Origin of the sequence: Streptomyces varsoviensis, from assembly GCF_000718635.1 — a bacterium.
Classification (GTDB): domain Bacteria; phylum Actinomycetota; class Actinomycetes; order Streptomycetales; family Streptomycetaceae; genus Streptomyces; species Streptomyces varsoviensis.
Genome location: NZ_JOBF01000007.1, coordinates 57,078 through 172,420, shown reverse-complemented (window position 1 = coordinate 172,420; position 115,343 = coordinate 57,078). Strand labels below are relative to the sequence as shown.

Sequence of the window (115,343 nt, the reverse complement as noted above, 5' to 3'; positions counted from 1 at the left end):
TTGGTAGGTCATCTGGCGGATCGCGGTCACGTGTCCAGTTTCCACCATCGGCCGACCGGTCCGGCCGATGCCCCGAGGGGGCCGCCGAGATTCACTGGAGGAGCGGAAAGACCGCAGCACGACCCTGATCGGGGAACTCATGACGTACACGACGCGGCAGCCCCTCCTGCCCACTTACGACCATCGGCCGGGTAGCGGGCCGACCCTGGTGTTTCTGCACTACTGGGGCGGTTCCGCCCGCACCTGGGACCCCGTCGTCGACCGCCTCCCGGGCCGCGGCGTACTCACCCTCGACTTCCGCGGCTGGGGCCGCTCGCGCGACCTGCCCGGCCCGTACACGCTGCGCCGTCTCGCGGACGACACGCTCGCCGTGCTCGCCGCCGCGGGCGTCACCGACCACGTGCTCGTCGGGCACTCCATGGGCGGCAAGGTCGCGCAACTCGTCGCGGGGGCCCGGCCCGACGGCCTCCGCGGCATCGTCCTCGTCGGCCCCGGCCCGGCGAAGCCCGCCGCGCACATCACCCCCGAGTACCGGGCCGGGCTCTCCCACGCCTACGACTCCGACGAGTCCGTCGCCGGCGCGCGGGACGCCGTCCTCACCGCGAGCGAACTGTCCGACGCGGCGAAGTCGCGGGTCGCGACCGATTCGCGGGCCGCCGCCGAGGCCGCCCGCACGGAGTGGCCGCTGCGCGGCATCGCGGAGGACATCACCGAACACACCCGCCTGATCGGCGTCCCGGCCCTCGTCGTCGCCGGGGAGCGGGACCGCGTCGAGCCCGTCGACGTGCTCCGCGACAACCTGCTGCCCTACCTGCCCGGGGCCGGCCTCACCGTGATCCCGCGCACGGGCCACCTGATCCCCCTGGAAGCCCCGGCGGACCTCGCCGACGCGATCACCGCCTTTGTGCGGGCGATTTCCGACCGGGCGAGGCCCGGCCTGCCGGCGTCGCGCGCCACCGGCTCGTAACCCTTCGGGGGCCACCGGCTCGTAACCCTTCGGGGGAGGGAACAGCGGGCGCGGGCCCCGGTGCCGGGTGCGCGCTGGGGTGCGCCGTCCGCGCCGGGGTTCGCTTCCCGCGCGCCGGACAATCGACTTTCGCGCCCCGCTCGGCCGGCGTCACCGGCCGGGCACTTGGGCACTGTCGGCAATGGATCAACGACAACGAGTCACCGGCAGCAGGTCGCCGACTCGATTCATCGCCCGAAAGGTCTGCCCCTCATGCGTTTCACCCCGCGTCTCGTCGCCGCTGTCAGCGGTCTCGCCCTCGCTCTCGGCGGCGCCGTCGCCGTCGCGCCGACCGCCCAGGCGGCGACGCCGCAGAACTGCTTCTACTACGTCCTGGAGAAGCACCCCAGCGCCAAGCCGGAGGTGGTCCAGCGGGCCTGTATCACCGGCGCCAAGGGCACCCAGGAAGCCCACCGGGCCTGCTACCGCGACCTGCGACGCGACTACGTCCCCGCGCAGGTGGCCTACGAGGGGTGCCGTCGCGCCGCTCAGGAGTAGCGAAGGGGCGGCCCGCGCGGGCGGTCATGGACGCGGCCAGATCGCCGGTCCCGGCCGCCTCGCGTCGCCGCCCCGAGAAGGAGAGCGAGGCCCGCACCGACTGTCCGGTGCGGGCCTCGCCCATGTCGCCGCGCTGCTATTACGGCCGTGGCGGCCCGTCCATCGGCCGAGCCCCGCCCGTACGGTGCGAGGGGGCCGCGGTGTCCGGTGCTCCGCCGTCCGCCGACGCCGCCGCGTGGCACGCGCCGCGCCCCTCGGCGCGGGCGATGACGCGGCCCGCCGCGACGCGGACGGCGGACTCGGTGCCGTCGCCCGCGGCGGGCACACCGGCCGCCGCGGCGACGGTGCCGCGCTCGTCGTGGACGAGCCGCAGGCGCGGCCACGCCGACTCCGGGAAGGCCTGGCGCAGTCGGCGGGAGAGTTCGGTGACGGTGAGCCGGGCGAGCGGGCCCAGTTCGTCGGGGTCGCCCGTGACGAGGACGGCGGTCACCTGGTCCGCCGGGCGGGCGGCCCGTACGGCCTCCTCGACGGCTTCGAGGCGGTGCAGGCCCAGCACAGCCACCACGCCGTCGCCGGCGAGGTCGACGGGCTCGCCACGCAGGGCGTCCACCGCGGGCGGCGGGGACCAGGGGGCGTCGTCGGGCCGGGCCCGCGGGGCGTACGGGAGGTGGGGCGGCGGCCAGGCGTCGGCGAGGTCGAGGCCGGCCGCGTGCTCGCAGGCGCTGACGACGTTGAAGGGGTCGACGAAGCCGGGCGCGGCGGCGGCCAGCCGGCTCGCGCCGTGCAGCGTCGTGAGCACGCTCTCCGCCAGCCGCACCTGCCGCCCCGCGGCCGGGCGCAGCCGCTCCAGGGCCAGCCCGAGCAGGATCGCCTCGACCTTCATGAGCTGCGCGAACGGCGGCTGAACGCGGTCGTCGGCGACGATCGTCGGGATCAGGTCCAGGCCGAGCCGGGCCGGCCCGTGCCGCTCCTCGGCCGCGAGGGGGAGCGGGGCCAGCCACGCGCGGGCGAACGCGCCGAGGGCCGCGCGGGCGGTGCGGCCGGGCTCCGCGCGGGGCGGGGCGGGCGCGCGGTCGGCGAGGGCGGCGAGCACGGAGAAGTACAGGGCCCGTTTGCCGGGGAAGTTGGAGTAGACCGCGCCCCGTGTGAGCCCGGCCCGCTCGGCGATCGAGTCGATCTTGGCGTCGCGGAAACCGCGCTCGGCGAACTCCTCCTCGGCGGCGGCCAGCACCTTGGCCCGGTTCTGCTCCTGGAGCCGCGCCCTGCTCAGCCGGGCCATCGTGCGTCCGTCCTCCTCGTCCGGCGTCCACCGTGCGCCGTTCGCCGTTGCCTCATGTCCTCGGGCAAGATACCGTCACCATTCAGATGACGAGAACATGTGATCTGAACATCTGAAACCGGGCCGCAGGTGAAGCAGCAGTTCAAGCCGAATCCGGCCCCCTTACGCCAGGGAGACGAGACCCCATGACGGTCACCGACCAGCTCGCCGACGGCACTGACGGCACCGACGGCACCGACGGCACCGACGGTGCTGACGGAATCCCCGAGATCGACCTCACCCACCCCGACGTGCTGCGCGACCCGTTCACCGGCTACGGGCGGGTCCGCGAACGCTCCCCGCTGGCGCGGCTGCGCGCCCCCGGCGTCGGCCCGATGTGGGCCGTCACGCGGTACGAGGCCGCGAAAGCGCTGCTCGCCGACGCGCGCTTCGAGATCAACGCCGGCAGTTTCCTCCGGCCCGACGTGCCGGAACACTGCCTCGCCTACATGCGCACGATGTCCGAGCAGGACGGCCCGGAACACTCCCGGCAGCGCCGGCTGGTCGCGCCCGCGTTCACCGTGCGCCGCGCCGCCGCGTTCCGGCCCCGGATCGAACCGCTCGTGGAACGCCTCCTCGACGGCCTGCCCGAGCACGCAGAGGACGGCTCCGTGGATCTGCTGCGGCACTTCACCCGGCCGCTCCCGATCGATGTCATCTGCGCGCTGGTCGGCATCCCCGACGCCGACCGGCCCCGCTGGCGGGGCTACGGCGCCACCATCGCCGCGGGCGCGGGCCAGGGCTTCGCCGAGGCCGTACCCGGCATCATGGAAGGCGCCAAGGCGGCGATAGCCCGCCGCCGCGCCGACCCCGCCGACGACCTGCTCTCGGACCTCATCCGCGCCCAGGCCGAGGACGGCGACCGGCTCGGCGAGACCGAACTCGTCACCATGGTCTGGCACTTGGTCCTCGCCGGACAGACGCCCGCCAACCTCATCGCCAACGCCGTGGCGGTCCTCCTCGACCACCCCGAACAGCTCGCCGCCCTACGCGCCGACCCCGCGCTCATGCCGCGCGCCGTCGAGGAGCTGACCCGCTGGTGCGGTCCGACGCTGCTGTCGATCCCGCGCTACCCGCGCGAGGACGTCGAGCTGTACGGCACGCCCGTACGGAAAGGCGAGCCGGTCACCGCGATCATCGCGGCCGCCAACCGCGACCCGCGCGCCTTCGCCGACCCCGACCGGCTCGACCTCACCCGCCCCGCCGGGCCCGCCGGACACCTCGGCTTCTCCCACGGCCCGCACTTCTGCCTCGGCGCGTCACTGGCGCGCGTACAGACCGAAGCGGCCCTGACCGCCCTGCTGCGCCGCTTCCCCGAGCTGGCCCTGGCCGGGCCGACGGGCGCCCAGCGCGCCATGGACCCCGGCACGTGGCGGCTGGCCGAACTGCGCGTGACGCTCTGACCGGCCTGCGCCCTCGCCGACGACCGGGCGCGTGATGCTCTGACCAGCCGCGGCCCGCGCCCTCACCCCCTGGCGCCGCCGCCCCCCTCCACCAGCGGCGTCAGGCCGTCGAGCATCGACGTGAGGCCCAGCTCGAACAGCTTGTTCAGGTGCAGGTCGTAGCCGTCCGCGCCGAACCCCTCGGCGACCTTGGTGAACGTCGGGTAGTCGCCGGAGGCGAGCAGCGCGGCGAACGCCGACTCCTGGGTGTCCAGCCACTCCTGGCCCGTCAGCCCCGTCGAACTCGCCGCCTGGGCCTCGCGCTCCAAGTGGACGGCCACGCCCTGCACATGCGTGTAGAGCAGGATGTTGAGATCCTGCATGGCGGTCGGCGGCAGGCCGTGGCCGTCCAGCGCGCTCAGCATCCAGTCCGCGTAGGCGAGCAGATTGGGCAGCAGCAGCGGACGCGTGAGCGGGCCGATCTGGGCGAGCCAGGGGTGCGCGCGGTGCAGCGCCCACAGCGCCCGCGCCCCCGCCTCCAGCCGTGCCCGCCAGTGGGCGGGGGCCTCGGCGGGATAGACCAGCTCGCCGTGGGCGACGTCGGCCATCAGCAGGACGAGGTCGTCGCGGCCGTTCACGTAGCGGTACGGCGACATGGCGGCCGTACCGAGGCGCGCGGCGACGCCCCGCATGGTCAGGGCGGCCAGCCCCTCCGCGTCGGCGATCTCCATGGCGGCGCGCACGATGCGCTCACGGGTCAGCTCCTGCCCGGACCCGGCCGCCGCGCGGGGGCGGTGATCCGGCTCCGCGCGGCGGCCCGCCGGGGCGGCGACCACGGTGCCGACCCGCGCCCGCGGCTCCACCAGCCCCTCCTGGCGCAGCACCGTCAGCGCCTTCGTGGCGGTGGCCAGCGCGACATTCCACTCCTGGGCGATCCGCCGCGTCGACGGCACCCGTTCGCCGGGGGCCAGCTCGCCCTCGGCGATGCGCCGCCGGAGCTCAGCGACGATGCGCAGATACGGCGGGGCGTCTTTCCGGGCGACGGCCATGGCGTGATCCCTCTCTCCCTGTCCTAGTACAGACGCTAGCAGGCCGTGGAGAGATCACGGAGCTGATGACTCCATTTCCTCGGGTCCTTTCGCGCTTGCTGAAGCTGCGCGTACGCCGTACATTCAGACGCGTACACTGTACGAACATGAAGGGGTTCAGATGAAGACCGTGCTGATCTCCGGCGCCAGCGTCGCCGGACTCACCCTCGCCCACTGGCTGCGCCGCCACGGCTACGCGCCCACCGTCGTCGAACGCGCCCCCGCCCTGCGCCCAGGAGGGCAGGCGCTCGACGTGCGCGGCGTCGCCCTCGGCGTCCTCGACCGGATGGGCGTCCTGCCCGAGGCGCGGGCCCTGCGCACCCGGATGCGCGGCATGACGATGCTCGACGGCGAGGGAAACGAACAGTGGAGCTCCACGGAGATGGCGCTCAGCAGCGGGCGGCTGGACAGCGACGACATCGAACTGCTCCGCGACGATCTCACCCAACTCCTGTACGAGCACGCGCGGGACGGTGTCGAGTACGTCTTCGGCGACCGCCTCACCGCCCTCGACGAGGACGCGGACGGCGTCCACGCCGCCTTCGAGCACGGCCCGCGCCGCACGTTCGACCTCGTCGTGGGGGCCGACGGCCTGCACTCCGCCGTGCGCCGCCTGGCCTTCGGCCCGGAGCCGGAGTTCGTCCACCCCCTCGGCCCCTACGTCGCCGTCTTCGCCACCGAGAACTTCCTGGAACTCGACAACTGGCAGACCTGGCTCACCGACGGCACCGCCACCTACTGCGTCTACCCCGCGCGCGACAACACCGAGTTGAGGGTCACGCTCGGCTTCGTCGCGCCGGAGCCCGTCGAGTGCGACTACCGCGACACACCGGCGCAGAAGGCGATACTCGCCGAGCGGATGTCACACCTGGGCGGCGACACCCCGAGGCTGCTCAAGGCCATGTGGGACGCCCCGAACCTCTACTTCGACGTGATGGCCCAGATCCGCATGGACCACTGGACGAAGGGCCGCATAGCGCTGGTCGGCGACGCCGCGTACTGTCCGTCGCCCCTCTCCGGGCAGGGCACCAGCCTGGCCGTCGTGGGCGCCTACGCGCTCGCCGACGAACTCGGCCGGGCGGCCGGCGACCACGCCGCCGCGTTCGCCCGCTACGAGGAGCGGCTGCGCCCGTACGTCGAACTCAACCAGGCGCTCGCGACCGAGAACCCCAACGGTCCGGCCTCCGAGGAGTCGGCGGAACGCGCCAAGAACGCGTTCGCGCTGGACGCCTGACGCGCCGTCACTGCCTGTACGTCGCCCAGGCGTTGAGCCAGCCCGTCACCAGCATCGCGCTGCCTAGGTATTGGATCCGCTGTCACCGGCCTTGCGTTGCCAAGGTGTTGGCTCCGCCGTCACCAGCCTTGCGCTGACGCTGTGTTGGGCGGACCGTCACCAGCATCGCGCCGCCCAGGCGTTCGGCCCGCCGTCACCTCTCGCGCGGTCCCCGCGCCTCGGCCCGTCCCACGACCGTGCCCGCGCGGTCGATGCAGATCACATCGACCGCCACCGGCGCGCCGCGCAGCACGCCGAGCGCCTCGTCGCGGGCGGCCCGCGCGACGAGGTCGCCCAGCGGCACGCCGCGGGCCGCGCACCGCTGCAACGCCTCCAGGCCGGTGTTGGCCGAAGCCACCGCCGCGGCCAGTTCCTCGTCCGCGCCGCCCTCGCGCGCGAGCCCCGCCAGGAAGGACTTGTCCACCTGGGAGCGGGACGAATGCAGGTCCAGGTGGCCCGCGGCGAGCTTCGACAGCTTGGCGAAACCGCCCGCCACCGTCAGCCGGTCCACCGGGTGGCGCCGCAGATACTTCAGCACCGCGCCCGCGAAGTCGCCCATGTCCAGCAGCGCGTCCTCGGGCAGCCCGTGCACGGCCACCGCGACCTTCTCGGACGTCGAGCCCGTACAGCCCGCCACGTGCGTACGGCCCGCGGCGCGCGCCACGTCCACGCCGCGCCGGATGGAGTCGATCCACGCCGAGCACGAGTACGGCACCACGATGCCCGTCGTCCCCAGGATGGACAGGCCGCCGAGGATGCCCAGCCGCCCGTTCCACGTGGAACGGGCGATCTCCTCGCCGTGGTCCACGGACAGCTCGATCTCCACGTCGCCGCTGCCGCCGTACCGGGCCGCGACCGCCGCCACGTGCTCCCGCATCAACTGCCGGGGCACCGGGTTGACGGCCGGTTCGCCGACCGCCAGCGGCAGCCCCGGCCGGGTGACCGTGCCCACGCCCGGACCCGCCCGGAAGACCACCCCCGAGCCGGGCGGCAGGGTCCGCACCGTCGCGCGGACCAGTGCGCCGTGCGTGACGTCCGGATCGTCCCCCGCGTCCTTGACGATCCCCGCCATCGCCCGGCCGCCGCCCAGCTCCTCGGCGGCCAGCGCGAAGGCCGGAGTCTCCCCCTTGGGCAGCGTGATCGTCACCGGGTCCGGGAACTCGCCGGTCAGCAGCGCCGTGTACGCGGCCGTGGCCCCGGCCGTCGCACACGCACCCGTCGTCCAGCCGGGCCGCAACCCGGTGCGCTGCAACTGCGCGCCGCGCCCGCCGGTAACGTTCGACTTCGCCTCAGCCACGGTGCGCTCCGGCCCCACCATCCGCGCGGCTCGGACGCCGCCGGGCGCGGCAGGCACCACCAGAAGGGGTTTCCATGACCACCCAGCCCACGTCACCCACGCCGCTCACGTCGCCCGCGCCTCGCCATGTGCTGATCCTCGGCGGGACCGCCGAGGGCCGAAGGCTCGCCGCCGAACTCGACGGCGACCCCGCGCTGCGCGTCACCAGCTCCCTCGCGGGCCGCGTCGCCCAGCCGCGACTGCCGGCGGGGCGGGTGCGGATCGGGGGGTTCGGGGGGCCGGACGGGCTGGCCCGGTGGCTGCGCGAGCAGCAGGTGGACGCGGTCATCGACGCCACCCATCCTTTCGCCGGCACGATCAGTTTCCACGCGGCACAAGCGGCCGCCGAGGTCCATGTTCCCCTGCTCGCCCTCCGCCGGCCCGGCTGGGTCGCTGGTCAGGGCGATGACTGGCGCTCCGCCGGGTCCCTGGAGGAGGCCGCGGAGCTGCTGCCCGCGCTCGGCGAGCGGATCTTTCTCACCACGGGCCGGATGGGGCTCGCCGCCTTCGCCCACCTCACCCGCCTCTGGTTCCTCGTACGCTCCGTCGAAGCCCCCGAGCCCCCGATGCCGCCGCGCATGGAGGTGCTGCTCGACCGCGGCCCGTTCACCGTCGAGGGCGAGACCGAACTGCTGCGCCGCCACCGCGTCGACGCCCTCGTCACCAAGGACAGCGGCGCCTCCGCCACCGCCGCGAAGCTCGTCGCCGCGCGCGACGTGCGGGTGCCGGTGGTCGTGGTGCGCAGGCCGCCCGTACCGGCCGGCCTCCCGGCCGTGGGGACGGTGGAGGAGGCGGTGGAGTGGGTGCGCGGGGCGCTCGGGTGACGTTGGGGCGTAGCCCCGGCCCGGCCGGGTGCGCGCCCTGGCGAGCCGGGGCTCCGCGGCCCCGGGCTCGCCGGCCCGCAGCCCCGGGCCGTTCACGGCCCGGGGCTGGCCACCCTCGACGTCGGCCGGTGTCGCAGGCGCCCGGGCCGGGCCCGTACGAGCCGGCGTACCGGCAGGCCCGCGCGGCGTCCGAACCGGGCACGAAGCCCGAGGCCGTGCCCGGACGCCCGGAGGCGACGGCCGGAACCGCCGCCCGCGGCGCCCGGCCTCACCCCTCCGGGTACCGCCTCGGTGTCCAAGCGATCTGCCGGCCGTCGCCGCGCCGGGCCACCCGCGTCTGGGACGAGCCGATCAGCAGGATGGTGCGCATGTCGACCTCGGCCGGGTCGAGGTCGGCGAGGCGCACGATGCGTACGCTCTCCTCCGGGCCGCCCACGTCGCGGCCGAGCACCACCGGGGTCTCGGGGGAGCGGTGTTCCAGCAGCAGGTCGCGGGCCTTGCCGACCTGCCAGACACGGCTGCGGGAGCCGGGGTTGTAGAGGGCGAGGACCAGATCGGCGGCGGCCGCCGCGCGCAGCCGCTCCGCGATGACCTCCCACGGCTTGAGCCGGTCGGAGAGCGACACCACCGCGTAGTCGTGGCCCAGCGGCGCGCCCGCGCGGGAGGCCGCCGCGTGCGCCGCCGTCATCCCCGGCAGCACCCGCACCGGCACGTCCTGGTACGGGCCCTCGGAGGCGACCTCCAGGACCGCCGTCGCCATCGCGAAGACGCCCGGGTCGCCGGAGGAGACGACGGCGACCCGCCGCCCCTGCCGGGCGAGGTCGAGGGCGAACTCGGCGCGCTCCGACTCCACCTTGTTGTCGGAGGGGTGCCGCCGCTGACCCGGCCGTACGGGCACCCGGTCCAGGTACGTGGTGTAGCCGACCAGATCGTCGGCGGCGGCCAGCTCGCCGCGGGCCTCCGGCGTCAGCCACAGCGGCCCGGCCGGGCCGAGGCCCACGACCACGACCTCCCCGGCCCGCGCGACGGGTTCCGCGTCGATCCTGCTGGGCAGCACGGCCACCGCGAAGTACGGCACCGACGCCGGGTCCACGTCGGCCAGCCGGCCCGTACGCTCCCCGCTCATCGTCGCCCGCTCCACGTACCGCGCCTCCGCGAGCCGCCCCGAACGCTCCAGCGCGCCCCGCACCGCGGGGAACGTCCGCCCGAGCTTCATCACCACCGCGGAGTCCGTCGAGGCCAGGCGCGCCGCCAGCTCCTCCTCGGGCAGCGTGCCGGGCAGGATGGTCAGCACCTCCTCGCCCTCCACCAGCGGCTCGCCGAGCCGCGCCGCCGCCGCGCTGACCGAGGTGACGCCGGGCACGACCTCGGTCGGGTAGCGGTCGGCGAGCCGCTTGTGCATGTGCATGTACGAGCCGTAGAAGAGCGGGTCGCCCTCCGCGAGCACGGCGACGGTGCGCCCCGCGTCCAGGTGCGCGGCCAGCCGGGCCGCCGCCTCCTCGTAGAACTCCTCCATCGCGCCCCGGTAGCCGCCCGGGTGGTCGGTCCGCTCCGTGGTGACCGGGTAGACCAGAGGCTCCTCGATGTGGTCGGCGCGCAGATGGCGCTCGGCGATCGAGCGCGCGATGGAGCGGCCGTGCCGGGCGCTGTGGTACGCGACGACGTCGGCCGCGCCGATGACCTCGACGGCCCGCACGGTCATCAGCGACGGGTCGCCGGGGCCGAGCCCGACCCCGTAGAGCCGGCCGGTGGTCTGCTGCTCGCTCACTCTTCCTCGCTCGCTATCGCGTTGATGGCCGCCGCCGCCATGGCGCTGCCGCCGCGCCGCCCGCGCACCACCAGGTACTCCAGGCCCGAGCGGTGGGCGGCCAGCGCGTCCTTGGACTCGGCGGCGCCGATGAAGCCGACCGGTATGCCGATGACGGCCGCCGGACGCGGCGCGCCCTCTTCCACCATTTCCAACAGCCGGAACAGCGCCGTCGGCGCGTTCCCGACGGCCACCACCGCCCCCTCGAGCCGCTCGCGCCACAGCTCCAGGGCGGCGGCGCTGCGCGTGGTGCCCAGCTTCTTCGCCAGGTCCGGCACGGACGGGTCGGCGAGGGTGCAGATCACGTCGTTGCCGGCGGGCAGCCGCTTGCGGGTGACGCCGCTGGCGACCATGTTGGCGTCGCACAGGATGGGCGCCCCGGCGCGCAGCGCCTCGCGGGCGCGGGCGACGACACCGGGGGAGTAGGCCAGGTCCCGGACGAGGTCGGTCATCCCGCAGGCGTGGATCATCCGCACCGCGACCTGGGCGACGTCGGGCGGCAGCCCGCCGAGGTCCGCTTCCGCGCGGATGGTGGCAAAGGACTGGCGGTAGATGGCCGCGCCGTCCTTCTCGTAGTCGAACACAGTTCCTCGCATGCTGGGATCCTGGGGGGATCGCTTACTGGGTTTGCTGGGTCTGGATGTGTGGCGGCCTTCGGCCGGGCACGCACGCTACGCGGTGCGTGCCGCCGCCACCGCCTCGGCCAGCCGCCGCCCTGCCGCGACGGGCTCGGCCGGCCCGCCGGAGCCGTCGGATGGGCCATGAGGTACGGGCCGCACGGCGACCCGGTAGCCCTCGCGCGTCGCCAGGACGTCGACCCACGCGCCGCCGGGGTGACCGCAGCGCCGCTCGCAGCCGGACCAGTACACCGGGAGCCCGCCGCCGCGCCGCCCGGCGAGGGCCGCCGCCGCGTCCGTACGCACGTCCGCGAGGGACTTCGCACAGCCGGGCCGGCCCGCGCAGACGCCCGCGCCGTGCCAGGCGGAGTCCTCGTCGGTGACGAAACCCGCCTCCGCCAGGGCCGCCAGCCGCGCCGGGGCGGCAGCGGCCCGCAGGCCGGGCAGGACGATGCCGCGCCAGGGTGTCACCCGCAGTTCGCCGTCCCCGTCGTGGGCCGCCGTCTCGGCGAGCAGCTCCCACTGGGCGACGGTCGTACGGCCGAGGGGCGCCGCCACCGAGAGGGCGTGTGCGCCGTGCGGGCCCGGGACGAGGCCGGGGGCGGGCGGGGCGCCGAGTGGCGGCGTGGCCCGGGGGAGTGGAGTGCCGGAGATGCCGGCGGCGGCGAGGCGCGCGGCCAAGGCGTCGGCGCGCGGCCGGTGTTCCGGGGACAGGTCGGCGACGCGCCAGGCGCCGCCGCCGTCGGCGTCCCGCGCGCTCAGGAACGCGTGCGCGGCCAGCACGGCGGCGCGGGGGGCGTCCTCGGCGGCGAGCTGGAGGGCCGGTCCGCCCACGCCGTACCCGAGGGCCGCCCTACCGTCCTGACCTGCGATCAATGTCACATCGGGGGCGAGCGCCGCCACGTCGCCGCGGCCGTCGTCCAGGCCGAAGAGGAAACGGCCCGAGAGGCGGGCCGCGTCCGGGTCCGCGCACAGCAGCGCGTCCAGCTCCCGGGCCCATGCCTGTACGTCCGCGTGCCCGGCGCCGTCCAGGCCGGCGAGCGGCGACGCCGCGATGTTGCGTACGCGCTCGTGCCGGTCGGAGGGGAGCAGTCCGGCCGAGCGCAGCCGGTCCGCCAGGGCGCCCCCGTGGTCGGGGGCGAGTCCGCGGAGCTGGATGTTGCCGCGCGAGGTGAGGTCGAGGCCGCCGTCGCCCAGCTCCGCCGCCGCGCGGGCCAGCACCCGGGCCTGACGCGCCGTCAGCAGTCCGGCGGGGACGCGGATACGGGCCAGGGCGCCGTCCGCCGCGGCGTGCAGGCGCAGCGCGCCGGGGCACGCGTCGCCGCCCTGCCGGGCGGCGGGCCGGGCCCCTGACGGGGTGGGTGCGGGGGCGAAGGGCATGGCCGCGAGCATACCGAGACGTTCCACTGGGGTTCGGTGGCGGTGTGGGTGGGCTCCGCCCCGGGCTCTGTCCTCAGGTGCCGGACGGGCTGGGCGGGCTGGATCGGGGCGCTGTGTGTCCTCAGGTGTCACGCCGGATGGGGCCGGGGGCCTTTGTCCTCAATCTCCCCCAGCTACCGCTGGGAGGTGCCCCCTACGGGCTGAATGGGGCTGCGGTGCGTTCTTGAGCGCGGGACGGGCTGGATGGGCCGGGCCGACGTGGGTGGTCTGCGTCTTGTGGCTTGGGGTGCCGATCAGGCGCTGGGCCGTTTGGAACGGATAGCGCTTACTATGCTCACCGGCGGATCGGTTTCGGTCCGCCGGACGCCAGCGACGGCGCCAGGGGAGGAAGCCGGTGAGACTCCGGCACGGTCCCGCCACTGTGAGCCAGGCAGCGATGCCGGGTGAGTCAGGAACTCCCGCCGTCCTCCCACCGCCCGGGGCGCGGACCCCGAGGAAGGCCTGCCGACGCATGCGCATGTTCCGGCTCCGCGCGCCCCGGACGTACCCGCTGTCCGCCCGCCGCCCTGCCGCGGGCTCCCGTACCCCCAGCCGCCGGGCCCCCTCGGCCACCCGGCCCGGAACGACTACGCGAGGCGAGTTCCAGTGATCCTGCTGCTGTCGACGTCCGACACCGATCTGCTCAGCGCGCGCGCCGCCGACGGGCCCGTGCCCTACCGGCTCGCCAACCCGGCCCGCCTCGACCTGAGCGAGCTGCCTGGCCTCCTCGACGGCGTCCAGCTCGTCGTCGTACGGCTCCTCGGCGGCGTACGCGCCTGGCAGGAGGGGCTCGACACCCTGCTCGCCGGGGAGCGGCCCGTGGTGGTCCTCACCGGCGAACAGGCCCCCGACGCCCAGTTGATGGAGGCGTCCACCGTCCCCGTCGGCATCGCCGCCGAGGCGCACGCCTACCTCGCCCACGGCGGTCCCGCCAACCTCGAACAGCTCGCGCGCTTCCTCTCCGACACCGTGCTGCTCACCGGCCACGGCTTCGAGGCGCCCGCGCCCGCCCCGACGTGGGGGCCGCTGGAGCGCACGCCGCGCGCCGACGCCGGCGGGCCGCGGATCGCCGTGCTCTACTACCGCGCCCACCACATGTCCGGGAACACCGCCTTCGTCGAGGCGCTGTGCCAGGCCGTCGAGGACGCGGGCGGCGTGCCCATGCCGCTCTTCGTCGCCTCCCTGCGCGCGCCCGAGGCCGAGCTGGTGGCGGCGCTGGGCGCGGCCGACGCCGTCGTCACCACCGTCCTCGCGGCGGGCGGCACCAAGCCCGCCGAGGCGTCGGCCGGGGGCGACGACGAGTCCTGGGACGCGGGGGCGCTGGCCGCCCTCGACGTGCCGGTGCTCCAGGCGCTGTGCCTGACCGGGCCGCGTACCGCCTGGGAGGAGAACGACGAGGGCCTGTCCCCGCTGGACGCCGCGACCCAGGTCGCCGTCCCCGAGTTCGACGGCCGCCTGATCACCGTCCCGTTCTCCTTCAAGGAGGTCGACGAGGACGGCCTGCCGGCCTATGTCGCCGACCCCGAGCGCGCCGCCCGCGTCGCCGGCATCGCCGTGCGCCACGCCCGGCTGCGCCACATCCCGGCGGCCGAGAAGCGGCTCGCGCTCGTCCTCTCCGCCTACCCCACCAAGCACTCCCGCATCGGCAACGCCGTCGGCCTCGACACCCCCGCCAGCGCCGTCGCCCTGCTGCGCCGCCTGAAGGCCGACGGCTACGACTTCGGCGCCGAGCCCGTACCCGGCCTCGAATCCGGCGTCGGCGACGAGCTGATCTACGCGCTCATCGAGGCCGGCGGCCACGACCAGGAGTGGCTGACCGAGGAGCAGTTGGCGCGCAACCCGGTCCGCATCCCCGCCGCCGACTACCGGCGCTGGTACGAGCGGCTGCCCGCCGAACTGCGGGAGGCCGTCGAGGGCCAGTGGGGGCCGCCGCCCGGCGAGATGTTCGTCGACCGGAGTCAGAATCCGGACGGCGACATCGTGCTCGCCGCCCTGCGCCGCGGGAACCTCCTCATCCTCATCCAGCCGCCGCGCGGCTTCGGCGAGAACCCCATCGCCATCTACCACGACCCCGACCTGCCGCCCTCGCACCACTACTTGGCCGCCTACCGGTGGATCGCCGCCGACCGGGCCGACGGCGGCTTCGGCGCCGACGCCATGGTGCACCTCGGCAAGCACGGCAACCTGGAGTGGCTGCCCGGCAAGAACGCCGGCCTGTCCGCCGCCTGCGGCCCCGACGCGGCCCTCGGCGACCTGCCGCTCATCTACCCCTTCCTCGTCAACGACCCCGGCGAGGGCACCCAGGCCAAGCGCCGCGCCCACGCCACCCTCGTCGACCACCTCGTGCCGCCGATGGCCCGCGCCGAGTCGTACGGCGACATCGCGCGCCTGGAGCAGCTCCTCGACGAGTACGCCTCCATCGCCGCCATGGACCCGGCCAAGCTGCCTGCCATCCGCGCCCAGATCTGGACGCTGATCCAGGCCGCCAAGCTCGACCACGACCTCGGGCTCCAGGCCCGCCCGGACGACGACGGGTTCGACGACTTCCTGCTGCACGTCGACGGCTGGCTGTGCGAGGTCAAGGACGCCCAGATCCGCGACGGCCTGCATGTCCTCGGCACCGCGCCCACCGGGCCCGAGCGCGTCAACCTCGTCCTCGCGATCCTGCGCGCCCGGCAGATCTGGGGCGGCACCGCCGCCCTGCCCGGCCTGCGCGAGGCCCTCGGCCTCGACGAGTCCGCCGCCACCCGCACCGGAGCCGACGAGGCCGAGGACCGCGCCCGGACGCTCGTACAGGCCATGGAGGACGCCGGCTGGGACCCGGCCGCCGCCGAGAAGGCGTGCCTGGAACTGCCCGAGGAGCGGCGCGGGGACGTCCGCGCCATCCTGGAGTTCGCCGCCCGCGAGGTCGTGCCGCGGCTCGCCGCCACCGCCGACGAGCTCGACCACGCCGTGCACGGCCTCAACGGCGGCTTCGTGCCCGCCGGGCCCTCCGGCTCCCCGCTGCGGGGCCTGGTCAACGTTCTGCCGACGGGCCGCAACTTCTACTCCGTCGACCCCAAGGCCGTGCCCAGCCGCCTCGCCTGGGAGACCGGCCAGGCGCTCGCCGACTCGCTGCTGGAGCGCTACCGCACCGACAACGGCGAGTGGCCCAAGTCGGTGGGCCTCTCCCTGTGGGGCACCAGCGCGATGCGCACCTCCGGCGACGACATCGCCGAGGCGCTGGCCCTGATGGGCATCCGGCCGGTCTGGGACGACGCCTCGCGCCGCGTGAACGGCCTGGAGCCCATCCCCGTGGAGGAGCTGGGCCGCCCGCGCATCGATGTCACCCTGCGCATCAGCGGTTTCTTCCGCGACGCCTTCCCGCACGTCATCGGCCTCCTCGACGACGCCGTACGGCTCGCCGCCGGGCTGGAGGAGAGCGACGAGCAGAACTACGTACGGGCGCACGCCCAGGCCGACCTCGCCGAGCACGGCGACGAACGCCGGGCCACCACCCGCATCTTCGGGTCCCGGCCCGGCACGTACGGCGCGGGGCTGCTCCAGCTCATCGACAGCCGCGACTGGCGCACCGACGCCGACCTCGCCGAGGTCTACACCGTGTGGGGCGGCTACGCGTACGGCCGCGAGCTGGAGGGCCGTCCGGCGCGCGAGGAGATGGAGAGCGCGTACAGGCGCATCGCGGTCGCCGCGAAGAACACCGACACCCGCGAACACGACATCGCCGACTCGGACGACTACTTCCAGTACCACGGCGGGATGGTCGCGACCGTACGGGCGCTCAAGGGCACCGCCCCGGCCGCGTACATCGGCGACTCCACGCGGCCGGAGACGGTCCGCACCCGCACCCTGGTCGAGGAGACCTCGCGCGTCTTCCGGGCCCGCGTCGTCAACCCCCGCTGGATCGAGGCGATGCGCCGCCACGGCTACAAGGGCGCCTTCGAACTCGCCGCCACCGTCGACTACCTCTTCGGCTACGACGCCACCACCGGCGTCGTCCCCGACTGGATGTACGACAAGCTCGCCCAGACCTACGTCCTCGACCCCGAGAACCGCGCGTTCCTCCAGGAGGCCAACCCCTGGGCCCTGCACGGCATCGCGGAGCGGCTGCTGGAGGCCGAGAGCCGCGGCATGTGGGCCGAGCCGGACGCGGAGACCCTCGACGCCCTGCGCCAGGCGTTCCTGGAGACCGAGGGCGACCTGGAAGGCGACGGCTGACCCCTCGTCGCGAGGGTGGCGGGCCGTCACATAGCAAATTGGGCCCATGGGCTGGTGATCACTAAGATCCGCTGAATGATCATCACAAGACGGCTGGTGGCGGGCGCCTTCGCGGCGCTCGCCACGCTGGCCGCCGGCGCTCCCCCGGCCCTCGCCGCGGACGAAGCGGCGGAGAAGGCCCCCAAGGTAGAACTCGTCCTCGACGTCAGCGGCTCGATGAACGCGCGCGACATCGACGGGCAGTCGCGCATGGACGCGGCCAAGCAGGCGTTCGGGGAGGTGATCGACGCGACGCCGGAGGTGGTCCAGCTCGGCATCCGGACCCTCGGCTCCGAATACCCCGGCGAGGACAAGGTGATCGGCTGCCGGGACAGCAAGCAGCTCTACCCCGTCGGCCAGGTGGACCGCGTCACGGCCAAGGCGTCCGTCGCCCACCTGAAGCCGACCGGCTGGACGCCCATCGGCTACGCCCTGCGCGCCGCCGACAAGGACCTCGGCAACGACGGCGGCACCCGGCGCATCGTCCTCATCACCGACGGCGAGGACTCCTGCGGCAAGCCCGACCCCTGCGACGTGGCCCGCGAACTCGCCGCCGAGGGCACGCACTTGACGGTCGACACGCTCGGCCTCGCGCACGACGACAAGACCCGCAGGCAGCTCAGCTGCATCGCGGAGGCCACCGGCGGCACCTACACCTCGGTGCAACACACCGACCAGCTCTCCGGCCGCATCAAGCAGCTCGTCAAGCGCGCCGCCGACCCGGTCGAGGCGCCGCCGAGGGCCGTACAGGGCGCCACCGGCCAGTGCACCAACGCGCCGGTGCTCGGCGCCGGGATCTTCACCGACCGCGAGAAGTTCGCCGAACACCGCTGGTACCGCGTGAAGGTGAACCCCGGCCAGGAGCTGCGCGCCGCGGTGAGCGTCAGCGCGGACCGCGCCGTCAACCCCGACTACGGGGTGCGGCTGCGCGCCGTCAGCGAGAAGGGCCAGGAGCTCGTACGCGGCAGCGACGCGGGCAGCGGACGCACCGACGTCCTCTCCACCGGCCTGCGCTACCCGGTGGCGAAGCAGGACAAGAAGTCCGACGGCAGCCGGCCCGACCCCGAGACCGTCTGCCTTGAGGTCGCCAACTCCTTCTCCGCGCCCGACTCCGTCAAGCGCGAGCCGGGGCTCCCCGTCGAGCTGGCCGTCGACCTCGTCAAGGCCCCCGACAACGCCTCCGACGTGGCCGCCTTCGGCCTCGGCCGGGGCTGGGTGCTGCTCGGCGTCCTCGGCGGCGTCGGCCTCCTCGCGGGGCTGATCTGGGGCTGGCTGGCCCGCTGGCGCGTCGCGGTCTGGAGGGCGAACTGATGCGTACGACACGTGTGCTGGGCGCGGCGCTGCTCGCCGCCTCGGCCCTGCTGCTGACCCCGGCCGCCGCGTCGGCCGACGACGCGACGCCCACCCCGAGCGCGAGCGCGAGCGGCGGCGGCTCCTCGGAGTCCGCCGCCCCGACGGAGGCCGGCACCGGGTTCCGTACCGCCACGGCCATCCAGCAGGGCCAGAAGGCCAGTGCCACCGCCTCCACCGGCGACTACCTCTACTGGCAGTTCCCGGCCGGCGCCGGCCAGCGGGCCACCGCCAAGGCGACCGTGACGCTCCCGGAGGCCAAGCTCCGGCACGGCGCGGCCACCTGGCAGCTCGACGTCTTCGACGGGCTGCGCCGCCGCCAGGCGTGCGCCTCCGGCGAGTCGACGAAACGGGCGTCCGAGACGGCCACCACCGTCACCCTGACGTGCACCCTGCGGCCCGTACGGCAGTGGGCCGAGCGCTGGTCGAACGATCCGCTGCCCGGCGCGTACTACCTGCGGCTGACCGTCGCGGACGTACCCGACCAGGACCTCGGACTCGCGGCCCGCGCCGAGGTCGAGGCGACGGCGGAGAGCGCCGGCGGCGCCCACGACGGCGGCGGCGAGCTGGGCGCGCCGCTGCACGCCCAGTCGGTCACCGAGCCGGAGGACGGCTGGACCGGCGGCTGGTTCTCGGACCGCTGGGCGTGGACCCTGGGCGGCGGCGCCCTGGCGGCGCTCCTCGGCGTCGGCGGATACACCCTGACCAGGCACCCCCGCCGCCGCTGGGGCGCCCGCCCGCCGGCCGCCGCACAGCCGCCGGGGCAGGGGTACCCGGACCAGCGGTACTAGACAGCATGGCCCGCGGCGCGGGCGACGGGCCCTCGGGCCGCCGTCCGCGCCGCTCCCGGGCCGGGGCGCTATGATTGCCGTATGCATTTTTCTCCGTGTCAGACCTGGTGGCCGTCCTAACGGGACGGCTTCCGATCAGACACGACCACGGGCCGTCCGCAAGGGCGGCCCGCGCGCGTTCTCCACGCTCCCGGCGGCCGCCCCCCCAGGCGGCCACCCACCCAGCGAGGAGAAACCCCGATGTCCACCGCAGCCCTCGACGCCGACGTGTGCCGTGCCCCCGGCGACTACCGCGTACTGACCGGCGACCGGCCCACCGGCCCGCTCCACCTCGGCCACTACTTCGGCACCCTGCACAACCGCGTACGGCTCCAGAACCTCGGCGTCGAGATGTTCGTCCTGGTCGCCGACTACCAGGTGCTCACCGACCGTGACGTCGCCGACCGGCTCGGCGACCACGTCGAGGGCCTGGTCCTCGACTATCTCGCCGCCGGCATCGACCCCGAGCACGCCACCGTCTTCACGCACAGCGCGGTCCCCGCCCTCAACCAACTGCTGCTGCCCTTCCTCAGCCTCGTCACCGTCGCCGAACTCGGCCGCAACCCCACCGTCAAGGACGAGATCGCGCACTCCCGGCAGTCCGCCGTGAGCGGCCTCATGTTCACCTACCCCGTCCACCAGGCCGCCGACATCCTCTTCTGCAAGGCCAACCTCGTCCCCGTCGGCAAGGACCAGCTCCCGCACCTCGAAGTCACCCGCACCGTCGCCCGCCGCTTCAACGACCGCTACGCCCACGGCGGCCCGGAGATCTTCCCGCAGCCCCAGGCCCTGCTCTCCGCCGCGCCGCAACTGCTCGGCACCGACGGCGGCAAGATGAGCAAGAGCCGCGGCAACTCCATCGCCCTCGGCGCCACCGAGGACGAGACCGCCCAGCTCATCAAGCGCGCGAAGACCGACGCCGAACGCCACATCGGCTACGACCCCGAGAACCGCCCCGAGGTCTCCGGCCTCGTCCTGCTCGCCGCGCTCTGCCAGGACCGCGACCCGCGCCTGGTCGCCGAGGACATCGGCGCTGGTGGTGCCGCCGCCCTGAAGAAGGTGGTCACCGAGTCCGTGAACGAGTACCTGCGCCCGATGCGGGCCCGCCGCGCCGCGTACGCGAAGGACCGGGCGTACGTCCGCGAGGTGCTGCGCGCCGGCAACGAGCGGGCGAACGCGATCGCCGACGCGACGCTGCGCGAGGTGCGCGAGGCGATGGGCGCGGCCTACTGAAGGCCAACTGAGGAAGGCAGCGGCCGGGGGCGGCGGCGGTCGGCGGCGCGGGACGGGCGGCGCGATGGCCCCCGCACGCCGGCCCCGCTGGGTAGGCTGGCCGGTGCTCACCACGACACAAAGGGGTGCGCCATCGACGAGGGGACGGCACGCGAGCCGCGGGACGGCGCGCCGGACGGCGCCGACCGGGCCCCCGGGACCGCCGGGGACACCCGCTCCACCATGTCCGGCGTCGCCGGCCAGGTGGTGCAGGCCCGGGACATCACCGGCGGCCTCCACCTCCACCACACCGGCCCGGCCTACCCCGCCCCGGCCGTCGTCCCGCGCCAACTCCCGGCGGACATCCGCGTGTTCGTCGACCGAGCGGCGGAACTGGAGCGCCTCGGCGCGCTCCTGGACGCCGAAGAGACCGAAGAGACCGAAGAGACCGAAGAGACCGAAGAGACCGAAGAGACCGAAGAGACCGAAGAGACCGAAAAGGGGGCACGCCCCGTCATCCCCGTCATCGTGATCGCGGGCACGGGCGGCGTCGGCAAGACCTCGCTCGCCCTGCGCTGGGCGCACCGCGTCGTGGACCGCTTCCCCGACGGACAGCTCTACGTGAACCTGCGCGGGCACGGCCCCGGCACGCCGCTGTCGGCCGCGGAGGCCCTGCACCGCTTCCTGTTCGCCCTCGGCGTCCCCGCCGCGTCCATCCCCTCCGACCCGGAGGCCGCCGCGGCCGTCTACCGCTCCCACCTCGTCGGACGGCGCGTCCTCATCGTCCTCGACAACGCGGCCACGGCCGCCCAGGTCCGCCCCCTGCTGCCCGGCGGCCCTGGCTGCCTGACCCTCGTCACCAGCCAGGACCGCCTCTCCGGCCTCGCGGTGCGCGACGGCGCGATCCGGCTGCCGCTCGAAACCCTCGCCGAGGCGGACGCCGTCGCCCTGCTGCGCGCCGTCGTCTCCGGCGCCCGCTCCGGGGACGACGCCGAGCGGCTGGCGGAACTGGCCCGGCTGTGCGTCGGACTGCCGCTGGCGCTCCGGCTGCTCGCCGAACGGGCCGTCAGCCATCCCCATCTGGACCTCGACGACCTGATCGCCGAACTGCGCGACGAGACCTCACTGTGGGACGCCCTGAGCACTGGCGACGACGAGGAGGCGGAGGCGGTCCGTACCGTCTTCGCCTCGTCCTACCAGGCCCTGCCCGAGCCCGCCGCCCGCCTGTTCCGGCTGATCGGCGTCCTCCCGGGCCCCGAGTTCAGCCCGCACGCCGCCGCCGCGCTCGCCGCCGCCCCCCTCGCGCGGACCCGTCGGCTGCTCGACACCCTGGCCGGCGCGTACCTGGTGCGCGAGACCGGCCCGGACCGGTACGAGCTCCACGACCTGCTGTTCGCCTACGCGGCCGTACGGGCCCGGGCCCACGACCCGGCGGACGAGCGGGAGGCGGCCCTGCGGCGCGTGCTGACGTGGTACCTGCGCACCGCCAATGCCGCCCACGTCCAGCTCATGCCGAACGCCCTCCGGCTGCCGCCAGCCCCGGCCGACGAGGATGTCGTGCCGCTCTCCTTCGACGGCTACCACCAGGCCAAGGACTGGTACGAACGCGAACAGGCGAACATCCTGGCCGGGGTGCACGCCGCGGCGGAGGCCGGATTCGACGACCTGGTCTGGCAGTTGGCCGCCGTCCTGTGGCTCAACCGGCTGCACGCGATCCCGGTGTCCGAATGGATCGAGGTGGCCCGCCTCGGGCTCGCCGCCGCCCGCCGGCTCGGCGACCGCGCCGCCGAGGCCGCCCTCCTCGGCCACCTCGGCAAGGCCCTGTCCGACGAACGCCGCTTCGCCGAGAGCGAGGAGTGCCACCGCCGCTCGCTCCTCCTCCGCCGTGAACTGGGCGACCGGCCCGCCGAGGCGGCCTCCCTCAACGCCCTCGGCCTCGACCAACTGCGCCGCCGACGGCTCGACGCCGCCGCCGACTGGTTCGAGCGGGCATGCGCCGTCCACCGCGAACTCGGCGACACCGGCGCTCTCGCCACCACCCTGGTCAACCTCGCCGAGGCGCACGCCGAGGCGCTCCGCCTGGCGGCGGCGGACACGGCAGTCCGGCAGGCCGTCGAGATCCACCGCACCTCCGGCGACCTCCGCGGCGAGGGCGCCGGACTGCGCGTCCTCAGCACCGTCCAACGCGACCGGGGCGAGGCGGCGGCGGCCGTGGCATCGGCGCGGCGGAGCGTGGACATCGCCGTCTCGCTGCGCCAGACCTCCTCGGAGGGGTTCCGCTCGCTGGCCCTCGGCGCCGCCCACCTGGCCGACGGGCGGCCCGGCGACGCGCTGGCCGCCTACCGGCGCACGGCCGAGATCTACCACCGCTTCGGCAACGCCTTCCACCAGGCGCTCGCCTGGTGCGGCATGGCCGCCGCGGGCCGGCGGCTCGGCCGCCGCGAGGAGGCAGTCGAGCTGTACGGGCGCGCCGCCGCCGTCTTCCACGAGATCCCCGAACCGTGGCACGAGGCCCTGGCGCTCGACGGGCTCGCCGCGGCGGTCGAGGTGACGGCGCCGGAGCGGGCGTACGCGCACTGGCGGGCGGCGCACGCCCTCCTCGCCGGCTACGACGACCGCCGCGCCCGCGCGCTGCGCGAGGCGATCGAGGGCCGGCTGCCGACGCCCCCCTGACGGCGCCCCCGCACGGCACGCGCGCCCTCGGAACCCGTGCCCTCGGAGAACCCGCACGGCGCCCGTGCCCTCGGAGAACCCGCGCCATAGCACGCCCGGCGGCCTCACGGCGGCCGCTTTCGGGCCCCGCCCGCTGGGAACTCTGCTCTACCAGCCCGACCCGCGCCAGAGTACATTCATGGCCGGGGAGGGGGATTCGGCGTGGGGGGCCGTGAATTGCCCGGTCGACGGCGGGCACGCAGCACACCTGGAATCCCGCATTCCATGGGCGGAGGACACCGCGGTGGCGTCGGGGTTCCCCGGACATCGCCCCGAATCCCGTGCTCACCCCCGGTTTTCGCGCCCGCACCATCACCGAATTGTGAGAGAGGTTCTCCGTGTTACCTGACCCCAAGCCCGCCGGACCTCCGACCGCAGAACAAGGCCCGGCCGACGGGCGGCCGACAATCGCCGTGGTCGGGGGAGCGCCCAAGTTCGCCCGGAAGGCTCACGAACTCGGGCTGAGCGTGGTGTATATCCAGAATCCGGACGAGTACGACCGGGCCCACTGGCCGTATGTCGATCAGGCGCTGCTCGTCGACTACGCCGATACGGAACGCATTCTGCCGCTGGTGCGGTCGCTGCATCAGAGCTTCCCGTTCCAGGCGGTCATCTCGCTGTGGGAACTCGGACTCCTGCCCGCGGCGAAGATCGACAACGCGCTCGGACTCGGCGGGAATTCGCTGGAGACGGTGGAGCTGCTGCTGGACAAGTCCCGCATGCGCCGGCGTCTCAACGCGCTGGGCATCAGCCCGGTCGCCGCCGAGGTGGGCAGGACCGAGCAGGACCTGCGGGCGTTCATCGAGGCCAACGGGGTGCCGGTGGTGGTGAAGCCGATCGACGAGGCCGGCAGCATCGGCATCTTCGCGGTGCGCGACGAGTCGGACGTGGCGCAAGTCGTGGAGCGCTTCCACGCCCTGAGCAAGCAGCTCGACGCGAAGGACCTGGCCGGGGACCTCGACCGGTTCCTGATGGAGGAGTACCTGGACGGCCCCGAACTCAGCGTCGAGACGCTGAGCTTCGACGGGCGCCACGTCCTCGTCGCGACGACCGACAAGCTCAGCACCGACACGGGCTTCATCGAGACCGGCCACTCCCAGCCGAGCCGTCACCCGGAGCCGCTGCTGCGCGAGGCGGAGGAGCTGGTGGTGAAGTTCCTCGACGCGGTCGGGCTGCGCGACGGCCCCGCGCACACCGAGGTCAAGCTGACCTCGCGGGGCCCGGCGATCATCGAGTCGCACAACCGCGTGGGAGGCGACCGGATCAACGACCTGACCGAGATCGCCTACGGCGTCGACATGGAACGCTACGCGCTCGCCGCCCCCTTCGGCCTGCTCGAACCGCTCCGCCGCTCCCCGGCCCCGGTGGCGGGCTCGGCGATCCGCTTCCTCACCCCGCCGCCGGGGCGGGTGACGGCGGTGACCGGCGTCGAGGAAGTGGCCGCCGACCCCGCGCTGTACGACCTGGTCGTCTCGGTCCGGCCCGGGGACGAGATCCCGCCGCTCTCCTGGAACGAGAGCCGCGTCGGTCACGTCATCGCCCGGGGCGCGAGCGCCGACGAGGCGATCGCCCACTGCGAGCGGCTGCTCGCGGCGGTGCGGATCCAGGTGGAGCCGGTCACGTGAGCACCGCGGCCACCGAGCGGCCGGAGGGCGAGGAGCCGCCGTTCCTGCACACCCTGCGCGAGCTGCCGGCGCGGGTGTGGGTCGTCAGCCTCGGCATCCTCGTCAACCGGTGCGGCAACTTCCTGCCGGTCTTCATCGTCCTGTACCTGACCACCAATCAGGGCTACTCGGCGGGGCTCGCCGGGCTGGTGCTCGGCGCCGCCGGGGTGGGCAACGTGCTCGGCAACGCCGTCGGCGGATACCTCGCCGACAGGCTCGGCAGACGCTGGACCATCGCGCTCTCGGGCGTCACCTCCGCCGTGCTGACGGCCCTCGTACCGGCGCTGAACACGTTGTTCCTGAACATCGTCGTGGTCGGCCTCGTCGGGGTCGCCTCACAGCTCTACCGGCCGGCGGCCTCGGCCCTGCTGGTGGACTCCGTGACGACCAACCAGCAGCGGGTGGCCGCCTTCGCGGTCTTCCGGTTCGCCATGAACATCGGCGCCGCCGTCGGCGGCTTCGTCGGCGGCTGGCTGGCGACCAACTCGTACACGGAGCTGTTCCTCGGCAACGCCGCCGCCTGCCTGCTCTTCGGCGTGCTCGGGCTGCTGCTCCTGCGCGACGCGCCGCCCGCCGGGTCCGGCGGGGGCCAGGAGGACGGCGGCGGATCCGCCGCTCCGGTGGAGGAAGCGGGCTACCGGCAGGCGCTCGCGGACCGCAGACTGCGCCGGTTCCTGGTCATGACGGTGATCGCCGAGTTCGTCTACATCCAGTCGACGGTCGGCCTGCCCCTGCACGTCACCTCCAGCGGGCTGACGGCGTCCGACCTCGGGCTGCTGATCGGTCTCAACGGGGTGCTCGTCCTGCTCTTCGAACTGCCCATCGCCGGCCTCGTCGTGAAGCGCCGGGCCGCGTACGTCCTGGCGGTCGGCAACCTGTTCACCGGCGTCGGCCTCGCGCTGACCGGCCTCGCGACGAACATGGTCCTGCTGTGCGCCACCGTGGTGCTCTGGTCGCTCGGCGAGATGATGTATTCGTCCGTGGCCAACGCCCACCTGGGCGGCATGTCCCCGCCCAACATGGTCGGCCGCTACCAGGGCCTGTACGGCGCCGCCTTCACCTTCGGCACCGGCGTCGGGCCGCTCGTCGGCGGTGCGATCTACGCCCTCGACGAGTGGGCGCTGTGGGCGACCGTGGGCGTCGCGGGGCTGATCTCGGCGCAGCTCTGCCTGCCGAGCCGGCGCGCCCCGGCCCCGCCGGAGCGGCCCGGGGAGCCGCCGGAGGCCGCGGAGCCCGGAGCCTCGGCGGCAGCGGAGCCGGCCGCAGCGGCGGACGAGGAGGCGCGGCCCAGCCCTCCGTAGGGCGGCCCCTCGCGACGGCATGGTGAGGGACGGATGGACGCGGACGGCTGGTGCTCGGCCCGGGCACCAGCCGTCCGCATTCGGCGGTCGAGGCGCCCGGCCCGCGGTGCGCGCTTTCCCCTGCTCGCGCTCGCGGATTGTTGACGTCCATTTACTGCCGCGGCCATTGCGGACGTTTCAGATCCGTTTAAAAAACTCTTCGTCCCAGCCAAATGGTTGCGTACTCCAGAGTCTGCTGGGTACGGTTCTCGTCATTGCGAGGCGGTGAATCGCACCCTTGTGCGCGCGCTTCCCCGTCCGCACCGACACATCGGGCGAGATGTGCGATCTGAAGCGGGGGACAAGTGAAGATCAAACTCTGGTCAGCGATCGATCGGTCATAGGTTTCCATACCTCTGTTTATGGAACATCGGCGCTTCTCCGTCACCCTGGCGTGATCTCCAGGAGAATTGCGCTTCCTTTCCGCAGTCCGGCCCTGTTCCCGGGGAATCCTTGTGCGGTGGCATCTGGGCACGCTCCGCCATGCGCGAATACCGGGCTGTCACCCGAGCCAATGGGGAGTTTCTCGCGAAATGGTATCCGAAAGCGCCGAAAGGCCGCAGCAAGCCGAACTCGTAATCGTCGGAAACGGCGCCCTGGGTCTTTTCCTGGCCCAGGAGCTGACAGAACGGGGCGCGGGCTCCATCGCCATCGTCGGCCCGAGCACCAGCGAAACGGGGGCCAGCCGAGCCGCCGGAGCGATGCTCGGCTGCTTCGGTGAGACGACGACCGAGTCGTTACGCACCGACGCCTCCCGCGTGCGGTTCGAACTCGGCGTCGCTGCCCACGACCGGTGGCCCGCCGTCCTCGACGGCCTGGAGGAGTTCTCCCGGACGGGACGGCCGCTGCTGAGCGCCCCCGACACGCACGTCGTGCTCAACTCGATCGGCGGTGAGCTCGACACCGTCAACTACCAGGCGATACGCGCGGCGCTCGACGAGTACGACAAGCCGTGGCAGGAGGTGGACCCGCACGACATCCCCGGCTTCAACCCCCGCCTCGACACCAGGTCGCTGAGCACCATGCACCTGCCGACCGAAGGCGCCGTGGACGCCCGGGGCGTGATGGAGGCGCTGGAGCGCAAGCTGCGCGCCGCGGGCGTCAGCTTCGTGGACGCGACCGTGAGCAGGCTCGTGAGCAGCGACGACGTCGTCACCGGCGTCGAGCTGGAGGACGGCCGCGTCATCGAGGGCCAGAACGTCGTCGTGGCCGCCGGCATCCAGAGCGAGGCCCTGGTGCGGACCGTGTCCGAGGACATCGACCTGGTCCCCACGTTCCCCGGACTCGGCTTCGCGATGATCGCACGGCGCTCCGGCGGCGATCCGTTCCGCAGCGTCGTCCGGACCCCGAACCGCGGATTCGCCTGCGGGCTGCATGTCGTGCCGCAGGGCGGCGGGCTGGAGTACTACGGCGCCACCAACCGGCTCGTGGACACCATCTCCGGCGTCACCTGGATGGCCGACGTCCGCTTCCTCGCCCAGTACTCGATGCAGCAGCTCGACGAGCGGGCCGCGAGCCACGAGGTCCTGCGGTGGCTCTCCGGGAACCGCCCGGTGACCCTCGACGGCTTCCCGCTGATCGGCTGGCTGCCGCCCGCCGGGCTCTACCTCATGACCGGCACCTACCGCGACGGCTTCCACTGCGCGCCGCTGCTGGCCGAGCACGTGGCGAACGAGCTCCAGGGCAAGCCGGGCATCATCGACCCCATGTTCTCGCCGACCCGGGAGCCGATCGCCACCCGGACGGTCGAGTGGTCGATCAACGAGTACGTCGAGCACAACCTCGCCGCGTGGTTCGAGACGGGCGCGGAGGCCGCCCCGCAGATGACGACCCCGCAGCTCACGGAGTACTACCGCACCAGGTGCGTCCAGTTGTACGACCAGCTCAATATCGACTACGCGCTCGGCCCGGACATCCTCTGGTACACCCAGGGCAGCCTGCGCGGCGCCCGCAGGGTCTCCCGCTATCTGCGCAAGCACGGGGGGACCAGCACACCGCGACCGGAGACGGCGCGGGTCGGAAGCGGTGACGCGCGATGACCGACGCGTCCACCCCGAGCATCGTCAGGAAGCTCATCGACCAGCAGCTCAACTTCGTCGCCCACGGCCTCCAGTTGAAGGACGACGACAACCTGTGGGACCTGGGCATGACGTCGCTGACGTGCCTGGGGCTCATGCTGAGCATCGAGGAGACCTTCGACGTCGAGCTGCCGGAGGAGGTCCTCAAGGAATCGACGTTCCGCACGGTGGCGTCCATCACCGAGGCCGTCGACGCGGCGCTGGAGGGCGTCCTGGCCGAGCGCTGACGGCCGGGCCCCGGAGCCCCCTCCGCCCCACCTTCCCCGCCCGAAGGGACGCACAGCCCGTCATGCCCACATCCGAGCCACGCCCGACGAACCCCTTTCCACTGGTCCGCGGTTCCACCGCCGAGGCCCCGCTGTCGGCGGGGCAGGAACGCCTGTGGTGGCTGCACCAGTCGAACGCCTCGCACGAGTACCACATCACCGGCGGCTGGCGGTTCCCGGACGGGGTGGACCGCGCGGCGCTGTCCACCGCGGTGGCGGGACTGGTGCGCAGACACGCGATCCTGCGCACCAGGTTCGTCCTGCGACCGGACGGCACCACGGCGCAGGAGGTGGCCGACGAGCTCGACACCCCCGTCACCTGGGCCGGGAAGGACTGGCGGGCCGCGGTGGACCGGGCGGTTCGCGAACCGTTCGACCTCGCGCGCCCGCCACTGCTCCGGATCGTCGTGGCGGAACCGGACGGCGGACCCGCCGTCTGGACCGCCATGCACCACATCGTCACGGACCGCTGGTCCATGGACGTGTTCGCACGGGACCTCTTCGCGCTGTACGAGGCCGCACGGGCGGGCCGGGAGCCGCGTCTGCCGGCCCTCGCCGTCCAGTACGGCGACTACGCGCGCTGGCAGCGCCGCTTCCTGGAGAGCGGCGCCCTGCGGCCCCGGCTGGAGCGCGGCACGGAGGCGCTACGGGGCAGCGAACGGCTGGAGCTCCCGCTGGACCGCCCCCGGTCGGCGGCGCACGACACGGCGGGCCGCGCCGTCGTCGTGGAACTCTCCGAGGAAGCCACCTCGGCGATGACCGCGATGGCCTGGCGGGCCCGCGCGACCCCGGCGATCGTGATGACGGCGGCGCTGGTCACCGCGCTGGGCGCGGTCAGCGGCCAGGACGACATCGTCATCGGCGCGGTCATCTCCGACCGCCCGCACCCCGATCTGCGGGATCTGGTCGGCTTCTTCGTCAACACCGTGGCGCTGCGGGTCGACCTGTCCGGACACGCGCCGACCTTCCGCGACATCGTGACCCGCACCCGGGACGCCTGGCTGGCGGCCGAAGCCGACCAGGACGTGCCCTTCGAACAGCTCGGCGCCGGCCATGACGCCGGGCGCAACCCGCTCTTCGACGTCGTGATGAACCACGCGGGCGACCGGGTGAGCCTCGCCGAGGCGGAGAACGCGCCGACGTGGTGGTACCCCGAACTGCCGGTGACCGCCCGCTTCGACCTGTCGCTCACCACCCAGGTCGTCGACGGCCGGCTGCGCGCCACGTTCGTCTACCGCTCGGAGCTGTTCGACGAGGAGCCGATCGCCGCACTCGCGGCGGGCTACATCCGGCTGCTCGAACAGGGCGTGGCGAACCCCCGAACGGCGCTGCGCGAGATGACGCTGGTGACCGAGGCCGAACGCAAGCTGCTGCACGGCGGCAACGACCCGACACCGGCCCCGGACGCCACGATCGTCGAGCGCGTACAGGCACAGGCCGCGCGCCGCCCGTCGGCCCCGGCCGTGGCCGGCGCGGCGGGAGTGCTCTCGTACGGGGAGCTCAACGCGCGCGCGAACCGGCTGGCCCGGCACCTGCGCACGCTCGGCGCGGGGCCCGAACGGGTCGTCGCCGTCGCCCTGGACACCACCGTCGAGCGGTTCGTGGTGCTGCTCGCCATCGCCAAGACCGGCGCCGCCTACCTCCCGCTCGACCCGGGCCACCCGGCCGCCCGGCTGCGCCGCCTGCTGGCGGACGCCGACGCGGTCCTCGCCGTCGTCAGCCCCGCGCTGCGCGACCGGCTCCCGGCGGGAACGGTGCCGACCCTGGTGTACGGCGGCTCCGAGGGGCCCGATCTCAGCGGCTACGACCGCGGGAACCCGCCGCCCGCCGCGCGGCCCGACAACCTCGCCTACCTCATCTCGACATCGGGCTCGACGGGGACGCCCAAGTCGGTGGCGGTCACGCACCGGGCGCTCAGCAGGCTGACGGCGGGCGCGCCCGGCTATCTCGACATCGGCCCCGGCGCCGTCTTCCTGCAGTGCGGGCCGCTCACGTTCGACGTCGCCGTCCTGGAGTGGACCCCGCTGGCCCACGGCGGCTGCGCGGTGGTCACCGGCACCGGAACCCTGCTCGACGACCTGGACCGGGTGGTGCGCGAACACGGCGTCACCACCCTCAAGTTGGTCTCCCCGCAGCTCGACCTGCTGGTGGAGCGCGGCATCGGGACGCTCGCCGGACTGCGTCAACTGATCGTCGGCGGCGATGTGGTCAACCCGAAGAGCTTCGCCGCGGCCCGCGAGGCGCTGCCCGGTTGCCGTGTCACCGCGTCCTACGGGCCCACCGAGTGCACGGTGCTGGCCACCGTGTGCCACGACGGCTCCTGGGCGGGCCGGGTGCCCCTCGGCCACGCCATACCGCACACGCGCGTCTACGTGCTGGACCGGAATCTGCGGCCCGCGGCGGTCGGCACGCGGGGCGAGATCCACCTCGCCGGCGACGGGCTGGCCCGCGGCTACCACGGGCGCCCCGGCGCGACGGCCGAGGCGTTCGTGCCCGACCCGTACGGGCCGCCCGGCTCCCGGATGTACCGCACCGGGGACCTCGGGCGGTATCTGCCGGGCGGCGCTGTCGACTTCCTCGGCCGCGGCGACACACAGGTGAAGATCCGCGGCTTCCGCATCGAGACGAGCGAGATCGAGCACGCCCTGCTGCGCGAGCCCGGCATCACCTCGTGCGTCGTCCTGCGGACCGAACTGGCCACCGGCCCGGCCCTCGTCGCGTACGTCGTGGCGACCGAGCCGGTGGACGCGGCCGCGCTGCGCCGCGGGCTCGGCGCCACGCTGCCCGCCTACATGCTCCCCGACCATGTCGTCGAGGTGCCGCGCATCCCGTTCACGGCCCACAACAAGGTGGACCGCGCCGCCCTGCCGCCCGTCGCCGCGGCCGAGCCGGACGCCGCGCCGACGACCGGGCTTCAGGCGCGGGTGGCCGAGGCATGGTCCGAAGTGCTCGGCCGGCCGGTGCCCGCCACCGCGGACTTCTTCGCACAGGGCGGCCACTCCCTGCTCGTGCCGCGCGCGACCGCCGCGATCCGGCGGCTGCTCGGCCGCGAGGTCCCGATGCGGCTGATGATGGCGCACCGCACCCCCGCCGACTACGCCGCCGCGGTCCTGCGGGAGAGCGCCCCGGGCCCCGGCACCGCCTTCCGTGAGGACAGCGTCGCCCAACTGCGGTGGAGCGGGCGACTGTTCACCGGAACCCGCCGACTCGACCTGTTCCTTCCCGCCGGTGAGCCTCAGGCCGTCGAGCGGACGCTGATCGTGCTCGACGGCTCCGACTTCGTCGACGTCATGCGGCTGCCGGCGATCCTGGCACAACTGACCCTGGAGGGCCGGATTCCGGCGACGGCCGCGCTGTTCGTGAGCCCCACCGAGTGGGCGGCCCGCAACCGGGAACTGCTCGACGACGCGTTCGTCGACCTGCTCGCCGACGAGCTGGTGCCGTACCTGCGCGAGCGGCTCGGCGGGCGGTGGCGGGGCGGACGGGCCACGGCGGTCGGCGCGAGCCTCGGCGCGGTCACGGCGGTGCGCGCCGCGCTGCGCCGCCCGGAGAACTTCGAGGGGGCCGTGGGCCTGTCGGGCCCGCTGACCGACCACCCTCTCGCCCCCGCGACCGGCGCCGAGCCCCCGCCCGCCCGGTTCTTCCTCTCCGCGAGCCACGAGGAGGCGGCGGCGATCCTCGACAACGGCATCGACCAACTGGACGCCACCAGGCGCACGGGAGCGGACCTCGCCTCCCGCGGCCACACCGTGGAGTGCGCGTACGGAGAGGGCGGCCACACCTACGCCGCGTGGGAGGCGATGCTCCCGCGGGCGCTCTCCTGGGCCCTGGGCGCGGGCGCCGAGAACTGAACAGCGGACCGGACCGTGAGCGTGAGAGGACGGCGTACGACATGGTGGACGACGAGCGGCGCGAGTTCGGCGTCGTGGTGAACGGCGAGGGGCAGCACGCGATCTGGCCCGCCGGCCGCGAACTCCCGGCGGGCTGGCGCGCCGAAGGGTTCACCGGCCGCGAGGAGGCGTGCCTCGGCCACATCGACCGCGTATGGACCGACATGCGGCCGCTCGGCCTGCGCGACCGGACCGACGGGGGAGGGCCGACCCTGGTCGACCTCTTCGCGCGGCAGGTCCGCGCCCGGCCGCACGCCCCCGCCGTCCGCACCCGGCAACGCGTTTGGACGTACGCGGAGTTCGACCGCGCCACGGCCGCGCTGGCCCGCCGCCTGCGACACGGCGGAGCGGGCCCCGGGACCGTCGTGGGCCTGCTGGCCCCCCGCGGCGCCGCGGCCCTGACCGGTCTCGTCGCCGTGCTGCGCTCCGGCGCCGCGTGCCTGCCGCTCGCCCCCGACGACCCGCCCCGGCGCAACCAGGAGGTGCTCGCCGACGCCGGATGCGCCCAGCTCCTCACCACGGCGCCCGTCGAGTGGTGCCCCGAGGCACTGCTCATCGACGAGCCGGGCCCGGAGGATTCCGGCCCCGACGAGCCGGGCCGGGCCGACGAGTCCGCGCTGCCCGGACCGCGCCCGCTCGACCTGGCGTACGCGATCACGACGTCGGGCTCGACGGGACGGCCCAAGATCGTCGGCGTGCCGCACGAGGGGATCGCCAACCTGATCGTCGCCTCCATCGAGGACCTCGACCTGATCAGGGAGGACGACGTCATGCTGTGGACGACCGCCCCCACGGTCGACAGCTCGATGCACGACATCCTGATGCCGCTGTGCGCGGGCGCCTGCGTGGCGATCGACGACGGCGACGACATGCCCGCGAGCCGCATGCTCGCCGCCGTGCGCACCCTCGGCGTGACGGCCCTGGAGATCCCGGCCGCCGTGCTCGGGCCCTACGGCCGCTCGCTCCTGCCGCGACTGGCCCGGGCGGGCGTGCGGCTCGTCATCACCGGCGGCTCCCAGCTCGACGGGCAGGGGCTCGGGGACGCCGCCCCCTTGGTGGTGGCCAACGGCTACGGCCCGACGGAGGCGTCCGTCGCGGCCACCTGGTACCGGTGCGTCGGCGACACCCCGAGCTGGGTGCCGATCGGCACGCCGGTCCGCGGCGTGCGGACGTACGTGCTCGACGAGGAGCTGCGGCCCGCGCCGGCCGGCGCCGAGGGCCAGATGTTCCTCGCGGGCGCCGGCCTGGCCCGCGGCTACCTGGGGCTGCCGGGCCGTACGGCGGCGGTCTTCCTGCCGGACCCGTTCGCGGAGGCGCCCGGCGCGCGGATGTACGCCACCGGGGACCGCGTGCGCCTGGGGCCCGACGGCGACTACGTCTACCTCGGCCGGATCGACGACCAGGTCAAGATCAGGGGCTTCCGGGTCGAGATCGGGGAGGTCGAGCACGCCCTGCGGGAGTGCCCCGGCGTCGTGGACGCCGCGGCGCTGCTCCGCGACGACGCCATGGGCGGCCCCGCGCTCCTCGCCGTCCTCACCGGCGAACGGACGCCGGACGAGGAGATCGGCGGCCGGCTCGCCGACCTGCTCCCGAGCCATATGCTGCCGCGCTTCTTCGTGTGGCTGGACGAACTGCCCCTCAACCGCGCCGGCAAGGTCGACCGCAAGGCGCTGGCCGTACTGCCGCTCATGGACCCGGCCCCCCGCTCGTGAAGGAGACGTCGACGGTGTCCGTCACCCCAGGCGAAACGACCGGCGTGCACGCCCTGTGCGACGCGTACGTGGACGGCTATGCCCGGCTGAACCCCCTGGCGGCAACCGAGTTCGGCATCGGCGGCCACGACGACCGGCTGCCCGACCTGTCCCCCGAGGGGCACCAGGCGCGCGCCGAACTCGCCCGCCGCGCGCTGGCCCGGATGGCGGCGGCGGAGCCGGCCGACGAGGGCGAGCGCGTCGCCAAGGCCGTCTTCCGCGAGCGGATCGGCGTCGAGACCGAACTGCACGAGGCCGGCCTGCCGGCGGCGTCGCTGAACATGACCGCCTGCCCGGCACAGGACATCCGGTGGGTCTTCGACCTGATGCCCACCGAGACCGCCGACGACTGGGCGGCCATCGCCGAGCGGCTGGCCCAGGTGCCGAAGGCACTCGCCGGCTACCGGGCCTCGCTGCTGGCCTCGGCGGACAAGGGCCGCCTCCCGGCCGCCCGCCAGGTGCGGCGCGTCCACCAGCAGTGCGCGACCTGGTCCGGCCCCCGATCGTTCTTCGCCACGCTCGCCGCTTCGGCCCGCTCGGCGCCGTGCGTCGATGGCGCGCTGCGGGCCGACCTCGACGCCGGCGCGCGGGCGGCCGCGGCCGGCTACGCCGAGCTGGGCGCCTTCCTGCGGGACACGCTCGCGCCGAGGGCCACGCCGCGGGACGCGGTCGGCGCGGAGCTGTACGGGCTGTGGTCGCGCAAGTTCACCGGCGCCGCACTGGACCTGCGCGAGGTCTACGCGTGGGGGTGGGCCGAATTCGCCCGGATCGAGGCGGAGCTGGCCGAGGTCGCCGACCGGATCGCGCCGGGCGCCGGCCCCGCCGGGGCCGCCGACGCGCTCGACGCCGACGCCCGGTACGCCGTCGGCGGCCAGGCCGAGTTCCGGACGTGGGCGCAGGAGCTGTCCGACCGCGCGCTGACCGACCTGCGCGGCACGCACTTCGACATACCGGACGAGCTGATGACGCTCGACTGCCGGATCGCCCCGCCGGGCGGCGGACTGGGCGCCTACTACTCCAACCCCGCCGACGACTTCAGCCGGCCGGGCACCATGTGGTGGTCCCTGCCCGCCGACCAGGCCCGGATACCGACGTGGCGCGAGGCCAGCACCGTCTACCACGAGGGCGTGCCGGGCCATCACCTGCAAATCGGCACGGCGGTGGCGACGCCGACGCTCAACCGCTTCCAGCGGCTGCTGTGCTTCATCGACGGACACGGCGAGGGCTGGGCGCTCTACGCCGAGCGCCTGATGCGGGAGTTCGGCCGCCTCGACGACGGACACCTGCTCGGCATGCTGAGCAAGAGCGTCTTCCGCGCGGCCCGGGTGGTCGTCGACATCGGCATGCACCTGGAGCTGGAGATTCCGGCCGGCACCGGATTCCACGAGGGGGAGCGCTGGACCCCGGAGCTGGGCCAGGAGTTCCTCCGCACCAGGGTGCTCCTCGACAGCGCCCGCGCGGTCGACGAGATCGACCGCTACCTCGGCTGGCCGGGCCAGGCCCCCTCGTACAAGCTCGGGGAGCGGCTGTGGCTGTCCATCCGCGACGAGCTCAGGGCCAGGCGCGGCGGCGCGTTCGACCTCAAGGAGTTCCATATGCACGCGCTGCGCAGCGGCCCCGCCGGCCTGGACACCATGCGGGAACTCCTCCTCGTCCCGTGAGGGCGGCCTTAGCGATCGTGTGCCGTGTCGCGCCGGGTACCCGAGCAGAAGGACACGTCAGAGAAAGCCCCGCTGCTCCTCGCCCACGGCGACGAGCCCCGCCTCGATCAGCTCGACGAGCAGGCACCGCGCCTCGGCGTCGCCGACGCCGCCGTCCCGGGCGGCGGCCACCACCGCGCCCACCGGGGCGTCCAGCGCGTCGAGCAGATGGGCCAGCATCCCCTGGGCGGCGCCCGCGAACGTCCACCGCCGGCCGTCGGCGAGCAGGACCGTATGGTCGCCCTCCGCGCGCAGGAGCGCGCGCGGGGCGAGCCAGGTGACCGTCCGCTCGTCGCCGACGCGCTCGCCGCCGCCCTCGACGGCCGCGAGGCTGTGCCGCCGCCGCGGCGCGGCGCACGCGTCCCGCTCGGCGAAGAAGCGGTCCATCAGCTCCGCGTCGTCGAGGACCGCGGCGAGGGTCGCGGCGAGTTCGCGCCGGTGGTCCTCCCGCTCCCGCGCGCCGAGGTGGCGCGGCAGGTCCGCGCGGAAGACCTCGTGCTCGCAGAGCCGGTCCGCGAGCCAGTGCGCCAGGTCGACGCCGGTCGCGCGCGGCACCGCCACCGTCAGATGCAGCGTGGGCCCCTCGACGGCGCGGACCGTGTGCCACCAGCCGCGGGGGATGTGCAGCACGTCCCCCGGAGTGAGCACCAGCGCCCTCCGTTCGGCGTCGGCCGCCGGGGGCGGGTTCTCCTCCACGTCCTGTTCGAGGGGGAACGCGCGGCGCGGCGGACCGAAGAGGGCCCACTCCTTCCGCCCCGCGATGTGCAGGACGATCACGTCATGGTCGTCCCAGTGGGAGTCGAACCCCTTGCTCTCGCCCCACGTGCCGTAGGCGTTCATCTGTACGCGCTCGCGCAGGGTCCGCTCCAGGCGGCGCGCGAGGCCGTCCAGCGGCGGATGCATCCGGTCGATGCCGTCCACGATCAGCGTCGCGCCGTCCCTGAGCACCTCGATGAGCTGCGGCACGAGGACAGTGCGGACCACGTCCCCCTGCGGGGAGCCGACCTCGCGCATGTACGCCGCCCTCGGCACGAGGTCGCCGGCCCGGCTGACGCGGAGCTGCGAGGCGGCGAAGTTGCTCCACGACGCGAGGGCGTTCAGCGTCTCCCAGGAGACGAGCCCGTCGAAGCGGTGTTCGTCCCCCGGGAAGAGCCGGGCCGTGCGGCCGTATATCTCCTGGAGGAACTGGTCGACGGGCGTCGGGTGCACCAGATCGCGGAGCCGCACCCTAACGCCCTTCGTGCAACTGGGATATCCGGGAGCTCGACGGCGTGTTGTTCATGATGTCGCGGCGGGCGCGGCACCACGGCACGCGCAGCCGCTCGACCGAGAGCAGCAGCCCGGAGCGCGGCGGGCTCTGTCGGGTCTGGACGTCGGCCATGATCGGTCCTCCTCCGCGCGGGCGCCTCGGTCCTCAGCTTCCGCGCTGCCCGGGAGCCGCACAAGACCGCGGGGGACACGTTCTCTCAGCCGAGCAGCCCCTCGGCCGCCAGCCGCTCGATGACCTGGCCCATGGCGGGCGCGCCGCGGTGCGCGTCGGCCACGCCGAACCAGTCGAGTTCGGCGATCTCCCGGCCCGGCGCCGGCTCGCCCGCGGCCTCGCCCGTGTAGCAGGTCATGTGCAGCCGCCGGCCGTCCTGCCCGTGCGCCACGTCCTCGACGACGAACGCCTCGGTCAGCGCCGCCGGCGCGACCTCGACGCCCAACTCCTCGGACAGCTCGCGGGAGAGCGCCTGCGGCCCGCTCTCGCCGGGCTCCAGCTTCCCGCCGGGCAGGTAGAACACCTCCCGGCCGTGGGTGCGCACGGCCAGCAGCCGCCCGTCCCGCACACACAGCCAGCTCACCGATTCCAGTGCGGGGAGTACCGCTGACACCGCTGATCCACCTCTCGTACGCGCCATCTCGACGTGACGCATTCTCGCAGGCGGGGCGCGCGGCGCCGCGGGAGCCCCGACGGGCGGGCGGGACGGCGGCCTACCGCGGCTGCGCCGGGGCGTCGCCGCGCACCGCGTGCACGTACAGCGCGAGGAGGTCCGCGGTGAAGTAGGAGCTGTAGGAGATGTCCGGGAAGTCCCCTCCGGTGTGGTAGCCGCCGATGACGCCGATGAGCCGGTAGCCGGCGGGGGACCGCGTCAGGAACGGGCCGCCGGAGGTGCCCCCGATGTAGCCCGCGCAGGCGATCTCCAGGAAGTCGCCGGGAGCGGCTGGGTCCGTGCTGGTGTAGCGGTGCGTGGCGGCGCGGCAGTCCAGCGGCTTGGGGTGGGTGGCGTCGTCGGTGCCCGGGTAGCCGATCAGCCGCACGCGCCGGTGCTCGTAGCCGGGGTACACGCCGAGGGCGACACCGCCGGCGGCGTCCTCGGCCTCGGTGCCGTCCGCGCGCGGGCCGACCCGTACGACGGAGTAGTCCCAGCGGGCGCCCGCGTCGGTGCCCAGGTCGTAGTAGCGCTGGTCGAGGTAGACGCGCTCGACCGGGAAGAGCCCGAAGGGCTTTCGCCCGTCGTGGTATTGGGGCACGAACGCGAAGTGCCGCTTCGGTTTCGGGGAGCGCAGACAGTGCCCGGCGCCGACCACGAGGTCGCGGTGCGGGCTGCGGACGATGGTGCCGCCGCAGGAGCGCCCGGTCCCGGTGTCGTCCGCCCAGAAGAACGTGCCCACTTGGGGGAGGCCGTCGAAGGGGCGGCTCGGCGCCGGGGGATCGGCGGCCGGGGCCCTGCCGTGTGCTGCGCCGCCGCCGTGCCCCGCCGCTCGTACGCCGTCGGGGGCGGGGCGCGCGGCGGCCATCCGCGGCGCCGTCCAGTAGGCGTCGTCGGACGCGGCCGTGGCGCGTCCGGGGCCGGCGGCGGCGCGCGCGGGGCCGTCGGCGGTGCTGGTGGGGGACGCCGCCGCGATGAGGAGCAGGGACAGGAAGGGCAGGAGGGGCAGGAGCGCGAGGCGCGGTCTTCTCATGGGGCGGGTCCTCCCGGGGACGAGGGCTGCGAGGCATGAGTGGCTGCCGGTACGGGCGTGCCATCGTCCCGCGCGCGCGACGCGTCCGCGAGGGCGCCACGGCGACCGCGCCCCGATCTCTTCGCGGCGTGTGCCACCCCACAGGGCCGAGGGTTTCGCCGTGCGCGCGCGTCACCGCATTATGGTCAAGACGGCGTGGCGGCCCTTTAGGTTGCTTCCCGAGGGCTGTCAACCATCGGTCCCCGTTAAACTGGTGGTTAAGTAAGACACACCTGTCTTTCCCTCCCGCGCTCTGGTGCGGTGCGTTTCCTCCGTGGCAAGATGCTCTTCATGGCGGTTGCGGGCTTAACTGTCCGTGAGACGCCGTGCGACACATTCCGAAGGATGGGGCACATGGCAGTCGGGGGCGACAGATCGGCGGGAGCCGGTGAGAGCCCGCTCGCGGAACGGCTCAACTATCTGTTCGCGAGCATGCACCCGCCGGGGGCTCCCTATACCAACGGGCACGTGGCGGACCGGATCAGCACCGGGACGGACGAGTACGGCGGAGTCAGTGTGACGGAGCAGTATCTGTCGATGCTGCGCAACGGCCGGCGCGCCAACCCCAGCCCCGATCTGCTGCGGGCGCTCGCCAAGTTCTTCGGGGTGCCGGTCGGTTACCTGTTAGGCGATCTGTCGCCGTCTCAGGCCGAGCGGGTGGAGGAGGAGGTCCGCTTCCTCGCCGCCATGCGGGACCAGCGCGTACGCGCCATCGCCCTGCGCTCGGTGGGTCTGCCGCCGGAGGTGCAGGACAGCCTGACGACGATCATCGGCCAGTTCCGACGGCAGATGAACCTTCCGGCGGACCCGCCGGAGACGGGAGCCGAGGAGCCGCGCGGCGAGAGCTGAGCGGACCGGGCTCCGCGGCCCGGCACGGGTCGGTGGAGACGAGGTGGCCCTGGACGGGGGTCAAGGCCGCCTGCGACACAGGCTGGTGCCGGGCCCGTACGAGCGTGTACGGACCCGGCGCCGCCCGTGCGATCCGTCGGTTTCCGGTCGAGGACGCGCAGGTCCGTCTCCGGGCGGCTCCGGCGCGGGCCGTGACGCCGCCCGCCGCCGGGGCGCGGCCGGGTGGTCCGGACCTGTCCGCGGAACCGGAGTGCGCGGCTCCACCGCCGTGGCCAGTCGGGACGCCGCGCCTCGGGGGCGCGGTGGCCGCCGCCGGCCCGGTGCGCCGCCTGCCCGTACGGGACCGGGGGTGCCGCCCGTATCCCGCACGGACACGCTGCCCGAAGCCCGGGAACGGGCGCCCGAACCGCTTCCGAACGCGGCCGGGACGCCGGTGAGGCGGCCTTCCCCGCCTCGCTCACGTGGCCTGAATTCGTCCCCTGTTCGCTGGTAATCCGTCAGCCGAACAGGTTTTTGATGCATGACCCATCCTTGATGAGGTACAAAGGTTCCTGTGCCCGCCCGGTGTGCATCCCCCGTCGCACCGGGCGGGCCTTCCTTTTCCCCCCAACGTTCCCTTGGCCTATCCGCCGCCCGCGCCGAGCGCGGCCTCAGTGGCCCGGCGGGAACTTCAGCAGGGCGCCGGCGGCCAGCATCTGGATGCTCACCGAGGCGAGCGCCTTGTGCGTCGGCAGATGGTGCTGACCGCGGATCAGCAAGGCGGCCAGCGCGTAGCCGAACAGCCAGGTCAGCCCGGCCACGGCGCGTACCGCCACGGAATGGGCCGGCAGCCAGGCGTGGAGCGCCAGGCGCGGCAGGTCGGTGGTCCAGAACAGCACCACGAACAGCGTGACCGTCGGGCCGAACCTGCCGTTGCCGCCCAGGTGCCGGGCGATGCTGTGGGTGACGACGCCCAGCACCAGGGTGGCGAACAGCACCCCCGCCTCCACGGTGGCCAGCGACCCCAGCGCGAGCTGCCGGTTGCCGTCCCACTGCTGACGGAACGAACCCTTCGTGACGGTGCCGAGCGCGCCGCAGACCAGGCAGAGCAGGATCGCCGCGCCCCACACGGTGCGGTCCCGGGCCTCGTCCAGGATCTCGACGGGGCGGTACCAGAGGCCCGGTATCAGCCGGTGCCAGTACAGCCTGCGCCGTTTCGTGGACGGCGCGGGCGGGGGCGGGACGGTGGTCGCAGGCATGGTTGCCGTTCTATCACCGGTGATTTCGAGCCGCCGCCGGACCCATCACGACCACCGGCTTGAGCTTCGGGTCGAGGGTGCGCAGCAGGGTGCGCATCACCTCCGGCTTCAGGCTCACACAGCCCTGGGTGGGGCCGTCGTGGTCGACGTGCAGCCACACGCCGCCGCCCTTCTTCGCGCCCAGTGGCCGCCGCGGGTCGAGCGGCGAGGTGCCGGGCACCCGGTTGTAGTCGATCCCGATGACGTAGTCGAAGGCGCCGGCGAGGGGTTCGCCCTCCACGCCGTTGCCGGAGGCGATGAAGGAGCCGTTGTGGTCGTACGGGAGCTTCGCGTCCGGGAAGGGGAGTTTGCCGCCCGCGCCGGTGAGGGTGAACACGCCCTCGGGGGAGCGGAGGTCGCCGTAGTGGTGGTCGGGGGTCCAGCCGTGCGCGGCGTTGTGCGCCGGCCAGCTCGGGCCGGGCTGCCAGAGCTGGGAGCCGGCGGCGCGGGTGTAGAGGACCGCGGTCGAGTCGGAGGAGTCGGGGCCCCGGCCGGTGACCACCAGAACTTGGCGCGATTCGGCTGGTATTCGCTTGCGCGTGGCGTCGTCGAGCCCCGGGATGCGGCCGTCGCCGGCCGGCTTCGGGGAGGGCGGCGCGGCGGCCGGTGCGGCGGGCGTCGTCGCCGGGGCGGTCGCCGGGTGCGCGTCGGCCTTGACCTCGTGCCCCGAGGCGGCCCAACTCCACAGCCCCGCGGCGGCGATGGCCGCGGTCGCCGTGGAGAGGACGACTTTGCCGCGCCGTGTGACGCGTACACGTTCGTGATCGTTCAATTCCGGTCCACCAGGTAGGGATATACGGATCTTTCGCACCCTACCCGGACGCGCGTATTCCGCTGACTCACGAGACGCGTGTGGCTGGAATTCAGTTGAGGAAGAGCCCGAAGGCCCCTGCTGAGCAGGGGCCTTCGCGCCGCCGACGGGTGCCGGCTCAGTCCCCGGCGGGTGTTCGGCCTTCCGCCTGTGGCCCCGCGCCGGGCGGCCGCTCCTCCGTGTCGGGGTCGGCGCCGTGCAGATACTCCTCGCTGATCTCACGCGGCCCGAACGGCCATACCTTCTCGTACCGCGACCACAGCAGGAACGCCACACAGCCCGCCGCGACCCACGCCAGCGACCATTCGATGGGGTGCCTGCCCGGCGAGTTCTTGTCCGCGTAGCCGAAGATCACCAGCCAGCCGACGAGCGCGACGGCGCTCGGCAGCGGGTAGAGCCACATCGTGTACGGCCGCCGCAGCCCCGGCTGCCGGCGGCGCAGCACGGTGACGGCGGCGACCTGGGCCAGCGCCTGCACGATCACCATCACGGTGGTCAGGAGCTGGATGATGGTCGCCAGGTCCGTATGCCGGCCGAGCATGAAGCCGGCGGCCGTGACGGCGCCCATGGTCAGCAGGGACAGCACCGGGAAGCGGTGGCGCGGGTGCAGCTTCCCGTACGGGCGGAAGAACACCTTGTCGCGGGCGGCGTCGTAGGGCACCCGCGAGCCGCCGAGCAGCCCCGCGAAGACGGAGGCGACGGCGGTGATGAGGATCAGCACCGTCACGGCGTCGGCGGCGCTCTTGCCCCAGGCCTTCTCCAGCACCGCCGAGGCGACCGAGGTGGACGCCGTGCTGTCCGGGTCGAGCATGTCCTTCCACTCGATGACGCCGAGCGTGCCGACCTGGAGCAGCAGGTAGATCGTCATGATGCCGAGGATCGAGTAGATGATGGCGCGCGGCAGGGTGCGGCCGGGCCGCTTGATCTCGGCGCCCATGTACGCGGCCGTGTTGTAGCCGAGGTAGTCGTAGATGCCGATGGTCAGCCCCGCCGCGAAGCCGATCCAGAAGTGGTCGCTGGTCACCTCGAAGGCGTGCGCCGGGTAGGTGAACGCCTGCCCCGGACTGAAGTGGGTGAAGGCGGCGAGGATGACGAGCACCACCGAGGCGATCATCACGGTCCACAGGACGACCGAGAGCTTGGCGATGTTCTCCACCCGGCGCCACAGCAGCGCGAGGACCACCGCGATCGTCACCAGCCCGACGAGATCGCCCTGGCCCTGGGTCATGCCCGGCCACAGATAGCCGAGGTACTGCACGAACCCGATGACCCCCGTGGACATCGCCAGCGGGATGAAGAGCATCGCCGTCCACACGAAGAGGAACGGCATCAATTTGCCCGTGCGGTACTGGAACGCCTGCCGAAGATAGACATAGCTGCCGCCCGCGCCCGGCAGCGACGCCCCCAACTCCGCCCAGATCAGCCCGTCGGCGAGGGCGAGGACCGCGCCCGCGATGAACCCGATCACGGCCTGCGGCCCCCCGAAGGCCGCGACCATCAAGGGGATCGTCACGAAGGGCCCGATGCCGCACATCTGGCTCATATTGATGGCGGTGGCCTGGAACAGGCCGATGCGCCGTACGAATCCGACCCGTTCGTCCATGAGGTCCGGCATGTGCATCAGCCCTTTCTCGTGCGCGTAGCACACAGCGCGCTGTGCTCTGTGGGGTGGTCCGGAAGTTCCAGTCCACCGCAGAGGTAACACCGGACGGCCTGCCGCGTCCACGACATGGACGCCGGTCAGGCCCCCGGCGTCCGGCCGCCTTCGGCGACGAGGCGCTCGAGCCCGTCGAGCAGCCACTCCAGGGTCTGGTCGAACGGCTGGGGGCCGGGGGCGTGCCGCTGGGGGTCGGTGGCCCAGCGGACGAAGTGCGGGTGCTTGCCCGCGGCGGCGATCCGCTCCATATACGGCGCGGCGGCCTGCTCCAGGTCGTCGTCGGTGCTCAGCCCGGTGCGGGCCCGCATGGTCCGCTCTTCGAGCAGGGCGAGCCCGGAGCTGAACACCTGGCCGAGCACCGTGTCGACGCACCGTGAGCGGATGGCCGCGTCGAGCCCGAGCGGATCGAGTTCGGTGAGCGCGGCCTCGTAGAGATCCAGGGCGTTCGGCCCGAGCGGGGGGCGGCTGAAGGCCAGCCGCGCGAACCAGGGGTGGCGCCGGACGGCGTCCCAGCCCGTACGGCCCATGGTGCGCAGCGCCTCGCGCCAGCCCTCGCCGCGCGCGACGGCGAACTGCCCATAGACCTGATCGGCCATCAGGTCCAGCAGGCCGTTCTTGCTGCCGACGTAGCGGTAGAGGGCCATGGGGCTGCGGACGCCCAGCCCGGTCGCCAGCGCCCGCATGGTGAACTCCCCGCTCGCCTCCTGGTCGGCCAGGTCCATGGCGGCGCGCACGATGCGCTCGCGGCTGAGCTGCTCGGTCCGGCGGGGCGGCGCGGGCTCGTCGAACCACACCAGCCCGCCGGGGGGCGGACGGCGGTCGGAGTCGGAGGAAGTCATCGTGGTCGGACCCTATCTGGTGTACGTTGTCCACCATGAGTGGACGACGTACACCAAAGTCGCGCGCACACGCCTCCGACGGGCGGCGGTCCGCCGCGCCGAACACTGCCGCGCGAGACGCCGACGCGCGGAGCACCGCCGCGCTGGGCACCGATGTGCAGGGCACCGACGTGCTGATCTCGGGCGGCGGGCTCACCGGACTGACCGCCGCCCTGGTCCTCCGCCACCACGGCGTCCCCGTCACCGTGGTGGAGAAGCGCTCGACGACCTCGCCGCAGCCCAAGGCCCGCCGCTTCCATGTGCGCAGCATGGAGATCTTCCGCGAACTCGGCCTCGCCGGCCTGGTCCACGAAGCCGCCCGCGACCTCGCCGGCCACGACCACATGGCGCAGGGCCGCACGCTCGCCGAGGCGGAACAGCTCCCGCTGTGGCTGCCCGCGGGGGCCGGCGGCGCGGCCCCCGACATCAGCCCCGAACCGCCGTGCCTGATCGCCCAGGACACCCTCGAACCCGTCCTGCGCGCCGCCGCCGTCGACGCCGGCGCCACCGTCCGGTTCGACACCGAACTCCTCGGCTTCGACCAGGACGACGAGGGGGTGCGCGCCGAACTCCTCGACCGTACGGACGGCAGCCGGCACCGCGTCGAGGCCCGGTACCTGGTGGCCGCCGACGGGGCGCGCAGCCCCGTGCGCGAGGCCCTCGGCATCGGCCGGTCCGGGGAAGGGGCCATCGGCGGCCCGAACGTGAACGTCTACTTCCACGCCGACCTCGCCGCGACCGTACGCGGCCGGGAGTTCAACCTCTGCCAGCTCGACCACCCGGATGCGCCGCCCGGCGCGCTCGCCTCCGTCGACGGGCGCCGCCGCTGGCTGTACATGAGCCAGGGCGGCGAGCCGGACCGCGACTGGCCCGCCGTGCTGCGCACCGTGCTCGGCGTCCCGGCCCCCGACCTCGACGTGCTCAGCGTGCTGCCCTGGCAGGCCGAGATGCTCGTCGCCGACCGCTACAGCGTCGGCCGCGTCCACCTGGCGGGGGACGCCGCGCACGTGATGCCGCCGTTCGCGGCCAGCGGGGCCAACACCGGGATCGCCGACGCGCACAACCTGGGCTGGAAACTCGCCGCCGTGCTGCGCGGCGAGGCCGCGCCCGCCCTCCTCGACAGCTACGGCGCCGAACGCCGCCCGGCCGGCTGGTTCATCGCCGAGCAGTCCGCCCGCCGCATGGCGAGCTTCCCGAACTTCGGGACGGCCCCCGACCCGACCCTCGCCCACCCCTTCGTCTTCGCCGCCGGAGGGTTCCAGCACACCGAGGGCGCCCTGGTGAGCGACCCGGCGACCGCGGACGACCCGGAGCCGGTCACCGAGTTCGCGCCCGCGGGCCGCGTCGGGACCCGCGTCCCGCACCGCTGGCTCGACGACGCCCGTACCCGCTCGACGATCGACCTCGCGGGGCCCGGCTGGTCCGTCCTCGCCGGGCCCGAGGCCGCCGCGGCGCCGCGCACGGGCGGGCTCCCGCTCCACCGGCACGACGTGGACTTCCTGCCCGCGGGTCAGTGCCTGCTGCTGAGGCCCGATCACATCGTCGCCTGGCGGGGCACGGACCCCGACGCGGCGGCCGAGGTGCGCGACGGGCTGCTCCGGGCCACGGCCGCGAGCACCGCCACCGTGTAGCGCCTGGCCGCCACGTGCCCGCCGCGCCCTACGGCCGTACGCGGCACCGGGCCGTACGGGCGGGCGGGCCGTCAGGTCGTACGGACCGCCTTGAAGCGGCGGGCTACGCCGTTCGGGGGCGGGGCGCCTCGTAGGGTGACCGGTGTGACTGATCTACCTGACCTTCGGATCGAGCTCGACGGGCGGGCGCCGACCGCCGAGGAGCTGTTCGCGCCGCTGATGAGCAACTACGGGCATTTCACCGCCATGCAGGTGCGCGGCCGGGCGGTGCGCGGACTGGACCTGCACCTGACGCGGCTCGACGCGGCGACGCGCGAGCTCTTCGGCACGGGCCTCGACGGCGACCGGGTCCGCGAGCTGATCCGGCACGCGCTCGCCGACACCGAGGACGCCGCGGTACGCGTCAACGTCTTCGCCCCCGCGCCCGGCGCGGCGCCCTCGGTGCTGGTCAGCGTGCGCCCGCCGATGACCATGCCGACCACCCCGCAGGCCCTGCGCACGGTGCCCTACCAGCGCCCCGTGGCCCACCTCAAGCACACGGGAGGCTTCGCGCAGGGCTTCTACCGCGACCAGGTCCAGCGGGCGGGGTTCGACGAGGCGCTGCTGGTGGGCCCGGACGGCACCGTGTCCGAGGGGACCATCACCAATGTCGCCTTCATCGCCGGCGACACCGTGGTCTGGCCCGACGCCCCCGCCCTGGACGGCATCTCGATGCTGCTCCTCCGGGAGGCGCTGGACAGGGCGGGCCGGCCATGGCGGCGGTCCGCCGTCCGCACCGCCGACCTGGCCTCCTACGACGGCTCCTTCGTCATCAACTCACGCGGCATCGCACCCGTCTCCCGCATCGACGACCTGCCCTTCCCGCCCGACGCCCCGCTCGTGACCGAGGCCGTCGAGCTCTTCCATTCGATTCCGGCGGACGCCCTCTGAGGACCCCGCCTTCCGGTGGTGGTGGGGGCGCGTCGGATTCGCGCCATCGGGAGGCGGCTGTTCGTCGTCGACCGGAACCCGGGCTCGGCGCCCGTTTCCGGCATGGGGGGCAGGTCAGGCCAACTCGCGCTGAGGTAAAGGGAGTTCGCCGTGCCCTGGTTCGTGCGCTCGGTTCCGGCCTGTTTGGCTCCGAACTCCCTTGGAAGCGTTGACAGTTGGAAGCACAGTCCATACCTTCTTGGATCGTAGGAAAGATAAATGATTGATGATCCGATAGACGGTGTGAAGGACTGGGGGAGTCTTGATGACCGAGTCGACCGCGACAGCCGCTGCCGTACCGGGGGACGGCAGCGGACGCGGATGGACGCTCGCCGCCGTCTGCGTGGCGACGTTCATGCTGATGCTCGATCTGACCGTGGTGAACGTGGCGCTCCCTGATATGCGCACGCATCTCCACGCGACCTTCTCCGACCTGCAATGGGTGCTCGACGCCTACGCCCTGGGGCTCGCGGTCTTCCTCCTCACCGCGGGCTCCCTGGCGGACCGGCTCGGCCGGAAGCGGGTCTTCAACACCGGCTTCGTGATCTTCGTTCTGGCCTCGCTGGCCTGCGGCCTCGCCCCGAACGCGGCATTCCTGTCCGCCGCGCGAGGGGTGCAGGGCCTCGGCGGCGCGATGCTCTTCGCGATCGGCCCGGCGCTGATCGGGCACGAGTACCGCGGCAAGGAGCGGGGCAAGGCGTTCGGGATCTTCGGCGGCGTGGTGGGACTGTCCATCGCGTTCGGCCCGTTGATCGGCGGCGCCCTCACCGACAGTCTCGACTGGCGGTGGATCTTCCTGGTGAACGTCCCGGTCGGCATCGCCGCGCTGGTGATCGGCGTGCTGCGCATGCGCGAGTCGCGGGACCCGCGAGCGCACTCGGTGGACTGGTGGGGGCTGGTCCTGTTCTCGAGTGCGCTCGCCCTCCTCGTCCTCGGTTTCCTGCGCGGGGAGGCGCAGGGCTGGGGGAGCGCCGCGATCGTGGGCATGTTCGCCGCCTCGGCGCTGCTCTTCGCGGCCTTCTACTTCGTACAACGGCGGCTCGGCGACCGGGCGATGCTGCGCCTGACGCTGTTCCGCAACGTCACCTTCAACGGCATCTCCGCGGTCACCTTGCTCTGCGCGGCGGCCACCATGTCCGCGCTCTTCCTGCAGATCTCCTACGTGCAGAACGTGCTGGGCTTCTCGGCCTGGGACACCGGGCTGCGGTTCCTGCCGCTGACGCTGACGCTCTTCGTGGCCGCGGCCATCGCCGGCAACCTCACGACCCGGATGCCGCAGCGCGTGCTCGTCGGCTTCGCGATGACCTTCGTGGCGCTGGGCCTCGCCCTGGCCACCCTGGTGGACGCGGACAGCGCCTGGACGTCGCTGCTGCCCAGCATGTTCGGGCTCGGCCTCGGCATGGGCCTGTTCAACCCGCCCCGCGCCTCGCTGTCCATCGCGGTGGCCGAACCGTCCGAGGCCGGCATGGCGTCCGGGATCGGCGAGACCTTCCAGCAAGTGGGCGTCGCGGTGGGCATAGCCGCCTTCGGCGCGCTCTTCCAGTCCAGGGTCACCGACCTGTTCGTCGCCTCCGACGCGGGGCGTCAACTGGGCGACAAGGCCCAGGAGTTCGGCGAGGCGGTCGCCGCCGGCGGCGGCGCGCAGGCCGCGGCCGGGATGCCGGCCACGCTCGCCGAGCGACTGGACCAGGCGGCCCGTACAGCGTTCGCGGACGGCCTCACCGAGGTCATGATCGTGTGCGCGTCGATCGCGGCGCTCGGCGCACTGATCGCGTTCGCGTTCATCCGCACCCGAGATCTCCACGAGAGCGCCCTCACCGGGGCGGAGAGCGAGGGTGCACGCGCCGGAACCGCGGCGGAGACGGCAGCAGCGGATGCCACGGGGAAAGTCTCCGCCCGGGCCTGACCGACCGGCGTGCGACGGTGCCCCGGGGACTGCGGACCCCGGGGCACCTGCCGCTATCCGCGCCCCGATCCCGCGATCACGGATGTTCATCCCACCCGCCAACGGCGATAATGGCAGGTGAGCGCAGACCGAAAGACCATTCCATCCCCCCGACGGAAGCGGCCCTTGATGTCAACCACCGACCATCTCTCCGCCCCACTGCCTCAACCCACGGCCGAGACAGTGGACTTCCCGCTCGTGCACCGGACCGGATATCTGCTGCACAAAGCCGGGCTCCTGCTCATGCACGAAGCCGACCGGGCCCTGGAATCCCGCGGGATGCGGATGCGGTACTTCTACGTGCTCGCCGCGCTGGAAGGGCAGATCAGCCTCTCCCAGCAGGACTTGAGCCGGCTGCTCAACCTCGACCCCACCACGATGGTCGCGCTCATCGACGAGATGGAGGAGGCGGGCCATGTGGAGCGGCGGCGCAACCCCGCCGACCGCCGGCGCTACATCCTCCACCTCACGGACGCCGGACGGCAGGCGCTGGCCGGCGCCACCCGTGCCGTGGACGACGCGGAGCAGGGCTTCCTGGCCGCCGTGGGCTCCGCCGACCGCGACCGGCTGCGGCAGATCCTCGGCGAACTGCTCGCCGACCGCTGGCCCAGCGTCGTCGCCTGCGAGGACTGACCGGCAGAATTCAGCACTCCGTAAAACACGTTCCCGCACCGTCCGGAGGTGCCGTATTCGGAGCATTTAATTCCTCCCGTCAATTTCCGTCAAATGTATTTTGGTTGACCGGAAATAGTTGAAGTGAGCCTCTTCACAAGGGCCCTGTTGATGTTTTCCCGGTGCTAGCCTCAAGGTGAGTCACCACGGGGGAAGGAAAACGGGGATGAGTGAAGAAAGGTTGGTTTTCGACTCGCTTGACGCGTGCCTCGGACCGCGCGGTTCGAGGTTCTTCGGAACGGGCTACAAGCGGGTCGGGCAGCAGTTGCACCACATCGCGACGGACGGGCTCACCGGGCCCGGCGCGGGAGCCGACGCCCGCGCCACCCTCACCTATCCGGCCGACTGGTCCCGCAAGGCCGCGGGCCGCGAACTGCGGCCGCACCTCAGCAGCATCGACGCGCTCGTGCTCGCGGCCTCGCTCGCCGAGATCCACCTGAACGGCGCGCACGGGCTGGACGAGGAGCAGCGCCGCCGCACCTGGCTGCGGTCCGCGGACATCCGGGCCGGCAGCCGGCCGCACGAGGACCTCGCGGACTTCGCCGTCTCGGCCCGGCTCGCGCACAGCGCGCCCGCCGGCCCGGCGCACGGCGGCGAGGGAGCAGAGGGAGCGGAGGGAGCGGCGGTCGGCCCGTACACGCCGGTCAGCAGCGTCTACGACTGCCGCATCGGCGAGTTGAAGGTGCGCTGCGACTTCGTGCACGAGGCGGCCGGCGACCGGCCGCGCGGCCCGGCCCGCTACGTGACGGACGAGGAGGCGCTCGGCGCCGCCCGCACCCGGCACTACGGCGCGGCCTACAAGGCGCACAGCCACCACGCCGACGGCGTCAGCGTCGACCTCGCCGAACAGCGGGTCAGGGCCCGGCAGTTCGTCGTGCCCAGCGTCGAGCGGCTGCACGAGGCGCACGGCGCCGAGGCCGCGTACGCGCCCTCCGTGTCGCTCGTCGACACGCTGGTGTGCGTCGCCCAGCTCGCCCAGGCGCTGCTGTACGCGCAGGACGGCGTGGATCGCGGCCGCAGCAACACGCTGTGGATGCGGCGCACGGTGGTCGGCGCACACAGCCCGCTGCGGCCCATGGCGGGCCCGATAGAGGCCAAGGCGTACGTCACCCGGACCCGGCTGCTCGGGCTCGGCGACGGCACCTGGCGGGTCGCCGACCTCGCGGTCGACGACTTCTCCGGCATCTACGGACGGTGCTCCATCGCGCACCAACTGCCGATGCTCGCCGCCGCCTGAGCGCCCGAGAGTCCGCCCGTCGCCGCGTGGCGGCCGCCCCACCGCGGCCGCCACGCGTCACGGGCCGCCGCACGGCGGCCACGGCACGGCAATTCAGCACCTCCGCAACGAGCCGGCGACGGCGCCCGGGCCCATGGCCCGGCCGTCGGCCGACGACGCTGCGATGAGTCGACAACGGGGAAATGTACTCATGAACGGAACGCCGATGTTGCGCTTCGGCGAAGCGCTCGTCGTATTCGAAGGACCCGCCCGGATCAACTGGCGCACCGCCCGGCAGGGGGAGTGGGCGCCCGACGGAATCTGGCCGGAGCAGACGCTCCGCGCCCTGCTGGCCGACCACATCGACAGCGGTTCGCCGCTGCTCGTCGTCCTGGACGAGGCGCGCGACACCGTGCCCGTACTGCGCGAGGAATGGGAACGCGCGCCGTATCCCGTCCGGGCCGCGCTGGCCGGCGCCCACACCCTCGCCCGGACCGAAACCGACGGGGCCGGCGCCCGGCCCGCCGCGGAACACGCCAAGACCGACGCGCCGTGCGCGGAGTTCGGCGGGTGCGCCGGACACGGCGAGATCATCGAGGTGCGGGTGCCGTTCCTCGACTGGCTGCCCGAGCCCGTACGGGCCCGCGCCGCCGCCTTCCTCACCGAGAGCGACGAGACGCTCGCCCGCACGCCCACCGCGCTGCTGCCGCCCCTGCTCCTGGAGGACCCCCGGCCGCAGCCCCAGCACACCGCGCCCCACGTGCGGTTCGCGCGCCGGCTGCTGCCCGGGGCGCTCACCACGGCACGGCTCGCGGCCGCGGTCCGCCATATCTTCGGACACCGGCAGCCGCACCGCGAGGAGACCGCGCCACGGTACGGCGGTACGGCGGTGGCCTGCTGATGAACGATCAGGAACGGCCCACCGCCGACGCGTTCGCGCTGCTCAGCCGCGACGAACTCGGCGCGGCCATCGCCACCATGGCCTTCGCCGTCCTCGCCCGCACCCGGCCGGCCCCGGCGAGCGGGCCGGGTGCGGCCGGCGCCGACACCGAAGGAGGCGACCTGTGACGCCGCGCTCCGTGCTCGTCACCGGCGGCAACCGCGGCATCGGGCTCGCCGTGGCCCGCGCCCTGCGGGACGACGGCCACCGCGTCGCCGTCACCCACCGCGACGACGCCCCGCCGGACGGCCTGTTCGGCGTACGGGCCGAGATGCGGGACCCGGACAGCGTGGACGCGGCCTTCACCGAGGTGGAGGCCGCGCACGGGCCCGTGGAGGTGCTCGTCGCCAACGCGGGCATCACCCGCGACATGCCCTTCCTGCGGATGACCGAGCCGGACTTCCTCGACGTCGTCGACATCAACCTCGGCGGCGCCTACCGCGTCGTGCGGCGCGCGGCCCGCTCCATGATCCGCGCCCGCTGGGGCCGCGTCATCCTCATGTCGTCGATGGTCTACGCCTACGGCGCGGCCGGCCAGGCCAACTACGGGGCGTCCAAGGCGGGGCTGCTCGGCCTCGCCCGCTCCCTGGCCTGGGAGCTGGGCCCCCGCGACATCACCGTCAACCTCGTCGCGCCCGGCCTGATCGACACCGAGATGGGCCGCGCCGTCACCGACCGCCGCCGCACCGAGCTGGCCCGCGTCACCCCGCTCGGCCACCCCGGCACCACCGAGGACGTCGCGGAAGCCGTGCGCTATCTGGCGGGGGAGTCCGGCCGGTACGTCACCGGGGCCGTCCTGCCGGTCAGCGGCGGACTGGGGCTCGGCGGATGACCACGGACCACCACCACACGGAAGGAACAGCGGCGACCATGACCGACCGCGTCATCCACCTCGCCATCTCCGGCACCTACTCCAGCGGCAAGAGCACCACCACCGAAGCCGTCTCCGTCGCCACCGGCATCCCCCGCACCCACGCGATGACCTCCCGCGAGATCCTGCTCGACCTCGCGCCCGGCAAGCAGGTGCAGGAACTGTCGGCGGCCGAGCTGATGGCGCTCGGGCTGCGCCGCCTGGAGGAGCGCATCCACAACGAGGCGCTGCCCGGCTCGTTCGTCTCCGACGGCTCGGTGATCCACGAATGGATCTACGGCGAGGCGCGGATGCGCGTCGGCATCAACCCCGGCGCGGGCCTCCTCGTCAAGGCGGTGAAGAACGTCGCCGGGCTGCCCGTCAAGCGCTTCTACCGCGACTACATGAACGCCTACGGGCAGATCACCAAGGCCCGCGCCAAGCGGATCTACGACGCCTATGTGCACCTGCCCGTGGAGTTCGAGATGAAGGCCGACGGGCACCGGCCGGTCTCGGAGCCGTTCCGCAAGATGTCGGACGACCTGCTCATCGAGACCCTGGAAGAAATGGAGATCCCCTACCACGTGGTGGGCGGCACCGTCACCGAACGGGTCCGGCGCATCGTCGAACTCTTCGACCTGCCGCTGGTCATGCCGCTCGACGAGGCCGTCGACATCGCGCAGGAGCGGGTACGCAGGGCCACCGAGGTCCTGGAGGCCGACGCCCGCCACCACAGCGCGCGGCGCGCCACCTCCTGGCGCCGCCGCCTGGCCTACGCGCTGCGCTACTGACCCGGGCCGCGCTACTGACCGGGGCCGCGCGCCACTGACCCGGGCCCGCGAGCGCGCCACTGACCACGGCTGCGCCGCTGACCCGGGCGGCGGGCCCGCCGGGCGTTCACGGGGCCTCCGCACCTAAGATCGGCGAGCGAGAGCAAGCGCCGACCAGCGGAGACGACCTCGATGAACGACCCGGCAGGCCCGGCGCGCCCGGACGGCCACCACCCCGCGCCCGGGCCGGGAGCGCCGTACGGCGCCGCCGCCCACGACCCGTACGTCCGCGTCCGGGGCGCCCGCGAGCACAACCTGCGGGCCGTGGACGTCGACATCCCGCGCGACGCGCTCGTCGTCTTCACCGGGGTCTCCGGCTCCGGCAAGAGCTCGCTGGCCTTCGGCACCGTGTACGCGGAGGCCCAGCGCCGCTACTTCGAGTCCGTCGCCCCGTACGCCCGCCGCCTCATCCACCAGGTCGGCGCGCCCAAGGTCGAGGAGATCACCGGGCTGCCGCCCGCCGTCGCCCTGGAACAGCGCCGCTCCGCGCCCACCTCCCGGTCCTCCGTCGGCACCGTCACCACCCTCTCCAACTCGCTGCGGATGCTCTACTCCCGCGCCGGCGACTACCCCGACGGCGCGCCGCGCCTCGACTCGGACGCCTTCTCGCCCAACACCGCCGCCGGCGCCTGCCCCGAGTGCCACGGCCTCGGCCGCGTCCACGAGGTCACCGAGGACTCCCTCGTACCCGACGGGAGCCTCACCATCCGCGAGGGCGCCATCGCCGCCTGGCCCGGCGCCTGGCAGGGCAAGAACCTGCGGGACATCCTCGCCGCGCTCGACTACGACATCGACCGGCCCTGGCGCGAGCTGCCCCGGGCCGACCGGGACTGGATCCTGTTCACCGACGAGCAGCCCGTCGTCACCGTCCACCCCGTGCGCGACGCGGGCCGTATCCAGCGCCCGTACCAGGGCACGTACATGAGCGCCCGGCGCTACGTGCTGCACACCTTCGCCGACTCCCAGAGCGCCACGCTGCGGGCGCGCGTCCAGCGGTACCTGGTCAGCGGCGCGTGCCCGGCCTGCCGGGGGCGGCGGCTGCGGCCCGAGGCGCTCGCCGTCACCTTCGCGGGCCGCGACATCGCCGAGGCCGCCGCGCTGCCGCTGAGCGCCTTGGGCGACCTGCTGCGGCCCGCCGCCGACAGGAACGACGAGAGCCCGGCCGCGCTGCTCGCCGCGGACCTCGTCGCCCGCGTCGAGGTGCTCACCGAACTCGGCCTCGGCTACCTCAGCACGGACCGGCCCACCCCCACCCTCTCCGCCGGCGAGCTCCAGCGGCTGCGGCTCGCCACCCAACTGCGCTCCGGACTCTTCGGCGTCGTGTACGTCCTCGACGAGCCCTCCGCCGGGCTGCACCCCGCCGACAGCGCGGCCCTGCTCACCGTCCTGGACCGGCTCAAGGCCGCCGGGAACTCCCTCTTCGTCGTCGAGCACCACATGGACGTGGTGCGCCGCGCCGACTGGATCGTGGACGTCGGGCCGCACGCCGGGGAACACGGCGGGCGGGTGCTCTACAGCGGCCCCGTCGCCGGGCTCGCCGACGTCGCCGCGTCCGCGACCCGCCGCTTCGTCTTCCCCGGCTCCGACGCGCCCGCCGCAGCGCCCGAGCGCCGCACCCCCTCGGGCACGGTGCGGCTGCACGGCGTGACCCGGCACAATCTGCGCGACCTCGACGCCGACATCCCGCTCGGCGTCTTCACCGCCGTCACCGGGGTCTCCGGCTCCGGCAAGTCGACGCTGATCAGCCAGGTCCTCGCGGACCTCGTCGCCGGGCACCTCGGCGGCGAGAGCACGGACGCCGCGGACCCGGGCGAGGAGCCGGCCGCCGACGCCGACGGGCCGTACCCGGCGCACGCCAAGGGGCTGGAGGCGATCGACCGGCTGGTGCGCGTGGACCAGAAGCCCATCGGGCGCACCCCCCGCTCCAATCTCGCCACCTATACCGGGCTCTTCGACGCCGTGCGCAAGGTGTTCGCCGCCACCGACGAGGCCCGCGCCCGCGGCTACACGGCCGGCCGGTTCTCCTTCAACGTGCCCGCCGGCCGCTGCGAGACCTGCCAGGGGGAGGGCTTCGTCGCCGTCGAACTCCTCTTCCTGCCCGGCACGTACGCCCCCTGCACCGCCTGCCACGGCGCCCGCTACAACCCCGAGACGCTGGAGATCACCTACCGCGGCGCCACCATCGCCGACGTGCTCGGCATGACCGTCGACGCCGCCGCCGCGTTCCTCGCCGACGTGCCCGCCGCGCTGCGCGGCCTCGCCACCCTGCGCGACGTGGGCCTCGGCTACCTGCGGCTCGGCCAGCCCGCCACCGAGCTGTCCGGCGGCGAGGCCCAGCGCATCAAGCTCGCCGCCGAACTCCAGCGCACCCACCGCGGCCACACCCTCTACGTGCTCGACGAGCCCACCACCGGGCTGCACCCCGCCGACACCGAACTCCTGCTGCGCCAGCTCCACGGGCTCGTGGACGCGGGCAACTCCGTCGTGGTCGTCGAGCACGACATGGCCGTCGTCGCCGGAGCCGACCGGGTCATCGACATGGGCCCCGGCGGCGGCGCGGCGGGCGGCCACGTCGTCGCGGCCGGCACCCCGGAGGAAGTCGCCCGTACGGACGGCAGCCTGACGGCCCGCTACCTGCGGACGGCGCTGGCGCGGACGGGTGCGAACGGCTGACGGCCATCCGGGTCGCCCCCGCCTCCCGCTCCACCGGCGCCCCCGCCCGTACGCGCTCTACCGGCGCCCCCACGGGTCACTTAGGCTGCTGTGCGGTCGGCGGCGCCGCCCGCGCGGGCGCGCGCACCGCCGCCCTGCTCGGGCCGGGACCGCGGAGCCGGAAGAGGCCGACTCCCGACCCCCGGTACGGAATCCCGCAAGGCGACGGTGCACCGCCTCCTCGATCCTGGTGACCTGTCGTGTCCGTGATCCGCTCGGCGCTCCGCCCGACGCCGTGCGCCCGGCGGCGGCGTCGACGGGCCGTCAGCGGCGTGCGCACGCCGCCAACCGCCACAGTGGGGAGACCGCGAATGTCCAGCAGACCGCACAGACCCGCCGCCCCCGGCCCCGACCGCCGCACCTTCCTCGCCGCCACGGCCGCCGCCGTCGGGACCGCCGCCGGGGTGCTCGGCGCGGCGCCCGGCGCGGCCGCCGCCGCGCCCACCGGCCGCGGCACCACCCTCGCCTCCGTCGCCGCGCCCCGCGGCACCGGCGGCTACCGGCGGCTCGGCGACGGCCCCGGCTGGCCCCGGCTGCTCCGCTCCGACCTCGCCGCGACCAGGCCGGGCCGCACCGAGCGGCGCACCACGCTCGCCTCCTTCGTGCAGTTCACCGACATCCACCTCACCGACGTGCAGCACCCGCTGCGCTACGAGTTCTTCCGGGCCGGCGGCCCCGGCGCCTGGCGCCCGCACGAGGCCCTCACCCTGCCCGGCGTGGTCTCCCTCGTCGAGCGCGTCAACGCGCTGCGCCGCGGCCCGGAGACCGGGGAGCCGTTCGCCTTCGCCATCACCACCGGCGACAACGGCGACGAGAACGCGGAGATCGAGGTGGAGTGGTTCCTGACCGCCCTCAGCGGCGGCCGGCTCGACCCCAACACCGGCGACCCCGACCGCTACGAAGGGGTGCAGGACAGCGGCCTGCCGCTCTACTGGCACCCCGAGCGGGACCTGCGCGACCAGGACAAGCAGGTCGGCTACCCGCGCATCGACGGCTACCTCGCCGCCGCCACCCGCCCCCTGCGCAGCCCCGGCCTGAACATCCCCTGGTACTCCACCTTCGGCAACCACGACCTGCTCTCCGGCGGCTGCTACCCGGCCGCCGGCACCTGGATAGAGGACGTCTGCGTCGGCTCGAAGAAACTCCAGATCATCCCCGCCGAGCAGGCCAAGTGGCTGATGGAGGGCGAGGCGAAGGGCGTCGACCCCAAGGGCGACCGGATCAGGGCCGTGCTGCGCGAGCACCGCCACCGGATGCGCACGGTCACCCCCGACGAGCGCCGCGTGCCGCTGACCCCCCGCCAGTACGCCGCCGCCCACCTCGCCCCCCGCCACCGTGGCCGCGGCCCCCTCGGCCACGGCTACACCCGCGAGAACCTCGAAACCGGCGACCTCTACTACACCTTCCGCGTCTCCGACGACGTCATCGGCGTCAGCCTCGACTCCACCGACCCCGGCGGCCACTACCAGGGCTCCCTCGGCACCTCCCAACTGCGCTGGCTGGAGCGGGTGCTGACGCGCCACGAGGACGAGTACGCGCTGGTCTTCAGCCACCACGCGAGCTGGAGCATGGACAACTTCACCCCCGACCCCGCGCACCCGGGGGAGCAGCGGCACGGCGGCGCCGAGCTGATCTCGGTCCTCCAGCGCCACAGCAACGTCCTGGCCTGGATCAACGGCCACAGCCACCGCAACCGGATCAGGCCGCGCGGCACCTTCTGGGAGATCTGCACCGCCTCCCACGTGGACTACCCGCAGCTCGCGCGCGCCATCGAGATCACCGACAACCGGGACGGCACCCTCTCCCTCTTCACCACCCTCATCGAGTCCGCCGCCCCCTACCGCACCGACTTCGAGGACCTCTCCCGGACCGGACTCGCCTCCCTCTACCGGGAGTTGGGGTTCAACGCCCCTGGCGCCGACGTGACCCTCGTGGGCGAGCCCACCGACCGCAACACCGAACTGCTGCTGCCCCGGCGCTGACGGCGCCCACGGCGTCCCCCAGTGCCCATGTCCGAGGCCGGCCGCCACGCGGGCGCGGCCGGCCTCCTTGGCATACTGTCGCCATGACTCGCGCACTGATCATCGGCGGCGGTATCGCCGGCCCCGTGGCCGCGCTGGCGCTGCGCAAGGCAGGCATCGACTCCACGGTGTACGAGGCCTATCCCGGGGGCGCCGACGACGTGGGGGCGTTCCTCATGCTCTTCGCCAACGGGCTCGCGGCACTGCGCACCGTGGACGCCCTCATGCCCGTACACGACTGCTCCTTCGCCGCCGAGAGCGTCGAGTTCTACAACCGCGCGGGCGAACGGCTCGGCCGGCGGCCCCTGCGGGGCTCCGGGGGAGACGGGCTCTCCCCGCGCACCATGGAACGGGCCGCCCTGAACCGCGCCCTGCACGAGGAAGCGGCACGGCGGTCCATACCCGTCGAGCACGGCAAGCGCCTCGTGGACGCGACCACCGACGCGAACGGGCGCGTCGTGGCGGCCTTCGACGACGGCAGCCACGCCGAGGGCGACCTGCTCATCGGCGCCGACGGGCTGCACTCCCGCACCCGCGCCCTGCTGGACCCCGGCGCGCCGCGCCCCCGGCACGTGGGCCAGAGCACCGTCTGCGGCCGGCTCCCGCACAGCCCCGAGGCCGCGCCGCCCGGGACGTACCGCATGATCTACGGGAAGGGGGCGTTCTTCGGCTGCACCACCGCGCCCGACGGCCCGACCTACTGGTTCGCCAACATCCCCGGCCAGGAGCTCTCGCGCGCCGCCCTCGCCGCCCGTACCCCCGCCCAGTGGCGACGGCGGGTCCTCGACGTCTTCGCCGAGGACGCCACGCCCGCCGCCGGGATCGTGGCGGCGACCGGGACGGACATCGTGGCCTCCAACACCTACGACATCCCCTCCACCCCCGTCTGGCACGGCCGCTCCACGGTCATCATCGGCGACGCCGCCCACGCCACCGCCCCCAACGCCGCGCAGGGCGCCTCTCTCGCCATCGAGGACGCCGTCGTCCTCGCAAAGTGCCTGCGCGACCTGCCCGACACCGCGCGGGCGTTCGCCGCCTACGAGCGGCTGCGCCGCGAGCGCGTCGAGCGGGTCGTCGCCCTCAGCGGACGCCTCGCCAGCCGCGACCCCGGCGCCGCGGCGGCCGCCCGGTCTTCCGCGGAGGCGGCCCGCACCCGCGACGCGCGCACCGCCCGCGCCCTCGGCCGCGACGAGGGCCAGGGCGACTCCGACTGGATCCGCGACTACCGCGTCGACTGGGACGAGAAGGTCCGCTGAGCGCGGAGGCCACCGAGGGCGCCGGGAGCACTGAGGGCGCCTTGAGCCCCGAGTTGCCGCACGTGAGCGCTGCGGCAGACTGGTGCACATGCCGGAGCTCCCGGAAGTCGAAGCCCTCGCCGGATTCCTCGGCGAGCGCCTGAAGGGCCATACGGTCGCCACGGTGCGCCCGCTCGCCGTGAGCGTCCTCAAGACGTACGATCCGCCGCTCGACGCCCTGGAAGGGCGGACCGTCACGGACGTACGCCGCCACGGCAAGTTCCTGGCCCTCACGGCGGACGGCGGGGACGGCGGCGCCGACGGGGCGCCCCTGCACCTGGTGATCCACCTGGCCCGCGCGGGGTGGCTCCGCTGGCGCGAGGAGTTCCCCGCGGCCCCGCCGCGCCCCGGAAAGGGGCCGCTCGCGCTGCGGCTGCGGCTGGCCGGACCGGACGGCGCGCCGGGCGCTGGCTTCGACCTCACGGAGGCGGGCACCCAGAAGCGGCTCGCCGTGTACTGCGTCCGCGAGCCGTCCGAGGTGCCCGGCGTCGCCCGGCTGGGCCCGGACCCGCTCGATCCGGACCTCACCCCCGAGGCGTTCGCCGCGCTGCTGCGCCGCGAACGCCGGCAGGTCAAGGGCGTGCTGCGGGACCAGAGCGTCATCGCAGGCATCGGCAACGCCTACTCGGACGAGATCCTGCACGCGGCCCGGATGTCGCCCTTCAAGCTGGCCGCGGCCCTCACCGACGACGAGGCGCGGGCGCTGCACACGACGGTCGTCGACACCCTGCGCCGCGCGGTCGAGCAGTCCCGCGACCTCGCGGCGGGCGAGGTGAAGGCCGGGAAGCGGGCCGGGATGCGGGTGCACGGCCGGGCCGGGCAGCCGTGCCCCGTCTGCGGGGACACGGTGCGCGAGGTCTCGTACCGCGATTCCGCGCTCCAGTACTGCCCGACCTGCCAGACGGGCGGGAAACTCCTCGCGGACCGGCGCCTGTCCCGGCTGCTCAAATAGCGGGCGGCGGGAGCGGGGCCCGCGAGACCGCTATCCGTCCGTCTCCCGCTCCCGCTCCCGCGGCGGGGACTTCGCCAGCTCCGAGCGCTTGTAGGAGTAGCCGAAGTAGACCACCAGGCCGATCAGGAACCAGACCGCGAAGCGCACCCATGTCTGCCAGGCGAGATAGGTGATCAGCCACAGCGACGCGGCCACCCCTATCAGCGGGACCACCGGCATGCCCGGCGCGCGGAAGGTGCGCGGCAGGTCGGGGCGGCGGTAGCGGAGGACGATCACCGACGCGCAGACCACGGCGAAGGCCAGCAGGATGCCGATGTTGGTCAGCTCGGCGGCCTCGCCGATCGGCAGGAACCCGGCGATCGCGGCCGACGCGACGCCGACTATCCAGGTCACCCGCGTCGGGACGTGCCGCTTCGGATGCGTCTTCGCGAACCACTTCGGCAGCAGCCCGTCCCGGCTCATCGAGAACCAGACACGGGTGACTCCCAGCATGAACGTGAACATGACGGTGAGGATGCCGATGATCGCGCCGACCGCGATGACGTCCGCGAGCCCGCCGAGCCCCACCGACTTGAAGGCGTTGGCGAAGCCGCTCTCCTTGTCGATGTCCTTGTAGTTCTGCATTCCGGTCAGCACCAGGCAGACCAGCACGTACAGCACCATCGAGATGGCCAGCGAATACAGGATCGCCTTCGGCATATGGCGCTGCGCGTCCTTGGACTCCTCGGCCACCGTGGACATCGCGTCATAGCCGAATACCGCGAAGAACACCGTCGCCGCGCCCGTGAACGCGCCGCCGACGCCGAAGGGGAAGAAGGGGTGGTAATTGCCGGACTTGATATGGAAGAAGCCCACCGCGATGATCACGATGACCACCAGGACCTTCAGCCCGACGACGATCGTCTCGAAACGCGCCGCGTTCTTGATGCCGAGCGACAGCAGATAGGCGATGAACAGGCACAGCAATACCGCGAACAGATCGACCCGGTGACCGTCCCCGGTGCCGGGGGCGCCCAGCATCCAGTGCGGCAGCCCCGCGTCCATCTCCCCGAGCAGATAGCTGATGTAGCCGGAGATGCCGATGGCCACCACCGCGACGATCGCCGTGTATTCCAGCAGCAGGTCCCAGCCGATGAACCAGCCGCCCAGTTCGCCGAGGACCGCGTAACCATAGGTGTACGCGGACCCCGCCTTCGGGATGAGGCCCGCGAACTCCGCGTACGAGAACGCCGCCGCCGCGCTCGCCACCCCCGCGATCAGGAACGACACGAGCACGGCGGGGCCCGCCTTGCCGTTGGCGATCGTGCCCGCCAGGGAGAAGATGCCGGCGCCGATGAGGCCGCCGACGCCGATCGCCGTCAGTTGCCAGAGCCCGAGCGAGCGCTTGAGCTGCTCACCCGAGCCTCCCTCCTCGATCTGCTCGATCGGTTTGCGGCGCAGTACGCCCTGTCCCATCCGTAGCCCGGCCATGGTGGTTCCTCTCCGTCGGGGCTGACGGGCGATCATCATGGCCGAGCCCGGACGCGTGCGGAAGATCTCTCACCACGCCGTGCTTTCCGGTCAGTTGACCGCCGGCGGCGCGGCCGACGCCGAGGTCCCCCAGTCCGAAGGGGCGGAGCCGACACGGAAGGACAGCGTCCGGCCGTGCCGGAGGTCCTCGGTGCGTACGTACGTCCTGCCGTACGGCGAGCCGTCGAGCCGCGCCGAGCGGATGTACCGGTCCCGGTCGGAGGTGCCGGGCGCGGTGACGGTGAACCCGCCGTGCGGGTACCAGCGGCGGTCCAGCCGCAGGTCCACGCGGTCGAAGAGCGGCGTGGACAGCCCCCAGACGTCCGCGCCGGGCTGCACGGGGTAGACGCCGATGGCGGACAGCACCATCCACGCCGACATGGTGCCCAGGTCGTCGTTGCCGGTCATGCCGCTCGGCGAGTCGGTGAAGAGGGTGAGCGCCGCGTGCACCACATCGGTGGTCTGCCAGGGCCGGCCGGTGGAGAGATAGGTGTACGGGGCGATGGTGTCCGGCTCGTTCTGCGGGTTGTACTTGTCGGCGTTGTAGTAGTCGTACGGGCCGTTGACCCACACCGTGCGCGCCGTGCCCGCCGGGTCCTTCAGCAGCTTGTCGTAGGCGAAGAAGGAGTCGAGGCGCTTGTTCGCGGCGTCCTTCCCGCCGATCAGGGACACCATCCCGGGCAGGTCCTGCGGGACCAGCCACTGGTACTGCCACGCGGTGCCCTCGTGGAAGCCGACGCTCTTCGCCGGGTCGGCGGGGCCGGTGAACGCGCCGTGCGCGTCGCGGGCCCGGAAGAAGCCGGTGCTCGGATCGAAGATGTTCCGGTAGCTCTGGGCGCGCCGCGCGTAGCGCTCGGCGTCCGCCCGGTGCCCGAGGTCGCGGGCCATGCGGGCGAGCATCGCGTCGGACAGCGCGTATTCGAGGGTCGCCGACGCTCCGTGGTCGAAGTCGGAGTCGCCGGGCTTGCGGTGCTTCCAGTCGGCGAGATAAGGAGCGTAACCATTCGTGATATACGGGCCGTTGGCCTCCCGGCCCACGGCGGGGGAGTCGGCCGGCGGCACGCCGTCGGCGTTCTTCCGCAGCGCCCGGTACGCCTCCTCCTCGTGGCCCCTCAGCAGCCCCTGGTGGTAGGCGTTGGTCAGGTAGGGCGTCACGGGGTCGCCGGTCATGATGTTGGTCTCGACGGTGCCGTACCCCCACTTGGGCAGCCAGCCGCCCTCCGCGTCGACGCGCAGCACGGACAGCGCCATGTCCCGTGCCTCGCGCGGCGCGAGGAGCCCGAGCAATTGCGCCTGGGTGCGGTAGGTGTCCCACAGGGACCAGTTCTGGTAGTAGTCGAAGCCCCTGGCCCGGTGGGTCCTCTGGTCCCAGCCGGTGTAGCGGCCGTCCACGTCGCTGCCGAGGTTGGGCGCGAGGAAGGACCGGTAGAGGGAGGAGTAGAAGGTGCGGCGCAGCGTCGGGCTCCCGCCCCGCGCCCGTACGCCGCCCAGCCGCCGCTCCCAGGCCGCGTCCGCCTTGCGGGCCGTACGGTCGAAGCCGTCGCTCTCGGCGCGCAGGTTGCGCCGCGCGCCGGCCGCGTCCACGTAGCTGATGGCGGTGGTCGCCTCCACGGTCCGGTCGCGGGTGGCGTCGAAGCGGAGGTACGCGCCGTTGCGCCCGGTGCCGGTGGAGCGCTTCGAACCGGCGGTGACCGTCCCGTCCCGCCAGGTGCCGTAGGCGGTGAAGGGGCGGTCGAAGCGGGTGAGCGTGTGCAGGGTGTACGGCCGGGTGTCCTGGCAGAAGCCGTGTCCGGTGATGGTGGTGCGCACGGTGCGCGCGTCGAGGATCTCGACGGTGGTGGAGGCGGTCTTGTGCAGCGACTGCCCCGCGTTGAGCAGGACGTTGGCTTTGTCGGTGGCGGGGAAGGTGTAGCGCTGGTGGCCGGTGCGCTCGCCGGCGGTGAGTTCGGCGGTGATGCCGCCGTAGGACTTCAGGCCGACCCGGTAGTAGCCGGGGCGGGCACTCTCGTCGTCGTGGCCGAACCGGGCGGCGTAGCGGGCGTAGTCGGTCTCGGTGACCTCACCGGTGGTGGGCAGCGTGGGCAGGTCGCCGCCGAGGCCGCAGCCGACCCCGGAGAGGTGGACGGCGCTGAAGCCGCGGACACGGTCGTCCTTGTAGTCGTAGCCGGTGTTGTGCCCGGTGTCGGGGGAGAGCTGCACCATGCCGAACGGCACGGCCGCGCCGGGGTAGGTGTTGCCCTCGTTCTCCGTGCCGATGAAGGGGTTGACCAGGTCGGTGAGGCGCCCGGTGGGGTGCGCCTCGGCGGCCTGCGCGGGTACGGACACGAGTCCGCCCAGCAGCGCCGCGCAGGCCAGGGCGGCGACGCGGGCGCGCCGCCGCGGGGGTGGGGTCCATCTCATCGCTCACGACCTTCACACGATCGGTGACATCGTTGTCAGCGCCGAGGCTGGCCCGGCCCGTACGTCCTGTCAAGGACGCGCCAAGCGACGGGGCGTACGCGTCCGCCTAAAGGCCCTGTCCGCGGGCGCTGTCCGAACCGGTCCTTCCGCGCCCCGCCGCCGGGTACGAGACTGACGCCCTGCCAGACGATTCCTCCCGTGAACAGAGGCGGACCACCATGCCCAACGGCGCGCAGTCCTTGATCCGCGGCCTCGTCGACGCAGGCGTCGACGTGTGCTTCGCCAACCCCGGCACCTCGGAGATGCACTTCGTCGCCGCCCTCGACGACGTACCCGAAATGCGCCCCGTCCTCTGCCTGTTCGAGGGCGTGGCCACCGGCGCCGCCGACGGCTACGCCCGCATGGCCGAGCGGCCCGCCTGCACCCTGCTGCACCTCGGCCCCGGGCTCGCCAACGGCCTCGCCAACCTGCACAACGCCCGCCGCGCCCACACCCCCATCGTCAACCTCGTCGGCGACCACGCGCTCGGCCACAAGCCGCTCGACGCCCCGCTGGAGTCCGACATCGACGCGCTGGCCGGCAGCGTCTCCGGCTGGGTGCGCCGCACCCGCGACGTCGGCGAACTGGCCGCGGACGCGGCGGAGGCCGTCGCCGCGGCGGCCGAGGGGCGGATCGCCACGCTGATCGTGCCCGCCGACATCTCCTGGACGGACGGCGGCAAGGCCGCCCCGACCGGGCTCGGCGCCCCCTCCGGCACCATCCCCTGCGACATCGAGGCCGTCACCGCCGCGCTGACCTCCGGCGAGCCCGCGGCCCTCCTCCTCGGCGCGGACGCGACCCGCGGCAGGGGCCTTGAGGACGCGGCCCGGATCGCGCGGGCGACGGGCGCGCGGCTGCTGTGCGAGACCTTCCCGGCCCGCCTGGAGCGCGGCGCGGGCGTCCCCGAGGTCGAGCGGCTCTCCTACCTCGGCGACGCCGTGGCCGCCCAGCTCGCCGGCCTGCGCCACCTGGTGCTCGTCGGCGCCTCCTCGCCCGTCAGCTTCTTCGCCTACCCCGGCAAGCCCGGCGATCTGGTGCCGGAGGGCTGCCAGGTGCACGCGCTCGCGCCCAGCCCGGAGCAGGCGGCGCGGGTGCTGCCGATGTTCGCGCGCCACGTCACGCGCCAGGCCGGGCCCGAGACGGCGACCGACGCGGCCCCCGAGGCCGCCCCCCGCAGGCCCGCGCGCCCCACCGGCGCGCTCACCGCCGAGTCCGCCGCCGACGCCATCGGCGCGCTGCTCCCCGAGGGCGCGATCGTCGTGGACGAGTCCAACACCTCCGGGCTCTGGCTGCCCGGCGCCACCGCCGGGGCGCCCCGCCACGACTGGCTGACCCTCACCGGCGGCGCCATCGGCCAGGGCATGCCGCTGGCGACCGGCGCCGCCGTGGCCTGTCCCCGGCGGCCGGTGCTCTGCCTGGAGTCGGACGGCAGCGCCATGTACACGATGCAGGCGCTGTGGACGCAGGCCCGCGAGAACCTCAACGTCACCACCGTCGTCTTCGACAACCGCTCCTACGCGATCCTCAACCTGGAGCTCCAGCAGGTCGGCGCGGCGGCGGCCGGCGAGCGGGCCCGCGACCTGCTGGACCTGTCCCGTCCCGAACTGGACTTCGTGGCGCTCGCGGGCGGCATGGGCGTCCCCGCCGCGAAGGCCACCACCGCCGAGGAGTTCACCGCCCAGCTCGAACGCGCCCTCGCCGACCCCGGCCCGTACCTCATCGACTGCGTGGTGCCGCCCATGGTCTGACGGAAGTCCGCTGTCCGGCGGAAGTCCGCTGTCCGGCAGGGGCCGGCGGCACGGGACCATCGGCCCGTACGGCCGCAGGCCACCGGTGCGTACGCTTCGGAACGGCCGCGAACGACGCGGCGAAGGACCGAGCATCGGAGCCGCCATATGCCGGACACCACCAAACGCGTTCTCTGCTTCGGGGACTCGCTCACCTGGGGCTGGGTCCCCGTGGCGGAAGGGGAATGCTCCAGCCGCTACCCCTTCGAGGAGCGGTGGACGGGGGTGATGGCCGGCGCGCTCGGCGACGGGTACGAGATCGTGGAGGAGGGGCTCGGCGGCCGGACGACCACCGCCGACGACCCCATCGACCCCCGGCTCAACGGCTCCCGCTATCTGCCGTCCGCCCTCGCCAGCCACCTCCCGCTCGACCTCGTCATCATCATGCTCGGCACCAACGACACCAAGGCGCACTTCGGCCGCACGCCCTACGACATCGCCACAGGGATGGCCGTCCTCCTGCGCCAGGTCGCCCAGTCGGCGGGCGGGGTGGGCACGGCCTACCCCGCGCCCCGCGCCCTCGTCGTCGCGCCGCCGCGGCTCGGGGAGCTGACCGGCCCGTGGCGCAACGAGGTCTTCCGGGACGCACCGGAGAAGACCGCGCGGCTCGCGGGCCTCTACCGCGCCCTGGCGGACGCCTCGGGCGCGGCCTTCGTGGACGCCGGTGAGCACATCACCACCGACGGCAAGGACGGCATCCACTTCACCCCCGAGAACAACGAGGTCCTGGGGCGGGCGCTGGCCGACGCGGTGGCCGGGCTCCTGTAGCCGCCCGCGTTCGAGGGCCGGACCCCGGCGGGGCCCGGCCCTCGAACGGCCCTTGAACGGCCTTCGGCCGACCGCTCAGCCGGGGCCCTCCCACCGGTCCGCGTGTTCGCGGTGGGCCGGCGTCAGGCCCTGGTGGAAGAACCGGTCGTAGTACTCCAGCTCCACGTGGTGGGCCTGGAGCCAGACCCCCGGCACATGGATCGCGTCCGTGTGCGCCGGGAACCGGCCGTGCGTGTCGTGGATGTACGAGCAGATGTCGCGGGCGCAGTCGATGACCCGCTCGTCGTACTCACTGGCCTCCGCCAGATAGCGCTGCCCGTAGTCCTCCTTGTAGATCCGGGCGAAGACGTCCTTGTCCGTGTACGTGCCGCCCGGACCGAACTTCGAGCGGATCACGGCGTCCACGGCCGCCGGCATCGAGGCGTGGTAGGGCGGGCAGGCGGCCTCGATCAGCCGCTCGCCGCCGCGCTCCAGGCCGACGGGCTGGGACCGGGTGTTCGCGTACTTGGGCAGCGGCACGTGCCAGCGCCAGATGTCCGCGAGCTTCCAGCGCGGGGTGACGAAGGAGAAGCCCAGCATCCGCCCGTACAGCCGGGAGAACTTCGGGTCGCCCAGCGCGATCTGCGGATTGATCGAGGCGTGGATCCACGCGCCCAGCCCCATCCCCTCCGCGACGAGCATCAGGTTCTGGAGCAGCAGATCCGCCTCGATCTGGGTCCGCAGCGGGCCCAGCGCCCCCAGCGGCAGCTTCAGATCGCCGTTGAGGAAGCCGTTCTCGACCCACTTCTTCACGCCCGCCGGGCGGTAGAAGTTCCGGTCGTCCACCAGCGTGGGCCGGGCCCCGTCGGGCTGCGTCAGCAGATACATCAGCCCGTTGATGTACTGGTGCGAGAGGTCCACCACGGGGAAGAAGACCGTGCTGCCCGGCAGGTTGGACAAGAACCGGTTGGAGTCGAGGTAGGCGGGGAAGTCCCGCATCCCTTCGGCCACGTCGAGCCGGGTGTCGAGCACCTTGACCTTCGCGAGGCGGGCCCGCTCGACCAGGTGCTCGGCGTCGAACGGCGCGTCCGGCGCGGGCGGCAGCTTCCGCAGGAAGTACGTGCCGCTGTCGTCGATCAGGAAGAAGTGGGTGCCCTGGGCGTTGTCCGGGCTGCCCGCCGCCCGCCCGGCCATCGTCAGATTGGGCTTCGACATGATCGGCTTACCGTCGCGCGGGTCCTCGAACGGCCGGTCCGGCATGGTCAGCCCGGTGCAGCCGGTCAGCGCGATCAGCACCGCCTCCTCCAGCTCGCCCAGCGGTTCGGGCGCGTGCGGGGAGTGGTACGTCATCGAACCGGCCGAGACGGACGCGCCCCGGCTCACCCGGTGCGTACGCCGCCGCCACACGGTCTCCAGCAGGGGCCGGCCGAGCAGGTCGGCCAGCCCCTCGTGCGCTGCTGTGCTCATCGCCGTCCTCTCAGCCCTCGGCGCCGGGGCTCCGCGCCGGTTGAACCGGCCGCCAAGGGGCGAAGGCGTTGCCGTGCCGCGGCAGCATGGCCGCCAGCTCCGGGCAGTGCCGCAGGATGACGGAGTTCATGGAGCCGCGCTCCACCCAGTCCATGCCCAGCGGCGTGTAGACCTCGGGCCGGTAGTCGACGGTCAGGAACCGGTCGCTCTGCAGCCGCCGGGTGGCCATCAGGATGAAGATGCGGAACGCCGTGTCGCTGAACCCGAACCCGGTGGGCGGGTTCTCGGCGAACAGCCCCACCATCGTGTCGATCTCGTCGACCGAGCTGTAGACGTCCTTGAGCCGCGCCACCGTCCGCGGGTCGTCGCTCAGCTCCTCGAACCGGCGGATGCGCTGCTTGCGCAGCCCGGCCCGGAAGTCGTTGTACCGCGGCACGCCGCGCCGCCGGGTCCGTACCAGGTCCACGACGGACAGGTCGATGACCTCGCCGTCGCGCTCGAACCGCTGGAGCGCGCGCGGGTAGTTGTTGAGGGTGATCGCGCCGGGGTGGGCGATGCCGAAGGAGTACAGCGAGTCGGTGAGCCCGGTCTTGCGGGCGACGGACTCGGCCGCGGTGCCCTGGATGTCGTTGAAGCCCAGGGTCTCCAGCCGCTGCCCGAAGTGGTGCTCGCGCATCTCGAAGTCGTCGGGGATCAGCGGGTGCATCCGGTAGACGGTGACGAAGTCCTCGGTGAGCGAGTACGGCACGTCGTGGTGGTCCGGCAGCGTCCGGGGGATGCCGGTCAGCGCGTGCGCGTCGAGCAGCCACAGGCCCAGCTTGCTCAGCCAGTTGTTCGGCGGGCCCTCCCAGTTGGTGTGCAGACCGATGTCGAGGGCCTCGGTGGCGAGGATCGCCGGAGTCCACTCGATCGTGTGGATTTTGGCGATCAGCGCCGAGACCACGAGCCGTGCCGTCTGGTATATGCGCTCCTCGCTCATCGTCGGGTAGGCGTGCCGCAGCGCGCCGCAGACCGCGTTGTGCTCGCGGGCGAAGAGGGTGTGCATCATGCTCAGGCCCAGCCACCAGTTCTCGCTGAAGCCGGTGAGCGGGATGCCGTCGTGCCCGATGGGCAGGTGGCCCTCCTCCAGACGCAGCGTCGCGCCGCCGTCCGCGTCCCGCATCGAGCGCGCCGTCTCCTCGTTCTCGCCGTACACCTCGGACCCGTCCCACCAGTGCGAGGCGGTGTTGGAGAAGAGGATCGGCGGCTGGTTGCCGGGCTGCTCGACGCCCATGTTCTCGGCGAACCGCATCACGTTCTCCGGCGGCCCGCCGGGCGTGTTGTGCCACTCGGGGCTGCCCGGCGGCAGCGCCACCTCGACGTTCCGCCCGCCCGCCGGATAGCGCCGGTGGTTGACCCAGTCGTGCACCTGGAACTGGATCCAGGCCGCGGCGAGGATGTTCAGCGAGGACGCGGGCCGGAACTCCGTACGGGTCAGCAACTGCCTGCTGACCGTCACCGGGTTCGGGGTGTCGAAGAGGTCCGGCCGGTACACCGGCTTCAGGTTGCGGCCGAAGGACGCGCCGACCGCGCCCATCTTCGGCGCCGACAGGTCGTTGGACGTGCCGTCGTACGTACGCGCCGTGCGGGTCTGCTCATCGATGGGCGGCGGCACGGACGCGGCCCGCGGCGGGGCCTCGCGGACCTCCGTGTCGATCAGGTTGTACCGGCGCAGCGCCTGCCGCAGCGCGACCAGGTTGAGCAGACTGAGCTGCAACGGCAGCTTGTGCCACGGCACGAACCGGTTCACGAGCCGGAACACGGCCCGCACCGGCACCCCGAGCACGACGTTGCGGCGCGGCTCGACCGTCATGAACCGCAGCCCCAGCCGGTGCGCGCTGCCCGCCTCGTACGCGACCTTGCGGGCCCGGTTCAGGTTGCCCAGCGGGCGGAACTCGTCCGTGGTGTACCAGGGGTTGAACGCCAGCTCCTCGACGCGCCGCGCCGCCGACCGCGCCTCGGCGGAGTCGATGTCCTGCGCGGGCAGCGTCAGCACCGCGACCGGCACCACCGCCGCCACGTTCTCCTTCCACTCCACCGCGCCGTTCTCGATGGGCGTGCGCCGCTCGTCCACGAACCGCTGCACGCACAGCTCGAAGGCGATGTCGCCGGCGGTCAGCCGCTGCGCCAGTTCGCGCCGCAGATAGCCGGGGTCGGCGTGGTCCGCCTTCGGCGCGGGCGGCGCGCCGGGGGCGGGACGCAACTGGTAGCGGACCGGGCCGGCCTCGCCCCACAGGATCGCGCCGCGGCTCCAGTACGTCTCCTGCGCGAGGCTGTCCACCTTGTGCCGGGTCGCCGCCCGCACATTGCGCCGCATCCGGTTCGCGGCCGTCAGCCCCACCGCCAGCGGCAACTTCACCAGCAGCCCGAACGCCTTCTGCAGCGGGTTGCCGGCGCCCGCCATGGCCTTGGCGAAGGCCACGAACTCCCGCGCGTCGCGGGCGTGGGAGACGGGGAAGTTCGTCGCCAGCAGGTCGTGGCTCTCCTCCGCCGACACCTCGACGCGCACGGCCGCGCCGCGCAGGTCGCCGGCGGCGTCGTGCTGCGGGATGCCACTGGCGTTGGACAGCCGCAGCAGCGCCGGATACTCGGCGCCGGGCTGCGCGAACCCGACCCGCAGCGGCGCGGGCAGGTCGTCGAGGAACCGCAGCCGCGCGTTCTCCAGCCCCAGCACCGCCTTGGCGTGGAAGGCCCGCTGCGGGTGCGCGGACCCGCTCGCCTCCTTGTTCTTGAGCTGCACACGCATCAGGTCGCGGGCGAGTCGCTCGAAGACCAGGCGTTCGGCCTCGGGACTGCCGCCTTCGTAGTGTTCGTAGTGGTCGTGCTGCCCGGTGTCGGCCATGGGACGCGCCCTCCGTTACGGGAGCAGGGGGCAGTGACGCTACTCGCGCCGATTCGCTTGCCACAGATGAGGTTTCGGGCCTCCTTGTGGATCTCGGCGCCCGGCGGCCGGCCCCCGGCCCGTACCGGAAAGACCCAGTTGGGCGGGGGCTCCCGGGCCGCCGCGGGGCCGCCGGGCCCGGGCGGACGGGGACGTTCCTCCTCAGCAGCCACACCAGGCCCGTACCCGATGGCCGGGGGTGAGCGCCCGCCCCGGCCCGCCGCCGTCCGGCCCCCGCCCGCGGGGGCCTGGGCCGGCCGCCGGGCGCACTTCCGAGTACCGGCCGATAATAACTCTGACCTGCACTTATTGATGCCGGGGTACCCGAGCAGTACGGTGGCCCCATGCCAGCCCTGAATGTGGACTTCCCCGACCAGGAGCTCCAGGAGATCCGGGAGATCGCCCAGGAGCGCGGGATGACGATGAAGGCGTTCGTCCGCGCGTCGACGGCCGATGCCATCGCGCACCACCGGGCGCTCAAGGAGGGCGCGGAGGTCTTCCGCCGGGTCTTCCACGACCCCGACCTCGCCGCCGCCATCGCGGACGCGGGGATAGACGACGGCCCCAGCACCGGTACCTCCGGCCGGGCCGCCTGAATCCATGCTGCCGATCCTCCACATCGATGTCCGCTGGCTGCTCACGCAGCACGAGATCGCGCTCCCCGACCAGCCCGTGATCTCCGACTTCTCGGCCCTGGTCGCCGCCGTCGCCCGGCACCGCGTCGACCCGCCGCGCCTCGGCGTCGACTCCGACCCCGCCTGGCGCGCGGCGGCGCTCCTGCACACCCTCGTCCTGCTCAAGCCGCTGCCCGCGTACAACGTGCGGTTCGCCTGCGCGGTGACCATCTCCTATATGCACGCCTCGGGCGAGGGCCTGGACGACCCCTACGGCGAACTGGTGGAGCTGACCAAGGAACTGGCGGCCGGCGACACCGACGTCTTCGCCGCCGCCGACCGCATCCGCTCCTGGCGGCTGTGACGACTGCCGAAGGCGGGGCCCGTGGGCTCGACGGGGCCGCGCGTCCCCCCGCCGCCGCTCGCTCCGCCGGGGACGGCTACGCGGAGGGCCGCGGTCCGGACCTGTCCCACCACTGCGGCGGCAGATGCAGCACGACGAGGACGAAGCCGGCCACGACGAAGTTCCGGCCGGCGGGCTCCAGCCCGTTCCACTTCGAGGACTGCCACATCGCGAACCACTCCCCGCCGATCGCGAGGAACCCCGCCCCGAAGAGCAGCATCAGCATCAGGAGCCCCAGCGTGCTCAGCCGCCGGGCGCGGTCGAAGCCGCCGCGCCACAGCCCGCGCACCCACCAGGCCGTGCCGGCGACGAGGACGAGGGCGGCCAGCGTCTCCCAGCCGATGATGGCGACATAGGCGATGTCCTGCACGGTGCGCGAGTCGATCGCCCGCCACATCAGGTCCTCGTCCTGGAAGGTGGTGTCCATCGCGAGGACGTGCCGCACGAAGTCGCGGTTGGTGCCGAAGTCGGTGATGTTGCCGAAGGCGACGAGCGCGATGTAGAGCGCCAGGGTGCCCGTCAGCACCGTCGCCGCGACCGGCAGCGTGCCGAGCCGCCCGAGTCTCTTGATGACCATGTCAGGAACGTAGCGGCGCCGTGGCCACGAGGACAGTGCGCGGCGGCACGGCGCACCGGTCGCCGACGGCCAGTTCCGCGCCGGGCGCGGGCGCGCCGTCCTCGGCCCCGGTGTCGAGGACGAGGCCGTACCGGGCGCCGGGCCGGCCGGGCACCGCGAAGTCGGCGGCCGACGTGTCCGCGTTGAGCAGCACCAGGATGTCGTCGTCCTGCACCGGGGCGCCCCGCGCGGGAATTCCGTCGCCCGCGAGGAGCATCCCCAGGAACCGGGTCGCCGGGTCCTGCCAGCGGCTCACCGTCATGGCGCGGCCGTCCCGGTCGTACCAGGCGACGTCCGGGGGAGCGCCGGAACCGGTGAGGAACGCCCTGCGCTTCAGCGCGGGGTGCGCGCGCTGGAGGGCGACGACGCGGCGTACGAACGCGGTGAACGGGTCCGGCCGCTCCGGCCAGTGGTACCAGCTCACCTCGTTGTCCTGGCAGTACGCGTTGTTGTTGCCGCGTTGCGTACGGCCCAGCTCGTCGCCGCCGAGGAGCATCGTGACGCCCTGGGACAGCAGGAGCGTGGCGAGCATGTTGCGACGCTGCCGAGCCCGGACGGCGCTGACGGCCGGGTCGTCCGTGGGGCCCTCGACGCCGTAGTTGGCGGCCCGGTCGTCGCCCGTACCGTCGCGGTTGTCCTCGCCGTTCGCCTCGTTGTGCTTGCGCTCGTACGTCACGAGGTCGGCGAGGGCCTTGCCGTCGTGGCAGGTCACGAAGTTGACGGACGCGTCGGGGCCGCGCCGGTCGGCGGAGTAGAGGTCCGCCGAGCCCGCGAGCCGCTCCGCGAGGCCGCCGACGACCGGCCGGCCGCGCCAGAAGTCCCGGACCGTGTCCCGGTAGCGGTCGTTCCACTCCGCCCAGCCCGGCGGGAACCGCCCCACCTGGTAGCTGTCGGGCGCCCCCACGTCCCACGGCTCGGCGATCAGCTTCGTACGGCCCAGCACCGGGTCCTGGTACAGCAGGCCGAAGAACGCGGAGAGCCGGTCCACATAGCCGTGCTGCCGGGCCAGCGTGGCGGCGAGGTCGAAGCGGAAGCCGTCGACGCGCATCTCGGTGACCCAGTAGCGCAGCGAGTCCAGGATCAGCCGCAGCACCTCCGGGCGGCCCGCGTCGAGGGTGTTCTGGGTGCCCGTCGTGTCGATGTACCGGGAGCGGTCGGCCGGGTCGAGCCGGTAGTAGACCTCGTTCGCCAGCCCCCGGAAGCTCAGCGGCGGCGCGTCGGGCGCCCCTTCGGCCGTGTGGTTGTAGACGACGTCGAGGATCACCTCGATGCCCGCCGCGTGCAGCGCCGCCACCGTCGACTTGAACTCCGCGACCTGCTGCCCCCGGTCGCCCGCCGCGCTGTAGGCGCTGTGCGGCGCGAAGAACCCGACGGTGGAGTAGCCCCAGTAGTTGGTCAGCTTCATGTCCAGCAGCCGCTGCTCCGAGAGGAACTGATGCACCGGCATCAGCTCCACGGCGGTCACGCCCAGGTGCGTGAGGTGCCCGACGACCGCCGGGTGGGCGAGCCCCGCGTACGTGCCGCGCAGGGCGGGCGGCACGCCGGGGTGCGTGACGCTGATCCCCTTCACATGCGTCTCGTAGAGCACCGTGTCCGCCCAGGGGCGCTCCGGCGCCCGGTCCGTTCCCCAGTCGAAGGAGGTGTCGACGACCAGGCAGCCCAACTGCCGCGGCCCGAGCGGGTACATGGCCTTGGCGTACGGGTCGAGCAGCAGCCGCCCGCCGTCGAAGAACAGGCCGCGCGCGGGGTCGCGGGGGCCGGACGCGCGGTAGGCGTACCGCTGACCGGGCCGCGCCTGGGGCACGTACACATGCCAGATGTCGCAGTCCACGGCCATCGGCACCCGCCGCTCGCCGCCGCCGTCCTCGTCGAGCAGGCACAGCACCACCTCGCCGCCGTACGCGCCGGCGGAGGAGTACACCGCGAAGTTCGTGCCCCGCCCGTCCCAGGTGGCGCCCAGCCGGTACGGCCCCGCGGCCCCCGGGGCCTCGGTCATCGACATCATCGAACTCCCTCGCTCAGGCCCCGGCCGAGGCCCGGTTCAGTCGTAGCCGCCGAACATGAAGAGGGCGGCGCGCTGGTCCGCCGGGTTCAGCAGACCGTGCAACTGCCCGCCCTTGAGCAGCGCGAGATGGCCGGCCGTCAGCCGCCGGACCTCGAAGCACCGGGTGCGGGCGCCCGACTCGGCCCAGTCGCCGATCACCATCAGGCCGTCCCCCTCCAGCATCAGGAACGCCTCCTGGTTGTCGCGGTGCCGGTGCAGCCCGATCCCGCACGCCGGGTCCATCACGTGCAGGTCCATGTAGGAGACGGCGAAGAACGGCTCGCGCTCGCCGCTCGGGTGCCCCTTGCGGCCGAACGCGTCGAGGTTGTACGGCTCCAGCGCCCGGTCCAGCTCCCCGCTGTCCGCCAACCGCCCGTACGAGCTGAACAGGTTGCGGTACTCCAGGAAGCCGACGCCGCCGTGCGGCTGGGGGCTTGTGCCGACGCTCAGATACGCGTCCCAGCCGCGCACCCGCATCTCGAAGCCGAGCCGCACCGAGCCCTCGGCCGGGTCCGAGGCCCCCGAGCCGTCGGCGTCCGCCGTCCACCGCACGTCCAGGTGGAGCGGGTTGACCGGGTGCATCGGATGGCGCGCCGAGACGGAGCGCAGATCCCGCCCGTCGAGGCCGTCGCGGTCGAAGTCGCCCCCACCGCCCGGCAGCAGGTCGGGGCGCGGCTGGAGCAGCCCCGTATCGAGCGAGGTCTTCCCCCGCTCGCCCAGCAGCCCGCGCAGCCCGTCGCCGCCCCGGCCCCACAGCTCGACCGTGTAGAAGTCGCTCTCCTCGTCGTACGGGGCGCGCAGCCGCACCGCCTCCCCGCCGCCGATGGACAGCGTCAGGCCGATGGCGTCGCCGAGCCGCCCGGCCGCCCGCCACAGCTCGGAGTCGGGCCCGCCCCGGTAACACAGTTGGAGGAACGGGCCGCGCCAGCCGTCCGTCGCCGCCCAGCCGCGCACCGCGCGGGTGTCGCCGAGCCGGAAGTCGCGGAGGTTCTGCTTCTGGAAGTCGGTCTTGACGTCCTGCTCCTCGGCGGCCAGCCGGTCCTGGTCGGGCGCGCTCGGCCCGTACAGCTCCAGCCACCGCAGCGGGAAGAGGTACTGGAGCGAGACGGCCTCGTACGCCTCGCGCTCCGCGGCCAGGCGGGAGCGCTCCACGAGCCCGAGAAGCTTCAGCAGCGGATTGGCGCTCTCGTAGTCCGGTGGTTTGCCGGGCTCCACGCGGAAGACCGAGTCGCTGTGCACGATCGTGGGCATCGGCCCTCCAGCCGGAGATCCGGATTACGTCGTGTGGTAGAGGAACGCGACGAAGACGAGCGGTTCGTCGAACGGATTGCGGATGCCGTGCACCCCGCCGCTCTTGGTGTAGAGGACGCTCCCCGGCCGCACCGGGAGCTCCCGGCACTTGACCGGCCCCACCCCGAACACCGGCCGCTCCACCAGCGGATAGCCGTCCGTGTCCGCGGCGTCCCCGTCGCCCGTGTACGCGAGGCCCGCGCCCGAGACGACGTAGTACAGCTCCTCCGAGCCGATGTGCCGGTGGGTGCCCTCCACCGCGTGCGGGGGGACGGTGACCTCGTGGAAGAAGACGAGATCGCTGCCGAGCTCGCGCTGGAACAGCCAGCGCATCCGTACGATGTTGTCGTCGCGCCGGTCCGGGCTGCCCTCGTCGCTCATGGCGTTGCGGTAGTTGACGGGGGCGACGCCCGAGGAGTCCGGGATGAAGAAGCCGCGCCGGAAGTCCAGCAGGTAGTTGCTGTCCGCGATGGTGTTCTCCGGGGAACTGGGCTCCTGGGTGCGCGGCTCCTGGTGCGAGCGCAGATAGGCGTTGTCCCACTGCGGCTCGCGCAGCCGCTGTCCCGTCGGATACACCACGCCGTCCTCGCGGAACGCCACGGCCACCTCGCGGACCTGGCCGAGCAGCGGCGAGAGGGCCGGCAGCCGGGTGATCGGCGCGTCCCGCCCCATCAGGGGCAGCACCCGCAGATCGTGCGGCGTGCCCTCCGGCGGCTCCAGGGTCTCCCAGATCTCGGCCGCGTACGCCCCGATCACCGGGTCCCAGTGCAGCGTGACCACGGCCTCCGCCGGGGCGCCCGGGTCGTCCCCGGTCACCCGCACCCACGCCTTCGTACGGGGCCCGAGCCGCCGCCCGAACTCCCGGGCCTGCTCCACGAGGCGGATGCCGGAGTACTCGATCCGCAGCAGGGAGCAGAGCCTGCTCCCGCCGAGGAAGACATCGCCCTTGATGGCCGTGCCGTCCGCCGAGCCGCGCACCTCCGCGACGTAGTAGCGGTAGCGCGAGGACCGCGTGGCGTTGAGGTATCGGGCGTGGTAGATGCGGTCGGGGTAGAAGACGACCCGGAAGATCTCGTTCTCCGGGTGGGTGTAGACCTGGTCGAACCGGCTGTCCATGCAACGCCTCCCGCCCATCACGGCCCCTGCCCTCAGAGCCTCTTCAGCAGCGTGTCGCCGACCCGGAACGAGTTGGCCTCGATGGTGAGCGTCGGGTTCGCGCTGCCCGAGGTCGGCATGAACGACCCGTCCGTCACATAGAGGTTGTCGAAGTTCCAGGCCCGGCAGTCCGGGTCCAGCACGGAGTCCCGCGCGTCGGCGCCGAACCGCGCGCCGCCCAGCACATGGTTGGCGATCCGCACCACCGAGCCGCCCACCGAACCCGAGCTGACGTCCTTGACCTCGCCGCCGTTCTCCAGGATCGCCCGGCACTGGTCGGCGAGCACGTCCATCAGCGCCCGGTCATGGCCGTGCCAGGTCTTGATGATGTACGCGACCGGGCGGCCCCACTTGTCCTTGACATGCGGATGCAGCTCGACGCGGTTGGCGCGCCGCGGCACCTGGTTGGCCATGAACGCCAGCGACAGCCGCCGCCCGAACCCCGCGTCCAGATAGTCCTCGAAGCCGTTGCCGAGGATGCCCGTGTCGTAGAGGTAGCCCTTCCACATGTTGTCCATGTCCATCGCGTGCCAGGTGCGCGCCAGGGAGATGGGCAGGGCCCCGTCCGAGGTGTTGTTGTAGATTACGCCGCCCGCCCACAGCCCCCGCTCCCGGAACCACTCGGGGCGCGCGCAGTGGTCGGTGGCCCAGTCCGAGTCCAGCGTCCGGGACTTGTCGGCGCGGGTGGCCACGGCGCACTGGGCGCCGCCGAAGCAGTGCGTGAGGAAGTACGCGCCGAGCAGCCCGTTCCCGTTGACCCGCCGCTCGAAATCGGGGTCGGCCGCGCCCGACAGGGCCAGCAGCCGCACCGACTCGATCGCCGAGCACGCCACGACGACGATCCGCGCCGAGACCGTACGGGCGGCGCCGGCCGGATCGCGGTAGTGCACCCGTGTGACGCGCGCGCCCTCCGCCTCCAGGTGGGTGACGCAGCAGTTGGCGCGCAGCTCGAACCCCTGGCCCACCGCGCGCAGCGGCGCGAGCAGCGACACCCATGTATTGGACTTGAGGCCCAGCGGGTCGCCGTACCGGTTCACGAACGCCGTCTTGATCGACTCCCGGTCCGCCGGCACCGTACGGCCGCTCGGCGCGTGGTCCTCGGTGATCACGGCGAGCGGGGTGCGGTAGCGGCGCATGCCGAGCGCGTCCATCCCGGCCGCCGCGTACGCGCTGATCGCATTGGGTTCCAGCGGCGGCTGGTAGTGGTCGGCCGACGGCGTCTTGGCCTGCCCCTCCCAGGTGCCGTTGACGCCGATCAGATGCTCGGCCTGCCCGTAGTACGGCTCCAGCTCCGCATAGCCCACCGGCCAGTCGCGGGCCTCGCGCACCACCTCGCCGTCCGGGTCCGCCCGCAGATCCGAGCGGCCCTCGTTCAGCGAGCGCAGCCGCAGGTCCTCCGGCGTGAACCGGGGCGAGACCCCGCCGTACAACTGGGTGCCGCCGCCCACCACCTGCGCGGTGTACCCCTCGATGGTGACCCGGTCCTGCCCGTCGCTGTCCCGGTAGACATGCGGCTCGTCGTTGAGGTCGGGCTCCACATGGCTGGAGAAGAAGGTCTCCCCCGTATTGGCCACGCCTTGCACGGTGATCCGCTTCTCCGCGCCGGTCGCGAACGACTCGTCGCGCTTGAAGTCGCTCAGCCCGTCCGGGCTCTGCGTCTGGGTGCGCAGCAGCGGCCCCTTCTCCAGCACGAGCACCTGATGCCCCGCGCGTACCAGCGTATGGGTCAGCGGGGCGCCGCCCGCGCCGCTCCCGATGACGACGACCTCGACGTGCTCCGTCTCCTGCCGCACGGCCCCTCCCGCCCGATCCCAGCCCTCAGCCGCGGTAGTCGGTGCTGCGCCCCAGCGGCTCCTCCACGGCGCGCCGCCAGTCGAAGAGCGTGTCGCCCGCCGCGTCGCGGAACCGGCTCTCCAGATACATCCAGCCCGCCGCGCCGGAATTGCCGCCGTGCCGCGGATGCGCGAAGGCGCCGGTCATCGCGTGCCGCCGCAGCAACAGCAGGAAATAGCGCGGACTGTGATAACGGCCGTAATCCCAGCCGTCCACCCGCTCGGCGGCCATCTGCGCGTAAAGGTCCGCGTACATCTCCGGGGGAGCGACCGCGGGATCAAGACCCCCGAACCGCGACCGCAGCACATCGCCGATCAGATCCAGGCAGATGTGGTAATCGACCGCGTGCTGCCGCTCCTGCCGCGCCAGGACCTTGTCGATGTAATTGACGGTGCCGACCTCTTCGTCGAGCTGATAGGAAAGGGGGAATTCCGTGCCGCGCGCGCCGCGGTCGATCGACTCGTACACCTCCCGCACGAACCGCCGGTTCTCCTCCAGCCGGAACGGCAGCAGATGCCGCACCAGCCGCCCGAGCAGGTCCCGCTCCACCCGGCTCAGCGTCAGCGGCACCGAGCACGCGTCGGTGAACAGCCGCGACCACGTACGGCCGTTGTCGGCGACCGTCTGCTGCGGATTGACCGGATCCAGGACGTACGCGCCGTCCACCGCGAACTTGTACTGGTGCACCTGGCCCTTGGCGATGCGCACCGTGGCGGCGAAGAACCCCGTCGGCCGCCGGGCGAAGAGCACCGGCCGCAGCGGCACCAGCGCGTGCAGCGGCGCGAACGTGCCCACCACCGAGACGGACTCGGGGAACGCGGCGCGCCCGTCGTACACGAAGGTCACATCGTTGAACGCGAACGACGTACGGGCGCCGGCCCCGTCCCAGTGCGTGTCGACGACCGGGAAACGCCACGCCTCGCACACCGCGGCCCGCGGGTCGCCCGGCTCGTACTGGCCGAAATCATGGCGGGCGTCGGAACTGTCCCGCGCGAGATATTTCGTGCAGTGATTCAGCACGTATTGATCGTCCTTCTCGATGATCTCGACTTTCACCGCGACCCCCCGAGCGATATGACGATCAGGCGCCACCGACGCTGGAATGCCAATGAAAGTATTCCGGGTCCACGGGCTTGTCCACGGCGGCGGCACGGCCCGCTGAAGCGGACGTACGGAGTCCACGGGTTTACGGTGGACATGCGGGGTACTTGTGGTGTTCTCGACCGTATCGTCACCCGTTGGAGCCGACCGTGAGCCGAGCCCGGATCGTCATCGTCGGAGCCGGATTCGCCGGCTACCAGGCCGCCCGCGCCCTCTCCCGCTCCGCCCGCGGCGCGGCCGAGATCGTGCTGGTCAACCCCACCGACTACTTCCTGTACCTGCCCCTCCTGCCGGAGGTCGCCGCCGGGGTGCTGGAGCCCCGCCGCGCCTCCGTATCCCTGACCGGCACCCTCAAACACGTCCGCCTCGTCCTCGGCCAGGTCGACCGGGTGGACCTGACCGACCGCCGGATCGGCTACACCGACCCCGAGGGCCGCCGCGGCGAACTCGGCTACGACCGGCTCGTACTGAGCGTCGGCAGCGTCAGCAAACTCCTGCCGGTGCCCGGCGTCGCCGAGCACGCCCACGGTTTCCGCGGCCTCCCCGAGGCGCTCTACCTGCGCGACCACATGACCCGCCAGATCGAGCTGGCCGGCATGGCCGACGACCCGCGCGAACGCGCCGCCCGCACCACCTTCGTCGTCGTCGGCGCGGGCTACACCGGCACGGAGGTCGCCGCGCACGGCGCCATGCTCACCGACGCCCTCGCCCGCCGCAGCCCCGCCCTGCGCGAGGACCGCCTCCGCCCCCGCTGGCTGCTCCTCGACATCGCCCCGCGCGTCCTGCCCGAACTCGACGAGCACCTCTCCCGCACCGCCCACCGCGTGCTGCGCAAACGCGGCGTGGAGATCCGCACCGGCGCCTCGGTCAAGGAGGCCACGGCGGACGGCGTCCGGCTCGACGACGGCGACTTCGTCGAGACCCGCTCGCTGATCTGGTGCGTGGGCGTACGGCCCGACCCGCTCGTCGCCGGCCTCGGGCTGCCCACCGAACGCGGGCGGCTGTGCGTCGACGAGTACCTGACCGTCCCCGGCCACCCGGAGGTGTTCGCCTGCGGGGACGCCGCCGCCGTGCCCGACGCCACCCGGCCCGGCGAGTACACCCCGATGACCGCGCAGCACGCCCAGCGCCAGGGCCGCACCGCCGCCCGCAACGTCGCCGCCTCGCTGGGCCGCGGCGCCTGCCTCCCGTACCGCCACCACGACCTCGGCTTCACCGTCGACCTCGGCGGCGCGCAGGCCGCCGCCAACCCGCTGCACGTGCCGCTCTCCGGCCCGCTCGCCGGAGCCGTCACCCGCGGCTACCACCTGCTGGCCATGCCCGGGAACCGGGTCCGCGTCGCCGCCGACTGGCTCCTCGAATCCGCCCTGCCCCGGCAGGGAGTCCAGCTCGGCCTGGTGCGCTCCGGGTCCGTCCCCCTGGACAGCGAGTCCCCGGAACTGCCGCGCGTGCCGATGGAGGACCGCGGCTGACCGACGCTCGCCTCGCGGGCCCGTGCCCGCTGAGGCACCGTGGAATGAGCTCCACCGTCCTTGCCGGACCGCGAGAGGGAGAGAACCATGTCAGGCCACACGTACCGGGTGACCGAGATCGTCGGCACCTCGCGCGAAGGCGTCGACGACGCCATCCGCAGCGGCATCGCCCGCGCCTCGCAGACCCTGCGCGGACTCGACTGGTTCCAGGTCACGGAGGTCCGCGGACACATCGTGGACGGCGACATCGAGCACTACCAGGTCGGCCTGAAGGTCGGCTTCCGCCTGGAGGACGGCGGCGCCTGACCGCACCGGCCGCGCGGAGCCTCAGGCCAGCGCGGCCCACGGTGCCGGCGGGCCCGCGGCGAAGAAGCGCAGGAGCCCCAGCAGCCGGCTGGCCGGGGGAGCGGTCCAGTGCCGCTCACCGGGCCTCGGCGCGGGGTCCGGCAGCCGGCCGAGCGCCCAGACGAGGTGGTGCCACAGGACGCGCGCCTCCCACGCCCACGCGTCGGCCCCCGGGACCACTCGGCTTTCTTGGCGGTAGCCCTCCAGCATCGCCGGCACGCCTTCCAGCGGGACCTTCGCGAATTCCACGGCGGGGTCCGCCCACATGGCGTCGCCCCAGTCCACGATGGCGCTCAGCGCCGCCGGGCCCGTGGTGACGAGCAGGTTCTGCGGGGCGATGTCGCCGTGCACCAGGACGAGCGGCGGCTCGGCGGGCAGCCGGGCCGCCAGCCGGTCGAACCAGCCGGTGAGCCAGCGCGCGGTCCCCGGGTCCAGCCACCCGCCGTCGAGCAGCCGGGCGACCAGCAGGCGGGGGTCCTCGGCGGCGTCGTCCACGGGGACGGCCGGCAGCTCCGCCGCCCGGCGCGGCGCGTACCGGTGGAGCTTGGCCAGCTCCCGCCCGACCTGGCGCAGGACGCCGTACGCATCCGAGTCCGCCAGTTGGAGCACGTCCAGGTCCCGGCCCCCGGCCCGGTGCAGAACCATGTGCGGTACGCCGGGCCCTGCTCCCTCGCCGTCCTCGAAGGCGACCACCTCCGGCGTGCGCACGCCCGCCGCCCGCGCGGCGGGGATGACCTCGGCCTCCTTGCGCAGCTCGGCGACGGCCGCCCGCGTCCGCGGTATCCGCAGCACCAGCCCGTCCCCGAGCAGCCAGACACGATTGGCACCGCCGGAGGGCAGCGCGCGCACCTGCCCGGCGGCCACCCCGTACCGCCGGGCGATCGTCATCGTCGCGCCCTCCACGGCCCGCTCCGCGTCCCGTCCCATGACCGGTCCGCCCGGCGGGCTACGGGACCACGGTGACCGGCCAGCGGCCCGCCTTCACGAGGCGGACCGCCACCGAGCCGATGATGCGGTGGCCCGCCTGCTCGGAGGCGCCGACGACCACGGCGTCCGCCGTGAGGTCGTCGGCCGCCTGCACCAGGCCGGTGTAGGGGTCGCCGCGGAAAGTGTGGAATTCCCAGCGCACGTCCCATATGCCGCGCAGCCGCTCCGCCGAGGAGCGGATCTCCATCATCAGCTCCTCCGCGACCTCCTCCGTGGTCTCCACGACCGCGGCGCCGAGGGCGGCGCCCGACGCGAGGACGGGCTGTACGTACACGAGCGCGAGCGTCGCGTTCTGCCGCCTGGCGAGCCCGGAGGCGTAGGCGGCGGCGCGCCAGGAGGAGTCGGAGCCGTCCACCCCGGCGACGATCACCTTCGGGCCGTCCGTGCCGCGCTCGAACGTGCCGCGCCCGTGCTCCGCCGGCGCCCGGTCCGTCTCGTCGCCGACCTCGTTGTGCTGGTCCTTCTCGTCCTTCACTGACCTTCGCCTCGCGTCATCCTCGATACGGCCCCGACGAAGAGGCTAGCGCTCCGGACGTGCACATGATCACCTGCCCCCGCGGTCGGCCGCCCCTCGGCCGGCCTCCGGCACGGGTTCCGGCACCGCCAGGCAGAGCGCGAAGCGGTCCGCGTGATCGGTCCACCAGTGGGCGAGCCGCATCCCTGCCGCCGCCAGCTCGGCCCGTACGCCCGTACGGCGGAACTTCGCCGACACCTCCGTCCGCAGCTCCTCGCCCGCGTCGAAGCCGACGGCGAGGTCGAGTGCGGGGATCTTGACGGTGAGGGCCGTACGCGCCCGCAGCCGCATCTCGATCCACTCGTGCTCCCGGTCCCAGAGCGCGACATGGTCGAAGTCGCCGGGGTCGAAGTCCGCGCCCAGCTCGCGGTCGATGACGGCCAGGACGTTCTTGTTGAAGGCCGCGGTGACGCCCTCCGGGTCGTCGTACGCGCGGACGAGCACCTGCTCGTCCTTGACCAGGTCCGTGCCGAGCAGCAGCGCGTCCCCGGGCTCCAGCGCGGCCCGTACGGACGCCAGGAACACCGCCCGTTCGCCCGGCTGGAGGTTGCCGATGGTCGAGCCCAGGAACGCGACCAGTCGCGGCCCCGGGGTGCTGGGCAGCGCGAGCCCCTGCTGGAAGTCGGCGACCAGGGCGTGCACGGCCAGCCGCGGCTGCTCGGCGAGCAGCGCGCGGGCGGCGCCGGTGAGCGCGCTCTCGCTGACGTCGACGGGCACGTAGTGGTCGAGCGAGGTCAGCGCCCGGAGCAGGTGGCGGGTCTTGTCGGAGGAGCCGGAGCCCAGCTCGACGAGGGTGCGGGCGCCGGTCGCCGCCGCGATGTCCGCGGCGTGGACGAGGAGGATCTCCCGCTCGGCGCGGGTCGGGTAGTACGCGGGCAGCCGGGTGATCCGGTCGAACAGCTCGCTGCCGCGCGCGTCGTAGAACCACTTCGGCGGGAGCTGCTTGGGCTCGCGGGTCAGCCCTTCGGCGACGTCCGCGCGCAGCGCGGCGGCGGTGGCATCGGCGGGCAGCGTGCGGGTCAGGGCGAACGGGCTCACGGGCAGGGCTCCTTGAGCGGGGTCAGCAGGACTTCGGCGGGGGAGGCGGTGAGCAGGGTGCGGTCCGGCACCTCGCGCCAGCGCGGATCGTCGTCGTACGGCTCGGACGCGACGACGACCCGGCGGCGCGCCCCCTCGGCCCCCGGCCCGGCGGCCGTGGCCAGGTACCAGAGCGTGTCGCCCCACGTCGTCGCCGTGATGGTCGCGCCGTCGGTGAGCAGCAGGTTCAGGCGCGAGCCGGGGGCGGCCGCGGCGAGGGCCGCGACGGTGTCGGCCAGGGCGTCGGCGGCGGTGGCGCCGCCGCCGAGCCGGTGCCGTACGAGAGCCCATACGAACGCCGAGTCGCAGCGGGCGGGCAGGTCCAGCAGTTCGGCGGCGGGGAGCCGGGCCGCGAGGGGCGCGGCGGAGCGCGGCCAGTGGAGGAGCGAGCCGTTGTGGCTGAACAGCCAGGGGCCGTCCGTGAACGGCGCGACCGCCGCCGCGCCGTCGGCGCCCGCCTCGGTCGCGTCCCGCACGGCGCCGAGCAGCGCCCCGGTGCGTACGACCCGCGCCAGGTCCACGACCGACAGGTCCGCCCAGATCGGGCCGGGTGCGCGGTACCGCGCGGGAACGGGGTCCCCGGGCGCGTACCAGCCGATCCCGAAGCCGTCGGCGTTCACGGTCCCGTACCGCTGCCGGCGCGGGGCCCAGGACTGCCGGAAGAGGGAGTGCGCGGGCCGCGTCAGCACTTCGCCGAGCGCGATCTCGGGTCCTGCGTATGCCACGTGACGGCACATCAGGCGGGCTCCGCGTCACGTGCCGTGCGGAATCCGGAGAAGATCTGACGGCGCACCGGCAGATCCCAGTTGCGGAACGTGCCCCGGCAGGCGACGGGATCGACGGCGAAGGAGCCGCCGCGCAGCACCTTGTAGGAGTCGCCGAAGAACACCTCCGAGTACTCCCGGTAGGGGAACGCCCGGAATCCCGGATACGGCAGGAAGTCGCTCGCCGTCCACTCCCAGACGTCCCCCATCAACTGGCGTATTCCATAAGGTGATTGGCCCTCCTCGTACGCGCCCAGTGGCGCCGGGCGCAGGTGGCGCTGGCCGAGGTTGGCGTGCTCGGGGCCCGGATCGGCGTCCCCCCACGGATAGCGGCGGGACGCCCCGGTGACCGGATCATGGCGGGCCGCCTTCTCCCACTCGGCCTCCGTGGGCAACCGCCGCCCCGCCCACCGGGCATACGCGTCGGCCTCGTACCAGCTCACGTGCAGCACCGGCTCATCCAGCGGTACGGGCTCCACCACCCCGAACCGCCGCCGCACCCACGCGCCGCCCTCGCGGCGCCAGAACAGCGGAGCGGCGAGCCGTTGCCGGCGCACCTGCGCCCAGCCCTCCGGCCGCCACCAGCGCGGGTCCGCGTACCCGCCGTCCTCGACGAAGCGCAGATACGCGCCGTTGCCGACCGGCAGCGTGTCGATGTGGAAGGCGGGCACGAAACGCCGGTGCGCGGGGCGCTCGTTGTCCAGCGCCCACGGCTCGGCGGACGTGCCCATCGTGAACGGGCCGCCCGCCACCCGGACTTCGGACGGCAGCGGCGCCGCCGAAGCGGGGGCGCGCGGCGGCTCGGGCGCGCTGAGCGCGGCGGGCCCGCGCCGCAACTGATGGGTAATCAGCATCGTTTCGTCGTGCTGCTGCTCGTGCTGCGCGATCATCCCGAACGCGAAGGCCGCCTCGACCAGCGGCCGGCCGTGCAGCGGCGCCCGGGCCAGCACGTCCAGCGCCCGCTCCCGTACGTCCGCCACATAGCCGCGCGCCTCGGCGGGCGGCAGCAGCGGCAGCGCCGGGCGCTCCGCGCGCGGGTGCTCGAAGGCGTCGTACACGGAGTCGATCTCGGGGCGCAGCGCCCGCTGCCCTCCGACGGCGCGCAGCAGCCACAGCTCCTCCTGGTTGCCGATGTGCGCCAGGTCCCACACGAGCGGCGACATCAACGGCGAGTGCTGTGCGGTCAGTTCACGGTCCTCGACACAGCCCGTCAGTACGCGGGTGCGCTCGCGCGCGGCGGTCAGCGCCGCCACGGCGCGCTCCCTCAGCGGGCCGGGGTCCAGTTCACGGGAGGTCATCGGGGCATCTCCTCGCCGGTGGCGGTCTCCAGCAGGTCGTCGGCCGGACATCGGCGGCGCGCCACGTACCGGTCGGTGAAGTCGGCGACGGCGCGCCGCACGTGCGGCGGCGCGCCGAGGCGGGGCAGCGCCTCCAGCGCCGCGTCGAAGCAGCCGACGGCGGCGGCGTGCAGTTCGGGGTCCGCGAGGCCGTGGCGGGCGGCGCCCAGCCACAGCGGATTGCCCGGAGCGGGCAGCGAACCAGCCGTGTCCGCCAGGGGTTTGACGGCCCGGTAGGCGGTCTCGGCGGCGACCGGGTCGTCGAAGAGCGCGGCCGTCACGGCGAGCGGCACCAGCCACCCGTCGTCGCCCGGCTGCGCGTCGATCATGCGCAGTTCGAGATGGCCGCGCGGTCGCACCGGCGGGAAGAGGGTCGTCAGATGGTAGGCGAGGTCGTCCGCCGTGGGCGGCCGCGGCCACCCGCCGCGCGCCCAGGCCCGGAACGACAGCGCCTCGGGCATCTCCCAGGGCTCGTCCTCGGCCCGTACGCACATCACCGGCGCGTCGAGCGCGTACGCCGTCCACGCCGCCCGCGGATCGGCGCAGTCGTCGGGCGGGGCGAAGACGCGGCCGGGGTCGAGCTGCGCCCACGTCGCCTGGCGGGCCGAGCGCCAGCCCGTGGGACGGCCCAGGTGCAGCGGCGAATTCGCGAACGCCGCCACCAGGACCGCGCCCAGCAGATGCGCCAGCCGCCAGCGCCGCCCATATCCGAGCGGGCCCGGCTCCTCGTGGCCCGCGTCCACACAGACCTGCACGGAGGCGGTACGGCTCATCATCGTCCGCCCCGCCGGGCCGCCCCGGTCGAAGTAGGACTCCATGGCGTCGTACCGCGCCTCGCGCAGCAGGCGGCGTGGCATGTGCCAGGGATCCTTGCCGTGGCCGGCGAGCGCGATCCCGAAGTCGCCCAGCGCGGCCCGGGTGAGCGCGAGGTCATGGGCGGTGTCCGCCACGCAGGCGGTGAGGGATTCGGCGGGCAGCGAGCTGAGCTCAAGCTGGCCGCCGGGCTCGAAGGTGAGCGCCGATCTCAGCGGCAGGGCGCGGGCCCGGGCGGCGGCCGCGCGCATCCGGGCCGGTGCCACGGGGCGCAGCGGGTCGTGCAGGTCGTGCAGGAGCCATTCGAGTTCGACCCCGACCCGGCGCGGCGGCCCGGTCTTGAAGCAGATGCCCCGCACGAGATCCTCGGACTCGGCCTCCGTGACGGCCCGCGCGGTGTGCTGCCTGTGCGGCATGACCTGTGCCTCCCGTCCGTTGCTGCCGCGACTTCCGTCGCCGTCGGGCGTGGTGCTCCGTACCACCTAAGCCATTGCGGCCGATCGGCTCAAGGGGGCCGAGGGAAAGATCCAGCCGTACGAAGCCGCGGTGGGAAGCGGGCCCGGAGCCGTACGAAACCACGCCCGACGGCGCTCCCGGAGGGGCGTGGGGGAGCGCTCCCCGGACCGCACGCGGCCACGCGGAGAAGCCGCTCGGGCCCGCGCGCGACCACGCGGGGGCAGACGTTCCCGGGACCGCGCGCGGCCACGCCCGCGCTCGTACGAGGCCGCGCCCAGGCCCGTACCCGCCGCCGCCCGGAGCGTGGCCGGAAACCGCCGCCCGAGGCGGCGCCCGACACGGCTCGCGTGCCCTGGCGTGGCCGTCGCGCGGGCCCGGAGCGGCGATCGCAGTGGCCGGGCCGTCCTGATCGCCGGTCGCCCCGGTCGCCCCCGTCGCCCCGTTCGTCGGCCGGTCAGTCAGCGAGGGCGTAGACCGTCGTGGCGTGGGCGGCCGGCTCGTCGGCGCCCTCGGCGGTCAGGGTGATGTCGGCGAACGCCAGCCGCCGCCCGAGCTTGGTGACAGCCGCCCTGATCAGCACGTCCGTGCCGGTGACCGGGCGCTGGAAGGCGATGGACTGCTGAACGGTCGTCATCGGCCCGAACCCGCCGCGGGCGGCCGAGACGGCGATCACGGTGGCCGTGTCGGCGGCGGCCATCAGCGCCTGCCCGGACAGCGCGCCGCCCTCCCGCGCCAGCCCCTCCGACCAGGGCAGCCGCAGCACCGCGTGGCGCTCGCCGGTCTCGGTCACGGTCAGCCCCAGGTCGCGGACCCACGGGGCGAAGTTGTCGGCGAGGATCGCGGCGGCGGCTTCGTTCGTCAGCGTCATCGCGCCATTGTGGCGATCTCCCGACGCGGCCACCAGGACACGCACCCGCACTTGACGTGTCCACCAGGCCACGCCGTACGGTCGCGGCGTGAGTGCCGACGACGTGTTCGCGCCGGAGACGTACGCCCGCGGGGTGCCCTACGACCTGTTCCGGGAGCTGCGGGCCACCCGGCCCGTGTGCTGGGTCGAGGAGCCCGCCGACGGGCCCTGGCCGGCCGGCCCCGGCTTCTGGGCCGTCTTCCGGCACGCCGACGTCCGGCACGTGCTGCGCACCCCCGAGGACTACTCCTCGCATCTCGGCGCCACCCAGATCCGCGACCCCGACACCGCCGGCGACCTGGCGTTCGTACGGGCCATGATGCTCAATCAGGACCCGCCGGCACACGCCCGGCTGCGGCGGATCGTCGCGGCGTCCTTCACGCCGCGCGCCGTGCGCGAGCTGGAGGAGGTCATCGAGGCGCGGGCGCGGGCGCTGATCGACGGCGTCGCGGCGCGCGGCACGGCCGACTACGTGGAGCTGGCCGGCGATCTGCCGGTCTGGACGCTCGCCCATGTCCTGGGCGTGCCGGAGCGCGACCGCCGGCTGCTGTTCGACTGGTCGAACCGGGTGATCGGGTACCAAGACCCTGAATACGCGGGGCACGCGACGGGCGCGGAGGGCCTCAGCGAGATGGGGCGCGCGGCGGTCGCGGCCCGGCCGGCGCTCCGGGCCCGGCCGGACGGCAGCGCCGTGAACCCCCGCTCGCGCGCGGCGCTCGCCGACATGTTCGCGTACGCGCACGCGCTGGCCGAGGCGCCCCGGCCCGGCAGCGTGATGGCCCACATGAGGGAGGGCGGCCTGAACCGCGAGGAGTTCGAGAACATGTTCTTCCTCTTCGCGGTGGCCGGGAACGAGACGCTGCGCAACGGCATCCCCGGGGCCCTGCTGACCCTCCTCGACCACCCGGAGCAGTACGCGCGCCTGCTGAGCGAGCCCGAACTCACCGACTCCGCCGTCGAGGAACTGCTGCGCTACTGGCCGCCCGTGATGGACTTCCGGCGCACGGCCACCCGCGACGTCGAGCTGGGCGGCGTGTCCGTCCGGCGCGGCGAGAAGGTCGTCGTCTATCACGCCTCCGCCAACCGGGACGAGACCGTCTTCCCCGACCCCGACCGCTTCGACATCACCCGCGCCCCGGGCCCGCACGTCAGCTTCGGCCACGGCCCGCACCTGTGCCTGGGCGCGCACCTCGCGCGCGTACAACTGCGGGCCATGCTGCGCGCCACCCTGGAGGGGCTGCCCGGCCTCGAACGGGCGGGGGAGCCCGTCCGGCTGGCCTCCAACTTCCAGAACGGCCTCAAACACCTGCCGGTGAGCTGGCGGACGCGGTGACGGGCCCGGCCCTCAGACGGCGAACAGGACGGTGAACGGGCCCGTCGCGTCGCCCACGGCGTGGCCGAACGGCGAGTCGAAGTCCCAGATGAGGAAGAGCAGAAAGGCGATCAGCGCGCTGTAGAGCCCGGCCAGCAGCAACTCCCGCCCCGAGCGCCGGATCTGCAGGGTGAAGATCAGCCCCACGGCCACCAGCGCGCCGACGATCAGCCCGAACCACACCACCCCCGGCATCGTGTCGCCGGCGTTGTGCGCCCGCTCGCCCCGCGCGTCGTCCGCCGCGCCGACCTGGTCCAGCAGCGGCTGGTACGACTGGTTCTCGTGGTCGTCGCGCGGCACGTACGCCGTGACGTCCTCGCGCACCTTGTCCAGCAGCTCGGTCCCGCGGTCGGTGAGCTGCCCCGTGTCGAGCATCCGCGGCCACTCCACGCGCACCACGTGGCGGACGTACGCGTGCACGTCCGCGCGGGTCTCGTCGCGGGCCGTCGGCGCGTACGCCTGGACCCGCTCGCTCACCTCGTGCAGCGCCTGCGCCTCGGCGCGCACCCCGTCCTGCGCGGCGGTCCGCGCCTCCCACACCCCGGCGATGGCGAGGCCGAGCACGATGGCATAGACCACGCCGACCATCATGGTCATGTACTCGATGACGTCCGGCGTCTCGGTCGGATCGTCGTCCTCGCCCACTCGGCGCTGTCTGAGCACGGTGATCGTCAGGACCACGCCGCACGCGGCGGCCATCGCCAGGGTCAGGACCAGCCACTCCGACACGGGAAACCTCCGAAGGACGTACGGGATACCGGCGACGCGGCGCGTCAGCGGTCGCGGCCGCCGCCGGAGCGCGGCCGCAGCAGCGCCGCGGCGAGCACGGCCGGGGCGATGATCAGCAGGGTGAACGTGACCATCGACTGGCCGCCCGCCGTCCGCTTGTGCACCATCCGGTGGTAGGGCCGCGGCGCGGTGCGGGAGGGCGTGGGCGTCGCCGGGGCGGTGGACGAGTGCGTGGGCGAGGGAGAGGGCGAAGGGGTGGGCGTCGCCGGCGACGGCCGCGTGGGTACGGGCGTGGGGGCCGGGTGCCGCGGCGGTACGGGCCGGTCGGGCGCCGGCCCGGGGGCCTGGGGAGGCTGGGGCTTGGGCGGACGGGGTTCGGGCGGCCGGGGCTTGGGCGGCGGGGGGCGCTTCGGCGGCTTCGGCACGGCGGCGCGGCACGAGCGGCCGACCACGGCCCAGGACCATCCGGCGCCCGCCCGCGCCCGTACGCAGCCGCCGGGCCCCCGCACGGTCGCCGAGGCGGACGACCCGTCGCCGGAGGCGGAGACGGAGGAGCCGCCCCCGGACACGGAGGCGGAGGACCGGCCGCCGGACACGGAGGCGGAGGACCGGCCGCCGCCGGACACGGAGACGGAGGAGGAGCCGCCCGACGAGCCTCCCCACGCGTCGCCCCTCGACACGCGCACCGAAGACCCGCCCTCCGACACGGTCACCGGCGACCCGCGGTGCGCGGGACGCGCTCCGGCGGCGGGCCCGGCAGGTCCGGGGGGCCGGGGGAGACCGTCGCGGTCGTGGGCCGTCGCCGCCCGCTCGCGCACCGCGGCGGCCGGACCGTCCGGCGCGCCCGCGTCGGCAACCGTGCCCGCGCCCGCCGTGGCCATCCCCGCCGTGGCCAGTACGGTCATCGCGGCCACGACGGCCGACCTCCCTGCTCGAAGCCATCCGTTCACACCAAGGATGGTGCGCGGTACGGCAGTTGATCAGTCGCCCGAGTGGTCGGATTCCTCCGATGGGCTGAACGGCGGGGCGTCGCGGGTTTGAAACGCCGTCGGCCTCAAAGGTCCGTGAAGTCCCCGTGCCGCCCGGCGCCCCCGGCGAAGCGGGCGGCCCCTTCCGCGGCCTCGCCCAAGGCCCGTACGCCGTATCCGAATTCGGCCTCCATGGCCGCGTCGAGCGGCAGTCCCTCCTGGTCCAGCAGGGACGCGCGGTCGCCGCGCAGGCACGTCTGCGGGAAGCGGGCGATGTCGGCGGCCAGCCGCTCAGCCTCCGCGCGGGACCGTCCGGGCGGTACGAGGCGGTTGGCGAGCCCCATTCCGTACGCCTCGGCGGCCGGTACCGGACGGCCCGTCAATACCAGGTCCATCGCCCGGCCCGCGCCGATCAGGCGGGGGAGCCGCACCGTGCCGCCGTCGATCAGGGGCACGCCCCAGCGGCGGCAGAACACCCCGAAGACGGCGTCCTCCTCGGCCACCCGCAGGTCGCACCAGAGCGCCAACTCCAGCCCGCCCGCCACCGCGTGACCGCTGACGGCCGCGATCACCGGCTTGCTCAGCCGCATCCGGGTGGGCCCCATGGGCCCGTCGCCGTCCGCCGCGACGCGGTTGGCGCGCTCCGTTCCCATCGCCTTGAGATCGGCGCCCGCGCAGAACGTGCCGCCCTCGCCCCACAGCACCGCCGCCCGCGCCCCGTCGTCCGCCTCGAAGCCCCGGAAGGCGTCGGCGAGCGCCGCGGCGGTCGGCCCGTCCACAGCGTTGCGCGCCTCGGGCCGGGAGAGGATGACCGTGGTGACGTCCCCAGCCCGTTCGACGCGGACGCTCACCGCGACGCCTCGGGGAGCGCCCGTTCCAGCACCGGCGAGAGGTCCGTGCCCGGCGGCAGCGTGCCGAACGCGTGGCCCCAGTCGCCGCCCAGCCGCGAGGCGCAGAAGGCGTCCGCGACGGCGGGCGGGCTGTGCCGCACCAGCAGGCTCCCCTGGAGGACGAGCGTGAGCTGCTCCGCCAGCCGGCGCGCCAGCGCCTGGGCCCGCGCCGGGTCGGACAGCTCACCGAGCAGCTTGCGCACCCGCGCCACCGCCGCGTCGAGCCGGGCGTCCGCGCCCGCCGCCGCGTCGACCTCGGCGAAGAAGGCGTCCAGCGCCGCCGGCTCCTTGGCGAGCGCGCGCAGCACGTCGAGGGCCGCGACATTGCCGGACCCCTCCCAGATGGAGAGCAGCGGCGCCTCCCGGTAGAGCCGCGGCATCCCCGACTCCTCGACGTAGCCGTTGCCGCCCAGGCATTCCAGGGCCTCGGCGGCGTGCGCGCTGCCGCGCTTGCACACCCAGTACTTGCCCGCCGCCAGCGCGAGCCGCCGCAGCGCCGACTCCGCCGCGTCGCCCGCCTCGGCCCGGTCCAGCGCCGCCGCCAGCCGCAGCCCCAGCACCGTCGCCGCCTCCGACTCCACGGCGAGGTCCGCGAGGACGGAGCGCATCAGGGGCTGGTCGATCAGGCGCGCTCCGAACGCGCGCCGGTGCGCCGTGTGGTGCAGCGCCTGCCGCAGCCCGGCGCGCATCCCCGCCGCCGACCCCAGCACGCAGTCCAGCCGCGTCATGTTGACCATCTCGACGATTGTGCGCACCCCGCGGCCGGGCTCGCCGACCGGCCACGCCACGGCCTGCTCGTACTCGATCTCGGCGGAGGCGTTCGAGCGGTTGCCGAGCTTGTCCTTGAGCCGCATCAGCCGCATCGCGTTGCGCGTGCCGTCCGGCAGCACCCGCGGCAGCAGGAAGCAGGTCAGCCCCTCCGGCGCCTGCGCCAGGATCAGGAACACATCGCTCATCGGCGCGGAGGTGAACCACTTGTGCCCAGTGATCAGGTACGAGCCGTCGACCGCCGGCACGGCCGCCGTGGTGTTGGCCCGTACGTCCGAGCCGCCCTGCTTTTCCGTCATCGACATGCCCGCGATCAGCCCCCGCTTGGCCAGCGGCGGGCGCGGCGCGGAATCGTACACGGCGGCGGCGAGCAGAGGCTCGTAGGCGGCGGCGAGGTCCGGCTGCGCGCGCAGCGCGGGCACGGCCGCGTACGTCATGGAGACCGGGCAGCCGTGGCCGGGCTCGGCCTGGGCCCAGGCGTAGAACTTCGCGGCGCGCACCAGATGCGCGCCCGGCCGGTCCCGGGCCCAGGCGGCGGCGTGCTGGCCGCTCTCCACGGCGGCGGCCATGAGCTGGTGCCAGGCCGGGTGGAACTCGACCTCGTCGACGCGGTGCCCGTAGCGGTCATGGGTGTGCAGGACGGGCGGCGACGCCTCGGCCATCCGGGCCCAGTCCCGCACCTCCGCCGATCCGGCGCGCGCCCCGAGCGCCCGGATCTCGTCCTCGCCCCACCCGCCGCCGTCCCGCCGGACCGCTTCCAGCAGCGCCGCGTCGTCGGCCGTGCTGAAGCCGGTCAGGGGCGGGGCCTGGTTCTGAACTTCGTGCGTGGTGCTCACGGCGACCTCCGGGCTGGGCGACGGGCATGCGACCGGTATTACAGTTCCATGATGCGTGATGGGGAACTGTAATGGATAGGGTGTGCTCAGCCATGGACGACATCGAACCGGACGGCGCCGAGCCGCGCGCCGCCCTCCGGCCGCTGACCGCCCGCTCGATCGTGCTCTCCACCCTGCTGGGCCACCACCCGCCGACCCTCCCGGCCCGCGCCCTGGTCCGCGTCGGCGAGCTGTTCGGCACCGCCGAGGGCACCGTCCGCACCGCCCTGACCCGCATGGTCGCCGCCGGGGACCTCGTACCGGAGGGCGGCGCGTACCGGCTCACCGACCGGCTGCTCGCCCGCCAGGCCCGGCAGGACGACAGCCGCGCGCCCCGCACCCGCCGCTGGGACGGCGGCTGGGAGATCGCCGTCGTCACCGCCGAGCGCCGCCCCGCCGCCGAGCGCACCGCGCTCCGCCAGGCCATGACCGCCCTGCGCCTCGCCGAACTCCGCGAGGGCACCTGGCTGCGCCCCGCCAACCTGGTTCGGGACCGGCCCGCCGTCGTCCTCGCCCAGTGCGCCCTGCTGACCGGCGGGCCCGAAACCGACCCCGCGGAGCTGGCCGCCGCCCTGTGGGACCTCGACGGCTGGGCGCGGGCCGCCCGCGACCTCCAGCGGGCGCTGGGGAACGCGCACGGCCTCGCGGAGCGCTTCACCGTCTCCGCCGCCATCCTGCGCCACCTCCTCGCCGACCCGGTGCTCCCCGCCGCACTGCTGCCGCCGCGCTGGCCGGGCGACGCGCTGCGCGCCGCGTACGACGCCTTCGAGGAGGAGTTCCGCCTGGTGCTGGCGCGGCACGCCGGGACGTGATCCGCTTCCTGCCGCTGCACGTCGGGGCGTGATCCGCTCCCCGCCGCGGCACGTCGGAGCGTGGTCCGCTCCCCGCGCCCCATACCGCCTCGAAGCGCCCCCGAATATGAGCGGTCGATGACAATTGAGCTGATCGACACCCCCTGATGCGGGAGCACGACCTGATCGGATCGATACTGATCGCATGTCACGCGTGCTGCTGATCGAGGACGACCGCGCCGTACGGGAAGGGGTCACCCTCGCCCTCCGCCGCCGCGGCCACGAAGTCGAGGCCGCGCCGACCGGCGACGCCGGGCTCGCCGCGCTGGAGACCTTCCGGCCCGACCTCGTCCTCCTCGACCTCATGCTCCCCGACCGCAGCGGCTTCGAGGTCTGCCGCCGCATCCGCGCCACCCAGCAGCTCCCGATCATCATGCTCACCGCGCGCGGCGACGACATAGACGTCGTCCTCGGCCTGGAGGCCGGCGCCGACGACTACATCGTCAAGCCCGCCCGCGGCGAGGTGCTCGAAGCGCGCATCCGCGCCGTGCTGCGCCGCGCCGCGCCCCCTGCCACCGAGGGCCCCGTCGCCACGCCCCCGGACGCCGAGATCCACGGCGACCTCGTCATCGACCGCGGCGGGCTGCTGGTCTCCAAGCACGGCGCGGACCTGCCGCTGGCCCCCTCGGAGCTGAAGCTGCTGCTGTACCTGTCGGCGGCGCCCGGCCGCGTCTTCAGCCGCCAGCAGCTCCTGGAACACGTCTGGGAGCACAGCTACTACGGAGACGCCCGGCTGGTGGACGCCTGTGTGATGCGGCTGCGGACCAAGGTCGAGGACTCCTCGCGCTCGCCGCGGTACGTCCAGACCGTACGCGGCTTCGGCTACCGCTTCGGGCCGGTGTGATGCCCCCGGAGCCCGACGGCCGGAAGGCCCCCGACCGGGCGGAACGGGCCTCCGACCGTGAAACCTCTGAGAACCGTGCACAGGGGGCCCCGGACGGTACGCCCGCCGGGTGCGGGAGCGCCGAGGACGGCCCGCCCGCCCGGCGCCGGTTCCATCCGCGCTCCCTCGTCCGCGGCCTGCGCGCCCGCCTCGTGGTCGCCTTCCTGCTCGTCGCGGCCCTCAGCGCGCTCACCACCGCGGCCCTCACCTTCCGCGAGGCCCGCAACGCGATCCTCAAACGCACCCAGGACACCGCCGTGCAGACCCTGCGCTCCCGGGTCAATGCGCAGCTCCCGGACGTCCCCTTCCCGCCCGACCAGACGGCGCTGGCCACCTTCACCCACGACCTCGACCAGGCGGGGGAGCCCCAGCGCTGGATCACCTACGCCCGCTACGAGAGCCAGCCCCCGGTACCCGGCGCCATCCCGGACGGCCAGGTCTCCCGCGAGCTCCAGGAGAAGGTGCGCAAGGGCGTGTCCGCCTTCCAGCGCATCGATGTCCGAGGCGAGCCGTGGCTCGTCATCGGCCTGCCCGTCACCTTCGGCGACAACGGTTCGGAGCGGTCCGGCCTGGAGGTCTACGCGCGGATGCCGCTGCGCGGCGAGGAGGCCAATGTGCAGGCGCTCGTCCTGGCCGCCCAGCGCGGCGCGCTGCCCGCCTTCGCGATCGCCATCGTCCCGGCGCTGCTCGCCGCGCGAGGGGTGCTGCGGCCCGTACGGGAGCTGCGGCGCGCCACCCAGAAGATCACCGAGGGGGAGCTGGACACCCGGCTCAAGGTGACCGGCGGCGATGAACTCGCCGAGCTCTCACGGACGTTCAACGGCATGGCCGCCGCCCTGGAGGAGAACATCGCCGAGCTGCGCCGGATGGAGGCCAACGCCCGCCGCTTCGCCGCCGACGTCTCGCACGAGCTGCGCACCCCGCTGGCCGCCATGACCGCCGTCACCGACGTCCTCGACGAGGACGCCGGCGACCTCGACCCGGACACGGGCCACGCGGTGCGCCTCATCACCGAGGAGACCGGCAAACTCGCTCGCATGGTCGAGGACTTGATGGAGGTCTCGCGGTTCGACGCGGGCGCCGCGGCGCTCCATCTCGACGAGGTGGACATCCGCGAGGCGGTGGGCAAGACGCTCCAGGCGCGCGCCTGGGAGGGCCGGGTGACGGCCGATCTGCCCGAGGGGGTACGGGCCAGGATCGATCCGCGCCGGATCGACGTCGTGGTCGCCAACCTCGTCGGGAACGCGCTGCGGCACGGCGGCCCGCCCGTACGGATCACGGCGCGCACCGAGCCCCGCGAGGACGGCGAGTGGCTGCTGATCGAGATCTCCGACGGGGGCGGCGGCATAGACCCCGAAGTCCTCCCGCACGTCTTCGACCGCTTCTACAAGGCGGACGCCGCACGGGCCCGCTCGGAGGGCAGCGGGCTCGGCCTCGCCATCACCATGGAGAACGTGCGGCTGCACGACGGTACGGTGCGGGCCGCCAACCGGCCCGGGGGCGGAGCGGTGTTCACCGTGGAACTGCCGCTGAGGCGGGGAGGGAGGCAGGCGTGAGGAGAGTGCGGTCCGGGGCGGCCGCGGCGCTGCTGCTCGTCCTGGTCGCGGGGTGCGGCATCGAGCCGACCGGGGTCATCGACGTGGGGCAGCCCGCCACCGGCGCGAAGCGGCCCAGCGCCTCGGCGCGGGAGGCGGTGCTCTACTTCCTCTCGCCCGTGGGCATGCGGCCGGTCCGCCGGCCCGCCTCCGGCGATGTGAGCGCGGACGAGGCGGTGCAACTGCTGATCGGCGGCCCCGATGACGGGGAGCGGCGACGCGGCATGCGGACCGCGGTGCCGAAGATGGGCGACGTCCACGTCACCACCGGCAAGGGCCGGGTCAGCGTGCAACTGCCCCTGAACGTGGGCGAACTCGGGGTGTTCGCCCGCAATCAGCTCGTGTGCACCGCGGCCGCGAACGACGTGCCGGGCGGCAAGCCGCCTTGGGAGGTCAAGGTCGACCTCAGCGGCGGTGGCGGGGCCGTCGAGAACCTCATGTGCGACGTGTACACCATCCTTCCCTCCTCGGACCGGCCCACGCCCTCGAAGAGCCCGCCGCCCGGCGCCGAGGGGGCGCATGGCGGGACGTCGGCCCGGTGGCCCGGCGACGAGCACCTCAATCGAGTTGACGTCCTGTCACCGACCCTGCCTCCCACAGGTCCTTGAAGCGCTGTACGCGCCGGGCGACCCGGACGTCCCGCAGCACCAGCCGGGTGTTGGCGATCACCGGCTCCAGCGCCTGCTCGGCGCTGACCTCGTAGCTGACGGCGTCGTCGAAGATGATGAAGTCGAACATCGTGTCGAGCTTGAGTCTCTGCGGCAGCGTCGACATCGACAGTACCCGCACCTCCACGCCCAGGTCCGCGTGGCTCACGCGCAGCTCCCGTACCGCCTCGTCGTCCACCAGGTCCGGGTGGTCGACGATGAACAGCCGGCGCACCCGCACGCCGCGCTTGATGGCCTCCCGCTGCGCCGCCAGATACCGCCGGCCCAGCTCGGTGGTCCAGAAGTTCACGTCCACCGAGGTGCTCGTGGCGTCGATGGAGACGGTGGTGCTCTGCGTGAGCGCGAGCAGCCAGTCGTGGTCCTCCCCGTCGTACACGGCCTCGCCGCCGTCGAGGTCCTCCATCAGCATGCCCACCCGGCTGATCTCCGACTGGGCGAACGTGGCGACGATGCCGGGGCCCTCCGCCTTGATCTTCGCGGCGTTGCTGACCAACTGGACGACCGAGTCGGTGTGCAGGGGAGAGTTCTCCACCAGGCTGAACAGCTTGGTGGCCTCGCTGATCTTGGAGTACCGCCGGTCGACGAGGGCGTTCATGTCCCTCGCGTGCCGCTCCAGCGACGACTCCACGCTGGTCAGCCGGCGGTCGAAGTCGGCCATGTACTGGATGATCAGGGTCGAGCCGCCGATGAAGATGGAGATGGTCAGCCGCCAGATCTCCGGCTGCCCGGTGGCGTTGGTGATGAGGTAGGCCGCGCCGCCGACGGCGAGCGTGATCGCGGCCTTCCACAGAAACGGCGGTATCGCGTGCTCGCGTTCCATGTCGTCCCCCCGGGGGTAGTGCCGTGGCGTCGGTTAGCTCGACGCCAGGGCGTCGCACAGCAACGGGATTGCTTGCAGCGTCAGTTGGTCCCGGATGCGCTGGACCAAGGTGTGCCACTGCCGGGTGAAGCCGGGCTCCCGTTCCAGGGCGTCCCACAACGGCGCCAGAAGTCGGTTCACGCGCGCCCTCGGCATCCACAGGTGCAGCAGATGGTCGACCGCGGGGCGCAGGGCCAGCACGGCCCCCGGGCCCTCGGCCGACCCCAGGCGGCTGCGCTCGACCATGGTCACCAGGGTCGTCAGCAGCCAGTCGTGCAGGGCCAGATCCTCACAGAAGGCGGCGGCCGCCGCCGGGTCGGGGCCGGGCAGCCGCAGCGACAGCGTCCGCAGCCGGTCGTCGGCCACCGTGAACCGCTCGATGACCGCGCCGCCGTCGCCGTCCCCCTCGGCGCTCCCCACGGCCGCCCACCGCAGCCGCGTGCGCCGCGACTTGAAGGGCGGCCGCCGGTCCAGCAGCGGATGCTCCAGCACATCGGTGAGCAGCCGCTCCGCGATGGCGCCGAGATCGACCGTCCCGGCGGCCGGGGGCTCCACGGAGAGGAAGCCGTCGCGCACATCGGCCACCGACGGCCTCCCCACGGGCACCACGACCCCCGGCCGTACCAGGTAGTGCCCCCACGGCAGCCGCTGCGCGCTGCCCACGTCGTCCGCCCGGAACAGCGCCGTGGCCTGGAGCACCCGCCCGCCCGTGAGCACGGCCCGCGCCGCCACCGTGCCGACGCCGCGCACCTGGCGGCCCGACGCCGTGGGCAGCGCGCAGTCCACGCCGGTGAGCAGGTCCGGCGAGACCGCGTACGGATTGGGGCGCTCGGAGACACGCACCCGTTCGTCCGGGCGCAGCCGCAGCAGCCGCGCGGACCCGTCGCGCGAGAGGGCGCCCGAGGTCTGCAGCAGACACGTCCGCACCTCGCCGCACGCGATGACCTGGGCCCTGGGCCCAGCCGCCGCGCTCATGGCTCGTCGACGAAGTGGTAGGAGGTCCGCCGCACGATCTCCGCGGGCACCTCGATGCCCTCGCGCGCGGAGCGCTCCGCGACCTGGCGCAGCACGGCCTCCTCCACCACCACCCGGCCGAGCACGATGTGCACGGCGTGCTCCACGGGCAGGAAGCGGGTGGGCAGGATGGAGTACGTGCGATAGGCCGCGAACGGCGCGGCGGCCGGGTTGAGCTGGAGCAGCGGCGGCAGCCGCTCCCACTCCTCGGGGAACTCCCCGCTCCACGGGCTCGGCCGCAGCACCGGCTCCCCGCGGTCCCGGAGCAGCCCCAGCCGCGTGAGCTGCCAGACCGCCGCGAGGAACGGACAGGACCAGGTGCGGTCCCCGCCCTGGTCGTCCCACAGCTCGATGTCCACGAAGATCGAGTGGCGGCGCGCGCCCACCTCCGACGGCGGCTGCCACGCGGCGAGGCCGCTCATGGCCTCCAGCGAACCGGTCGCCGGGGTGCGCTCGCCGTTGGCCAGCCAGCCCACCTGCCGTACGGACGGCCGCGAGCCGTCGCTGCCCGGCGGTGGGGACTCCACGAGCCGGGGTTCCACGGACCGGGCCGGCTCCACGCCCCGCGCCCGGGCGCACGCCGACTCCCGCGCCAGGTAGTCGATGACGAGCCCGGCCCGCCGCGCCTCGTCGAGCAGCGTCGGCAGCACCTCGGCGGGCGTCGAGAACGGGCTGAAGTAGTCGTCGACGAGAAAGCAACTGCTCACCCGCGGGCGGCCCTTGAAGGCCGTACCGGCGAGCGACGCGTGCAGGGCGTCGGCCCACGGCTTGACCCGCGCGAACTGCCGGCGCAGCCGCTCGGGGCCGGCCGCGAAGTCCTCCATGTACAGATGGCCCAGCTCCATGGAGACATGGGAGAGCGGCACCGCCTGCGTGCGGGGGTCCGCGGTCGCCTCGCGGAACACGGAATCCACTACCGCTCCCCCCAGGCGCCCTCGTCGTCGAGCTTGTCCGCCAGCTCCTCCAGCGCCTCGCGGGTCGCCCGGTTGGCCACCTTGCTCGCCAGCACGTCCTCGTCGGTGATGAGCTGCTCCCGCCACTGCAGCACGGGCTCCAGCGGCACCGTGCTCAACACCCGGCTGTAGCCCACCTGTTGGGCCGAAGCGAACTCCCTGAGGTCCTGGTCGCACTTGCGCAGCCACGCCGACTGGGGCGCCGGCACATGCGCCAGCAGCGGGGACTCCGGGTCCGGCACGGCGGCCCGTACGAACCGGATGGAGGACAGCAGCCGCTCCTTGTCGTGCCCGCGCGCCACCCCGCCGGCCACCACCCCGCGGTCGCCGAAGACCAGCCCGGAGGCGGCGACGATGTGCTGCCGGGTCCACCGGTGGAAGACCAGCCAGCGCGTCAGCAGCCCCCGCGCCTCGGGCCGGGAGGTCGCGTCGAGCGCCATGTCCACGGCGTAGGAGCGGCCCGCGCTCAGATCGACGAGGATCACGTCGAACTCCTCCTCCAGCCGCAGGAAGAGGCTGACGCAGCGGCGCACCGCGTCGCGGTTGGTCGCGAACTCGCCGCCGCTGCGGTCGCCCGGCACCAGCACCAACTGGCCCGAGCCCGTGGGCCGCTGACGCAGCGCCTCGTTCTCGGTGTCCGCCCACACGTCGATCCGGTGCGGCTCGGTGACCTTGCCCTGGAGGTAGGAGTGCAGCCCGCCGCTCTCCACGCCGCGCAGCGAGCCGGGCACGTCGAAGACGGCGGCGGCCGTGGGGGAGCCGAAATCGAAATCGAGATAGCAGACGTCGTCGCCGCGGAGCGAGCGCCGATAGGCGAGATTGGCGCTGGTGACCGAGCGGCCCGTGCCCCCTTTGTCGGAGGCGGCGAAGACGAGCATGTCTCACACCCCTCTCGACCCGGCGCGCCGGGCGACGACCAATTCGTCGAGCTGGCCGAGCACGTCCAGCGCCAGCGCGCACGCGGTGCCCGGCCGGCCGTCCACGAGCTGCCGGGCCCTGCGCAACTGGAGCTCCACGGTTTTGAGCCGGATCTCCCGCGAGGTGTCCTCCAGGGAGGTGGGTTCCATCATCTCGTTTCCGAAGAGATGGCCGGCCTCACTGAGCAGAGCGGTCGCCATGCTGTTCAATTCGGCGCTTCGGATGGGCGGTTGCCGGTACAGACCGGTGGCCGCGGTCATGCATTCGACTATGCGTTCGGTGATGGTCCAGGACAGCGGGGACGCGGTCGGCGGCGAATCCGGGCACACCGCGTGCACGTTGTCCCACAGCTTCGCGCCCGGGCCCGTGGGGATGCGCCGCTCCCAGAGATGGTCGAGGATCTGCTCCGCGAGCCGCAGCAGCCGGTCGTGCGAGCCGATGTTCCGGGAGAGGCTGCAGAGCTGGATCGTGCGCTTGAGCAACTGCGCCGGGAAGTCGGACATCGACCACTGCATGGCCGGCCCCAGGCTCTCGCTGCCCAGCAGCGGCAGCCTGATGCCCGGATTGTGCAGCTCCACCGCGGGGTCGTCGCGCGTCATCCGCCGCGTGATCTTGGCCCGCGAGGCCAGCTCCTCCATCACCGCCACGGTCCTGGTGAGGTCGTCGTCGGTGGCCCGGCGCCGGAACAGGTCCTGGACCAGGATGGCCGCCACCGAGAGGCTGAAGTAGTCCGACTCCATGTACTGGCCGCCCGTCCGCCAGGGGACGTCCTCCAGCGGCCAGCGGCCCTCGCCGAACCGGGCGATCTTCGACCAGTACTGCTGGGTGATCTCCCAGCGCAGCCGCAGCGCCTCCGCCAGCCGCTGCTGTTCCGTGTTGAGCAGGCCCAGCGTCAGCGTCCGGTCGGAGAACAGGTCCGCGATGCCGTCGAGCGCGACCACCGTGAAGTACAGATACGGCTCCGGCCGCGCGACGCCCTTGGGCTGGGCGCCGATGGACGCGGTCGTGTCGATCGGCGGCGCGTCCTGTACCACGCCCCAGGACCAGCCGCACTCGAACAGCAGGTTCTCGTTGCCGAGATCTCCGACCACGTTGATGCCGAGTTCCATGTATTCCCGGATGGCGGCCCGGATCGGTTTGAGTTCGCGCCGGAGCTGCTGCACCACGGACCGCCGGGAAAGGCCCTCCTGATTCACCCGGTCGCACAGCGAGACGCCCTGTTCGGATTCGGCGTCGAAGAGATTGACGGTGAAACACCGCAACAGGCTCACCATTGCCGCGGTGAGCCGCTTCCGGGTGGCCGCCTCCAGCGCGAGCGCCATTTCCTCGACGTCTTTGCGGCGCGGTTCGCGCGCGTACACCTTGAGAAAACCGAGGGTCGCCAGCGCCAGCGTGATCGACATGGAATAGGAATCCACTACGCCCAGCGCGCGCTGTTCCGGCGTCAATTCCTCGGCCGGGTCCTGTGGGGCGAAATAATATCCGCCGGCGAAGCTGGGAACGGATTCCTCGGTGGTGTGCGCCGCCATGAACTGGGTGACCGCGGCGATCATATTGCACGGAATATCCTCGCGGGTGCCGGCCCGTCGCAGGGCGCGCAGCGCGTCGTCCGTGGTCTCGTTCGGCGCGTCGAGCCGGAAGGCCGGAATCTCGGTGGCCGGATACAGCAGGCACAGCAGATGCTCGGCGTCGGCGACGCTGCTCGCGCCGCCCTGCTCGCCCCATTGCCAGCCGCCATCGGGAAATGAATGCCGCGCGATCGCCTGCCAGATCTCCAGCAGGTGCTGCCGTGGCTGGATGCGCATCCCCGTACCCCTTGGGTGAGAGCGTCGGTGTGCGGACCGGTCAGGCCGGGTCGCGCCGGCCGCAGGCCAGGATCATGCCGGTGTACCCCTCACGCACCGGGCCCTCGGGCAAGCCGAACCGTTCCAGCGCGTCGACCGTGGCGTGCGGCTCCAGGCTCGCCTCGACCTCGGCGCTGTCGACCTCGCAGGCGGGGAAGAGCTCCGTCCCGACCAGATAGCCGCCCGAGTTCTCCATGAACGCGGCGGCGAACGGCGCGCCGGGCGCCAGCGACCCGAGGAACGCGGCCACCGCGCCCTCGAACTCGCGGTGGGAGGTCGACAGCGATTCCGCGACGAAGAACATCGTCCCGATCCCCTGGTGCCGCAACCGGTGCGGCAGCCGGAACAGGTCGCCTTCCTCGACGGTCACGGAATCGGCGAACCGTGCCCGCGGGTCGGCGATGTCCTGATATTCCTCTTCTTTGCGCAGCACCTGCCAGAAAGGGTCCCAGCTCCGGCCGTAGTGGGGGACCTGGTCCCGCAGCCACGCCGCGTTCCGCGCCGAGCGCTCGTACAGGGTGATCTCGTCGCACCAGGGCAGGAGTGAGAGCGCGGGATAGAGATTGGCCCCCGCACCCACATCGATACCCGAAACCGGCCGCTCCGGATTCGTTCGGAAATGATCAGCGAAGTAGTCCCTTACGACATTGATGATCTCTTCGTCGTCCGGGCGCAGCACACTGTAGTTGTGCCGCGTGTATGACTGGGAGTCGAACGAGTCCCAAGGGGCGTCCCTGTTGAGACACAACGTGCCACCCTCTGACGTGAGATCCATGCAGCCGATGTTAGCGCCAAGTCGCCCTGTCAGGGCCGCGGAGTAGAGGAATTACGGACGGCGGACGACAGTGCCGGAGCGAAGCTGACAATGACCTTGGGAACGCCTGGCGGAAGGCGGCGTTCAATGATCGGGAAGTGACCGGCGGGCCCCGAGGAATCCTCCGAAGATGTTCACTCGATAGTGAATACGCGCACCGTTGACATATTGATAGGGCGTGCTACTCGCGGCGTTCCGGAGCGCGTACCGGCCATTTCGGCCGGATGGCCGCGGCCGGGGAGACGTACGCGCGTACGCCGAGGGCGGCCGGCCGAATACGGACGGGCGGCTCCGCCCGTGACCGGAAACGCGCGATCCGGCCCTGACACCGGCGCCCCGCATGCCCCAGCCCCTCCCGGCCGCAGCTCCGGCCCCTCCTGTCCTGGCCCCCGCTCCGGGCCCGGCTTCCGCCCCTGCCCCGGCCCTGGCCCCTGGTCCTGCCCCGGTCTCAGGGCTGGAGGCCGCCGAGGCGGCCTTCCAGCAGGACGAGGAGTTCGCCGAGGGTCCGGGCGAGTTCGGCCTGGCGCTCCGGGGCGACCCCGGCGAGCAGCGCCGACTCGTAGCCGAGCTGGTCCGGCAGGATGCGGTCGATGAGGGCGCGGCCGTCGTCGGTGAGCGAGAGGTGGGCGACGCGCCGGTCCCGTACGTCGGGGCGGCGGGTGACGAGGCCGCGCTGTTCGAGCACCCGCAGCCGCTTGGTCACCGCCGCCCCTGACGCGAAGGTCTCGCGCGCCAACTGGCCGGGCGTCAGCTCGCGGCCCGTGCGGCGCAGCGTGCCGAGGAGGTCGAACTCCGGGCGGGTGAGCCCCTCCCGTACCAGGGGGGCGTCGGTGGCCTGCTGCAACAGGGCCGCACAGCGGTTGAGCCGGCCGATCACGGCCATCGGGGAGGTGTCGATGCCGGGGTGGACCCGTTGCCACTCGCGCACCACGCGCGCCACGGTGTCATCCGCGTGACCGGCGGGGCCGGCGTGACCCGTCTGGCCGGCCGAGCCGGCGTGACCGGTCTGTTCGGCGGAGCCGGCGTGATCCGCGCGACCGGCACGCTCGGCGCGATCGGCGTTGTCGGCGCCCACGGTGTCCTTGGCGTCTTCTGCCACGATGGCGATCCTCTCCGCTCACAGTCCGTCCAATTCTGCCGCCTGCCGGACGGCCCGGCCGACACCGAGGGGCGAGCGGGCCCGTCCGGGGCGGCCGGGCCGCACGGGGCGCCCGGAGGCTGTCGGCGCGTCAGAAACGGAAGAGGTCAGGCCGCCATCACCGGCGCCGACAGCCGGCGTACGAGCGACGCCAGGGTGCGGTGGCCCTCCTGCTCGGCCAGGGCCACCCGCTCCTCCGGCAGGGCGCGCTGCCACCACTCGCCGGAGGCCACGTCCACGGCCTCGCGCAGTTCGATGAGGGAGGCCGCGAGCCGGTCGCGGGCCCAGCCCGCCTCGTGGTGGTCGTGCGGGACGGCGAGCAGCCGCACGGCCGACTCCCGGGCCGCGGCCACCCGGTGCAGGGCGGTCTCGATCCGGTCCGTGGCGCGCCGGTTGGTGACCAGCACGCAGGCCAGCAGGCCGACCGCGGCGCCGACGACCGTGTCGATCCAGCGGTCGGCGACCAGCCGGGACGCCGGGAGGTGGTGGGCGAACTCGGTGAGCAGCAGCGCCATCGGCGTCACGCAGACGCTGCCGAGCCAGTAGTTGCGGGAGATGAACGCCTCCGCGCAGATCTGGAAGACCAGCGCCAGCAGCACCATCGCGAGGTGCCCGGTGCGGATGAGCGGCAGCAGCGCGGTGAACAGGATCAGCCCGAGGAAGTTGCCGATGGTGCGCTGGAGCGCCCGGTTCCAGGTGAGGGTGGTGTTGGCCTGGAAGACCGCGGCGGCGGTGACCACCGCCCAGTACGGGTGGCCGACGCCCAGGGCCATCGATGCCCAGCCCGCCACGGCGCACCCCGCCGCGACCCGCGCCCCGATCGGCAGCAGCGGGGAGCCCGGCCGGAGCCGGCCGAGCACGGCGCGGAAGCCGCGCGGCCGGTCGGGGGAGGGGCGGCGCGGCCGGTGCCGGCCGCCGTCGGCGTCGACGCCGAGCAGTTCGGCGCGTTGTGCGGGCGTCAGCGCGACCAGCGGCAGCGGGCGGCCCTTGCGCAGGTCGCGGGCCCAGATCTCGAACCGGCCGGCCTCGTCGGGGCCGGGCGCCATGGCCAGCGTGGACTCGGCGCGGATCAGCAGCCGCTCCAGCCTCTCGTCGCGGTCCCGGACGAGGAAGAGGGCGTGCCAGGCCGCGTTGACGGCCGTGGCGGTGGCGTGCCGGGGGCCGGACCGGGGCTGCCCCGGTCCCGGTTGGGCCCGCAGCGCGCGGGCCGCGGCCTCCAGCGCGCGGGCGGTCATGATGCGTTCCGGTCCGCGCGGCCGGATCAGCGCCGGCGCCATGCACACCAGCCATGACAGGGCCCCGCAGGCGAGCACGATGCCCAGGTGGGCGGGGACGTCGCCGACGTGCTGCGGCACGAAGAAGGCGCTCGCCGAGACGAAGGTCACGATGATGTTGCCGGGCGGCCCGACGAGGGTGGCGTCGCAGACCGTCTTGTGCACGGCGGCGAGCAGCGAGGCGAGGAGCACCAGCAGCGGCGCCGAGGCGATCAGGGAGGAGCTGACCAGCGCGACGGCCACGCTCGCGACCATGCCGAGTACGACCCAGGCGAGGGTACGGGCGCGGGCCGCGTACGGCTGGGCGTGGCCGTAGAGCGCGCAGAGCGCCCCGGCGGAGGTGTAGAGGGCGTACTGGAGGTGGCCGGTGGCGAGCAGCGTCAGATTCGGGATCGCCATCGCGACGCCCGCGCTGAACGCGGATTTGTGCCAGATGTCCGCGGCGCGGTTCAGCCGTACCGCGCCGCGTACGGGCAGTGGGCGTACCCGGACGCCGCGGGCCGGGGTGGGCGGTGTGGGCTCCTTGGGTGTTCTCCGATGCTTCGCGTGCTTCGCCATGCATAAAACTTTAGCAGGTGTTTTACTAGTGAAATAAATCGAGCGCCCGCGCCCGGCACTCCGCGGGCGTCCCCCACGCCGAGCGCAGCGCCCGCGCCTTCCCGATCCACAGCGACAGATCCAGCTCGGCCGTGTAGCCGATCGCCCCGTGCGACTGGAGCGCGCTACGGGCCGCCGCGTACGCCGCCTCGCCCGCCGCGACCTTCGCCGCCGCGATCTCGGCCCCGGCGCCCGGCGACCCCGACGCCAGCGCCACCGCCGCCCCGAACACCAGCGGCCGGGCGAACTCCAGCCCCAGCAGGGTGTCCGCCAGCCGGTGCTTCACCGCCTGGAAGGAGCCGATCGCCACCCCGAACTGGGTCCGCTCCTTCACATACGCGACCGTCCGCTCCAGCAGCGCCAGCCCCGTGCCCAGCGCCTGAGCGGCGGTCGCGAAGGCCGCCCAGTCGGCGGCATGCTCGGCCGCGGCCCGTACCGCGGCCCCGCTCGCCACCGGCTCGCCCGCCGGCAGCGGACGCGCGAGCCGCCGGGCGGGATCGAGCGAGGGCTGCACGGGGCCGTACGTGGGGCAGCGGCGCAGCTCGTCGGCCGCCGTGACGGCGAAGACCGCGTCGGCGGCGTCGGCGTCCAGCGCGTACGGGCCGTGGCCCGGCAGCACGAGCGAGACCGCCGCCCGGCCGTCGGCCAGCCGGGGCAGCCACTCCTTCGCCGCGTCCGCCGCCTCGCCCGCCCGCGCCAGCCGGCCGAAGAGCGCCGCCGCCGCGACCGTCTCCACCAGCGGCCCCGGCACCGCGTGCCGCCCCACCTCCACGAAGGACACGGCGAGTTCGACGGGCAGCGGCCCCAGCCCGCCGTGGGCCTCCGGCACCGCCAGCGCGAACACCCCCGCCTCGGCCAGCCGGCCCAGCACCGCCCGGCCCGGCCCGTGCTCGCCGGCCGCCCACGCCCGTACCGCCGAGGGCGTGTCGGCGGCGGACAGCATCCGGTCCAGCGTGCGGCCGAACTCGCTCTGCTCGTCGTCCAGGAGGAACCTCACGACCGGCGTCCCTTCGGCAGGCCCAGCAACCGCTCGGCGATGATGTCGCGCTGGATCTCATTGGTGCCGGCGTATATGGGGCCGGCGAGCGAGAAGGTGTAGCCGTCCGCCCAGCCCCCGTGCGCGGGCGCGTCCTCCGCGCGGTCCGCCAGCTCGCCCAGCGGGCCCAGCAGGTCCAGCGCGCACTCGTGCAGCGCGATGTCCAGCTCGGACCAGAACACCTTGTTCAGGCTCGACTCGGCCCCGATGGCGCCCCCGGCGGCGAGCCGCGAGGCGTTGGCGTACGTGAAGAGCTGGTACGCGCGGGCGCCGATCGCGGCGTCCGCCACCCGGTCGCGCAGCGCCGGAACGCCCGTATCCGCGCTCTCCCGCCACAAAGTGACGAGGCGTTCGGCGGCGGCCGTGAACCGTCCCGGGCTGCGCAGCGTCAGCCCCCGCTCATTGCCCGCCGTGCTCATCGCGACGCGCCAGCCCTGGCCCGGCTCGCCGATGACGTCCTCGTCGGGGACGAAGACCCGCTCCAGCGACAGCTCGGCGAACGCGGGCTTGCCGTCGAGGCGGCCGATGGGCCGTACCGTGACGCCCTCCGCGTCCAGCGGGAACATCACGTAGGTCAGCCCGCGGTGCGGCCGGTCCGCGTCCGGGTGGCTGCGGAACAGGCCGAAGGCGAGGTCGGCGAAGGCGGCCCGCGACGACCAGGTCTTCAGCCCCCCGAGCAGCCAGCCGCCGGCCACCCGGGTCGCGGTGGACCGCAGCGACGCCAGGTCGGACCCCGCCTCCGGCTCGGACCACGCCTGCGCCCAGATCCGCTCGCCGCTCGCCATCGGGGGCAGCACCCGGGCGCGCTGCTCCGCGGTGCCGTGCTCGAAGAGGGTCGGGGCGAGGAGGTTGATGCCGTTCTGGCTGACGCGCCCGGGCGCGCCCGCCGCGAAGTACTCCTCCTCGAAGATCAGCCACTCCAGGACGGAGGCGGCCCGGCCCCCGTGCTCCTCCGGCCACGAGACCACCGACCACCGGTCCGCGTGCAGCGTGCGCTCCCACTCCCGGTGCGCCGCGAACCCCTCCCGCGTCTCCAGCGAGGGCAGCGGCGCGGCCGGCACGTGCGCGGCGAGCCACTGCCGGGCCTCCGCCCGGAACGCGTCCTCCTCGGGGCCGAAGTCGAGATCCATCAGGAGCCCGCCTTCTTCATCGCCCGTACGTCCATGCCGCCCAGCGGGTCGGCCGCGGTCTCCGCGTTGTGCGCGTGCGCCAGATGGTGCAGGCCGAACACGGAGTCCAGCCCCGTGTGCAGGCCCTGTAGGTCTTCGGCCTGATTGACCGCGCGCTTGGTGAGCGCCAGCCCCATGCGCGGCATGTCCGCGATACGGGCAGCCAACTCGTCTGTACGGGCGGCGAGTTCGGCCCGCGGCACGACGCGGTTGACCATCCCCACCTCGTACGCGCGCCGGGCGCTCATCCGCTCGCCGGTGAACAGGAACTCCTTCGCGATCCGCGGCGGCATGACCCACGGGTGCGCGAAGTACTCGACGCCGGGGATGCCCATCCGCACGACCGGGTCCGCGAAGAACGCGTCCTCGGCGGCGACGATGAGATCGCAGACCCACGCCAGCATCAACCCGCCCGCCACGCACGCCCCTTGGACGGAGGCGATCACCGGCTTCGGCAGCTCGCGCCACCGCCGGCACATGCCCAGATACACCTCGGACTCGCGCGCGAAACGGCTCTCCGCGCCGGCCTTGTCCGAGTGGTCCCACCACAGCCCGGCCTTCCGGTCGAAGGGGAGGTGGGCGTCGCGCTCGGGGGTGCCGATGTCGTGCCCGGCGCTGAAGTGGTCGCCGGACCCCGCGAGGACGACGACCCGCACCGCGTCGTCGTCGGCGGCGCGGTAGAAGGCGCGGTCCAGCGCGTACGTCATCGCGGAGTTCTGTGCGTTGCGGTAGGCGGGCCGGTTCATGGTGACGGTGGCGACCGGGCCGCTCACCGCGTAGCGCACCACCTCGTCGTCCGCGGTGCCGGGGGCTGTGCCATGGGGTTCGTCGTGGGCGGCGGTCATCGGCGACTCCTTCCCTAACAAGTGTTTGGTAGGTTAACGTACGGCCATGAGCAGCGTCGAGGAATCCCGCGCCCCCGTGCCGTACGTCCCCGGACACGGACTGCTCGCCGGCCGCGGCGCGGTCGTCACCGCCGCCGCCGGAGCCGGCATCGGCGGGGCCACCGCCCGCAAATTCCTCCAGGAAGGCGCCCGCGTCGTCCTCGGCGACCGCCACGCCCGCCGGCTCGCCGAGACCACGGCCGCGCTCGCCGACGAGTTCGGCGCCGACAACGTCGCCGCACTGCCCTGCGACGTCACCGACGAGACACAGATCGCGGCCCTCTTCGACCTCGCCGAAGAGCGCCACGGCCACCTCGACATCGTCGTCAACAACGCCGGGCTCGGCGGCACCGCCGACCTCGTCGAGATGACCGACGAGCAGTGGGACAAGGTCCTCGACACCACCTTGAACTCCACGTTCCGCTGCACCCGCGCCGCCCTGCGCCGCATGCGGGCCGCCGGCCGCGGCGGCGCCGTCGTCAACAACTCCTCCGTCGTCGGCTGGCGCGCCCAGCGCGGCCAGGCCCACTACGCCGCCGCCAAGGCCGGAGTCATGGCGCTCACCCGCTGCGCGGCCGTCGAGGCCGCCGAGTACGGCGTGCGCGTCAACGCGGTCGCCCCCAGCCTCGCCATGCACCCGCACCTCGTGAAGGTCACCACCCCCGAACTGCTCGCCGAACTCACCGAGCGGGAGGCGTTCGGCCGCTACGCCGAGCCCTGGGAGGTCGCCAACGTCATCGTCTTCCTGGCCAGCGGCTACTCCTCGTACATGACCGGCGAGTGCGTGCCCGTCAGCAGCCAGCATGCGTGAGGCGGCGACGCGTGGAGCGGCGAGGAGCGGGGCCGGGACGCGCGGGGCGGGGCCGGGCCGGGCGAGAAGGCGGGGGACGAGAATGGGGGAGTGCCGAACAGCAAGAAGAAACCCACCATGACCCCCTCGCCCGAGCGGCGCGGAGAACTGCTCGCGACCGCCGCCGAGGTCTTCGCCGCGCAGGGCTACAACGCCACCACCGTCCGCCGCATCGCGGACGAGGCGGGCATGCTCGCGGGCAGCCTCTACTACCACTTCGACTCCAAGGAGTCGATGCTGGACGAGATCCTCACCACCTTCCTCGACGAGCTCTGGGCCCGCTACGACGCCGTGCTCGCCGCCGGACTCGACCCCCGGCGGACCATCGAGGCCCTCGTCACCGAGTCCTTCCGCGAGATCGACCGGCACCGCGCCGCCGTCGCCATCTACCAGAAGGAGTCCCGCCACCTCGCCGCCCAGCCGCGCTTCGGCTACCTCACCGACTCGCAGCGCAAATTCGAGGAGGCGTGGCTCGGCACCCTGGAGCGCGGCGTCGCGGCCAAGGTCTTCCGCGCCGACCTCGACATCCGGCTGACCTACCGCTTCGTCCGCGACACCGTGTGGGTCGCCGCCTCCTGGTACCGGCCGGGCGGCGCCCACAGCCCCGAGGAGATCGCCCGCCAGTACCTGTCGATGGTGCTCGACGGCATCGCCGTACGCGAAGCGCCACCCACCCCGGCACCCCCGCCCGAGCACAGCCCCTGACCCCGTAGGGAGAGACCACGCCATGGCCGAGGCATACATCGTCGAAGCGGTCCGCACCCCCGTCGCCCGCCGCCGCGGCGGACTCGCCGCGGCCCACCCGGCCGACCTCGGCGCGCACGTCCTCAAGGCCCTCGTCCAGCGCTCCGGCATCGACCCCGCCGCCGTCGAGGACGTCGTCTTCGGCTGCCTCGACGCCGTCGGCCCGCAGGCCGGCGACATCGCCCGGACGAGCTGGCTGGCCGCCGGGCTCCCCGAGGAGGTGCCCGGCGTCACCGTCGACCGGCAGTGCGGCTCCTCCCAGCAGGCCCTCCACTTCGCGGCCCAGGCCGTGCTCTCCGGCACCCAGGACCTCGTCGTCGCAGGCGGCACCCAGAACATGTCGCAGATCCCCATCGCCTTCGCGAGCCGCCGCGCCGCCGAACCGCTCGGCCTCACCGACGGGCCCTACGCCGGCTCCGAGGGATGGCGGGCGCGCTACGGCGACCAGCCCGTCGACCAGTTCCACGGCGCCGAACTGATCGCCGCGAAGTGGGGCATCTCCCGCCGCGAGATGGAGGAGTTCGCGCTCCGCTCCCACCAGCGCGCCATCCGCGCCGCCGACGAGGGCCGCTTCGCCCGCGAGAGCGTCGCGTACGGGGAGGTGACCGCCGACGAGGGCCCGCGCCGCGACACCTCGCTGGAGAAGATGGCGGCGCTCGCCCCGGTCGTCGAGGGCGGCACCCTGACCGCCGCCGTCTCCTCGCAGGTCTCCGACGCCGCCGCCGCCCTGCTCCTCGCCTCCGAACAGGCCGTACGCGACCACGGCCTGACCCCGCGCGCCCGCGTCCACCACCTCTCCGTACGCGGCGAGGACCCCATCCGCATGCTGTCCGCGCCCATACCGGCCACCGCGCACGCGCTGAAGAAGACCGGCATGACGATGGACGACATCGACCTCGTCGAGATCAACGAGGCGTTCGCCCCCGTCGTCCTGGCCTGGCTGCGCGAGACCGGCGCGGACCCGGAGAAGGTCAACGTCAACGGCGGCGCCATCGCCCTAGGCCACCCCCTCGGCGCCACCGGCGCCCGCCTCATGACCACGCTCCTGCACGAACTGGAACGCACCGGGGGCCGCTACGGCCTCCAGACGATGTGCGAGGGCGGCGGCCAGGCGAACGTCACGATCATCGAAAGGCTCTGACGGGTGCTTCCGTGAACCGCCCTCGACGGGCGGTTCACTCGGGGGACGGCAGCCCCGCCAGCGTCGCGTATGCCTCCGCCATCACCCGGTCCACCAGTTCCGCGCAACTCGGGAGGTCCTCGATGAGGCCCGCTACCTGGCCCGCGGCCATGACGCCGAGGTCGGTGCGGCCCTCCACCATCGCGGCGCGCAGCAGCATCGGGGTGTTGGCGGCGAGCAGCACCTGGCTCCAGGTCAGCTCCTTGCCGTGCTTCATCGCGAGGCCGTCGCGCACCATCGCCGGCCAGCTCAGCCCCGAGAGGCGGCGGAAGGACGCGGCGTGCCGCAGGGCCCGTACGAGGGAGGCGGCGCGGCCCGCGCGCTCCAGCCCCGCCACCAGGTCCGTGCGCAGCATCCGGTGGGGGAGGCCATCGACCTTGGTGGTGACCGTGATGTCCTTGACGGCGGCCGCCAGGTACTTCGCCTTCACCGCGTCCGGCACCGTGCTCTCGGCGGTGAGGAGGAAGCGGGTGCCCATGGCGATGCCGGCCGCGCCGTGCGCGAGGGCCGCCACGAGGCCGCGCCCGTCGCGGAAGCCGCCCGCCGCGACGACGGGGATGCCGACCGCGTCGACCACCTGCGGGAGCAGGACCGTCGTGGCGACCTCACCGGTGTGGCCGCCGCCCTCGCCGCCCTGGACGATGACCGCGTCCGCGCCCCAGGCGGCCACCTTCTCGGCGTGCCGGCGCGCCCCGATGGAGGGGACGACCACGACGCCCGCGTCCTTGAGCCGGGCGATCAGCTCGCGGGAGGGCGCGAGCGCGAAGGACGCGACCCGCACCCCCTCCTCGATGATCACCCCGGCCCGCTCCGCCGCGTCGCCCGCGTCCGCCCGCAGGTTGACGCCGAACGGCGCGTCCGTACGGGACCTCACCTCCCGTATCGCGGACCTCAGTTGAGGCACCGTCATGGTCGCCGAGGCGAGGATGCCGAGCGCCCCGGCGTTCGCGGACGCGGAGACCAGCCGGGGCCCCGCGACCCAGCCCATGCCCGTCTGCACCAACGGGTGGCGCACACCGGTCAGTTCGGTGAGCGGGGTCACGAGCCGCCGGTCGCTCACGGGCGCACCTCCCGCTCCCGCAGCCCGCGCGGGTCGATGACCTCCCTGATCAGCCGCAGCTCCTCGGCGCTCGGCTCGCGCGTGCGCGGCACGTCGGCCGGCACGTCGAGCGGGAACCCCGTGGCCTCGCGCAGCCGCTCCGGACTGACGCCGGGATGCAGGGACCGCACCCGCATGCGGTGGTCGGTCGTCTCGAAGTCGAGGACGGCGAGATCCGTGACGACCCGCGGGATGCGGTGGAAGCGCGTCGCCGACGGGCCGGCCGCCGCCGCCCGCTCGTAGCCGACGCCGCAGACCATGTCGGCCTTCTCCACCAGCACCCGCGTCGAGTGCTTGGGCACCCAGTAACTCGTCGGGTTGTTCAGGGTGTTGGCGGGCGCGCCGCGCACCCCCAGGAGCTGCCGGTCGGGCCGCCGCCAGTCGCCGATGCAGGAGATGTTCTGGTTGCCGTACCGGTCGAGCTGGCTCGCGCCCATCATCACATGGCGCTTGCCGCCGGTGACCATCGCCAGATGCCGCCGGTAGGGCAGCCACCCCTCCACGACCCGCGCCGCCTCGCCGAGCCCCGGCACGTCGCCGATCAGCAGCGCCTCGCCGTCCGTGAGCAGCAGCTCGGGCGCGAACGTCAGCTTGGCGAGCCGCGCCCCGATGGTCGGCACGGTCCCCATCGGGCTGGCCAGGATCTCGCCGTCGCCCCGCCATGCC

At 73.7% G+C, this 115,343-nt stretch carries 94 protein-coding genes and 1 riboswitch (2 of these 95 cut by a window edge); of the genes, 45 read left to right on the top strand and 49 right to left on the bottom strand.

Translation table 11 applies throughout. From position 1 onward, the window contains the following. On the bottom strand, positions 1–141 hold the 5' end (the start) of the coding sequence (locus tag IF55_RS13100) for a helix-turn-helix domain-containing protein (RefSeq protein ID WP_030880122.1). Its footprint begins 894 nt before the window's first position; only the first 141 of its 1,035 coding nucleotides appear in the window; its start codon is at positions 139–141; the stop codon falls past the left edge of the window. Between IF55_RS13100 and IF55_RS13095 the strand changes: the two genes are divergently transcribed. Then, on the top strand, positions 140–967 hold the full coding sequence (locus IF55_RS13095) for an alpha/beta fold hydrolase (RefSeq protein ID WP_048831925.1): 828 nt from the start codon (positions 140–142) through the stop codon (positions 965–967). The two genes, IF55_RS13100 and IF55_RS13095, sit on opposite strands and share 2 nt — an antisense overlap. 252 nt (positions 968–1,219) lie before the next feature. Next, positions 1,220–1,504, top strand: coding sequence for a hypothetical protein (locus IF55_RS13090; RefSeq protein ID WP_030880117.1), 285 nt, complete (start codon positions 1,220–1,222; stop codon positions 1,502–1,504). Between the two features lie 139 nt (positions 1,505–1,643). Here the strand turns inward: IF55_RS13090 and IF55_RS13085 are convergent, their stop codons facing one another. Then, positions 1,644–2,783, bottom strand: coding sequence for a TetR/AcrR family transcriptional regulator (locus tag IF55_RS13085; RefSeq protein WP_048831924.1), 1,140 nt, complete (start codon positions 2,781–2,783; stop codon positions 1,644–1,646). Positions 2,784–2,968: 185 nt separating this feature from the next. Here IF55_RS13085 and IF55_RS13080 point away from each other — a divergent pair, with 185 nt between their 5' ends. After that, entirely contained in the window at positions 2,969–4,225 is a 1,257-nt protein-coding gene (locus tag IF55_RS13080; protein WP_078644254.1) for a cytochrome P450 family protein, read from the top strand. Between the two features lie 62 nt (positions 4,226–4,287). Here IF55_RS13080 and IF55_RS13075 read toward each other — a convergent pair whose 3' ends face one another. Further along, positions 4,288–5,253: a TetR/AcrR family transcriptional regulator C-terminal domain-containing protein gene (locus tag IF55_RS13075; RefSeq protein WP_030880108.1), complete on the bottom strand. Its 966-nt coding sequence runs from the start codon at positions 5,251–5,253 to the stop codon at positions 4,288–4,290. Between the two features lie 160 nt (positions 5,254–5,413). Here IF55_RS13075 and IF55_RS13070 point away from each other — a divergent pair, with 160 nt between their 5' ends. Continuing rightward, on the top strand, positions 5,414–6,526 hold the full coding sequence (locus IF55_RS13070) for an FAD-dependent monooxygenase (RefSeq protein ID WP_030880105.1): 1,113 nt from the start codon (positions 5,414–5,416) through the stop codon (positions 6,524–6,526). A gap of 193 nt (positions 6,527–6,719) precedes the next feature. On the opposite strand, the gene IF55_RS13065 is transcribed toward IF55_RS13070, so the two are convergent. Further along, positions 6,720–7,862, bottom strand: coding sequence for a cobalt-precorrin-5B (C(1))-methyltransferase (locus tag IF55_RS13065; protein ID WP_037963982.1), 1,143 nt, complete (start codon positions 7,860–7,862; stop codon positions 6,720–6,722). Positions 7,863–7,936: 74 nt separating this feature from the next. Here IF55_RS13065 and IF55_RS13060 point away from each other — a divergent pair, with 74 nt between their 5' ends. Then, positions 7,937–8,725, top strand: a complete 789-nt coding sequence (locus IF55_RS13060) for a cobalt-precorrin-6A reductase (RefSeq protein WP_030880099.1) — start codon at positions 7,937–7,939, stop codon at positions 8,723–8,725. A 268-nt stretch (positions 8,726–8,993) separates the two neighbouring features. On the opposite strand, the gene IF55_RS13055 is transcribed toward IF55_RS13060, so the two are convergent. The 3 genes from IF55_RS13055 to cobG all read right to left on the bottom strand — a co-directional run bounded on the left by IF55_RS13055 (position 8,994) and on the right by cobG (position 12,529). Beyond that, positions 8,994–10,493 carry a precorrin-2 C(20)-methyltransferase gene (locus IF55_RS13055; RefSeq protein WP_030880097.1) on the bottom strand — a complete coding sequence of 500 codons (1,500 nt, stop codon included), beginning with the start codon at positions 10,491–10,493 and terminating at the stop codon, positions 8,994–8,996. Next, a complete protein-coding gene (locus tag IF55_RS13050; RefSeq protein WP_030880095.1) occupies positions 10,490–11,128 on the bottom strand; it encodes a precorrin-8X methylmutase in 639 nt (212 codons plus the stop codon). The genes IF55_RS13055 and IF55_RS13050 overlap by 4 nt, the downstream gene beginning before the upstream one ends. 75 nt (positions 11,129–11,203) lie before the next feature. Continuing rightward, complete coding sequence (gene cobG / locus IF55_RS13045; RefSeq protein WP_245661179.1) at positions 11,204–12,529, bottom strand: precorrin-3B synthase; 1,326 nt, start codon at positions 12,527–12,529, stop codon at positions 11,204–11,206. A 343-nt stretch (positions 12,530–12,872) separates the two neighbouring features. Continuing rightward, positions 12,873–13,005: riboswitch (cobalamin riboswitch) on the top strand. A 169-nt stretch (positions 13,006–13,174) separates the two neighbouring features. Here cobG and cobN point away from each other — a divergent pair. The 12 genes from cobN (at position 13,175) to IF55_RS12985 (ending at position 35,579) form a co-directional block, all read left to right on the top strand. Further along, positions 13,175–16,786 (top strand): cobaltochelatase subunit CobN, encoded by a 3,612-nt coding sequence (gene cobN / locus IF55_RS13040; protein WP_030880090.1) that lies wholly within the window; start codon positions 13,175–13,177, stop codon positions 16,784–16,786. Positions 16,787–16,861: 75 nt separating this feature from the next. After that, a complete protein-coding gene (locus IF55_RS13035) occupies positions 16,862–18,136 on the top strand; it encodes a VWA domain-containing protein (protein ID WP_030880087.1) in 1,275 nt (424 codons plus the stop codon). Beyond that, positions 18,136–18,966 carry a hypothetical protein gene (locus IF55_RS13030; protein ID WP_048831923.1) on the top strand — a complete coding sequence of 277 codons (831 nt, stop codon included), beginning with the start codon at positions 18,136–18,138 and terminating at the stop codon, positions 18,964–18,966. The genes IF55_RS13035 and IF55_RS13030 overlap by 1 nt, the downstream gene beginning before the upstream one ends. Before the next feature lie 240 nt (positions 18,967–19,206). Continuing rightward, entirely contained in the window at positions 19,207–20,238 is a 1,032-nt protein-coding gene (gene trpS, locus IF55_RS13025; protein ID WP_030880082.1) for a tryptophan--tRNA ligase, read from the top strand. 222 nt (positions 20,239–20,460) lie between these two features. Beyond that, positions 20,461–22,890, top strand: a complete 2,430-nt coding sequence (locus tag IF55_RS13020; RefSeq protein WP_063763963.1) for an ATP-binding protein — start codon at positions 20,461–20,463, stop codon at positions 22,888–22,890. Positions 22,891–23,342: 452 nt separating this feature from the next. Beyond that, the gene (locus tag IF55_RS13015) at positions 23,343–24,554 is read left to right on the top strand and encodes an ATP-grasp domain-containing protein (RefSeq protein ID WP_245661178.1); all 1,212 of its coding nucleotides are present in this window, start codon (positions 23,343–23,345) and stop codon (positions 24,552–24,554) included. Continuing rightward, on the top strand, positions 24,551–25,894 hold the full coding sequence (locus IF55_RS13010) for an MFS transporter (RefSeq protein ID WP_063763962.1): 1,344 nt from the start codon (positions 24,551–24,553) through the stop codon (positions 25,892–25,894). The genes IF55_RS13015 and IF55_RS13010 overlap by 4 nt, the downstream gene beginning before the upstream one ends. Before the next feature lie 572 nt (positions 25,895–26,466). After that, positions 26,467–27,972 (top strand): NAD(P)/FAD-dependent oxidoreductase, encoded by a 1,506-nt coding sequence (locus tag IF55_RS13005; RefSeq protein WP_048831921.1) that lies wholly within the window; start codon positions 26,467–26,469, stop codon positions 27,970–27,972. Continuing rightward, a complete protein-coding gene (locus tag IF55_RS13000) occupies positions 27,969–28,238 on the top strand; it encodes a phosphopantetheine-binding protein (RefSeq protein ID WP_048831920.1) in 270 nt (89 codons plus the stop codon). Before IF55_RS13005 ends, IF55_RS13000 begins: the two co-directional genes overlap by 4 nt. A 62-nt stretch (positions 28,239–28,300) precedes the next feature. After that, a complete protein-coding gene (locus tag IF55_RS12995) occupies positions 28,301–32,128 on the top strand; it encodes a non-ribosomal peptide synthetase (protein ID WP_030880066.1) in 3,828 nt (1,275 codons plus the stop codon). Positions 32,129–32,169: 41 nt separating this feature from the next. Beyond that, a complete protein-coding gene (locus IF55_RS12990; RefSeq protein WP_030880062.1) occupies positions 32,170–33,879 on the top strand; it encodes an amino acid adenylation domain-containing protein in 1,710 nt (569 codons plus the stop codon). Between the two features lie 14 nt (positions 33,880–33,893). Then, on the top strand, positions 33,894–35,579 hold the full coding sequence (locus IF55_RS12985; RefSeq protein WP_037963886.1) for a DUF885 domain-containing protein: 1,686 nt from the start codon (positions 33,894–33,896) through the stop codon (positions 35,577–35,579). A 57-nt stretch (positions 35,580–35,636) separates the two neighbouring features. On the opposite strand, the gene IF55_RS12980 is transcribed toward IF55_RS12985, so the two are convergent. The 4 genes from IF55_RS12980 to IF55_RS12970 form a co-directional block, all read right to left on the bottom strand. Next, complete coding sequence (locus IF55_RS12980; RefSeq protein ID WP_048831919.1) at positions 35,637–36,845, bottom strand: cupin domain-containing protein; 1,209 nt, start codon at positions 36,843–36,845, stop codon at positions 35,637–35,639. 1 nt (position 36,846) lies between these two features. Further along, on the bottom strand, positions 36,847–36,999 hold the full coding sequence (locus IF55_RS39330) for a hypothetical protein (protein WP_157854317.1): 153 nt from the start codon (positions 36,997–36,999) through the stop codon (positions 36,847–36,849). 85 nt (positions 37,000–37,084) lie between these two features. After that, positions 37,085–37,492: an NUDIX hydrolase gene (locus tag IF55_RS12975; protein WP_245661177.1), complete on the bottom strand. Its 408-nt coding sequence runs from the start codon at positions 37,490–37,492 to the stop codon at positions 37,085–37,087. Positions 37,493–37,592: 100 nt separating this feature from the next. Next, positions 37,593–38,564, bottom strand: a complete 972-nt coding sequence (locus IF55_RS12970) for a trypsin-like serine peptidase (RefSeq protein WP_030880050.1) — start codon at positions 38,562–38,564, stop codon at positions 37,593–37,595. 393 nt (positions 38,565–38,957) lie between these two features. Between IF55_RS12970 and IF55_RS12965 the strand changes: the two genes are divergently transcribed. Next, a complete protein-coding gene (locus IF55_RS12965) occupies positions 38,958–39,452 on the top strand; it encodes a helix-turn-helix domain-containing protein (RefSeq protein ID WP_030880048.1) in 495 nt (164 codons plus the stop codon). Between the two features lie 650 nt (positions 39,453–40,102). On the opposite strand, the gene IF55_RS12960 is transcribed toward IF55_RS12965, so the two are convergent. The 4 genes from IF55_RS12960 to IF55_RS12945 form a co-directional block, all read right to left on the bottom strand. Next, positions 40,103–40,690: a YIP1 family protein gene (locus tag IF55_RS12960; protein ID WP_030880046.1), complete on the bottom strand. Its 588-nt coding sequence runs from the start codon at positions 40,688–40,690 to the stop codon at positions 40,103–40,105. A gap of 13 nt (positions 40,691–40,703) precedes the next feature. Continuing rightward, the gene (locus IF55_RS12955; RefSeq protein WP_030880045.1) at positions 40,704–41,501 is read right to left on the bottom strand and encodes a L,D-transpeptidase family protein; all 798 of its coding nucleotides are present in this window, start codon (positions 41,499–41,501) and stop codon (positions 40,704–40,706) included. A 157-nt stretch (positions 41,502–41,658) separates the two neighbouring features. Then, positions 41,659–43,155 (bottom strand): APC family permease, encoded by a 1,497-nt coding sequence (locus tag IF55_RS12950; RefSeq protein WP_048831940.1) that lies wholly within the window; start codon positions 43,153–43,155, stop codon positions 41,659–41,661. A 125-nt stretch (positions 43,156–43,280) separates the two neighbouring features. Continuing rightward, positions 43,281–44,036 (bottom strand): TetR/AcrR family transcriptional regulator, encoded by a 756-nt coding sequence (locus IF55_RS12945; RefSeq protein WP_030880040.1) that lies wholly within the window; start codon positions 44,034–44,036, stop codon positions 43,281–43,283. Between the two features lie 35 nt (positions 44,037–44,071). Between IF55_RS12945 and IF55_RS12940 the strand changes: the two genes are divergently transcribed. The 13 genes from IF55_RS12940 to IF55_RS12885 all read left to right on the top strand — a co-directional run bounded on the left by IF55_RS12940 (position 44,072) and on the right by IF55_RS12885 (position 60,108). Further along, positions 44,072–45,706 (top strand): FAD-dependent monooxygenase, encoded by a 1,635-nt coding sequence (locus tag IF55_RS12940; protein WP_078644293.1) that lies wholly within the window; start codon positions 44,072–44,074, stop codon positions 45,704–45,706. Positions 45,707–45,850: 144 nt separating this feature from the next. Then, positions 45,851–46,636: an aminotransferase class IV gene (locus IF55_RS12935; RefSeq protein WP_211269979.1), complete on the top strand. Its 786-nt coding sequence runs from the start codon at positions 45,851–45,853 to the stop codon at positions 46,634–46,636. Between the two features lie 304 nt (positions 46,637–46,940). Continuing rightward, on the top strand, positions 46,941–48,581 hold the full coding sequence (locus tag IF55_RS12930) for an MFS transporter (protein WP_169767208.1): 1,641 nt from the start codon (positions 46,941–46,943) through the stop codon (positions 48,579–48,581). 168 nt (positions 48,582–48,749) lie between these two features. Continuing rightward, positions 48,750–49,253 (top strand): MarR family winged helix-turn-helix transcriptional regulator, encoded by a 504-nt coding sequence (locus tag IF55_RS12925; RefSeq protein WP_048831917.1) that lies wholly within the window; start codon positions 48,750–48,752, stop codon positions 49,251–49,253. 205 nt (positions 49,254–49,458) lie between these two features. After that, positions 49,459–50,529, top strand: coding sequence for an AvrD family protein (locus IF55_RS12920; protein ID WP_030880027.1), 1,071 nt, complete (start codon positions 49,459–49,461; stop codon positions 50,527–50,529). A 190-nt stretch (positions 50,530–50,719) separates the two neighbouring features. Further along, positions 50,720–51,409 (top strand): hypothetical protein, encoded by a 690-nt coding sequence (locus IF55_RS12915; protein WP_211269978.1) that lies wholly within the window; start codon positions 50,720–50,722, stop codon positions 51,407–51,409. Next, the gene (locus IF55_RS39325; protein WP_157854315.1) at positions 51,409–51,576 is read left to right on the top strand and encodes a hypothetical protein; all 168 of its coding nucleotides are present in this window, start codon (positions 51,409–51,411) and stop codon (positions 51,574–51,576) included. Before IF55_RS12915 ends, IF55_RS39325 begins: the two co-directional genes overlap by 1 nt. Then, positions 51,573–52,280: an SDR family oxidoreductase gene (locus IF55_RS12910; RefSeq protein ID WP_030880022.1), complete on the top strand. Its 708-nt coding sequence runs from the start codon at positions 51,573–51,575 to the stop codon at positions 52,278–52,280. Before IF55_RS39325 ends, IF55_RS12910 begins: the two co-directional genes overlap by 4 nt. A gap of 38 nt (positions 52,281–52,318) precedes the next feature. Continuing rightward, the gene (locus tag IF55_RS12905) at positions 52,319–53,089 is read left to right on the top strand and encodes an ATP/GTP-binding protein (RefSeq protein WP_037963880.1); all 771 of its coding nucleotides are present in this window, start codon (positions 52,319–52,321) and stop codon (positions 53,087–53,089) included. A gap of 171 nt (positions 53,090–53,260) precedes the next feature. After that, on the top strand, positions 53,261–55,801 hold the full coding sequence (locus IF55_RS12900) for an excinuclease ABC subunit UvrA (protein ID WP_048831915.1): 2,541 nt from the start codon (positions 53,261–53,263) through the stop codon (positions 55,799–55,801). Between the two features lie 350 nt (positions 55,802–56,151). Next, positions 56,152–57,822 carry a TIGR03767 family metallophosphoesterase gene (locus tag IF55_RS12895; protein ID WP_030880015.1) on the top strand — a complete coding sequence of 557 codons (1,671 nt, stop codon included), beginning with the start codon at positions 56,152–56,154 and terminating at the stop codon, positions 57,820–57,822. 83 nt (positions 57,823–57,905) lie between these two features. After that, on the top strand, positions 57,906–59,117 hold the full coding sequence (locus IF55_RS12890) for an FAD-dependent monooxygenase (RefSeq protein ID WP_030880012.1): 1,212 nt from the start codon (positions 57,906–57,908) through the stop codon (positions 59,115–59,117). 88 nt (positions 59,118–59,205) lie between these two features. Next, entirely contained in the window at positions 59,206–60,108 is a 903-nt protein-coding gene (locus IF55_RS12885) for an Fpg/Nei family DNA glycosylase (protein WP_030880009.1), read from the top strand. Between the two features lie 30 nt (positions 60,109–60,138). Here the strand turns inward: IF55_RS12885 and IF55_RS12880 are convergent, their stop codons facing one another. Beyond that, the gene (locus tag IF55_RS12880; protein WP_037963870.1) at positions 60,139–61,578 is read right to left on the bottom strand and encodes an amino acid permease; all 1,440 of its coding nucleotides are present in this window, start codon (positions 61,576–61,578) and stop codon (positions 60,139–60,141) included. 90 nt (positions 61,579–61,668) lie between these two features. Next, a complete protein-coding gene (locus tag IF55_RS12875) occupies positions 61,669–64,017 on the bottom strand; it encodes a GH92 family glycosyl hydrolase (RefSeq protein WP_030880003.1) in 2,349 nt (782 codons plus the stop codon). 218 nt (positions 64,018–64,235) lie between these two features. Between IF55_RS12875 and IF55_RS12870 the strand changes: the two genes are divergently transcribed. Then, positions 64,236–65,804 (top strand): acetolactate synthase large subunit, encoded by a 1,569-nt coding sequence (locus IF55_RS12870; RefSeq protein ID WP_030880001.1) that lies wholly within the window; start codon positions 64,236–64,238, stop codon positions 65,802–65,804. Between the two features lie 147 nt (positions 65,805–65,951). Next, positions 65,952–66,611, top strand: a complete 660-nt coding sequence (locus tag IF55_RS12865) for an SGNH/GDSL hydrolase family protein (RefSeq protein WP_030879999.1) — start codon at positions 65,952–65,954, stop codon at positions 66,609–66,611. 75 nt (positions 66,612–66,686) lie between these two features. Here IF55_RS12865 and IF55_RS12860 read toward each other — a convergent pair whose 3' ends face one another. After that, complete coding sequence (locus tag IF55_RS12860) at positions 66,687–68,057, bottom strand: hypothetical protein (protein WP_037963866.1); 1,371 nt, start codon at positions 68,055–68,057, stop codon at positions 66,687–66,689. A gap of 10 nt (positions 68,058–68,067) precedes the next feature. Continuing rightward, positions 68,068–70,938 (bottom strand): peroxidase family protein, encoded by a 2,871-nt coding sequence (locus tag IF55_RS12855; RefSeq protein ID WP_030879996.1) that lies wholly within the window; start codon positions 70,936–70,938, stop codon positions 68,068–68,070. A 383-nt stretch (positions 70,939–71,321) separates the two neighbouring features. Between IF55_RS12855 and IF55_RS12850 the strand changes: the two genes are divergently transcribed. Both IF55_RS12850 and IF55_RS12845 read left to right on the top strand, forming a co-directional pair. Beyond that, a complete protein-coding gene (locus IF55_RS12850; protein ID WP_030879993.1) occupies positions 71,322–71,573 on the top strand; it encodes a hypothetical protein in 252 nt (83 codons plus the stop codon). 4 nt (positions 71,574–71,577) lie between these two features. Further along, a complete protein-coding gene (locus tag IF55_RS12845; protein ID WP_030879992.1) occupies positions 71,578–71,955 on the top strand; it encodes a hypothetical protein in 378 nt (125 codons plus the stop codon). 76 nt (positions 71,956–72,031) lie between these two features. Here the strand turns inward: IF55_RS12845 and IF55_RS12840 are convergent, their stop codons facing one another. Genes IF55_RS12840 through IF55_RS12815 form a run of 6 tightly spaced genes read right to left on the bottom strand, consistent with a single transcriptional unit; the run spans position 72,032 to position 79,988 of the window. Next, the gene (locus tag IF55_RS12840) at positions 72,032–72,571 is read right to left on the bottom strand and encodes a DUF2165 domain-containing protein (protein WP_030879990.1); all 540 of its coding nucleotides are present in this window, start codon (positions 72,569–72,571) and stop codon (positions 72,032–72,034) included. A gap of 1 nt (position 72,572) precedes the next feature. Then, positions 72,573–74,606, bottom strand: a complete 2,034-nt coding sequence (gene glgX / locus IF55_RS12835; protein ID WP_030879988.1) for a glycogen debranching protein GlgX — start codon at positions 74,604–74,606, stop codon at positions 72,573–72,575. 45 nt (positions 74,607–74,651) lie between these two features. Next, on the bottom strand, positions 74,652–75,905 hold the full coding sequence (locus IF55_RS12830) for a cupin domain-containing protein (RefSeq protein ID WP_030879986.1): 1,254 nt from the start codon (positions 75,903–75,905) through the stop codon (positions 74,652–74,654). 24 nt (positions 75,906–75,929) lie between these two features. Beyond that, positions 75,930–77,060: a cupin domain-containing protein gene (locus IF55_RS12825; RefSeq protein ID WP_030879984.1), complete on the bottom strand. Its 1,131-nt coding sequence runs from the start codon at positions 77,058–77,060 to the stop codon at positions 75,930–75,932. A 32-nt stretch (positions 77,061–77,092) separates the two neighbouring features. Next, positions 77,093–78,892, bottom strand: coding sequence for a GMC oxidoreductase (locus tag IF55_RS12820; RefSeq protein ID WP_030879982.1), 1,800 nt, complete (start codon positions 78,890–78,892; stop codon positions 77,093–77,095). 25 nt (positions 78,893–78,917) lie between these two features. Beyond that, a complete protein-coding gene (locus IF55_RS12815) occupies positions 78,918–79,988 on the bottom strand; it encodes a gluconate 2-dehydrogenase subunit 3 family protein (RefSeq protein ID WP_030879980.1) in 1,071 nt (356 codons plus the stop codon). A gap of 194 nt (positions 79,989–80,182) precedes the next feature. Between IF55_RS12815 and IF55_RS12810 the strand changes: the two genes are divergently transcribed. After that, on the top strand, positions 80,183–81,505 hold the full coding sequence (locus IF55_RS12810; RefSeq protein ID WP_030879970.1) for an NAD(P)/FAD-dependent oxidoreductase: 1,323 nt from the start codon (positions 80,183–80,185) through the stop codon (positions 81,503–81,505). Positions 81,506–81,592: 87 nt separating this feature from the next. Further along, positions 81,593–81,811 (top strand): dodecin, encoded by a 219-nt coding sequence (locus tag IF55_RS12805; RefSeq protein ID WP_030879968.1) that lies wholly within the window; start codon positions 81,593–81,595, stop codon positions 81,809–81,811. Between the two features lie 21 nt (positions 81,812–81,832). On the opposite strand, the gene IF55_RS12800 is transcribed toward IF55_RS12805, so the two are convergent. The 7 genes from IF55_RS12800 to IF55_RS12770 all read right to left on the bottom strand — a co-directional run bounded on the left by IF55_RS12800 (position 81,833) and on the right by IF55_RS12770 (position 88,666). Continuing rightward, a complete protein-coding gene (locus IF55_RS12800; protein WP_048831914.1) occupies positions 81,833–82,777 on the bottom strand; it encodes a phosphotransferase family protein in 945 nt (314 codons plus the stop codon). 19 nt (positions 82,778–82,796) lie between these two features. Further along, entirely contained in the window at positions 82,797–83,207 is a 411-nt protein-coding gene (locus IF55_RS12795; protein ID WP_048831938.1) for a universal stress protein, read from the bottom strand. A gap of 174 nt (positions 83,208–83,381) precedes the next feature. Then, positions 83,382–84,389: an L-histidine N(alpha)-methyltransferase gene (gene egtD / locus IF55_RS12790; RefSeq protein WP_030879961.1), complete on the bottom strand. Its 1,008-nt coding sequence runs from the start codon at positions 84,387–84,389 to the stop codon at positions 83,382–83,384. After that, positions 84,386–85,165 carry an ergothioneine biosynthesis protein EgtC gene (gene egtC / locus IF55_RS12785; protein WP_030879958.1) on the bottom strand — a complete coding sequence of 260 codons (780 nt, stop codon included), beginning with the start codon at positions 85,163–85,165 and terminating at the stop codon, positions 84,386–84,388. The genes egtD and egtC overlap by 4 nt, the downstream gene beginning before the upstream one ends. Beyond that, entirely contained in the window at positions 85,165–86,490 is a 1,326-nt protein-coding gene (gene egtB, locus IF55_RS12780) for an ergothioneine biosynthesis protein EgtB (protein WP_030879955.1), read from the bottom strand. Before egtB ends, egtC begins: the two co-directional genes overlap by 1 nt. Beyond that, the gene (egtA, locus tag IF55_RS12775; RefSeq protein ID WP_030879952.1) at positions 86,487–87,758 is read right to left on the bottom strand and encodes an ergothioneine biosynthesis glutamate--cysteine ligase EgtA; all 1,272 of its coding nucleotides are present in this window, start codon (positions 87,756–87,758) and stop codon (positions 86,487–86,489) included. Before egtA ends, egtB begins: the two co-directional genes overlap by 4 nt. A gap of 494 nt (positions 87,759–88,252) precedes the next feature. Continuing rightward, a complete protein-coding gene (locus tag IF55_RS12770; RefSeq protein WP_030879949.1) occupies positions 88,253–88,666 on the bottom strand; it encodes a PaaI family thioesterase in 414 nt (137 codons plus the stop codon). An 88-nt stretch (positions 88,667–88,754) separates the two neighbouring features. Between IF55_RS12770 and IF55_RS12765 the strand changes: the two genes are divergently transcribed. Next, entirely contained in the window at positions 88,755–90,038 is a 1,284-nt protein-coding gene (locus tag IF55_RS12765) for a cytochrome P450 (protein WP_030879946.1), read from the top strand. Positions 90,039–90,050: 12 nt separating this feature from the next. Here the strand turns inward: IF55_RS12765 and IF55_RS12760 are convergent, their stop codons facing one another. The 4 genes from IF55_RS12760 to IF55_RS12745 form a co-directional block, all read right to left on the bottom strand. Further along, positions 90,051–90,806: a bestrophin-like domain gene (locus IF55_RS12760; RefSeq protein ID WP_030879945.1), complete on the bottom strand. Its 756-nt coding sequence runs from the start codon at positions 90,804–90,806 to the stop codon at positions 90,051–90,053. A gap of 44 nt (positions 90,807–90,850) precedes the next feature. Next, positions 90,851–91,720, bottom strand: coding sequence for a hypothetical protein (locus IF55_RS12755; protein WP_048831913.1), 870 nt, complete (start codon positions 91,718–91,720; stop codon positions 90,851–90,853). Between the two features lie 140 nt (positions 91,721–91,860). Next, positions 91,861–92,625, bottom strand: coding sequence for a crotonase/enoyl-CoA hydratase family protein (locus IF55_RS12750; protein ID WP_030879943.1), 765 nt, complete (start codon positions 92,623–92,625; stop codon positions 91,861–91,863). After that, the gene (locus IF55_RS12745; protein WP_030879942.1) at positions 92,622–94,268 is read right to left on the bottom strand and encodes an acyl-CoA dehydrogenase family protein; all 1,647 of its coding nucleotides are present in this window, start codon (positions 94,266–94,268) and stop codon (positions 92,622–92,624) included. The genes IF55_RS12750 and IF55_RS12745 overlap by 4 nt, the downstream gene beginning before the upstream one ends. A 92-nt stretch (positions 94,269–94,360) precedes the next feature. Here IF55_RS12745 and IF55_RS12740 point away from each other — a divergent pair, with 92 nt between their 5' ends. The 4 genes from IF55_RS12740 (at position 94,361) to IF55_RS12725 (ending at position 98,244) form a co-directional block, all read left to right on the top strand. Next, positions 94,361–95,119, top strand: a complete 759-nt coding sequence (locus tag IF55_RS12740; RefSeq protein WP_030879941.1) for a PaaX family transcriptional regulator C-terminal domain-containing protein — start codon at positions 94,361–94,363, stop codon at positions 95,117–95,119. A gap of 184 nt (positions 95,120–95,303) precedes the next feature. Then, positions 95,304–96,002 (top strand): response regulator transcription factor, encoded by a 699-nt coding sequence (locus IF55_RS12735; protein ID WP_030879938.1) that lies wholly within the window; start codon positions 95,304–95,306, stop codon positions 96,000–96,002. Beyond that, a complete protein-coding gene (locus IF55_RS12730) occupies positions 96,002–97,597 on the top strand; it encodes a sensor histidine kinase (RefSeq protein ID WP_078644248.1) in 1,596 nt (531 codons plus the stop codon). Before IF55_RS12735 ends, IF55_RS12730 begins: the two co-directional genes overlap by 1 nt. Then, complete coding sequence (locus tag IF55_RS12725) at positions 97,594–98,244, top strand: hypothetical protein (RefSeq protein ID WP_157854313.1); 651 nt, start codon at positions 97,594–97,596, stop codon at positions 98,242–98,244. Before IF55_RS12730 ends, IF55_RS12725 begins: the two co-directional genes overlap by 4 nt. Here the strand turns inward: IF55_RS12725 and IF55_RS12720 are convergent. The 11 genes from IF55_RS12720 to IF55_RS12670 all read right to left on the bottom strand — a co-directional run bounded on the left by IF55_RS12720 (position 98,195) and on the right by IF55_RS12670 (position 110,765). Then, a complete protein-coding gene (locus tag IF55_RS12720) occupies positions 98,195–99,124 on the bottom strand; it encodes a DUF6879 family protein (protein WP_030879932.1) in 930 nt (309 codons plus the stop codon). The genes IF55_RS12725 and IF55_RS12720 overlap by 50 nt on opposite strands. 33 nt (positions 99,125–99,157) lie before the next feature. Then, positions 99,158–100,138 (bottom strand): SCO2521 family protein, encoded by a 981-nt coding sequence (locus IF55_RS12715; RefSeq protein ID WP_030879930.1) that lies wholly within the window; start codon positions 100,136–100,138, stop codon positions 99,158–99,160. Continuing rightward, positions 100,135–101,082 carry an SCO2522 family protein gene (locus IF55_RS12710; RefSeq protein WP_245661185.1) on the bottom strand — a complete coding sequence of 316 codons (948 nt, stop codon included), beginning with the start codon at positions 101,080–101,082 and terminating at the stop codon, positions 100,135–100,137. Before IF55_RS12710 ends, IF55_RS12715 begins: the two co-directional genes overlap by 4 nt. 8 nt (positions 101,083–101,090) lie before the next feature. Continuing rightward, positions 101,091–102,008, bottom strand: a complete 918-nt coding sequence (locus IF55_RS12705; protein ID WP_030879926.1) for an SCO2523 family variant P-loop protein — start codon at positions 102,006–102,008, stop codon at positions 101,091–101,093. A gap of 3 nt (positions 102,009–102,011) precedes the next feature. After that, positions 102,012–103,853: an SCO2524 family protein gene (locus tag IF55_RS12700; protein WP_030879925.1), complete on the bottom strand. Its 1,842-nt coding sequence runs from the start codon at positions 103,851–103,853 to the stop codon at positions 102,012–102,014. Between the two features lie 40 nt (positions 103,854–103,893). After that, the gene (locus IF55_RS12695) at positions 103,894–104,667 is read right to left on the bottom strand and encodes an SCO2525 family SAM-dependent methyltransferase (RefSeq protein WP_048831911.1); all 774 of its coding nucleotides are present in this window, start codon (positions 104,665–104,667) and stop codon (positions 103,894–103,896) included. 487 nt (positions 104,668–105,154) lie between these two features. Beyond that, entirely contained in the window at positions 105,155–105,646 is a 492-nt protein-coding gene (locus IF55_RS12690; protein ID WP_030879921.1) for a MarR family winged helix-turn-helix transcriptional regulator, read from the bottom strand. Positions 105,647–105,951: 305 nt separating this feature from the next. Continuing rightward, the gene (locus tag IF55_RS12685) at positions 105,952–107,676 is read right to left on the bottom strand and encodes an FUSC family protein (protein WP_051776137.1); all 1,725 of its coding nucleotides are present in this window, start codon (positions 107,674–107,676) and stop codon (positions 105,952–105,954) included. A 25-nt stretch (positions 107,677–107,701) separates the two neighbouring features. Next, complete coding sequence (locus tag IF55_RS12680; protein ID WP_030879918.1) at positions 107,702–108,712, bottom strand: acyl-CoA dehydrogenase family protein; 1,011 nt, start codon at positions 108,710–108,712, stop codon at positions 107,702–107,704. Further along, the gene (locus tag IF55_RS12675) at positions 108,709–109,881 is read right to left on the bottom strand and encodes an acyl-CoA dehydrogenase family protein (protein WP_030879916.1); all 1,173 of its coding nucleotides are present in this window, start codon (positions 109,879–109,881) and stop codon (positions 108,709–108,711) included. The genes IF55_RS12680 and IF55_RS12675 overlap by 4 nt, the downstream gene beginning before the upstream one ends. Next, on the bottom strand, positions 109,881–110,765 hold the full coding sequence (locus tag IF55_RS12670; protein ID WP_030879913.1) for an enoyl-CoA hydratase: 885 nt from the start codon (positions 110,763–110,765) through the stop codon (positions 109,881–109,883). Before IF55_RS12670 ends, IF55_RS12675 begins: the two co-directional genes overlap by 1 nt. Before the next feature lie 46 nt (positions 110,766–110,811). Here IF55_RS12670 and IF55_RS12665 point away from each other — a divergent pair, with 46 nt between their 5' ends. The 3 genes from IF55_RS12665 (at position 110,812) to IF55_RS12655 (ending at position 113,539) form a co-directional block, all read left to right on the top strand. Further along, positions 110,812–111,615: an SDR family oxidoreductase gene (locus IF55_RS12665; RefSeq protein ID WP_030879908.1), complete on the top strand. Its 804-nt coding sequence runs from the start codon at positions 110,812–110,814 to the stop codon at positions 111,613–111,615. Between the two features lie 117 nt (positions 111,616–111,732). Next, a complete protein-coding gene (locus tag IF55_RS12660) occupies positions 111,733–112,359 on the top strand; it encodes a TetR/AcrR family transcriptional regulator (protein WP_078644287.1) in 627 nt (208 codons plus the stop codon). 22 nt (positions 112,360–112,381) lie between these two features. Next, positions 112,382–113,539: an acetyl-CoA C-acetyltransferase gene (locus tag IF55_RS12655; RefSeq protein WP_030879901.1), complete on the top strand. Its 1,158-nt coding sequence runs from the start codon at positions 112,382–112,384 to the stop codon at positions 113,537–113,539. Between the two features lie 34 nt (positions 113,540–113,573). Here the strand turns inward: IF55_RS12655 and IF55_RS12650 are convergent, their stop codons facing one another. Together IF55_RS12650 and IF55_RS12645 are read right to left on the bottom strand one after the other, a co-directional pair. Next, the gene (locus IF55_RS12650; protein WP_030879898.1) at positions 113,574–114,638 is read right to left on the bottom strand and encodes an NAD(P)H-dependent flavin oxidoreductase; all 1,065 of its coding nucleotides are present in this window, start codon (positions 114,636–114,638) and stop codon (positions 113,574–113,576) included. Then, positions 114,635–115,343, bottom strand: partial view of a CoA-transferase subunit beta gene (locus IF55_RS12645; protein ID WP_030879897.1) — the 3' portion only. It continues 68 nt past the right edge of the window; only the last 709 of its 777 coding nucleotides appear in the window; the start codon falls outside the window, past its right edge; its stop codon occupies positions 114,635–114,637. The genes IF55_RS12650 and IF55_RS12645 overlap by 4 nt, the downstream gene beginning before the upstream one ends.

Bases quoted from the DNA above. Each gene is read 5' to 3' on its own strand.
- IF55_RS39325 (WP_157854315.1), top strand. From the start codon at position 51,409: ATGAACGATCAGGAACGGCCCACCGCCGACGCGTTCGCGCTGCTCAGC.
- IF55_RS12850 (WP_030879993.1), top strand. From the start codon at position 71,322: ATGCCAGCCCTGAATGTGGACTTCCCCGACCAGGAGCTCCAGGAGATC.
- IF55_RS12730 (WP_078644248.1), top strand. From the start codon at position 96,002: ATGCCCCCGGAGCCCGACGGCCGGAAGGCCCCCGACCGGGCGGAACGG.
- IF55_RS13030 (WP_048831923.1), top strand. From the start codon at position 18,136: ATGCGTACGACACGTGTGCTGGGCGCGGCGCTGCTCGCCGCCTCGGCC.
- IF55_RS12940 (WP_078644293.1), top strand. From the start codon at position 44,072: ATGAGTGGACGACGTACACCAAAGTCGCGCGCACACGCCTCCGACGGG.
- IF55_RS12830 (WP_030879986.1), bottom strand. From the start codon at position 75,905: ATGCCCACGATCGTGCACAGCGACTCGGTCTTCCGCGTGGAGCCCGGC.
- egtB (WP_030879955.1), bottom strand. From the start codon at position 86,490: ATGACCTCCCGTGAACTGGACCCCGGCCCGCTGAGGGAGCGCGCCGTG.
- IF55_RS12930 (WP_169767208.1), top strand. From the start codon at position 46,941: ATGACCGAGTCGACCGCGACAGCCGCTGCCGTACCGGGGGACGGCAGC.
- IF55_RS13035 (WP_030880087.1), top strand. From the start codon at position 16,862: ATGATCATCACAAGACGGCTGGTGGCGGGCGCCTTCGCGGCGCTCGCC.
- IF55_RS12880 (WP_037963870.1), bottom strand. From the start codon at position 61,578: ATGGCCGGGCTACGGATGGGACAGGGCGTACTGCGCCGCAAACCGATC.
- IF55_RS13070 (WP_030880105.1), top strand. From the start codon at position 5,414: ATGAAGACCGTGCTGATCTCCGGCGCCAGCGTCGCCGGACTCACCCTC.
- egtA (WP_030879952.1), bottom strand. From the start codon at position 87,758: ATGCCGCACAGGCAGCACACCGCGCGGGCCGTCACGGAGGCCGAGTCC.
- IF55_RS12865 (WP_030879999.1), top strand. From the start codon at position 65,952: ATGCCGGACACCACCAAACGCGTTCTCTGCTTCGGGGACTCGCTCACC.
- egtC (WP_030879958.1), bottom strand. From the start codon at position 85,165: ATGTGCCGTCACGTGGCATACGCAGGACCCGAGATCGCGCTCGGCGAA.
- IF55_RS13075 (WP_030880108.1), bottom strand. From the start codon at position 5,253: ATGGCCGTCGCCCGGAAAGACGCCCCGCCGTATCTGCGCATCGTCGCT.
- IF55_RS12905 (WP_037963880.1), top strand. From the start codon at position 52,319: ATGACCGACCGCGTCATCCACCTCGCCATCTCCGGCACCTACTCCAGC.
- IF55_RS39330 (WP_157854317.1), bottom strand. From the start codon at position 36,999: ATGGCCGACGTCCAGACCCGACAGAGCCCGCCGCGCTCCGGGCTGCTG.
- IF55_RS12770 (WP_030879949.1), bottom strand. From the start codon at position 88,666: ATGACGCTGACGAACGAAGCCGCCGCCGCGATCCTCGCCGACAACTTC.
- IF55_RS13005 (WP_048831921.1), top strand. From the start codon at position 26,467: ATGGTATCCGAAAGCGCCGAAAGGCCGCAGCAAGCCGAACTCGTAATC.
- IF55_RS12805 (WP_030879968.1), top strand. From the start codon at position 81,593: ATGTCAGGCCACACGTACCGGGTGACCGAGATCGTCGGCACCTCGCGC.
- IF55_RS12825 (WP_030879984.1), bottom strand. From the start codon at position 77,060: ATGGACAGCCGGTTCGACCAGGTCTACACCCACCCGGAGAACGAGATC.
- IF55_RS12920 (WP_030880027.1), top strand. From the start codon at position 49,459: ATGAGTGAAGAAAGGTTGGTTTTCGACTCGCTTGACGCGTGCCTCGGA.
- IF55_RS13090 (WP_030880117.1), top strand. From the start codon at position 1,220: ATGCGTTTCACCCCGCGTCTCGTCGCCGCTGTCAGCGGTCTCGCCCTC.
- glgX (WP_030879988.1), bottom strand. From the start codon at position 74,606: ATGACCGAGGCCCCGGGGGCCGCGGGGCCGTACCGGCTGGGCGCCACC.
- IF55_RS12670 (WP_030879913.1), bottom strand. From the start codon at position 110,765: ATGACCGCCGCCCACGACGAACCCCATGGCACAGCCCCCGGCACCGCG.
- IF55_RS12705 (WP_030879926.1), bottom strand. From the start codon at position 102,008: ATGCTCGTCTTCGCCGCCTCCGACAAAGGGGGCACGGGCCGCTCGGTC.
- trpS (WP_030880082.1), top strand. From the start codon at position 19,207: ATGTCCACCGCAGCCCTCGACGCCGACGTGTGCCGTGCCCCCGGCGAC.
- IF55_RS12685 (WP_051776137.1), bottom strand. From the start codon at position 107,676: ATGGCGAAGCACGCGAAGCATCGGAGAACACCCAAGGAGCCCACACCG.
- IF55_RS12950 (WP_048831940.1), bottom strand. From the start codon at position 43,155: ATGCCGGACCTCATGGACGAACGGGTCGGATTCGTACGGCGCATCGGC.
- IF55_RS12915 (WP_211269978.1), top strand. From the start codon at position 50,720: ATGAACGGAACGCCGATGTTGCGCTTCGGCGAAGCGCTCGTCGTATTC.
- IF55_RS12720 (WP_030879932.1), bottom strand. From the start codon at position 99,124: ATGGAACGCGAGCACGCGATACCGCCGTTTCTGTGGAAGGCCGCGATC.
- IF55_RS12715 (WP_030879930.1), bottom strand. From the start codon at position 100,138: ATGAGCGCGGCGGCTGGGCCCAGGGCCCAGGTCATCGCGTGCGGCGAG.
- IF55_RS12965 (WP_030880048.1), top strand. From the start codon at position 38,958: ATGGCAGTCGGGGGCGACAGATCGGCGGGAGCCGGTGAGAGCCCGCTC.
- IF55_RS12855 (WP_030879996.1), bottom strand. From the start codon at position 70,938: ATGGCCGACACCGGGCAGCACGACCACTACGAACACTACGAAGGCGGC.
- IF55_RS12675 (WP_030879916.1), bottom strand. From the start codon at position 109,881: ATGGATCTCGACTTCGGCCCCGAGGAGGACGCGTTCCGGGCGGAGGCC.
- IF55_RS13050 (WP_030880095.1), bottom strand. From the start codon at position 11,128: ATGCGAGGAACTGTGTTCGACTACGAGAAGGACGGCGCGGCCATCTAC.
- IF55_RS12845 (WP_030879992.1), top strand. From the start codon at position 71,578: ATGCTGCCGATCCTCCACATCGATGTCCGCTGGCTGCTCACGCAGCAC.
- IF55_RS12870 (WP_030880001.1), top strand. From the start codon at position 64,236: ATGCCCAACGGCGCGCAGTCCTTGATCCGCGGCCTCGTCGACGCAGGC.
- IF55_RS12960 (WP_030880046.1), bottom strand. From the start codon at position 40,690: ATGCCTGCGACCACCGTCCCGCCCCCGCCCGCGCCGTCCACGAAACGG.
- IF55_RS12900 (WP_048831915.1), top strand. From the start codon at position 53,261: ATGAACGACCCGGCAGGCCCGGCGCGCCCGGACGGCCACCACCCCGCG.
- IF55_RS12840 (WP_030879990.1), bottom strand. From the start codon at position 72,571: ATGGTCATCAAGAGACTCGGGCGGCTCGGCACGCTGCCGGTCGCGGCG.
- IF55_RS12660 (WP_078644287.1), top strand. From the start codon at position 111,733: ATGACCCCCTCGCCCGAGCGGCGCGGAGAACTGCTCGCGACCGCCGCC.
- IF55_RS13020 (WP_063763963.1), top strand. From the start codon at position 20,461: ATGTCCGGCGTCGCCGGCCAGGTGGTGCAGGCCCGGGACATCACCGGC.
- IF55_RS12970 (WP_030880050.1), bottom strand. From the start codon at position 38,564: ATGAGAAGACCGCGCCTCGCGCTCCTGCCCCTCCTGCCCTTCCTGTCC.
- IF55_RS13000 (WP_048831920.1), top strand. From the start codon at position 27,969: ATGACCGACGCGTCCACCCCGAGCATCGTCAGGAAGCTCATCGACCAG.
- IF55_RS12740 (WP_030879941.1), top strand. From the start codon at position 94,361: ATGGACGACATCGAACCGGACGGCGCCGAGCCGCGCGCCGCCCTCCGG.
- IF55_RS12695 (WP_048831911.1), bottom strand. From the start codon at position 104,667: ATGGATCTCACGTCAGAGGGTGGCACGTTGTGTCTCAACAGGGACGCC.
- IF55_RS12875 (WP_030880003.1), bottom strand. From the start codon at position 64,017: ATGAGATGGACCCCACCCCCGCGGCGGCGCGCCCGCGTCGCCGCCCTG.
- IF55_RS12895 (WP_030880015.1), top strand. From the start codon at position 56,152: ATGTCCAGCAGACCGCACAGACCCGCCGCCCCCGGCCCCGACCGCCGC.
- cobG (WP_245661179.1), bottom strand. From the start codon at position 12,529: ATGCCCTTCGCCCCCGCACCCACCCCGTCAGGGGCCCGGCCCGCCGCC.
- IF55_RS12890 (WP_030880012.1), top strand. From the start codon at position 57,906: ATGACTCGCGCACTGATCATCGGCGGCGGTATCGCCGGCCCCGTGGCC.
- IF55_RS12655 (WP_030879901.1), top strand. From the start codon at position 112,382: ATGGCCGAGGCATACATCGTCGAAGCGGTCCGCACCCCCGTCGCCCGC.
- IF55_RS12990 (WP_030880062.1), top strand. From the start codon at position 32,170: ATGGTGGACGACGAGCGGCGCGAGTTCGGCGTCGTGGTGAACGGCGAG.
- IF55_RS12925 (WP_048831917.1), top strand. From the start codon at position 48,750: ATGTCAACCACCGACCATCTCTCCGCCCCACTGCCTCAACCCACGGCC.
- IF55_RS12885 (WP_030880009.1), top strand. From the start codon at position 59,206: ATGCCGGAGCTCCCGGAAGTCGAAGCCCTCGCCGGATTCCTCGGCGAG.
- IF55_RS12860 (WP_037963866.1), bottom strand. From the start codon at position 68,057: ATGAGCACAGCAGCGCACGAGGGGCTGGCCGACCTGCTCGGCCGGCCC.
- IF55_RS13095 (WP_048831925.1), top strand. From the start codon at position 140: ATGACGTACACGACGCGGCAGCCCCTCCTGCCCACTTACGACCATCGG.
- IF55_RS12700 (WP_030879925.1), bottom strand. From the start codon at position 103,853: ATGCGCATCCAGCCACGGCAGCACCTGCTGGAGATCTGGCAGGCGATC.
- IF55_RS13085 (WP_048831924.1), bottom strand. From the start codon at position 2,783: ATGGCCCGGCTGAGCAGGGCGCGGCTCCAGGAGCAGAACCGGGCCAAG.
- IF55_RS12665 (WP_030879908.1), top strand. From the start codon at position 110,812: ATGAGCAGCGTCGAGGAATCCCGCGCCCCCGTGCCGTACGTCCCCGGA.
- IF55_RS12735 (WP_030879938.1), top strand. From the start codon at position 95,304: ATGTCACGCGTGCTGCTGATCGAGGACGACCGCGCCGTACGGGAAGGG.
- IF55_RS13060 (WP_030880099.1), top strand. From the start codon at position 7,937: ATGACCACCCAGCCCACGTCACCCACGCCGCTCACGTCGCCCGCGCCT.
- IF55_RS12995 (WP_030880066.1), top strand. From the start codon at position 28,301: ATGCCCACATCCGAGCCACGCCCGACGAACCCCTTTCCACTGGTCCGC.
- IF55_RS12945 (WP_030880040.1), bottom strand. From the start codon at position 44,036: ATGACTTCCTCCGACTCCGACCGCCGTCCGCCCCCCGGCGGGCTGGTG.
- IF55_RS12800 (WP_048831914.1), bottom strand. From the start codon at position 82,777: ATGGGACGGGACGCGGAGCGGGCCGTGGAGGGCGCGACGATGACGATC.
- IF55_RS13080 (WP_078644254.1), top strand. From the start codon at position 2,969: ATGACGGTCACCGACCAGCTCGCCGACGGCACTGACGGCACCGACGGC.